Annotated in this window: 94 protein-coding genes, 8 tRNA genes and 1 other RNA gene (1 of these 103 running past the window's edge); 59 read left to right on the top strand and 44 right to left on the bottom strand. The window is 21.7% G+C overall.

Going from position 1 to position 115,343, the window contains the following annotated elements:
- Entirely contained in the window at positions 1–1,875 is a 1,875-nt protein-coding gene (gene mnmG, locus RJT25_RS00005) for a tRNA uridine-5-carboxymethylaminomethyl(34) synthesis enzyme MnmG (protein WP_343126548.1), read from the top strand.
- A 917-nt stretch (positions 1,876–2,792) separates the two neighbouring features.
- Here the strand turns inward: mnmG and gyrB are convergent.
- The 3 genes from gyrB to dnaA form a co-directional block, all read right to left on the bottom strand.
- Positions 2,793–5,201: a DNA topoisomerase (ATP-hydrolyzing) subunit B gene (gyrB, locus tag RJT25_RS00010; protein ID WP_343128839.1), complete on the bottom strand. Its 2,409-nt coding sequence runs from the start codon at positions 5,199–5,201 to the stop codon at positions 2,793–2,795.
- 65 nt (positions 5,202–5,266) lie between these two features.
- Positions 5,267–6,373 carry a DNA polymerase III subunit beta gene (dnaN, locus tag RJT25_RS00015; RefSeq protein WP_343126550.1) on the bottom strand — a complete coding sequence of 369 codons (1,107 nt, stop codon included), beginning with the start codon at positions 6,371–6,373 and terminating at the stop codon, positions 5,267–5,269.
- Positions 6,374–6,377: 4 nt separating this feature from the next.
- Complete coding sequence (gene dnaA, locus RJT25_RS00020) at positions 6,378–7,718, bottom strand: chromosomal replication initiator protein DnaA (protein ID WP_343126551.1); 1,341 nt, start codon at positions 7,716–7,718, stop codon at positions 6,378–6,380.
- 230 nt (positions 7,719–7,948) lie between these two features.
- Here dnaA and rpmH point away from each other — a divergent pair, with 230 nt between their 5' ends.
- The 4 genes from rpmH (at position 7,949) to mnmE (ending at position 11,575) form a co-directional block, all read left to right on the top strand.
- Positions 7,949–8,083, top strand: a complete 135-nt coding sequence (gene rpmH / locus RJT25_RS00025; protein ID WP_343126552.1) for a 50S ribosomal protein L34 — start codon at positions 7,949–7,951, stop codon at positions 8,081–8,083.
- A gap of 25 nt (positions 8,084–8,108) precedes the next feature.
- Positions 8,109–8,453 (top strand): ribonuclease P protein component, encoded by a 345-nt coding sequence (gene rnpA / locus RJT25_RS00030; protein WP_343126553.1) that lies wholly within the window; start codon positions 8,109–8,111, stop codon positions 8,451–8,453.
- Positions 8,454–8,520: 67 nt separating this feature from the next.
- Complete coding sequence (gene yidC, locus RJT25_RS00035) at positions 8,521–10,125, top strand: membrane protein insertase YidC (protein WP_343126554.1); 1,605 nt, start codon at positions 8,521–8,523, stop codon at positions 10,123–10,125.
- 82 nt (positions 10,126–10,207) lie between these two features.
- The gene (mnmE, locus tag RJT25_RS00040; protein WP_343126555.1) at positions 10,208–11,575 is read left to right on the top strand and encodes a tRNA uridine-5-carboxymethylaminomethyl(34) synthesis GTPase MnmE; all 1,368 of its coding nucleotides are present in this window, start codon (positions 10,208–10,210) and stop codon (positions 11,573–11,575) included.
- Between the two features lie 51 nt (positions 11,576–11,626).
- Here the strand turns inward: mnmE and RJT25_RS00045 are convergent.
- Positions 11,627–11,699: transfer RNA gene (locus RJT25_RS00045), tRNA-Phe, on the bottom strand.
- 295 nt (positions 11,700–11,994) lie between these two features.
- Between RJT25_RS00045 and RJT25_RS00050 the strand changes: the two genes are divergently transcribed.
- Together RJT25_RS00050 and groL are read left to right on the top strand one after the other, a co-directional pair.
- Positions 11,995–12,285 (top strand): co-chaperone GroES, encoded by a 291-nt coding sequence (locus RJT25_RS00050; protein WP_343126556.1) that lies wholly within the window; start codon positions 11,995–11,997, stop codon positions 12,283–12,285.
- A gap of 78 nt (positions 12,286–12,363) precedes the next feature.
- On the top strand, positions 12,364–14,019 hold the full coding sequence (gene groL, locus RJT25_RS00055) for a chaperonin GroEL (RefSeq protein WP_343126557.1): 1,656 nt from the start codon (positions 12,364–12,366) through the stop codon (positions 14,017–14,019).
- 275 nt (positions 14,020–14,294) lie between these two features.
- Here groL and dnaC read toward each other — a convergent pair whose 3' ends face one another.
- Together dnaC and rsmD are read right to left on the bottom strand one after the other, a co-directional pair.
- Positions 14,295–15,026 (bottom strand): DNA replication protein DnaC, encoded by a 732-nt coding sequence (gene dnaC / locus RJT25_RS00060; RefSeq protein ID WP_343126558.1) that lies wholly within the window; start codon positions 15,024–15,026, stop codon positions 14,295–14,297.
- Positions 15,027–15,227: 201 nt separating this feature from the next.
- Entirely contained in the window at positions 15,228–15,815 is a 588-nt protein-coding gene (gene rsmD / locus RJT25_RS00065; RefSeq protein WP_343126559.1) for a 16S rRNA (guanine(966)-N(2))-methyltransferase RsmD, read from the bottom strand.
- A gap of 159 nt (positions 15,816–15,974) precedes the next feature.
- On the opposite strand from rsmD, the gene ftsY reads away from it, so the two are divergent.
- The 3 genes from ftsY to metE all read left to right on the top strand — a co-directional run bounded on the left by ftsY (position 15,975) and on the right by metE (position 20,456).
- The gene (gene ftsY, locus RJT25_RS00070) at positions 15,975–16,904 is read left to right on the top strand and encodes a signal recognition particle-docking protein FtsY (protein ID WP_343126560.1); all 930 of its coding nucleotides are present in this window, start codon (positions 15,975–15,977) and stop codon (positions 16,902–16,904) included.
- 239 nt (positions 16,905–17,143) lie between these two features.
- Positions 17,144–18,010, top strand: a complete 867-nt coding sequence (gene rpoH, locus RJT25_RS00075) for an RNA polymerase sigma factor RpoH (protein WP_343126561.1) — start codon at positions 17,144–17,146, stop codon at positions 18,008–18,010.
- 169 nt (positions 18,011–18,179) lie between these two features.
- Positions 18,180–20,456, top strand: a complete 2,277-nt coding sequence (gene metE, locus RJT25_RS00080) for a 5-methyltetrahydropteroyltriglutamate--homocysteine S-methyltransferase (protein WP_343126562.1) — start codon at positions 18,180–18,182, stop codon at positions 20,454–20,456.
- 240 nt (positions 20,457–20,696) lie between these two features.
- On the opposite strand, the gene rpoC is transcribed toward metE, so the two are convergent.
- The 12 genes from rpoC to RJT25_RS00140 form a co-directional block, all read right to left on the bottom strand.
- Complete coding sequence (rpoC, locus tag RJT25_RS00085) at positions 20,697–24,950, bottom strand: DNA-directed RNA polymerase subunit beta' (protein WP_343126563.1); 4,254 nt, start codon at positions 24,948–24,950, stop codon at positions 20,697–20,699.
- 82 nt (positions 24,951–25,032) lie between these two features.
- Positions 25,033–29,064 carry a DNA-directed RNA polymerase subunit beta gene (gene rpoB / locus RJT25_RS00090; RefSeq protein ID WP_343126564.1) on the bottom strand — a complete coding sequence of 1,344 codons (4,032 nt, stop codon included), beginning with the start codon at positions 29,062–29,064 and terminating at the stop codon, positions 25,033–25,035.
- 202 nt (positions 29,065–29,266) lie between these two features.
- A complete protein-coding gene (gene rplL, locus RJT25_RS00095; RefSeq protein ID WP_343126565.1) occupies positions 29,267–29,635 on the bottom strand; it encodes a 50S ribosomal protein L7/L12 in 369 nt (122 codons plus the stop codon).
- Positions 29,636–29,679: 44 nt separating this feature from the next.
- Positions 29,680–30,168 carry a 50S ribosomal protein L10 gene (gene rplJ, locus RJT25_RS00100; protein ID WP_343126566.1) on the bottom strand — a complete coding sequence of 163 codons (489 nt, stop codon included), beginning with the start codon at positions 30,166–30,168 and terminating at the stop codon, positions 29,680–29,682.
- Between the two features lie 167 nt (positions 30,169–30,335).
- On the bottom strand, positions 30,336–31,025 hold the full coding sequence (gene rplA / locus RJT25_RS00105) for a 50S ribosomal protein L1 (protein WP_343126567.1): 690 nt from the start codon (positions 31,023–31,025) through the stop codon (positions 30,336–30,338).
- A 5-nt stretch (positions 31,026–31,030) separates the two neighbouring features.
- The gene (rplK, locus tag RJT25_RS00110; protein ID WP_343126568.1) at positions 31,031–31,462 is read right to left on the bottom strand and encodes a 50S ribosomal protein L11; all 432 of its coding nucleotides are present in this window, start codon (positions 31,460–31,462) and stop codon (positions 31,031–31,033) included.
- Positions 31,463–31,490: 28 nt separating this feature from the next.
- Positions 31,491–32,033 carry a transcription termination/antitermination protein NusG gene (nusG, locus tag RJT25_RS00115; protein ID WP_343126569.1) on the bottom strand — a complete coding sequence of 181 codons (543 nt, stop codon included), beginning with the start codon at positions 32,031–32,033 and terminating at the stop codon, positions 31,491–31,493.
- Positions 32,034–32,038: 5 nt separating this feature from the next.
- Positions 32,039–32,425 (bottom strand): preprotein translocase subunit SecE, encoded by a 387-nt coding sequence (gene secE, locus RJT25_RS00120; protein WP_343126570.1) that lies wholly within the window; start codon positions 32,423–32,425, stop codon positions 32,039–32,041.
- A gap of 265 nt (positions 32,426–32,690) precedes the next feature.
- Positions 32,691–32,764: transfer RNA gene (locus RJT25_RS00125), tRNA-Thr, on the bottom strand.
- Positions 32,765–32,788: 24 nt separating this feature from the next.
- A tRNA-Gly gene (locus RJT25_RS00130) sits at positions 32,789–32,860 on the bottom strand.
- 19 nt (positions 32,861–32,879) lie between these two features.
- A tRNA-Tyr gene (locus RJT25_RS00135) sits at positions 32,880–32,961 on the bottom strand.
- Positions 32,962–32,972: 11 nt separating this feature from the next.
- Positions 32,973–33,045: transfer RNA gene (locus tag RJT25_RS00140), tRNA-Thr, on the bottom strand.
- 304 nt (positions 33,046–33,349) lie between these two features.
- On the opposite strand from RJT25_RS00140, the gene RJT25_RS00145 reads away from it, so the two are divergent.
- The 3 genes from RJT25_RS00145 to argH all read left to right on the top strand — a co-directional run bounded on the left by RJT25_RS00145 (position 33,350) and on the right by argH (position 37,070).
- Positions 33,350–34,240 carry a methylenetetrahydrofolate reductase gene (locus tag RJT25_RS00145; RefSeq protein ID WP_343126571.1) on the top strand — a complete coding sequence of 297 codons (891 nt, stop codon included), beginning with the start codon at positions 33,350–33,352 and terminating at the stop codon, positions 34,238–34,240.
- Between the two features lie 196 nt (positions 34,241–34,436).
- Positions 34,437–35,654 (top strand): argininosuccinate synthase, encoded by a 1,218-nt coding sequence (locus RJT25_RS00150; protein ID WP_343126572.1) that lies wholly within the window; start codon positions 34,437–34,439, stop codon positions 35,652–35,654.
- 39 nt (positions 35,655–35,693) lie between these two features.
- On the top strand, positions 35,694–37,070 hold the full coding sequence (argH, locus tag RJT25_RS00155) for an argininosuccinate lyase (RefSeq protein WP_343126573.1): 1,377 nt from the start codon (positions 35,694–35,696) through the stop codon (positions 37,068–37,070).
- Positions 37,071–37,483: 413 nt separating this feature from the next.
- On the opposite strand, the gene rpoD is transcribed toward argH, so the two are convergent.
- From rpoD to rpsU, 3 genes are all read right to left on the bottom strand, one after another.
- Positions 37,484–39,340, bottom strand: coding sequence for an RNA polymerase sigma factor RpoD (gene rpoD, locus RJT25_RS00160; protein ID WP_428994266.1), 1,857 nt, complete (start codon positions 39,338–39,340; stop codon positions 37,484–37,486).
- Positions 39,341–39,463: 123 nt separating this feature from the next.
- The gene (dnaG, locus tag RJT25_RS00165) at positions 39,464–41,230 is read right to left on the bottom strand and encodes a DNA primase (protein ID WP_343128840.1); all 1,767 of its coding nucleotides are present in this window, start codon (positions 41,228–41,230) and stop codon (positions 39,464–39,466) included.
- 70 nt (positions 41,231–41,300) lie between these two features.
- Positions 41,301–41,516 carry a 30S ribosomal protein S21 gene (gene rpsU, locus RJT25_RS00170; RefSeq protein ID WP_343126575.1) on the bottom strand — a complete coding sequence of 72 codons (216 nt, stop codon included), beginning with the start codon at positions 41,514–41,516 and terminating at the stop codon, positions 41,301–41,303.
- Positions 41,517–41,644: 128 nt separating this feature from the next.
- On the opposite strand from rpsU, the gene tsaD reads away from it, so the two are divergent.
- Together tsaD and RJT25_RS00180 are read left to right on the top strand one after the other, a co-directional pair.
- The gene (gene tsaD, locus RJT25_RS00175) at positions 41,645–42,667 is read left to right on the top strand and encodes a tRNA (adenosine(37)-N6)-threonylcarbamoyltransferase complex transferase subunit TsaD (protein WP_343126576.1); all 1,023 of its coding nucleotides are present in this window, start codon (positions 41,645–41,647) and stop codon (positions 42,665–42,667) included.
- Between the two features lie 121 nt (positions 42,668–42,788).
- Positions 42,789–44,018: a CCA-adding protein gene (locus tag RJT25_RS00180; protein ID WP_343126577.1), complete on the top strand. Its 1,230-nt coding sequence runs from the start codon at positions 42,789–42,791 to the stop codon at positions 44,016–44,018.
- 35 nt (positions 44,019–44,053) lie between these two features.
- Here the strand turns inward: RJT25_RS00180 and RJT25_RS00185 are convergent, their stop codons facing one another.
- Positions 44,054–44,551, bottom strand: coding sequence for a hypothetical protein (locus RJT25_RS00185; protein ID WP_343126578.1), 498 nt, complete (start codon positions 44,549–44,551; stop codon positions 44,054–44,056).
- Between the two features lie 136 nt (positions 44,552–44,687).
- Between RJT25_RS00185 and ligA the strand changes: the two genes are divergently transcribed.
- Positions 44,688–46,709, top strand: a complete 2,022-nt coding sequence (ligA, locus tag RJT25_RS00190) for an NAD-dependent DNA ligase LigA (RefSeq protein ID WP_343126579.1) — start codon at positions 44,688–44,690, stop codon at positions 46,707–46,709.
- A 2-nt stretch (positions 46,710–46,711) separates the two neighbouring features.
- Here ligA and RJT25_RS00195 read toward each other — a convergent pair.
- Positions 46,712–46,784 (bottom strand) — tRNA-Lys (locus RJT25_RS00195).
- A 10-nt stretch (positions 46,785–46,794) separates the two neighbouring features.
- Positions 46,795–46,867: transfer RNA gene (locus RJT25_RS00200), tRNA-Val, on the bottom strand.
- Between the two features lie 116 nt (positions 46,868–46,983).
- Here RJT25_RS00200 and gltX point away from each other — a divergent pair.
- Positions 46,984–48,411, top strand: a complete 1,428-nt coding sequence (gene gltX, locus RJT25_RS00205; protein WP_343126580.1) for a glutamate--tRNA ligase — start codon at positions 46,984–46,986, stop codon at positions 48,409–48,411.
- Positions 48,412–48,661: 250 nt separating this feature from the next.
- On the opposite strand, the gene RJT25_RS00210 is transcribed toward gltX, so the two are convergent.
- The gene (locus RJT25_RS00210) at positions 48,662–48,970 is read right to left on the bottom strand and encodes a flagellar hook-basal body complex protein FliE (RefSeq protein ID WP_343126581.1); all 309 of its coding nucleotides are present in this window, start codon (positions 48,968–48,970) and stop codon (positions 48,662–48,664) included.
- Between the two features lie 188 nt (positions 48,971–49,158).
- Here RJT25_RS00210 and fliF point away from each other — a divergent pair, with 188 nt between their 5' ends.
- The 10 genes from fliF (at position 49,159) to RJT25_RS00260 (ending at position 58,163) form a co-directional block, all read left to right on the top strand.
- Positions 49,159–50,829 carry a flagellar basal-body MS-ring/collar protein FliF gene (fliF, locus tag RJT25_RS00215; RefSeq protein WP_343126582.1) on the top strand — a complete coding sequence of 557 codons (1,671 nt, stop codon included), beginning with the start codon at positions 49,159–49,161 and terminating at the stop codon, positions 50,827–50,829.
- A gap of 6 nt (positions 50,830–50,835) precedes the next feature.
- Complete coding sequence (locus RJT25_RS00220) at positions 50,836–51,426, top strand: hypothetical protein (RefSeq protein WP_343126583.1); 591 nt, start codon at positions 50,836–50,838, stop codon at positions 51,424–51,426.
- 591 nt (positions 51,427–52,017) lie between these two features.
- Positions 52,018–52,485: a FliH/SctL family protein gene (locus RJT25_RS00225; RefSeq protein WP_343126584.1), complete on the top strand. Its 468-nt coding sequence runs from the start codon at positions 52,018–52,020 to the stop codon at positions 52,483–52,485.
- Positions 52,397–53,875, top strand: a complete 1,479-nt coding sequence (locus tag RJT25_RS00230) for a FliI/YscN family ATPase (protein WP_428994268.1) — start codon at positions 52,397–52,399, stop codon at positions 53,873–53,875. Before RJT25_RS00225 ends, RJT25_RS00230 begins: the two co-directional genes overlap by 89 nt.
- Entirely contained in the window at positions 53,872–54,315 is a 444-nt protein-coding gene (locus tag RJT25_RS00235) for a hypothetical protein (RefSeq protein ID WP_343126586.1), read from the top strand. Before RJT25_RS00230 ends, RJT25_RS00235 begins: the two co-directional genes overlap by 4 nt.
- Positions 54,316–54,437: 122 nt before the next feature.
- Positions 54,438–55,847 carry a FliM/FliN family flagellar motor switch protein gene (locus RJT25_RS00240; protein ID WP_343126587.1) on the top strand — a complete coding sequence of 470 codons (1,410 nt, stop codon included), beginning with the start codon at positions 54,438–54,440 and terminating at the stop codon, positions 55,845–55,847.
- 159 nt (positions 55,848–56,006) lie between these two features.
- Positions 56,007–56,216 (top strand): flagellar biosynthetic protein FliO, encoded by a 210-nt coding sequence (locus RJT25_RS00245; protein ID WP_343126588.1) that lies wholly within the window; start codon positions 56,007–56,009, stop codon positions 56,214–56,216.
- Between the two features lie 64 nt (positions 56,217–56,280).
- Positions 56,281–57,018 carry a flagellar type III secretion system pore protein FliP gene (gene fliP, locus RJT25_RS00250; RefSeq protein WP_343126589.1) on the top strand — a complete coding sequence of 246 codons (738 nt, stop codon included), beginning with the start codon at positions 56,281–56,283 and terminating at the stop codon, positions 57,016–57,018.
- A gap of 81 nt (positions 57,019–57,099) precedes the next feature.
- Complete coding sequence (locus RJT25_RS00255; protein WP_343126590.1) at positions 57,100–57,369, top strand: flagellar biosynthetic protein FliQ; 270 nt, start codon at positions 57,100–57,102, stop codon at positions 57,367–57,369.
- Positions 57,369–58,163: a flagellar biosynthetic protein FliR gene (locus RJT25_RS00260; protein WP_343126591.1), complete on the top strand. Its 795-nt coding sequence runs from the start codon at positions 57,369–57,371 to the stop codon at positions 58,161–58,163. The genes RJT25_RS00255 and RJT25_RS00260 overlap by 1 nt, the downstream gene beginning before the upstream one ends.
- A 65-nt stretch (positions 58,164–58,228) precedes the next feature.
- Here RJT25_RS00260 and rpmG read toward each other — a convergent pair whose 3' ends face one another.
- From rpmG to ppa, 3 genes are read right to left on the bottom strand one after another with little or no spacing between them, the layout of a single operon-like run.
- On the bottom strand, positions 58,229–58,396 hold the full coding sequence (gene rpmG, locus RJT25_RS00265; RefSeq protein ID WP_343126592.1) for a 50S ribosomal protein L33: 168 nt from the start codon (positions 58,394–58,396) through the stop codon (positions 58,229–58,231).
- A 17-nt stretch (positions 58,397–58,413) separates the two neighbouring features.
- Positions 58,414–58,638 carry a 50S ribosomal protein L28 gene (gene rpmB / locus RJT25_RS00270; protein ID WP_343126593.1) on the bottom strand — a complete coding sequence of 75 codons (225 nt, stop codon included), beginning with the start codon at positions 58,636–58,638 and terminating at the stop codon, positions 58,414–58,416.
- A gap of 12 nt (positions 58,639–58,650) precedes the next feature.
- The gene (ppa, locus tag RJT25_RS00275) at positions 58,651–59,196 is read right to left on the bottom strand and encodes an inorganic diphosphatase (RefSeq protein WP_343126594.1); all 546 of its coding nucleotides are present in this window, start codon (positions 59,194–59,196) and stop codon (positions 58,651–58,653) included.
- A 159-nt stretch (positions 59,197–59,355) separates the two neighbouring features.
- Between ppa and RJT25_RS00280 the strand changes: the two genes are divergently transcribed.
- On the top strand, positions 59,356–60,702 hold the full coding sequence (locus RJT25_RS00280; protein ID WP_343126595.1) for a metallopeptidase TldD-related protein: 1,347 nt from the start codon (positions 59,356–59,358) through the stop codon (positions 60,700–60,702).
- 35 nt (positions 60,703–60,737) lie between these two features.
- Here RJT25_RS00280 and rnpB read toward each other — a convergent pair.
- Positions 60,738–61,142, bottom strand: an RNA gene (rnpB, locus tag RJT25_RS00285) — RNase P RNA component class A.
- Positions 61,131–61,979: a 16S rRNA (cytidine(1402)-2'-O)-methyltransferase gene (gene rsmI / locus RJT25_RS00290; RefSeq protein WP_343126712.1), complete on the bottom strand. Its 849-nt coding sequence runs from the start codon at positions 61,977–61,979 to the stop codon at positions 61,131–61,133. Before rsmI ends, rnpB begins: the two co-directional genes overlap by 12 nt.
- A 207-nt stretch (positions 61,980–62,186) precedes the next feature.
- Between rsmI and RJT25_RS00295 the strand changes: the two genes are divergently transcribed.
- From RJT25_RS00295 to dapE, 4 genes are all read left to right on the top strand, one after another.
- A complete protein-coding gene (locus RJT25_RS00295; protein WP_343126596.1) occupies positions 62,187–63,404 on the top strand; it encodes a beta-ketoacyl synthase N-terminal-like domain-containing protein in 1,218 nt (405 codons plus the stop codon).
- Positions 63,405–63,483: 79 nt separating this feature from the next.
- Positions 63,484–64,440, top strand: coding sequence for a transaldolase (gene tal / locus RJT25_RS00300; RefSeq protein ID WP_343126597.1), 957 nt, complete (start codon positions 63,484–63,486; stop codon positions 64,438–64,440).
- 82 nt (positions 64,441–64,522) lie between these two features.
- On the top strand, positions 64,523–66,517 hold the full coding sequence (tkt, locus tag RJT25_RS00305) for a transketolase (protein ID WP_343126598.1): 1,995 nt from the start codon (positions 64,523–64,525) through the stop codon (positions 66,515–66,517).
- 63 nt (positions 66,518–66,580) lie between these two features.
- A complete protein-coding gene (gene dapE / locus RJT25_RS00310; RefSeq protein ID WP_343126599.1) occupies positions 66,581–67,708 on the top strand; it encodes a succinyl-diaminopimelate desuccinylase in 1,128 nt (375 codons plus the stop codon).
- A 237-nt stretch (positions 67,709–67,945) separates the two neighbouring features.
- Here the strand turns inward: dapE and dapA are convergent, their stop codons facing one another.
- Both dapA and aroC read right to left on the bottom strand, forming a co-directional pair.
- On the bottom strand, positions 67,946–68,815 hold the full coding sequence (dapA, locus tag RJT25_RS00315; protein ID WP_343126600.1) for a 4-hydroxy-tetrahydrodipicolinate synthase: 870 nt from the start codon (positions 68,813–68,815) through the stop codon (positions 67,946–67,948).
- 65 nt (positions 68,816–68,880) lie between these two features.
- The gene (gene aroC / locus RJT25_RS00320) at positions 68,881–69,954 is read right to left on the bottom strand and encodes a chorismate synthase (protein ID WP_343126601.1); all 1,074 of its coding nucleotides are present in this window, start codon (positions 69,952–69,954) and stop codon (positions 68,881–68,883) included.
- Between the two features lie 304 nt (positions 69,955–70,258).
- Here aroC and smrB point away from each other — a divergent pair, with 304 nt between their 5' ends.
- The 11 genes from smrB to metG all read left to right on the top strand — a co-directional run bounded on the left by smrB (position 70,259) and on the right by metG (position 81,372).
- Positions 70,259–70,795, top strand: coding sequence for an endonuclease SmrB (gene smrB / locus RJT25_RS00325; RefSeq protein WP_343126602.1), 537 nt, complete (start codon positions 70,259–70,261; stop codon positions 70,793–70,795).
- Between the two features lie 214 nt (positions 70,796–71,009).
- The gene (hisG, locus tag RJT25_RS00330) at positions 71,010–71,912 is read left to right on the top strand and encodes an ATP phosphoribosyltransferase (protein WP_343126603.1); all 903 of its coding nucleotides are present in this window, start codon (positions 71,010–71,012) and stop codon (positions 71,910–71,912) included.
- Positions 71,913–71,919: 7 nt separating this feature from the next.
- Positions 71,920–73,218 (top strand): histidinol dehydrogenase, encoded by a 1,299-nt coding sequence (gene hisD / locus RJT25_RS00335; RefSeq protein ID WP_343128841.1) that lies wholly within the window; start codon positions 71,920–71,922, stop codon positions 73,216–73,218.
- Positions 73,219–73,232: 14 nt separating this feature from the next.
- A complete protein-coding gene (gene hisC / locus RJT25_RS00340) occupies positions 73,233–74,294 on the top strand; it encodes a histidinol-phosphate transaminase (RefSeq protein ID WP_343126605.1) in 1,062 nt (353 codons plus the stop codon).
- A gap of 1 nt (position 74,295) precedes the next feature.
- The gene (gene hisB / locus RJT25_RS00345) at positions 74,296–75,363 is read left to right on the top strand and encodes a bifunctional histidinol-phosphatase/imidazoleglycerol-phosphate dehydratase HisB (protein WP_343126606.1); all 1,068 of its coding nucleotides are present in this window, start codon (positions 74,296–74,298) and stop codon (positions 75,361–75,363) included.
- Complete coding sequence (hisH, locus tag RJT25_RS00350) at positions 75,363–75,956, top strand: imidazole glycerol phosphate synthase subunit HisH (protein ID WP_343126607.1); 594 nt, start codon at positions 75,363–75,365, stop codon at positions 75,954–75,956. Before hisB ends, hisH begins: the two co-directional genes overlap by 1 nt.
- Positions 75,957–75,959: 3 nt before the next feature.
- Positions 75,960–76,697 carry a 1-(5-phosphoribosyl)-5-[(5-phosphoribosylamino)methylideneamino]imidazole-4-carboxamide isomerase gene (gene hisA / locus RJT25_RS00355; protein ID WP_343126608.1) on the top strand — a complete coding sequence of 246 codons (738 nt, stop codon included), beginning with the start codon at positions 75,960–75,962 and terminating at the stop codon, positions 76,695–76,697.
- Complete coding sequence (gene hisF / locus RJT25_RS00360; RefSeq protein ID WP_343126609.1) at positions 76,679–77,452, top strand: imidazole glycerol phosphate synthase subunit HisF; 774 nt, start codon at positions 76,679–76,681, stop codon at positions 77,450–77,452. Before hisA ends, hisF begins: the two co-directional genes overlap by 19 nt.
- On the top strand, positions 77,449–78,066 hold the full coding sequence (gene hisIE, locus RJT25_RS00365; protein WP_343126610.1) for a bifunctional phosphoribosyl-AMP cyclohydrolase/phosphoribosyl-ATP diphosphatase HisIE: 618 nt from the start codon (positions 77,449–77,451) through the stop codon (positions 78,064–78,066). Before hisF ends, hisIE begins: the two co-directional genes overlap by 4 nt.
- Positions 78,067–78,161: 95 nt before the next feature.
- Entirely contained in the window at positions 78,162–79,577 is a 1,416-nt protein-coding gene (gene gnd / locus RJT25_RS00370) for a decarboxylating NADP(+)-dependent phosphogluconate dehydrogenase (RefSeq protein WP_343126611.1), read from the top strand.
- A 142-nt stretch (positions 79,578–79,719) separates the two neighbouring features.
- On the top strand, positions 79,720–81,372 hold the full coding sequence (metG, locus tag RJT25_RS00375; protein ID WP_343126612.1) for a methionine--tRNA ligase: 1,653 nt from the start codon (positions 79,720–79,722) through the stop codon (positions 81,370–81,372).
- Here the strand turns inward: metG and tilS are convergent.
- Positions 81,359–82,729, bottom strand: coding sequence for a tRNA lysidine(34) synthetase TilS (gene tilS, locus RJT25_RS00380; RefSeq protein ID WP_343128842.1), 1,371 nt, complete (start codon positions 82,727–82,729; stop codon positions 81,359–81,361). The two genes, metG and tilS, sit on opposite strands and share 14 nt — an antisense overlap.
- Before the next feature lie 61 nt (positions 82,730–82,790).
- Positions 82,791–82,865: transfer RNA gene (locus RJT25_RS00385), tRNA-Ser, on the bottom strand.
- Between the two features lie 337 nt (positions 82,866–83,202).
- Between RJT25_RS00385 and nth the strand changes: the two genes are divergently transcribed.
- Together nth and tyrS are read left to right on the top strand one after the other, a co-directional pair.
- Entirely contained in the window at positions 83,203–83,835 is a 633-nt protein-coding gene (nth, locus tag RJT25_RS00390) for an endonuclease III (protein WP_343126614.1), read from the top strand.
- Between the two features lie 199 nt (positions 83,836–84,034).
- On the top strand, positions 84,035–85,318 hold the full coding sequence (gene tyrS, locus RJT25_RS00395; RefSeq protein ID WP_343126615.1) for a tyrosine--tRNA ligase: 1,284 nt from the start codon (positions 84,035–84,037) through the stop codon (positions 85,316–85,318).
- A gap of 17 nt (positions 85,319–85,335) precedes the next feature.
- On the opposite strand, the gene RJT25_RS00400 is transcribed toward tyrS, so the two are convergent.
- Positions 85,336–85,686 carry an iron-sulfur cluster assembly accessory protein gene (locus tag RJT25_RS00400; protein WP_343126616.1) on the bottom strand — a complete coding sequence of 117 codons (351 nt, stop codon included), beginning with the start codon at positions 85,684–85,686 and terminating at the stop codon, positions 85,336–85,338.
- Between the two features lie 160 nt (positions 85,687–85,846).
- On the opposite strand from RJT25_RS00400, the gene ydiK reads away from it, so the two are divergent.
- From ydiK to RJT25_RS00445, 9 genes are all read left to right on the top strand, one after another.
- Entirely contained in the window at positions 85,847–86,956 is a 1,110-nt protein-coding gene (gene ydiK / locus RJT25_RS00405; protein ID WP_343126617.1) for an AI-2E family transporter YdiK, read from the top strand.
- Positions 86,957–87,186: 230 nt separating this feature from the next.
- Complete coding sequence (locus RJT25_RS00410) at positions 87,187–88,233, top strand: 3-deoxy-7-phosphoheptulonate synthase (RefSeq protein ID WP_343126618.1); 1,047 nt, start codon at positions 87,187–87,189, stop codon at positions 88,231–88,233.
- A 127-nt stretch (positions 88,234–88,360) separates the two neighbouring features.
- Positions 88,361–90,280: a threonine--tRNA ligase gene (thrS, locus tag RJT25_RS00415; RefSeq protein ID WP_343126619.1), complete on the top strand. Its 1,920-nt coding sequence runs from the start codon at positions 88,361–88,363 to the stop codon at positions 90,278–90,280.
- A 16-nt stretch (positions 90,281–90,296) separates the two neighbouring features.
- Positions 90,297–90,839 (top strand): translation initiation factor IF-3, encoded by a 543-nt coding sequence (gene infC / locus RJT25_RS00420; RefSeq protein ID WP_343126713.1) that lies wholly within the window; start codon positions 90,297–90,299, stop codon positions 90,837–90,839.
- Between the two features lie 67 nt (positions 90,840–90,906).
- The gene (gene rpmI / locus RJT25_RS00425; protein WP_343126620.1) at positions 90,907–91,104 is read left to right on the top strand and encodes a 50S ribosomal protein L35; all 198 of its coding nucleotides are present in this window, start codon (positions 90,907–90,909) and stop codon (positions 91,102–91,104) included.
- Between the two features lie 42 nt (positions 91,105–91,146).
- Positions 91,147–91,509 carry a 50S ribosomal protein L20 gene (gene rplT, locus RJT25_RS00430; protein ID WP_343126621.1) on the top strand — a complete coding sequence of 121 codons (363 nt, stop codon included), beginning with the start codon at positions 91,147–91,149 and terminating at the stop codon, positions 91,507–91,509.
- 112 nt (positions 91,510–91,621) lie between these two features.
- Complete coding sequence (pheS, locus tag RJT25_RS00435; RefSeq protein ID WP_343126622.1) at positions 91,622–92,632, top strand: phenylalanine--tRNA ligase subunit alpha; 1,011 nt, start codon at positions 91,622–91,624, stop codon at positions 92,630–92,632.
- Between the two features lie 11 nt (positions 92,633–92,643).
- Positions 92,644–95,049: a phenylalanine--tRNA ligase subunit beta gene (pheT, locus tag RJT25_RS00440; protein ID WP_343126623.1), complete on the top strand. Its 2,406-nt coding sequence runs from the start codon at positions 92,644–92,646 to the stop codon at positions 95,047–95,049.
- A 4-nt stretch (positions 95,050–95,053) separates the two neighbouring features.
- A complete protein-coding gene (locus RJT25_RS00445) occupies positions 95,054–95,368 on the top strand; it encodes an integration host factor subunit alpha (protein WP_343126624.1) in 315 nt (104 codons plus the stop codon).
- Positions 95,369–95,777: 409 nt separating this feature from the next.
- On the opposite strand, the gene glyS is transcribed toward RJT25_RS00445, so the two are convergent.
- Positions 95,778–97,865: a glycine--tRNA ligase subunit beta gene (glyS, locus tag RJT25_RS00450; RefSeq protein WP_343126625.1), complete on the bottom strand. Its 2,088-nt coding sequence runs from the start codon at positions 97,863–97,865 to the stop codon at positions 95,778–95,780.
- 29 nt (positions 97,866–97,894) lie between these two features.
- Positions 97,895–98,773, bottom strand: coding sequence for a glycine--tRNA ligase subunit alpha (locus RJT25_RS00455; RefSeq protein ID WP_343126626.1), 879 nt, complete (start codon positions 98,771–98,773; stop codon positions 97,895–97,897).
- 195 nt (positions 98,774–98,968) lie between these two features.
- Here RJT25_RS00455 and nfo point away from each other — a divergent pair, with 195 nt between their 5' ends.
- Both nfo and rplY read left to right on the top strand, forming a co-directional pair.
- Positions 98,969–99,808 (top strand): deoxyribonuclease IV, encoded by an 840-nt coding sequence (nfo, locus tag RJT25_RS00460; RefSeq protein ID WP_343126627.1) that lies wholly within the window; start codon positions 98,969–98,971, stop codon positions 99,806–99,808.
- A 101-nt stretch (positions 99,809–99,909) separates the two neighbouring features.
- Positions 99,910–100,224, top strand: coding sequence for a 50S ribosomal protein L25 (gene rplY, locus RJT25_RS00465; protein WP_343126628.1), 315 nt, complete (start codon positions 99,910–99,912; stop codon positions 100,222–100,224).
- A gap of 142 nt (positions 100,225–100,366) precedes the next feature.
- On the opposite strand, the gene RJT25_RS00470 is transcribed toward rplY, so the two are convergent.
- Positions 100,367–101,137: a DedA family protein gene (locus RJT25_RS00470; RefSeq protein ID WP_343126629.1), complete on the bottom strand. Its 771-nt coding sequence runs from the start codon at positions 101,135–101,137 to the stop codon at positions 100,367–100,369.
- A gap of 167 nt (positions 101,138–101,304) precedes the next feature.
- On the opposite strand from RJT25_RS00470, the gene rsmA reads away from it, so the two are divergent.
- Entirely contained in the window at positions 101,305–102,117 is an 813-nt protein-coding gene (rsmA, locus tag RJT25_RS00475) for a 16S rRNA (adenine(1518)-N(6)/adenine(1519)-N(6))-dimethyltransferase RsmA (protein WP_343126630.1), read from the top strand.
- Positions 102,118–102,240: 123 nt separating this feature from the next.
- On the opposite strand, the gene carB is transcribed toward rsmA, so the two are convergent.
- The 4 genes from carB to ileS all read right to left on the bottom strand — a co-directional run bounded on the left by carB (position 102,241) and on the right by ileS (position 110,971).
- Positions 102,241–105,489, bottom strand: a complete 3,249-nt coding sequence (gene carB, locus RJT25_RS00480) for a carbamoyl-phosphate synthase large subunit (RefSeq protein ID WP_343128843.1) — start codon at positions 105,487–105,489, stop codon at positions 102,241–102,243.
- Positions 105,468–106,637: a glutamine-hydrolyzing carbamoyl-phosphate synthase small subunit gene (gene carA / locus RJT25_RS00485; RefSeq protein WP_343126632.1), complete on the bottom strand. Its 1,170-nt coding sequence runs from the start codon at positions 106,635–106,637 to the stop codon at positions 105,468–105,470. Before carA ends, carB begins: the two co-directional genes overlap by 22 nt.
- 57 nt (positions 106,638–106,694) lie before the next feature.
- Complete coding sequence (gene dapB, locus RJT25_RS00490; protein ID WP_343126633.1) at positions 106,695–107,492, bottom strand: 4-hydroxy-tetrahydrodipicolinate reductase; 798 nt, start codon at positions 107,490–107,492, stop codon at positions 106,695–106,697.
- Between the two features lie 641 nt (positions 107,493–108,133).
- Positions 108,134–110,971, bottom strand: a complete 2,838-nt coding sequence (ileS, locus tag RJT25_RS00495) for an isoleucine--tRNA ligase (RefSeq protein ID WP_343128844.1) — start codon at positions 110,969–110,971, stop codon at positions 108,134–108,136.
- Between the two features lie 238 nt (positions 110,972–111,209).
- Between ileS and rpsT the strand changes: the two genes are divergently transcribed.
- The gene (rpsT, locus tag RJT25_RS00500; RefSeq protein WP_343126635.1) at positions 111,210–111,479 is read left to right on the top strand and encodes a 30S ribosomal protein S20; all 270 of its coding nucleotides are present in this window, start codon (positions 111,210–111,212) and stop codon (positions 111,477–111,479) included.
- Between the two features lie 92 nt (positions 111,480–111,571).
- Here the strand turns inward: rpsT and dnaJ are convergent, their stop codons facing one another.
- On the bottom strand, positions 111,572–112,708 hold the full coding sequence (gene dnaJ, locus RJT25_RS00505; protein ID WP_343126636.1) for a molecular chaperone DnaJ: 1,137 nt from the start codon (positions 112,706–112,708) through the stop codon (positions 111,572–111,574).
- A gap of 128 nt (positions 112,709–112,836) precedes the next feature.
- Complete coding sequence (gene dnaK / locus RJT25_RS00510; RefSeq protein ID WP_343128845.1) at positions 112,837–114,744, bottom strand: molecular chaperone DnaK; 1,908 nt, start codon at positions 114,742–114,744, stop codon at positions 112,837–112,839.
- A 303-nt stretch (positions 114,745–115,047) separates the two neighbouring features.
- Between dnaK and ndhC the strand changes: the two genes are divergently transcribed.
- A protein-coding gene (gene ndhC / locus RJT25_RS00515; protein ID WP_343126638.1) for an NADH-quinone oxidoreductase subunit A crosses the window boundary here: on the top strand, positions 115,048–115,343 show its 5' portion. The gene runs 46 nt beyond the window's last position; the window shows 296 of its 342 coding nt (coding positions 1–296); the start codon lies at positions 115,048–115,050; the stop codon falls past the right edge of the window.

Here is a 115,343-nt window from a genome sequence, read left to right on the forward strand (position 1 = left end):
ATGTTAGAAAAAAAATATGATGTCATCGTAATTGGAGGAGGTCATGCTGGAATTGAAGCGTCTTCGGCAGCTGCTAGAATGAATTGTCGTACTTTATTGCTTACTCAAAATAAAAAAACTATTGGTACTCTTTCTTGTAATCCTTCTGTTGGAGGGATTGGAAAAGGACAATTGGTTAAAGAAATTGATGCATTAGGTGGTTTAATGGCAATTGCAACAGATTTTTCAGGAATACAATTTAAAATTTTAAATGTAAGAAAGGGTCCAGCTGTAAGATCTACACGTGCGCAGGTAGATAGAACATTATATGCTCAAAAAATTCAAAATCTTTTAAAATCACAAAAAAATTTGACTATTATCGAAGATGAAGTTCAAAAATTAATTATAAAAAATAATAAAATTATTGGAGTATTAACATTAAATTTAATAACTTATTATAGTGTTTCTGTAGTTTTAACTGCTGGTACATTTTTAGGGGGAAAAATTTATTTTGGTTCGACTGTTTTGGAAGGAGGACGTTTTAAAGATAAATCTTCTAAAGCTTTGTCTCAAAATTTATGTAATTTACCTTTTCGTATTCGTAGATTAAAAACAGGTACTCCCCCTCGAATAGATAAGAATAGTATTAATTTTTTTTCTTTAGAAAAACAATTTAGTGATAATCCTATACCAGTTTTTTCTTTTTTAGGAAAAATTTCTCAACATCCTGCTCAAGTACCATGTTATATTACTTATACTACAGAAAAAACTCATAATTTAATTTTTAAAAATTTAAAAAAAAGTCCTTTATATTCTGGAATTATAAAAAGTTTAGGACCTAGATATTGTCCTTCTATTGAAGATAAGATTGTTCGTTTTCCTGATAAAATTCGACATCAAATTTTTTTAGAACCTGAGGGTTTAAATAGTCAAATTTTTTATCCTAATGGTATTTCAACTTGTTTACCATTAAATATACAAAAATTATTAATTAATTCTATTCCAGGGTTAGAAAAGGCATTAATTGTGCAACCTGGATATGCTGTTGAATATGATTATTTTGATTCAAGAGATTTAAATTTAACTTTAGAATCAAAATTTATTTCAGGATTTTTTTTAGCTGGACAAATAAATGGTACTACCGGTTATGAAGAAGCAGCAGCTCAAGGAATTTTAGCTGGTTTAAATGCTGCTTTATATTTTAAAAATAAAGATTTATGGTTTCCTTTAAGAAGTCAGGGATATTTAGGTGTTTTGATAGATGATTTATGTAATAAAGGGACTTTTGAACCTTATCGTATGTTTACTTCTCGAGCTGAATATCGTTTATCTTTACGTGAGAGTAATGCGGATTTAAGATTGACTGAAATTGGTTATAAATTTGGTTTAATAAATGAAAAAAGATGGAAGAGATTATTACAAAAAAAATTTCATATTAAAAAAGAAATAATGTATTTAAAAAAAAAAATTATTTCATGTAATTCTTCTCGCGCTAAAATTTTGAATTTTTTTTTACCAAAAAAATTAACTAGTAATTTTTCTGCTTTTAAATTATTAAAACGTCCAGAAATTTTTTATTCAATGTTAATTGATCATAAATATTTTTTAAATAATCTTAGTGCTCAGGATTTTGAAGCTATTTTAGAATTAGAAACACAAATAAAATATTCTGGATATATTCGACGTCAAATTTCTGAAATTAAAAAATTTTTTTTTTATGAAAAAACTTTCTTACCAAGAAATTTAGATTATACAAAAATTTACGGATTATCTAATGAAGTATCTTCTAAATTAAATTATTATAAACCTTTTTCTTTAGGTCAAGCTTCTCGTATTTCTGGAATTACACCAGCAGCAATTTCTATATTATTAATTTTTTTAAAAAAAAAATTTTAAATATTTTTTAAAATATTTCTTTTTTAAAAAATATTTTATGATATAATTTATAAAATTTTTTATGATCCAGATTTTTTATGATCCAGATTTTTTATGATCCAGATTTTTTATGATCCAGATTTTTTATGATCCAGATTTTTTATGATCCAGATTTTTTATGATCCAGATTTTTTATGATCCAGATTTTTTATGATCCAGATTTTTTATGATCCAGATTTTTTATGATCCAGATTTTTTATGATCCAGATTTTTTATGATCCAGATTTTTTATGATCCAGATTTTTTATGATCCAGATTTTTTATGATCCAGATTTTTTATGATCCAGATTTTTTATGATCCAGATTTTTTATGATCCAGATTTTTTATGATCCAGATTTTTTATGATCCAGATTTTTTATGATCCAGATTTTTTATGATCCAGATTTTTTATGATCCAGATTTTTTATGATCCAGATTTTTTATGATCCAGATTTTTTATGATCCAGATTTTTTATGATCCAGATTTTTTATGATCCAGATTTTTTATGATCCAGATTTTTTATGATCCAGATTTTTTATGATCCAGATTTTTTATGATCCAGATTTTTTATGATCCAGATTTTTTATGATCCAGATTTTTTATGATCCAGATTTTTTATGATCCAGATTTTTTATGATCCAGATTTTTTATGATCCAGATTTTTTATGATCCAGATTTTTTATGATCCAGATTTTTTATGATCCAGATTTTTTATGATCCAGATTTTTTATGATCCAGATTTTTTATGATCCAGATTTTTTATGATCCAGATTTTTTATGATCCAGATTTTTTATGATCCAGATTTTTTATGATCCAGATTTTTTATGATCCAGATTTTTTATGATCCAGATTTTTTATGATCCAGATTTTTTATTTGTGTAAATTATTATAAAAATTTAAATATCTATATTATCCGCATATAATGCATTTTTTTCTATAAAAATTTTTCTTGGTTCTACTAAATCACCCATTAATGTACGAAATAATCTATTTGCTGAATTTTTATCTTTTATAGTTACTTGTAACATTTTTCGAGTTTTTGGATTCATAGTAGTTTCCCATAATTGATTAGGATTCATTTCTCCTAAACCTTTATATCTCTGAATATTAATATATTTTTTAGTTTCTCGAATTAATTTTTTTAATAAATTTTCAAAATTTTTAATTAAAAATTTTTTGTTTTTAAATTCAAGAAAAATTTTTTTTTTTTTAAAAAAATAAATTTTTTTCGAAAATTTTAGAATTTTTTTAAAGATTTCGGAAACAAAAAAATTTTGTGTTAGATTATAATTATAAATATTTTTATATTTAGTTAATTGTATTTTAAAAATAATTTTTTCTTTTTTTTTTTTTAATATATATATATATTTTTCGTAATTATTTTTAATATTATGATTTAAATATTTAATTAGTTTTTTAATCCAATTTTTTATATTTAGTAAATTATTTAAAGATTTTAAAGGTGGAATATATAGCATAGATTTTAAAATATTTATAGGAATTATATTTGTAAATTTTATAAATAATTTTTCTAATTTTTGATATTTTTTTATAAGGTTTACAAAAGATTCTTGAAGATATTTTTTCTTAGAAATTTTATTATATACAAAATTTGTATTTTTAAATATATAATTTAATTGATATTTATATAATGATTTTTCATCATTAATATATTTTTCTATTTTTCCTAATTTTATACGATATAATGGTGGTTGTGCGATATAGACGTGTCCTTGCTCAATAATTTCAGGCATTTTTCGAAAAAAAAATGTTAATAATAAAGTACGAATATGTGAACCATCTACGTCAGCATCTGTCATAATAATAATATTATTATATCGTAATTTTTTTGGATTATATTCTTCTTTACCAAAACCACATCCTAACGCTGTAATTAAAGTTAATAATTCTTGAGATGTTAAAATTTTATCAAAGGTAGCTTTTTCAATATTTAAAATTTTTCCTTTTAATGGTAAAATTGCTTGATTTTTTCGATTTCGTCCTTGTTTTGCCGAACCTCCTGCAGAGTCTCCTTCTACGAGATATAATTCTGAATGTAAAGGATCTCTTTCTTGGCAATCTGCTAATTTTCCTGGTAAATTAGTTATATCTAAAATATTTTTTTTTCGAGTTATTTCTCTTGCTTTTTTAGCTGCTTCTCGACAACGCGCTGCTTCTATAATTTTTTGTGTAATATTTTTGGTATCCTGTGGATTTTCTAATAAATATTCCATTAAATTTTCATTAAGTAAGGTTTCTACTACAGATTTTACTTCTGAAGAAATTAATTTTTCTTTAGTTTGAGAAGAAAATTTTGGATTAAATAATTTTATAGAAATTATAGCAGTTAATCCTTCGCGTGTATCATCTCCAATAATATTAGTTTTATTTTTTTTATTTAATCCTTCTTTTTCTATATATGTATTAAATGTGCGAGTTAGAGATGCTCTAAATCCAGATAAATGACTTCCTCCATCTTTTTGGGGAATATTATTAGTAAAGCAATGTATAGATTCTCGTATATCATTGTTCCATTGCATAGCTATATTTACTATAATATTTAATTTTTTACTTTTAAATTTAAATATTTGATTATGTATCGGAGTTTTTTTTTGATTTAAGAATTTTATAAAAGATTTAATACCTCCTTTATTTTTATATTTTATTATTTTTTTATTTTTTAAATTTTCTAATGTAATAAAAATACGAGAATTTAAAAAAGATAATTCTTGTAATCTTTTATGTAAAATATCTTGATTAAAATCAATATTTTTAGTAAATATCATTTTACTAGGCCAAAATTTTATTTTTGTACCATTTAATGAACTTTTTCCAATTTTTTTTAAAGGTTTATGTGGTGTACCGTTATAATATTTTTGATAATAAATTTTTTTGTTTCTATAAATATATAATTCTAATTTTTCAGAAAGAGCATTTACTACTGAGATTCCTACTCCATGTAATCCTCCTGAAATTTTATATGAATCTTCATCGAATTTTCCTCCTGCATGTAAAATTGTCATAATAACTTCTGCTGCAGAAACGCCTACTTCAGGATGTATATCAGTTGGGATACCTCTTCCATCATCTTGTATTGAAATTGAATGATCTAAATGCATAATAATTTTGATAGATTTACAAAATCCCGCTAATGCTTCATCAATAGAATTATCTACAACTTCAAATACCATATGATGTAAGCCTGTACCATCTTCTGTATCTCCAATATACATTCCAGGTCTTTTTTTTACAGCATCTAGACCTTTTAAAATTTTTATATTAGATGAATTATATTGATTTGGCATATTTTTTCCTTTTTAAAAAAAATTTTTTAAAAAAATGTTTAATTTATAATAATATTTTTTTTTTTTTATAAATGTAAAGGCATAATAATAAAACAAATTTTAGGTTTTTCTTTTGATTGTATTTGAATACTAGTAATAGGTTTTTTAAATAAAAAATCAATTTCTTGAGTTTGTATAATATTTAATGTATCTAATAAATAGAAGACATTTAATGAAAATTCAATATTTTCAGATATTTTTTTTATTTTTAGAATTTCTTTTGATTTTTCATCATTTTGATTGTTTGTTCTAATAATTAATTTTTTTTTAAAAAATTGTAATGTAACTCCTTTAAAAATTGTATTGCATAAAACAGAGGCTCGTAATAAAGCTTCTTTTAATGGTTGAGAAAGAATTGAAATTCTTAGGATAGGTGGTAATAATAAAATTTCTTTATAATTTGGAAAATCACCTTCTAGTAATTTTGTAGTTAATTTAAGATTTTCTATATAAAAGATAATATCATGATGACTAATAATTAATTTAATTTGATTTTTAGTATTTTCTAACAAATGTATTAATTCTATAATACATTTTTTATGTAATATAATAGAAAAATTAGGTATTTTTTTTTTAAAAATAATTTTATAAATTGCCATTCTATGTCCATCAGTAGCGACACTATAGAGAATATTATTTTTAACTTCAATTAACATTCCATTTAAATAATTTCGTACATCTTGATTAGCAATGGCAATTTGTGTCATAGAAATAATGTTTTTAAATTTTTTTTGGGATAAAGAAAATATAATATTTTTTTGTGTATGATTAAATTTAGGAAAATTTTCAGACGGTAATGTTATCATATGAAAATGAGAATTAAAAATTTTAATTTGAAAAATATTATTATTTATTGAAAAATTTAATTGTGTTTTTGGAGGAATATTACGACAAATATTCAATAATTTTTTTCCTGAAATAGTAATTTTTCCAGTTTCTTGAATATTAAATTTTTCTTTTTTTATAAAAATACATAGTTCTAAATCTAAATTAGAGCAAGTTAAAGTCATTCCTTTTTCAGAAATTTCTAATAGTACATTTTCTAAAATAGGAAAAATAGGATTTTTTGTTAAAATATTACTTATTTTTTTAAAAGAATTTAAAAATATTTCTTTTTGTATAGTAAATTGCATAAGATTATAAAGATAGTTTATATAGTAAATTTTTGAAATTTATTAAAATTTCAGGATTATTTTTTTTTAATTTTTTTATTTTTCGACATGCATGTAAAATTGTTGTATGATCTCGTCCTCCAAAAAAAATTCCAATTTCTGGTAAACTATATTGTGTTAATTTTTTAGTTAAAGAGATAGCAATTTGTCGCGGATGTGAAATTGATTTTGATCTTTTTTTTGATAATAAATCTTTTATAGTAATGTTATAATGTTCTGATACTTTTTTTAAAATTTTTTTTACTGTTATTTTTTTTTTTTGAGATTGAATTTGGTCTTTTAAGGCAAATTGAGCTAATTCAATAGTAATTTCTTTTTGAGTAAATTGAGCATGCATTTTAATTTTATTTAGAGCACCTTCTAATTCTCTGATATTAAAATATAAATTTTTAGCTATGAATTTTGCTACTTTATATGGTAAAAAAATTTTTTTTAAATTAGATTTTTGTATTAAAATTTTAATTCTTGTTTTTAATTCGGGCGGGTGAATAGCAACAGTAATACCCCATCCAAAACGAGATTTTAAACGTTCTGCAATACCTGGTAGTTTTTGTGGGTAGCAATCAGAGGTTAAAATAATTTTATGATTTCCTTCAAAAAGTGTATTAAAAGTGTGAAATAATTCTTCTTGTGAACGTTTTTTTTTAGAAAAAAATTGAATATCATCAATTAAAAGCGTGTTTACAGAACGATAATATTTTTTAAATTCTTCAATAGAATTATTTTTTAATGATTTTACCATATTTTGTACAAATTTTTCTGAATGTATATAAATTACTTTATTAGAAAATTTTTTAGATAAAATACAATTTCCAATAGCATGTAACAAATGTGTTTTTCCTAATCCTGTATTTCCATAAATGAATAATGGATTATATGTTGTTGTATTTAGATTGTTAGCTATTTGTAACGATGAATATTTTGCTAATTGATTAGATTTTCCTTCAATAAAATTGTTAAAATTATATTTTTTATTAATTGTAATTTGAGAATAATTTTTTTTTTTTTTAAATTTTTGATTATTTATTTCTTCTTTTTTCTTAAGATTTTTTGTATTAGATTCTTTAGGGAGTATTTGTAATACAATACAAGGAGGTTTTATTCTATAAAATTTATGTAATAATTGGTTAAAATTTTTAATGTATTTATTTTTGATCCAATTAAGAATAAATTCATTTGGAGTATAAAGATGTAAAATATTATTATGAATTTTAGCTTTTAATGGTCGTATCCAAATAGTAAATTCTGTAGGTGTTAATTTTTTTTTTAGATGTGATAAACATTTTTTCCAAATTGAAAGAGACATAAATTTTCCTAAAATTAGAAAAAAATATATTATTTTTGTATTATATTTTTTTATGATAAATTAATGTTACTTTTTAATTTTTTTTTAAATATTTATTTTGATTTTAATATTATTTGTAAATTAAAATAATTAATTATAAAATATTTAAAAAATTTATATTTTTTTTAAAAAAAATATTTTTATATTTATAATATAAAAATTTTATAATATGTTTTTAAGGAATTTTAAAAATGAAACGTACTTTTCAACCTTCTTGCATTAAACGAAAACGTTCTCATGGTTTTCGTGTTCGTATGTCTACGAAAAATGGGAGATGTATTATTGCGCGTCGACGTTTTAAATTACGTCGTATTTTAAGTGCATAATTTTAACATAGAAATAATTAAAAATATGAAAAATTTTTCATTTCACAAAAATTTACATTTAAAAAAAACAAAAGATTTTAATTATGTATATCAAAATCATCAAAAAAAGATTACTTCTGAATTGATAGTATTAGGTCGATTGAATTGTTTTAATTATCCTCGATTAGGAATTTCTATTTCTAAAAAAAAAATAAAATATTCATGGAATAGAAATCGAATTAAAAGAGTTATTAAAGAATGTTTTAGATTATTACAATTTTATTTAATTTCTATGGATTTTATAGTTATTGTCAGAAAAAATATTAGTTTTTTAAATAATTATGCACTTGCAAATATTATTAAGAAATTGTGGTTTTATAAATCTTTTTAGAATTTTAATATTTTATGAAGAAATTTTTAATATATTTTAAATTTTTTAAGTTATGAGAAAATTAATTATGGATTTTCAACGTTATTTTTTTATTTTTATAATATTAATTTTATCTTTTTTTTTATTTAGAGCATGGAATTTAGAAAATAATATTTCTAATAATGTTGATATAAATTTAAAAAATAGAAAAAACATAAATTTAAATTTTATTCAAGATTTTAAAAGAAAATATATAAATGTTCGTACAGATGTTCTTTCTCTTAATTTAAATTTATTAGGTGGAGATGTTGAAGAAGCAGATTTATTATTATATAAAAAAAATTTAAAAGAAAAAAAATCTTTTACTTTATTAAAAAATAAAAAAAATTTTTTATATAAAATTGTTAGTGGAATTTCTGGTAAAGAGGGAATAGATTTTTTAGATTTTCAAAAACGTCCATTATATTTAGTAAATTTTGGATTGTATCGTTTTAAAAAAAATGAAAAAATTTTAAAAGTTCCTTTATTTTGGAAATCTTCTACAGGTATTTTATATATAAAAACATTTATTTTTAAAAAAGGTCATTATGATTTTGATATTGAATATTCAATTTATAATCCTTTAAATCAAAAATTAAACATAATTTTATTTTCAGAAATACATCAAATGAATTTTTTTTCTAAATATTTAAAAAATACTTGGAGAAATTTTTTAAAATTAAAAACTTATTATGGTGCTGCTTATTCTTGTGATCAAAAAAATTATATAAAATATAGTTTTGATTCAATTAAGAAAAATAAAAATTTTTCTTTAAGTACTAAACATGGTTGGATTTCTATGTTACAACAATATTTTTCAGTAGCTATTATTCCTAGAAATAATATTACTCATTATATTTATTCTTATTTTTTAAAAAATAATATTTCTGTTATTGGGATTTCTTCAGAAAATAAAATTATTTCCCCTCATTCTATGAAAAAGTTTATTTTTACATATTGGGTAGGTCCATCTATTTATAAATATTTAAATAAAATAGTACCTTATTTAACATATTTAATTGATTATGGGTGGTTTTGGTTATTATCGCAAGTATTTTTACAAATATTATTATTTTTTTATAGTTTTTTGCATAGTTGGGGATTATCAATTATTTTCATTACTGTTTGTGTTCGGAGTATTATGTTTCCTTTAATGAAATTACAATATAGATCTATGAATAAAATTAAAAAAATACAACCGGAAATTTCTAAAATTCAAAAAAAATTTTTTGGTAACACGATATTAATAAATCAAAAAATATTAGCATTATATCAAAAAGAAAATATTAATCCTTTAAATAGTTTTTTACCTATGTTAATTCAAATGCCAATTTTTTTAGCATTATATCATATGTTAATGGAAGCAGTAGAATTAAGACATTCTTCTTTTTTATTTTGGATTAAAGATTTATCTAATCAAGATGAATATTATATTTTGCCTTTTTTAATGGGTTTAAGTATGTTTTTTATGAATTTAAATACTTCTAAAAATGATTCAAATTTAATATCTTCAAAAATGATATATTTTATTCCTATAATGTTTACAATATTTTTTTCATGTTTTCCATCAGGTTTAGTTTTATATTATCTAATTAGTAATTTAGTAACTATTTTACAACAAAAAATTATATTTTTTAAATATTTTAAAAATTAAAATGTATTTTTAAAGATTATTTTTAAATAATATTTTTAAAATAGAAATTTAATAGTTTTTTATAATTATAATTGAGTTAAAGATGAAAAGAAAAAAAACTATTGTAGCAATTGCAACTGCAGTGGGAAAATCAGGTATTGGGATCGTTCGTGTTTCAGGAACTCAAGTGTTATTAGTAGTTAAAAAAATTTTGAAAGTTCCTTTAAAAGAACGTTATGCGCATTATTTACCTTTTTTAGATTTTAAAAATAATATTATTGATCAAGGTATTGTATTATTATTTTTAGCTCCTAATTCTTTTACAGGTGAAGATATTTTAGAATTTCATGGGCATGGTAATTTAATTGTTTTAAATCTTTTAATTAAAAATATTTTATTAATACCTCATATTAGATTAGCTAAACCTGGAGAATTTTCTAAAAGAGCTTTTTTAAATAAAAAAATTGATTTGATACAAGCCGAATCTATATGTGATGTAATTAATGCAGATTCAGAAGCTGAAATTCATGCTTCTTTACAATCTTTAAATGGTTATTTTTCAAAATGTCTTCATAAAATTATTAAAAAATTAAATAAATTATCTGTAAATTTAGAAATTTCTGTAAATTTTCCTGAAGAAATTGCAGAAAAAAAATTTTTTTTTAAAAAAATTGAGAATCAATTAATCAAAATTATTTGTTTATTTCATAAAATTCACACTACAGCTTCACAAGGATGTTTAATACATGAAGGAATTAAAGTTATTTTAACAGGTCCACCAAATGTAGGTAAATCTAGTTTATTTAATCGATTGTTGCAGAGAAAAGTATCAATAGTGACTAAAATTTCAGGTACTACTCGTGATATTTTAAGAGAAAAAATTTGTTTAAATACTTTGAATATTGAACTTTTAGATACTGCGGGAATACATGACAATCCTGAAAAAATTGAAAAAATTGGGATTAAATTTGCATTAAAAGAAATAGAATTATGTCATTATATTTTTTTAGTTTTAGATAGTCAAAATAATGAAAATTTTAATTTACGATATATTTTAAAAGGAATTCAACGTTTAAAATCTTTTCAGAAATTAATAATTATTTTTAATAAAATTGATTTATTATCTGATAAAATTTCATTAAAAAATTATCCAACTGGATATACATATTTTTTTATTTCTGTTAAAAAAAATTTCGGAATTTCTAAAATTTTTAATTATTTAGAAAATATTTCTAATACTCGAGATGAAATGAAAAGTATTTTTTTATCTAGACAAAGACATATAAAATTATTAAAAAATGCATTATTTTTTTTAGAAAAAGGAAAAAAAGATTGGTTAAATTTTTTTTCTATTGAATGTTTATTAGATAATATTCGATTAGCTAAAAATTCTATTTTTCAAATTACTGGTAAATTTTCACATGAAGAATTATTAAAAAAAATTTTTTCAAAATTTTGTATAGGTAAATAAAATATTCTTTAAAATTTTTAAAATTTTTTTAAAAAAATTTTAAAATAAAAATGCCCGGAGGCGGAATTGAACCACCGACACGGGGATTTTCAGTCCCCTGCTCTACCAACTGAGCTATCCGGGCATAAATATTATTATGTCTTAGAAAATAATTTTTGTCAAGTTTTATGGTTTTTTACAATTTTTCTTATAAAAAATATAATAAAATTAATTTTTTAATATTTTAAAAAATTTGAAAGAAAATATTTTATATTTTTATAATAAAATAAAAAATTTAATATGTTTAAAAAAAGAATATTTTATCTCTTGAAATTTTTAATAAATAATTATATATTTATAATAATTTATTAATTTTAATTTTTTTTTTAAATTTAATAAGTATTTATTGTTATTTTTAATATTATAAAGGTATTTAAAATATGAAAATTCGTCCATTACATGATCGTGTTATTGTAAAACGTAATGAAGTAGAATTGAAATCTGCGGGAGGAATTGTATTAACAGGTTCGGCTGCAGAGAAATCTACACGAGGAATAGTTTTATCAGTAGGAAAAGGACGTATGTTAGATAATGGAATAATTAAAAAAATGGATGTAAAAGTAGGTGATACAGTTATTTTTAATGAAGGTTATGGTGCTAAAGTAGAAAAAATTGATCATGAAGAAGTTTTAATTTTAAATGAAAATGATATATTAGCGATTATAGATTAATTTTTTTAATATTAATATTTTTTTTAATATTAAAAATTTTTATTTAATTTTAAAAAAATATAAAAGGAAAAATTTTATATGGCTGCAAAAGATGTTAAATTTGGTAATGAAGCTAGAATTAAAATGCTGCAAGGTGTTAATGTTTTAGCAGATGCTGTAAAGGTAACATTAGGTCCTAAAGGAAGAAATGTTGTTTTAGATAAATCTTTTGGACCACCTAGTATTACTAAAGATGGTGTTTCTGTAGCTCGTGAAATTGAATTAGAAGACAAATTTGAGAATATGGGCGCGCAAATGGTTAAAGAAGTAGCTTCTAAAGCAAATGATGCTGCTGGAGATGGTACTACAACTGCAACTTTGTTAGCTCAATCTATTGTAAATGAAGGTTTAAAAGCTGTTGCGGCTGGTATGAATCCTATGGATTTAAAAAGAGGTATTGACAAAGCCGTTATTAGTGCAGTGGAAGAATTAAAAGAATTATCTGTACCATGTGCTGATTCAAAAGCAATTACACAAGTTGGTACTATTTCCGCTAATGCAGATAAAAAAGTTGGTGTTTTAATAGCAGAAGCTATGGAAAAAGTAGGTAATGATGGCGTGATTACTGTTGAAGAAGGGACTGGATTACAAAATGAATTAGAAGTAGTAAAAGGTATGCAATTTGATCGAGGATATTTGTCTCCATACTTTATTAATAAGCCTGAAACCGGACTAATTGAATTAGAAAATCCATATATTCTAATGGCTGATAAAAAAATTTCTAATATTCGTGAATTATTACCTTTATTAGAAGCTGTAGCAAAATCTGGAAAACCTTTAGTAATTATTTCAGAAGATTTAGAAGGAGAAGCATTAGCAACTTTAGTTGTTAATTCTATGCGTGGTATTGTTAAAGTTTCTGCTGTGAAAGCTCCTGGTTTTGGAGATCGCCGTAAAGAAATGTTACAAGATATTGCTATTTTAACAGGTGGTGTAGTCATATCTGAAGAGTTAGCGATGGATTTAGAAAAATCTTCTTTAGAAGATTTGGGGCAAGCAAAACGTATCGTTATTTGTAAAGAAACTACCACTATTATTGATGGATCTGGTAATAAAAAATTTATTAAAAATCGGATTTCTCAGATTAGACAGCAAATTCAAGAAGCTTCTTCTGATTATGATAAAGAAAAATTAAATGAACGTTTAGCAAAATTATCAGGTGGAGTTGCTGTTTTAAAAGTAGGTGCTGCAACAGAAGTAGAAATGAAGGAAAAAAAAGCTAGAGTAGAAGATGCATTACATGCTACTCGTGCTGCAGTAGAAGAAGGTGTTGTTCCTGGTGGAGGTGTAGCTTTAGTACGTGTTGCAGAAAAAATTTCTCGTTTAAATGGTGAAAATGAAGATCAAAATGTAGGAATACGCGTTGCTTTACGTGCAATGGAAGCTCCATTACGTCAAATTGTAGCTAATTCCGGTGAAGAACCTTCTGTTGTTACAAATAATGTAAAAGATGGTCATGGAAATTATGGTTATAATGCGGCAACAGATGAATATGGTGATATGATTTCTTTTGGAATTTTAGATCCTACTAAAGTTACTCGTTCTGCTTTACAATATGCGGCTTCTGTAGCAGGATTAATGATTACAACTGAATGTATGGTTACAGATTTAGCTAAAGATGATAAATCTTCTTCTTCAGATTTAAACACTCCTCCTGGTGGTGGTATGGGTGGTAGTATGGGTGGAATGATGTAATTTTTTTTATTTTTTTTTAAATTTTTTTTTATTTATTTTTTTTAAAATTTTACCTTGTTTTCAAGTTTTTTGAGAACAAGGGACTTAAAATTTTTTTATAATTTTAAATTTTTTGATTATAATTTTAGAAAAATATTTTTTTAAATATAGTTGATTTTAAAGAAAAATATTTATTTATAAAATTTATAAATTTTATTTCTATATAAAAAAATATAAAATTAAAAATTTATTTATCAGAAAAGATTTTCAGAAAAAATTTTATAATAAAAAAATTTTTAATATTCATTACCAGTAATATATTTTCTGTAACTATCCCATTCAAAAGTTAACCACAAACTATTTCCTAATCTCATACGATCAATTACTCGTTCACCTAAAAGATTTTTCATACCGATTAAATCTAAATTAGATAACATTCCAGTTGATCGTTTTGAAGATGATCTACGATCTACAATTTGATTAATTATAATTTTTTCATATCTAGATTCTGTTTGGATACCAATTTCATCAATCATTAATAAATCTACTGTACTAAGATTATTTAATAAATTTTCTTCCGTCATAATACTAGCCCCATTAAAGGTGCTTTTCATATTTGACATTAGATCTGCTACTGTAACAATTAATACACTTTTACCATGTAAAATTAGGTAATTTCCTATCGCTGAAGCTAAATGATTTTTTCCTGTTCCAGGTCGGCCTGAAAAAATAAAACTAGAAATATTATTATTAAAGTTTTTTGCATATTTTTGAGCGGCATGTAATACTTTTTGATGTCCAGTATGATGTATTTTGTAATTATCAAAAGAACAATTTAAATATAATTCTTTTATTCCTGATCTTCCAAAAATTTGTTGAATTTTCATGGCTTTATTTTTTTGTATAATATTTTTAGAAGATAAAATTCCTTGTTTTTGATTCCATAATAATAATTCCTTGTCTGTATAAAATTTTGGTTTAATATTTTTAGGCATGATTTTTTTTAATTTTTTTAAAAATTTTTTCATATTAGTACTATCTTGTTTTTTTAGATATTTATAAATATATTTTTTTTAAAAAAAAATAAAAGATGAAAAATATTATATTTTATTTTTAAAATTTTTTAATTAATTTGTTGTTTTTAAATAAATTTTATTCAAAAAATTTTATTTTTTTTAAAAAAATAATTTAAAAATAGAATTTTAAGAATTAGATATTTTTTAAAAATTTTATTTTTTTTTAGTATAAGATACTTGATATAAAGAATATGAGATACGACGAGTATAATGATATTTAATACATATCCAATTTTTAGGTATAATTAAGGTAGTAAAATTTTTACTTTTTTCAATATAAATTAAGGAATTTTTTTTTATCCAATCATTTTGATTAATTAAAAAAATAGTAATTTGTAATATATGGCGTTTTTTAAAAGGAGGATCCAAAAATATTATATCATAAGGGTGTCCTTTTTTTTTTAACCAAGTAAGAGTATTTGTACAATGTAAATGAATATTTTTAATTTTAAACTTAGAAATAGTTTTTTGAATAATTTTAAATAATTTTTTATTTTTTTCAAGTGCTGTAATAAATAAAGAATTTCTTGATGCGCTTTCAATACTTAAATTTCCGCTGCCTGAGAAACAATCTAAACAAATAGAATTTTTAATAAATTTTTGTAACCAATTAAATAAAGTTTCTTTCGTACGACTATTAGTGGGTTGTATTTTGATATGTTTTACTGAATTTAAATATCTTCCTCGAAATTTTCCTCCAATAATTTTAATATTTTTTTTATGTTGTTTTTTTTTTTTCATAATTTTAGAATATTTTTAAGTTTTTATGATAATCTTTTTATACCATAAATAAAGTAAAAGTCCAATTAAGAGTTTTTATATTTTTAATTGTATTCTAGAATATGTTAAAAAATTTAATATATAAAAATATTTACAAATTTAGATAATATTAAGGATATTATGTTTAATTTAAAGAAAGAAAATAAGAGATTTTTTTTTTCTTTTACAAATTTTTTTAAAAAAACTAAAAATTTATTTTTTAAAAAAATTCAAAATATATTTTTTAAAAAAAAAATAGATGATGAAGTTTTCTTAAATATAAAAGAAATTTTATTGTTAGCTGATGTAGGGATTTCTACGACAAATAATATTTTAAAAAAATTTAAAAAAAAAATTCAAGATAAAAATATTGTAAGTACTAAAGAAGCTTATTTAATTTTTAAACAACAATTATGTAACATTTTATTACAAGTAAAAGATTCAGTTCAGTATCATGCGTTTGATATTCGAGTTATTTTATGTGTAGGGGTAAATGGAGTAGGAAAAACTAGTACACTCGTAAAATTAGCTTATTTTTATCAAAAAAAAAAAAAAAGGGTTTTATTAGTAGCAGGAGATACCTTTAGGGCAGCAGCAATAGATCAATTAAAAGAATGGGGGAAATTATATAAAATTCCGGTATTTTATAAAAGTTTAGGTATTGATCCTTCTTCAGTTATTTTTGATTCTTTAAGATATGCTTTAATAAAAAAATTTGATATGATTTTAATTGATACAGCAGGACGATTACATAATAAATTACATTTGATGCAAGAATTACAAAAAATGGATCGCGTAATTAAAAAATATAATGCTATAGTTTTTCAGGAAACTATTTTAATTTTAGATGCATGTATTGGTCAAAATTCTATTCAACAAACTCGTTTTTTTAATCAAATTATACCTTTATCTAGTATTATTATTACTAAATTAGATGGAACTGCTAAAGGGGGTATTTTATTAGCTATAGTAAATGAATTTTATTTACCAATTAAGTACATTTGTATTGGTGAAAGTATTGAAGATTTAGTACGTTTTAATGTACATAAATTTATTGAATCTTTATTTTAAATTTACAAATTTTTATTAAAAACGAATTTGATAAATTAAATAATGCTTTTGAAAATATTTTGACAGTTAAAACTTTCAATGATATTGTTTTATTATTTATAAAATTTTTAATATTAAAGATTATATATTTAAATTATACTAATATATTATATATAAAAATTTTATAATATTTTTTAATTTATGTAAAAAAATTTGTTATAAATAATTTTTTTATAATACATAGAGGTTGAATTTTGTGCATGACTAATAAAAGTAATGTAATGAGTTTTTTAAATGTAGGTAGTTTAGAAGCTTATATTAGAATGGCTAATTCATTCCCCATGTTAACAGTAAAACAAGAAAAAGTAATTTCTAAACGTCTTTTTTTTCATGGAAATTTAGAAGATGCAAAAACTTTAATTATTTCTCATTTAAGATTTGTTATTTATATTTCTAGAAGTTATTCAGGGTATGGATTATCTCAAGCTGATTTAATTCAAGAAGGTAATCTTGGATTAATGAAAGCAATAAAACGATTTAATCCTGAAATAGAGGTTCGTTTAATATCTTTTGCTGTACATTGGATTAAATCTGAAATTCATAAATATGTTTTAAGGAATTGGAGAATTGTTAAAATTGCTACTACTAAAGCGCAACGTAAATTGTTTTTCAATTTAAGAAAAACAAAAAAACGTTTAGGTTGGTTTAATGAAATGGAAATTACCGTTGTGGCTCAAGAATTAGGAGTAACGCGTCAAGATGTTAAAGAAATGGAATCTCGTATGTCTGCGCAAGATATTACTTTTAATTATTTTTCAAAAAATTCTACTTCTGAAAATAATTTTGAAGATCTTTTTTCTTCAGTATATTTAGAAGATCATACTTCAAATTTTGCAAATACTGTTGAGTTAGATAATTGGGAATCTCATACAAATACTAAATTAAATAATGCATTATTAATTTTAGATGAAAGAAGCCAACAGATTATTAAAAGACGTTGGTTAGATTCTAGTCAAGAAAAAATTACATTACGAACTATTGCTAAAGACTATGGAATTTCAGCTGAAAGAGTTCGACAATTAGAAAAGAATGCTATGAAAAAATTAAAAATAGCTATTCAAATCTAGTTATAATTTTATAATAAATTTAATTTCAAAATTTTTATAAAAAAACTTAAAAATTTTATTACGTTTTAAGATTTTGATAATAATTTATATTATTAAGCGTTAAAATAGAAATATTTATATAGTTTAAAATTTTTTAAATTATTATTTTTTTACATAGGACATAATCTCAATGTTGATAAAAAATCATATCTTAGGATTTCCGAGAATTGGTTTAAAAAGGGAATTAAAAATTGCTCAAGAAAAATATTGGTCAGGGAAAATTTCTTTAGAGGAATTATTAATTGTTGGAAAAAAAATTCGAAAAAAAAATTGGAAAAAACAAAAAGAATTAGGATTAGATTTTTTAACAGTAGGTGATTTTGCATGGTATGATCATGTATTAACTACTAGTGTAATGGTAGGAAATATTCCTGAAAGACATAAATCTGAAAATCAAAAAAATATCTTAGATATCTTATTTAATATTGCTCGTGGAAAATCTTCTTCTGATTGTAAAACTGTGCATGCTTCAGAAATGACTAAATGGTTTAATACTAATTATCATTATATTGTACCTGAATTTTCTAAAAATCAAAATTTTTCTTTTTTTTATAAACAACTTTTAAAAGATATTGAAGAAGCTAGTGTATTAAATCATCCGATAAAAGTAGTTTTATTAAGTCCAGTTACATACTTATGGTTAGGAAAAATTAAAGGAAAAAATTTTAATAAATTAGATTTATTGCCAAAATTATTAAATGTATATAAGAAAATTTTAAAAAAAATTTATAAAAAAAATGTTGAATGGGTACAAATCGACGAACCTATTTTAACATTAGATTTAGACGATTCTTGGAAAAATGCAATTAAAAATACATATACAAATTTTCAAAATTTTTCTAAAATTTTATTAACAACATATTTTGGTAGTATTAATCATAATTTAGAATTGGTGTCTACTTTAAAAATTGATGGGTTACATCTTGATTGTGTATCAGAAAAATATAATTTACAAGAAATACATAAATATATTCAAAAAGATTGGATTTTATCTTTAGGAATTATTAATGGTAAAAATATTTGGCGTGCGAATTTGATATTTTGGTATAATTATTTAAAAAAATATTTAAGATTATATTTAAATGTTTGGATAAGTACGTCTTGTTCTTTGTTGCATGTTCCGATGGACTTATCATTAGAAAAAAATTTTAAAAAAGAAATAAAAGAATGGTTTTCTTTTGGTTTTCAAAAATGTTTTGAATTAGTTATGTTAACTAATGTATTAAATAAAAAAATTTTATCGATTGATTGTTTAAAAAAATGGGTATTACCTTTACAAAATCGTGAAAATTCTTCTATAGTACATAATTCGCATGTAAAATTGCGTATACAAAAATTACAAAAAATTTCTTCGAACAGATTAAGTCCATATAAAATTCGCTTTAATATACAAAAAAAAATATTGAATTTACCTGATTTACCATTGACGACAATAGGGTCTTTTCCTCAAACTTCTGAAATTCGAAAATTACGTTTTAATTTAAGAAAAAAAAAAATAACTCAAATTGATTATGATCGTGAAATTAAAAAATATATAAAATATGCAATTTTACAGCAAGAAAAATTAGGTTTAGACGTTCTTGTACATGGTGAACCAGAAAGAAATGATATGGTAGAATATTTTAGTGAATATTTAGAGGGTTTTGTTTTTACTAATTATGGTTGGGTACAAAGTTATGGATCTCGTTGTGTAAAACCTCCTATTATTATTGGTGATATTAGTCGTATTACTCCAATGACAGTATATTGGTCAAAATATGCTCAATCTTTAACTAAAAAATTTGTAAAAGGTATGTTAACAGGTCCGATAACAATTTTATGTTGGTCTTTTCCTCGTGAAGATTTATCGCATGAAATAATTTCTAAACAAATTGCATGTGCGTTAATGGATGAAGTAAAAGAATTAGAAAATGAAGGTATTAATATTATTCAAATTGATGAGCCTGCTTTACGTGAGGGATTACCTTTAAGAATTTGTGATCACAAAGAATATTTGTCTTGGGCTACAGAAGCATTTCGTTTATGTTCTTTAAATATTAAAGATAGCACACAAATTCATACACATATGTGTTATTGTGAATTTAAAGATATTATGCCGGCAATTGTTAAATTAGATGTAGATGTAATTACTATTGAAACTTCTCGTTCCGATATGGATTTATTAGAATTTTTTAAAAAATTTAAATATCCTAATTCTATTGGTCCTGGTGTATATGATATTCATTCTCCGAATATTCCTACTCAAAAATGGATAATTAAGTTATTAAAAACTGCATTAAAACATATTCCATATCAAAGATTATGGGTAAATCCTGATTGCGGTTTAAAAACTAGAACTTGGGATGAATCTATATTGTCTTTAAAAAATATGGTTCAAGCTGTAAAAAAAATACGTAAAAAATTATAAATATTTTTTTTAGAATTTTTTATTATTATAACATTTACATATAAGTAATGATGAGGCAAAATTCGCCTCATCTATTTTGAAAATAAAAATATAAAGATAATATTTTTAAAAATAAATTTATAAAAAAATATTGTATTTTTTTTAAATACTATTTTATTTTTTGTTAAAAAAATAAATGTTTATATTAGAAAAAAATTTTTTATTAAAAATTCTATTAATTATTTTTATAATATTATAGATTTATTTTATATTTTCGGTTGAATTTAATAATTCTGAAAGACTTGCTGATGCTTTTTCTGCATTAATAGAAGATGAAGATTGAGAGTTCATTATAGAAAAATTAATATTTTTTTGTATTTTTTTTTCTTTTTTTGTTTTTTGAGATATTCGATTTTTATGATAAGAATATCCTGTTCCAGCTGGAATTAATCGTCCAACAATTACATTTTCTTTTAAACCTCTTAATTTATCTTTTTTTCCCGCTACTGAAGCTTCAGTTAATACTCGAGTTGTTTCTTGAAAAGAAGCCGCAGAGATAAATGATTCAGTAGCTAAAGAAGCTTTTGTAATACCTAATAAATCTCTTGAAAAAGTAGATAAAATTTTTTTTTTTTGTTTTAAAATATTGTTTATAATAGTAATTTTAGAATATTCTAATTGTTCTCCAGGTAAAAATTCAGAATTTCCAGATTGAGTAATTGTAGCTTTTCTTAACATTTGACGAACAATAACTTCAATATGTTTATCATTAATTTTAACACCTTGTAATCGATATACTTCTTGTACTTCATGTACAATATATTTTGTAACAGCTTGAACACCTCTTAATCTTAAGATATCATGTGGAGATTCCGGTCCATCTGAAATAATATCTCCTTTTTCTACTCTTTCACCTTCGAAAACATTTAATTGTCTCCATTTAGGAATCATAACTTCGAAGGTATCTTGAATATTAGAAGGAGTTAAAATTAATCTTCTTTTTCCTTTAGTTTCTTTTCCAAATGAAACTATTCCGCTAATTTCAGCTAAAATAGCAGCTTCCTTAGGGCGTCTTGCTTCAAATAAATCAGCAACACGAGGTAATCCACCTGTAATATCTTTTGTTCCACTAGATTCTTGGGGTACTCGCGCTAAAGTATCTCCAGAAGTAATTTTCATACCATTTTCTAATTGTACAATAGTTTTACCTGGTAAAAAATATTGGGCGGGCATGTCAGTACCAGGAATTAAGATATTTTTCCCATATTTATTTAAAATTTTTAAAGATGGTCTTAAATCTTTTCCTGTAATTGTTCTTTCAGAAGTATCTAAAATAATTATAGATGAGAGACCAGTTAATTCATCAGCTTGTCTTGTAATACTTTGTCCTTCTATCATATCTACGAATTGAATATATCCATTAACTTCTGTAATTACTGGAATAGTATGAGGATCCCATTGAGCTATAATTTCTCCAGATTTAGCTTTTTTACCATGTCCTTTTGTTAATATAGATCCGTAAGGTAATTTATAATTTTCTTTAGTTTTACCGAATTTGTCAATCATTTTTAATTCTACATTACGAGAAGTAATAACTAATTTACCTTCAGAATTAATAACAGATTTAGAATTATTTAGGTTGATAATTCCATCATAACGAATTTGAATACTTGATTCTGAAGCGGCTCTGGAAGCTGCGCCTCCAATATGAAAAGTCCGCATAGTTAATTGAGTTCCTGGTTCTCCAATGGATTGAGCGGCTATAACACCTATTGCTTCTCCTTTTTGTACTAATTCTCCCCTTGCTAAATCTCTTCCGTAACAAGTAGCACAGACTCCGAAAGTTGTTTTACAATTTACGACTGATCTGACTTGAATAGAATCAATAGAATATTTAGTAAGTAACGTACACCATTTTTCATTTAATAAAGTATTTTTAGGAACTATAATATTTTTAGTATTAGGTTGCATAATGTCTTCAATAGTGACACGTCCTAATACACGATCTTGCAGAGCTTCTTTAATGTCTCCTCCTTCAATTAAAGAAGTTAATGTAATTCCTTTTTTTGTATTACAGTTGTCTTCTGTAACTACAAGATCTTGTGCTACATCAACTAAACGTCTTGTTAGATAACCTGAATTTGAAGTTTTTAAAGCAGTATCAGCTAATCCTTTTCGTGCTCCATGTGTAGAAATAAAATATTGTAAGACGTTTAATCCTTCTTTAAAATTTGCAATGATCGGAGTTTCAATGATAGATCCATCAGGTTTTGCCATTAAACCTCGCATTCCAGCTAATTGTCTAATTTGCGCTGCTGAACCTCTAGCTCCTGAATCCGCCATAATAAAAATATTGTTAAAAGAAGGTTGAATTTTAAGTTTTCCTTCTTTGTCTTTTATATATTCTGTTGAAATATTTTTCATCATAGCTGAAGCAATTTTTTCATTAGCAGTTGTCCAAATATCTATAATTTTATTATATTTTTCTCCTGCAGTGACTAAACCAGATTGAAATTGTTTTTGAATTTCAGAAACTTCTTGTTTTGCTTCTGTAATAATTTGAGATTTTTTTTTAGGAACTTTCATATCATTGATGCCTACTGAAGTTCCTGATTTTGCAGCGTATGAAAATCCTGTATACATAATTTGATCTGCAAATGTAACAGTAGGTTTAATGCCTAAAATTCGATAACAAGAATTTATTAATTGAGAAATATCATTTTTTCCTAAAGTTTTATTAATCATATGAAATGGTAAACCATGTGGTACAATATTCCATAAAATAGCTCGTCCAATGGTAGTTTTAATAATTTTTTTATCTTTAATTTTTAGTTTATTATTTTTTTTTTTATATTCTATAATACGTATTTTAACATATGCGTGTAAAGACACTAATCCTAAATGATATAATTTTTCTGCTTCATATGAGCCAGATAAGATCATATTTTCTCCTTTTGCATATAATTTACCACGCGTCATATAATAAATACCTAAAACTACATCTTGTGATGGTACAATAATAGGTTCTCCATTTGCAGGAGATAAAATATTATTTGTAGACATCATTAAGGAGCGAGCTTCATTTTGCGCTTCTTTAGTTAATGGAATATGAACTGCCATTTGATCACCATCAAAATCTGCATTATAAGCGGCGCAAACTAAAGGATGTAATTGTATAGCTTTTCCTTCAATTAAAATAGGTTCAAATGCTTGTATTCCTAATCGATGTAAAGTAGGAGCTCTATTTAATAAAATTGGATGTTCATGTATTACTTCATCTAAGATATCCCAAACAATAGGTTCTTCATATTCTACCATTTTTTTAGCTGCTTTTATTGTAGTAGCTAAATTTCGATGTTCTAATTTTCCATAAATGAATGGTTTAAATAATTCTAATGCCATTTTTTTTGGAAGACCACATTGATGTAAACGTAAATATGGACCTACGGTAATTACAGATCTTCCAGAATAGTCTACTCTTTTTCCTAATAAATTTTGACGAAATCGTCCTTGCTTACCTTTTATCATATCTGCTAAAGATTTTAATGGACGTTTATTGGATCCTGTAATAGATTTTCCTCGTCGACCATTATCTAATAAAGCATCAATAGCTTCTTGTAACATACGTTTTTCGTTTCGTACAATAATGTCAGGTGCAGATAATTCTAATAGACGTTTTAGACGATTATTACGATTAATAACACGACGATATAAATCATTTAGATCTGAAGTAGCAAATCTTCCACCATCTAAAGGTACTAAGGGTCTTAAATCTGGCGGTAAAACTGGTAATACCGTTAAAATCATCCATTCAGGTTTATTTTTAGAGATAATAAGAGATTCTAGAAGTTTGATACGTTTTGTAATTTTTTTTTTTTTTGTTTCTGATTGAATTTTTTTGATATCTTCTTTTAATGATAAACAAATATTTTTTAGGTCGAGATTACGTAATAATATTTGAATTGCTTCGGCGCCCATTTTAGCTTCAAATTCATCCGTAAATTCCTCTAAAGCTTCTAAATATTGTTCTTCAGATAAGATTTGGCATTTTTCTAAATTTGTGAGTCCAGGATCAATAACAACATACGCTTCAAAATATAAGACTCTTTCTATACTTCTTAAAGGCATATCTAATAATAATCCAATACGTGATGGTAAAGATTTTAGAAACCAAATGTGCGCTATTGGAGATGCAAGTTCTATATGTCCCATACGATCACGTCGTACTTTACTATGAGTAACTTCAACTCCACACTTTTCACAAACAACACCACGATGTTTTAAACGTTTATATTTACCACATAAACATTCAAAATCTTTTATAGGTCCAAAAATTCTAGAACAAAATAATCCATCTCTTTCTGGTTTAAAAGTTCTATAATTTATTGTTTCTGGTTTTTTAATTTCTCCGAATGACCATGATCTAATAATATCCGGAGAAGCCAGAGAAATTCTGATAGAATCAAATTCTTCTATTTTATTAGGAATTTTAAAAAATTTTAATAAGTCTTTCACGGATCAGGTCTCGTTAGTATAAGAAAGGGTATACGAGAAGTATAAGGGAATTTTCTAGTAATTTTATTTTAAATATAATTATTTAATCATTTTCTAGTTCTATATTAATACCTAAAGAACGTATTTCTTTTAATAATACATTAAATGATTCTGGCATTCCTGGTTCCATTTTTTGTTTACCACTTACAATATTTTTATACATTTTAGTGCGTCCATTTACATCATCTGATTTTACAGTTAACATTTCTTGTAAAGTATGTGAAGCTCCATAAGCTTCCAATGCCCAGACTTCCATTTCTCCAAAACGTTGACCACCGAATTGAGCTTTTCCTCCTAATGGTTGTTGTGTAATAAGACTATATGATCCGGTAGATCTTGCATGCATTTTATCATCGACTAAATGGTTTAATTTTAACATGTACATATATCCTACAGTGACATCTTGCTCGAATTTTTCTCCGGTTCTGCCATCAAATAAAGTGATTTGCCCTGAACTAGGTAAATTACCTAATTTTAATAAATTTTTAATTTCTTGTTCTTGCGCTCCATCAAAAACTGGAGTTGCTATTGGCATTCCATTTTGTAAATTTTTTGCTAATGTGAAAATTTCTTCAGGAGAAAAATTTTTTAAATTAACTTTTTGAAATGTATTGTTACCTAAATCATATGCTTTTTGTATAAATTTTTGAATTTTTTTTAGATCTTTTTTGGTTTTTAACATATTATGAATAACATCACCTATTCCTTTGGAGGCTAATCCTAAATGAGTTTCTAATATTTGCCCGATATTCATTCTGGATGGCACTCCTAATGGATTTAAGACAATGTCTACTGGATTACCATGAATATCATATGGCATATCTTCGACTGGATTAATTTTTGAAATTACGCCTTTATTACCATGACGTCCAGCCATTTTATCTCCTGGTTGAACTTGTCGTTTAGTAGCTAAATATACTTTTACAATTTTTAAAATTCCAGGAGATAATTCATCACCTTCTGTAATTTTTTTATTTCTAATATATAATTTTTTTTTAAATTTTTTTTTTAAATTTTTGTATTGTTTTTCAAATTGTAAAAGAATTTTTTGCATTTCTGGATTTTTTTTAAATTTTATTTTAAAATATTTTTCTATGGAGTCTGTAGATTTAATTAAATGATATAATTTTTTATGAAGAAAAATTTTTTGAATGCGTTTAATAATATTTTTTTCAAAAATTTTAAGTTCAATAATAAGTTTTTCTTTAATTTTTTTTAATTGCATAGTTTCAATTTCTAAAGTTCGTTTGTCTTTTTTGACTCCTTCTCGTGTAAAAATTTGTACGTCAATAATAGTTCCTAAAGAACCATTCGGAACTCTTAATGAAGAATCTCTTACATCGGAGGCTTTTTCTCCAAAAATTGCTCGTAATAATTTTTCTTCTGGTGTTAATTGAGTTTCTCCTTTCGGAGTCACTTTTCCGACTAGTATATCTCCACTTTTAACTTCTGCGCCAATATATACAATACCTGAATCGTCTAGTTTAGATAAAGAAGATTCATTAATATTAGGAATATCAGCTGTAATTTCTTCAGCACCTAATTTAGTATCTCTAGCAATACATGACAATTCTTGAATGTGTATAGTAGTAAATTTTTCTTGTTGAATAACTTTTTCTGAAATTAAAATAGAATCTTCAAAATTATATCCATTCCAGGGCATAAAAGCGACTCTCATGTTTTGTCCTAATGCTAATTCACCTAAATCTGTTGCTGGACCATCTGCCAATATATTTCCTTTAGAAATTTTTTCATTTAAAAATACACATGGAATTTGATTAATACAAGTGTTTTGATTAGATCTTAAATATTTGTTTAAATAATAAATATCTATTCCAAAATTTTCATTAGTAATTTTTTTTTCAGAAATTTTTACAACAATTTTTGAAGCATCAGAATATTGTATTGTACCGCTTCTTTTAGCAATAATTGTAACTCCGGAATCGATTGCTACTATTCTCTCCATTCCAGTGCCTACTAACGGTTTTTCTGCTCTTAATGTAGGTACTGCTTGTCTTTGCATATTTGCACCCATAAGAGCTCGATTTGCATCATCATGTTCTAAGAATGGAATTAAAGAGGCACCGACAGAAACAATTTGTTGTGTTGAAATATCAATGTAATTTACTTTTTTTTTAGGAAATAATCCAGATTCTCCGTTATAACGGCAAATAATATTATTTTTTTTTAATTCATTATCTTTGTTAATTTCGGTATTAGCTTGAGCAATGATGTAATTATTTTCTTCTATTGCTGAAAGATAATGTATATTTTTAGTAACTTTTCCTTTTATTATTTGTTGGTATGGTGTTTCTAAAAAACCATATTGATTAGTTTGAGCGTATATTGCTAAAGAATTTATTAATCCAATATTTGGTCCTTCTGGAGTTTCTATAGGGCATACTCTTCCATAGTGTGTAGGATGAACATCTCGTACTTCAAATCCAGCTCTTTCACGTGTTAATCCTCCTACTCCTAATGCAGAAATTCTTCTTTTATGTGTAATTTCTGATAATGGATTATTTTGATCCATAAATTGGGATAGTTGACTAGAACTAAAAAATTCTTTAATAGCTGCTGAAATTGGTTTAGCATTAATCATATCTTGAGGCATTATAGTATCTAGATCAGCAATAGATAATTTTTCTTTTACAGCCCTTTCAACGCGAATTAAACCTATTCGAAATTGATTTTCTGTCATTTCTCCTACAGAACGAATTCTACGATTACCTAAATGATCAATATCATCAATTTCTCCTTTCCCATTACGAATAGAAATTAATTTCTTAATGACTTTAATAATGTCAGAAGTACTTAAAAGACTAGATCCTTTTAATTCTTTTCTTTTTAAGGATCGATTTAATTTCATTCTTCCGACGGGTGATAAATCATATTTTTCAACAGAAAAAAATAAATTTTCAAATAAGTTTTCTGTAGATTCTTTTGTAGGTGGTTCTCCGGGTCTCATCATACGATAAATTTCTGTTAGTGCTGTTAAGCGATCAGATGTAGAATCTATTTTTAATGTTTCGGAAATATATGATCCATGATCTAAATCATTTGTAAAGAGTACATCTATTTTTTTAAATCCAGAATTTTTTAATAAAGAAATAATTTCTAAAGATAATTGTGTGTTAGCAGTAGCTAAAATTTTTCCAGATTTTTTGTCAAAATAATTTTTAATTAGAGTTTTTTGTAATAAATATTCAATAGGCACTTTAATGTATTTTACATTATCTTTTTCAAGATTTTGAATATGTCGTGTAGTAACACGTTTTCCTTTTTCTATATAAATTTTTTTATTATATATAATGTCAAATGAAGTTGTTTCTCCTCTTAATCTTTTAGGAATTAATATCATTTTAAAATGTTTTTTTTGTATATAAAAAGTATCTTTTTTAAAAAAAATTTTTAAAATATTTTCTGTATTTAGATTTAAAGCACGTAGTAGAATGGTAATGGGTAATTTTCTTCTACGATCGATTCTAACGTATAGAATATCTTTTGGATCAAATTCAAAATCTAGCCAGGATCCTCTATATGGTATAATTCTTGCATTGAACAATACTTTTCCTGAGGAATGCGTTTTTCCTTTGTCACTATCGAAAAATACTCCTGGGCTACGATGTAATTGTGATACTACTACTCTTTCAGTTCCGTTAATTACAAAAGTTCCTGTATTAGTAATTAATGGAATATCTCCCATATAGACTTTTTGTTCTTTTATATGTTTAATAGTTTTTTCAGTTGTATCTTTTTCATAAATAATTAATTGTAATTTTACACGTAAAGGTGCAGAGTAAGTTAATCCGCGAATTCGACATTCTTGAACATTAAAAATATTTTTTCCTAATTTGTAAGAAATATATTTTAATTTTGCAAGAAAATTATAACTATAAATTGGAAAAATTGAATGAAAAGCAGATTCTAAACCAGATTTTTCTGGAGGATTTTTTTTTAGGAATTTACGATAAGAATCTAATTGAATAAACAATAAATAAGGTATATCAATTTTTTTTTTTTGTTTTCCGAAATTTTTACGAATTCGTTTTTTTTCAGTATTCGAGTAAACCATTATTTTCCTTATTTTTTTAGAAAAGATAAATGATATATTTAGATTTTTTAAAAATATAAAAAATATTTTTTTTATAGTTTTACATATTAAAAATTTAATAAAATATAAATTTTTAAAGTGAAAATATAGCTGGTGATTTTTATGTCACCAGCGACATAAGTTATATAATTATAGTATTTGAAATTTTAATAATATTTTATATTTATATAATATCTACTTGCGCTCCAGCATCTATTAATATTTTTTTTAAATTTTCTGATTCTTCTTTATTAATTTTTTCTTTAACGAGTACAGGTGCTGATTCTACTAAATCTTTAGATTCTTTTAAACCTAAACCAGTAGTTGCTCTAATTGCTTTAATTACAGAAACTTTATTTGGACCTATAGCATTTAATTTTACATTAAATTCTGTTTTTTCTTCTTTAACAATATTTTTGGAAGATTCAGAATTTTTAATAGGCAAAGAAGCAGAAACATTAAATTTTTTTTCTATTTTAGAAATTAAAGACATTATTTCTTTAATTGACATTTTTGAGATAGCAGTAATAATTTCTTTAGTAGTTAATGACATAATCATAGTTCCTAATGTCGGATTCAATATTTATAAATATTTTTTTATTTTTTTTGAGTTATGTTAAATAATATTCGTAATAATTTTCTAATGCTAATTTCTTGGAATAGAAATAATAATTGTTGAAGGGCTTCAGAATATGTAGGTATTAATGAAAGTTTTTTAATTTCTGAATTTGATAAAATTTTTCCTTCAAAAATTGCAGTTTTAATTTTAAAATTTTTATTTTTTTTTGCATAATTTAAAAAAATTCTACTTGCGCTACCTGGGTGTTTCATAGAAAATGCTAATAAAGTTGTTCCTTTTAATATTTTATTAAGTATTGAAAAAGGAGTAGATATGAGTGATTTTTTTAATAAAGTATTTTTTACAACAGAAATTATTACATTTTTTAATCTATTTTTTTGACGTAAATAATTAATTTCATTAACTGTAATTTTTGAAATATCTGCAATAATTAAAGAAAAAGCTTTTTTTGCTAGGGTATGATATGTTTTAATAATTTTTTTTTTTTGTATTATTGTTAACGCCATTTTTTTTTCTCTATAATTTAAATTTTATAAATTTTTATAAAATTTTTTTATATAATTTTTGAATATTAATTAATATATTATTTTAAGGTATGATAAAATTTTTTAAAAAAAATAAAATTTAAAATTTTAAATATTTCTATATAATTTCATATATAATAAGATATTTATTAAAGAGATATATGATTAACTATGATACTAGGACTCATCGTAGTAGATAAAGATATTTTTTTAAAATAGAATCCTTTTAATTGAGGTGGTTTAGAATTTTTAATATGTTGTAATAAAAATAATAAATTTTCATATAATTGGGTGGTAGAAAAATTAATTTTTCCAAATGTGCTATGAATAATTCCATATTTATCATTACGACATTTTATTTTACCTTTTCGAAGTTCTTGAATAGTATTTTTTAAATTGTCAGTAATTGTTCCATCTTTTTTATTAGGCATAAATCCTTTAGGTCCTAATATTAATCCTAAATTTTTTATAAATTGCATAGCGTCTGGAGTAGCTAAAACATAATCAATTTTTTTTTTTTTTTTTTTAATAATATCTAATATAGATTCCATACCAGAAAAATCAGCTCCTATTTTCAAGGCTTTTTTTTGATTTTCAGGAGAAGTAAAGACTGCAATAGTAATTTTTTTTCCTGTACCATGGGGTAGAATTACTGTATTTCGTATATTTTGTTCTGATTTTTTAGAATTTATAGATAATTGACAAGCAAGATCTACACTTTCTGTAAATTTTGTTGGTACAAATTTTTTTAAAATTTTTATTCCATCTTTTATTTTGTAAATTTTTTTTTTTATAAAAATTTTTATATTTTTTTTATTTCTTTTGGAAATTTTTTTCATAATTTTTATTCCTGAATAACTTTGATTCCCATTGATTTAGCAGTACCTTCAATAGAATTAGCAATTTTTTCTAAATTTGAGCCTGTCATATCAGTAATTTTTTGTTGCGCTATTTCATATATATTTTTTTTAGTAATAGTAGCTACAGTAATTTTTTTTGGTTTTTGAGATCCTTTTTTTATGTTTGCTATTTTTTTTAATAAAACAGAAGCAGGAGGTGTTTTAATTATAAAAGAAAAAGATTTATCAGAATATACAGTTATAATTACTGGAGTAGGAATTCCTTTTTCTATCTTAGAAGTTTTTAAATTAAATTGTTTACAAAATTCCATGATATTAATTCCTTTTTGCCCTAAGGCTGGACCGACTGGAGGGCTAGGATTAGCCATACCTGATAATATTTGTAATTTAATATAAGTATTTATTTTTTTAAGCATATATATTCTCTTTGATATAAAATTATTGTTAATTTTTTGTAACTTGATTAAAATCTAATTCTACGGGGGTAGATCTGCCAAAAATAGATATGGAAACTTTGAGTCTATTTTTTTCATAATCAATATTTTCTACAATACCATTAAAATCTGAAAAAGGTCCTTCTTTTACTCGTATAGTTTCTCCTGGTTCAAAAATAATTTTGGGTCTAGGTTTATTATGAATTTTTTTTAATTTTTGTAAAATTTTATCAATTTCTTTCTTATTAATTGGGGTAGGTTTATCAGGAGAGCTACCGACAAAACCTGTAACTTTAGGTAATTTTCGAATGACATGCCAATTTACATTATTCATAATCATATATACTAAAATATATCCTGGAAAAAATTTATATTCACTTTTTTTTCGTTGACCTTTAATAATTTCGATTACTTCTTCAGAAGGTACTAAAATTTTTCCAAATTCTTTATTTAAATTATTTAAAGTAATATATTCACGAATAGATTCTGCTACAGTATTTTCAAATCCAGAAAATGCTTGTATAGCATACCATTGTTTTTTTAAATTATACATATTTGTTATAGTTGTGTTGGAATAAAAAAAGAGATAATACGTATACATAAGTTATCCAATATCCATAATATTATAGATATTAGTAATATGATTAAAAGAATTATAAAAGTAGTTTTTAATGTATTTATTTTTTTTGGCCATGTAATATGATGTGTTTCAGTATGAATTTCGTAAATTAATAAAATAATTTTTTTAAAAAATTTGGTAGAAAAAAAAATTTTTATTATTATGATATTAGTGATTACAATATATAAAATTTTTAATATTTTTTTAAAATGATATTTTAGAAAAAAAATTTCTAAAATTAGAATACTTTTTAAAAAAATCATTAATATCCATTTTATTTTTTCTAAATTTTTAACATAAAATTTATGTATATTTTTAAAATTCATAGTATAAACCTATTTTAAGCTGTTTTAATACATTTTTTTTGAAAAAAATTTATATTGTAAGATTTTTAAAATTTTAATAATTTTTAAAATATATTTTTATAATAATAAAAAAAATATTATAAATATTTTAAATATTTTTTTTTAAAAAAATAAAAAATGTTATAAGAATTTAAAAATATTAAATTTTTTTCATGTTAGAATTTATTTATTGAAAAATAATAGAAAATTTTGAGAAGTTTTTTATATTTTATTTTAATATTTTTGATGCTGATACCCAGATTTGAACTGGGGATCTCATTCTTACCAAGAATGTGCTCTACCTAACTAAGCTATATCAGCTTTTTTTAAAAAAATATTTTTTTGAGCGGATAGTGGGAATTGAACCCACATAATCAGCTTGGAAGGCTGAAATAATAACCTTTATATGATATCCGCATTTTTTAAAATTTTTTTATGGTGGGAGAAGGATTCGAACCTTCGAAGTCAATGACGTCAGATTTACAGTCTGCTCCCTTTAACCACTCAGGAATCCCACCTTAGACATTTTTGCCGGTTACCGGAATTGAACTGGTGACCTACTGATTACAAGTCAGTTGCTCTACCTGCTGAGCTAAACCGGCTAATTAAATTTTTTATTATTATTTTTTTTAAAAAAAATAAATTTTAAAAAATATTAATATTTTTAATTATTAAATTTTTTATAAAAAATGTCAACTATTTTTTTATTTTTTATAAAAAAAGGTAAAAATATTTTTTATAAAAAAAATATTTTTTTCAAGAATTTAAGATTTGATTTTAAAAAAATATTATTATATTATAATAAATAATTTATTGAAATATTTAATAATTTTAATTTTTTAAAAAAAATATTAAATCAAAAAATAAAATATGATTTTAAAGGTTTTTTTGGAGAGTATATATATAATGTTAAAAACTTTTAATTTTTTTTCTATACCATTAATTCCAAAAAATATGTTAAATAAAAAAATTAATTTTTCGTTTGAATTTTTTCCTCCCAAAGATATTTTTGGAAAAAAAAAATTATTAAAAATAATTAAAGAATTAGAAAAAATTAAACCTATTTTTTTTTCTATTACACATAGTGTAAAATCTTTAAGTTATTTCAATACTGATCAAATTATTTTTTTTTTGTTAAATAATACTAAAATTCCGATTATTCCTCATCTTACTTATATAAATTTTAAGAAAGCTGAAATTCAAAATATTGCAAAAAAATATTTAAAATATGGAATTAAAAGTGTTTTAGCTTTGCGCGGGGATTTACAAGAAAATCAAAAAAATTCTAATGTTTATTCAATAGATTTAATTAAAATTTTAAAAGAAATTGGGGATTTTAAGATTTTTGTAGCAGCTTATCCTGAAATACATCCGGAATCTTCTAATATGTTAGAAGATTTAGAAAATTTAAAAAAAAAAAAAAATATGGGGGCAAATACTGCCATTACTCAATTTTTTTTTAGTATAGAAAAATTTTTATTTTTTAAAAAACAATGTTTATTACATAATGTTAGTTTAAAAATTATTCCGGGTATTTTACCTATATTGTCTTTTCAACAATTATTACGTTTTAAAAATTTAACAAACGTTTTTATTCCTCCAAATATTTTTAAAGGTTTTTTAAAATATCAAGATAATTCTAAGAAATTTAAAGAATATAGTATAAATTTTACAGTGAATTTGATTTTAAAATTATTTCTACATGGCGTCACAGATTTTCATATTTATACTTTAAATCGTATAGATTTCTTTAAAAAAATTTTTTTATATTTACAAAAAATATTTTTAAAAATATAAATTTTAATTTAGAAATAACTTTTTAATTCTAAAATTTAAATCTGTAAAATATATTTTAAAAATTAATTTAGACTAAGATACTTTTTTAAATAATTTGATAACAGAATTTTAATTATTAAAAAATTATATTAAGAATAAAAATAATATATAATTTTTTAGGTTTTTTAAATTAAATAAATTTTGGAAATATTAGAAAATGAAAAATTTATATAAAAAAAATACAATCGTATTAGCGTATTCTGGTGGGTTAGATACTTCAGCTATTATTCCTTGGATTAAAGATACATATAAATATAATGTTGTAGCATTTGTAGCTAATATAGGGCAATCGAAAAAAGATTTAATGAATATAAAAAAAAAAGCAATTGATTCTGGAGCTGATAATTGTTACGTTGAAGATTTACGTGCTGTTTTTGTGGAATCTTTTATTTTTCCAATGTTAAAAAGTGGCGCTTTATATGAAAATAAATATTTATTAGGAACTGCAATTTCACGTCCTTTAATAGCTCAAGCTCAAATTAATTGTGCAAAAAAAATTAAAGCGATTGGAGTATGTCATGGAGCAACAGGAAAAGGGAATGATCAAGTACGTTTTGAATTATCGTATGTTTCTTTGGCTCCTCAATTAAAAATATTAGCACCTTGGAGAGAATGGAAATTTTGTTCTCGGGAAGATTTATTAGAATATTTAAGAGAGAAAAATATTTTAACTAATGTAAGTTTACAAAAAATTTATAGTAAAGATGAAAATATTTTTCATATTTCTACGGAAGGGGGAATTTTAGAAGATTCTTGGAATGCTCCAGATGAAAATTGTTGGTCTTGGACTACTTCTTTACAAAAAGCACCTAATAATTCTGAAAAAATACATTTAAAAATTTTAAAAGGAAATATAGTTGAAATTAATCATGTAAAGGTAACTCTATATCAATCTTTAAAAATTTTAAATAAAATTGGTTGTAAACATGCTATTGGACGTATTGATATTATAGAAAATCGTGTTATCGGTTTAAAATCTAGAGGTTGTTATGAGACTCCAGGGGGGACTATTATTTTTACAGCTTTAAGGGCATTAGAGGAATTGACTTTAGATCGTGAAAGTTATTGTTGGAAAAATCAAATCTCTCATAAAATGTCAGAAGTGATTTATGAAGGAAAATGGTTTACTCCATTAAGAATTTCTTTACAAAAATCTTCAGAAGTTTTTTCAAATTTAATTAGTGGGAAAGTTTTAATTGAATTATACAAAGGTTCTGTTTTAGTTTTAAAAAAATATTCTTTAAATTCTTTATATTCAGAAGAATATTCTACATTTGGAAAAGATACTGTTTATACTCAAAAAAATGCTCATGGTTTTATTCAATTGTTTTCATTACCTTCTAAAATCCGCGCATTAAAAAAAAATATTATATAAAAAAATATTTTTATTAATTATATTATAGGATAAGATATTATGAATTTATGGGGTGGAAGATTTCAAGAAAAATCGCATAAAAAATTTAAAGATTTTAATAATTCTTTAAAAATAGATTTTCGTTTATTTAAAGAAGATATTTTGGCATCTATTGCATGGTCTCAGATTTTAAGTGATGCTTCGATTTTAACAACTAAAGAACAAAAAATAATAGAAAACGGTTTAAAAAATATTTTAAAAAATTCTTTTACAAAAGAGAAAATTTTAAATTCTAATTCAGAAGATATACATAGTTGGGTTGAAAAAGAATTAATTAAGAAAATTGGGGTATTAGGAAAAAAATTACATACTGGGCGCAGTAGAAATGATCAAATTTCGACAGATTTAAAATTATGGTGTAAATCTAAAATTTTACAATTACTTTGTCAAATTAAAAAATTACAATCGCATTTAATAAAAATAGCAACTAAATATCAAAATACAGTTTTTCCGGGATATACTCATTTACAGAGAGCGCAACCTATTACGTTTTCTTTTTGGTGTTTAGCATACTTTGAGATGTTGGAACGAGATAAAAAAAGATTAAATAATGCATTGGAAAATTTGGATTTATCTCCTTTAGGTTCGGGAGCTCTAGCTGGGACTTCATGGGAAATTGATCGTAAAAAATTAGCAAAATTAATGAATTTTCGTACATGCACAAATAATGCGTTAGATAGTGTTTCCGATCGTGATTATATTTTAGAATTATTATCTGTTGCTTCCATTAGTATGATGCATTTGTCAAGATTTGCAGAAGATTTAATTTTTTATAATTCAAATGAAGCAAATTTTATTGAATTTTTTGATAATATTACTTCTGGTTCGTCTTTACTACCACAAAAAAAAAATCCAGATATTTTAGAATTAATTCGAGGTCGTTGTAGTACAGTATATGGTGGTTTATTTTCGACATTAACTTTATTAAAAGGTTTACCTTTATCATATAATAAAGATTTTCAAGAAGAAAAAAGGAATTTATTTTTAAGTATTGATATTTGGAAGAGTTGTTTAGAAATTTCTATTTTAGTTTTAAAAAATTTTAAAATAAATTTTGAAAATTGCACAAAAGCAGCTCAAAAAGGATATAGTAATTCTACAGAATTAGTAGATTATTTAGTGAACAAAAAAGTTCCTTTTCGAGAAGCGCATTATTTAGTTGGGCGTATTGTTTTAAAAGCTATCAAAAAGAAGAAATTTATTGAGCAATTTACATTAAAAGAATTACAAAAATATCATTCCTGTATTTCTCAAGATGTTTTTGAATTTTTAACATTAGAAGCTAGTTTACAGAAAAAAAATTCTTTTGGAGGAGTTTCCCCTAGTCGTGTTCAAGAAGCTTTAAACAATGCAAAAATTATTTTATCAAATAAATAATGTTTTTAAATTTCCTTATAAGATTTTATATAATAATTTTTTAAGATTAATAAAAAAATTTTCTTATTAAAAATTTTATAATATGTATTTAAAGATATTTATTTATATAAATTTTTTATTAAGAATTATAGAAATTAAAAATTATATATTTGAAAATTTTTGCATATGTTTTTAGGAATTTTAAAAATAATTTAAAAAATATTTTAATTTAGAATATCTATAAGGAAGTAGATATTTTTATTGTATTTTACATTTTTTATGTATATTATGAAATTTTTATATATTATATTTTTTAATATTTTTAAAAATTAGGTAATAAATTATTGTTTAATAAATTTTAGAAAATTTTTATAATATATAATATTTTTTTAATGAATTTAAAATATGTAAAAATAAATTTTATATTTAGTATTTTAAGAGTCATCTAAAAAACTTTTTAAAATCTCAGATCGGCTAGGATGACGTAACTTTCGTAAAGCTTTAGCTTCAATTTGTCTAATACGTTCTCGAGTAACATCAAATTGTTTTCCGACTTCTTCTAAAGTATGATCTGTATTCATATCGATTCCAAATCTCATACGAAGAACTTTAGCTTCTCGAGCGGTAAGACCAGATAATACATTATGAGTAATATTTTTTAAACTTTCTGAAGTAGCTGATTCTAATGGTAATTCTAAATTTGTATCTTCAATAAAATCACCTAAATGAGAATCATCGTCGTCTCCTATTGGAGTTTCCATTGAAATAGGTTCTTTAGCAATTTTTAAAACTTTTCGAATTTTATCTTCTGGTATAGACATTTTTTCAGATAATTCTTCTGGTGTAGGTTCTCTTCCAATTTCTTGTAACATTTGTCGAGATATACGATTAAGTTTATTAATAGTTTCGATCATATGTACAGGTATTCGAATAGTTCTTGCTTGATCTGCAATAGATCTAGTAATTGCTTGACGGATCCACCATGTGGCATATGTAGAAAATTTATATCCTCTTCGATACTCAAATTTGTCTACAGCTTTCATTAAGCCAATATTTCCTTCTTGTATTAAATCTAAAAATTGTAATCCTCTATTGGTATATTTTTTTGCAATAGAAATAACTAATCTTAAATTTGCTTCTACCATTTCTTTTTTAGCGCATTTAGTTTTTGCTTCTCCTATAGAAATTTGTTTATAAATATTTTTAATTTGTTGAATAGTTAATCCTGTTTTTTTTTCTATTAAATTTAGTTGATGAATATTTTTAAGAATATTTTTTTTATGTTGTATAATTTTTTTTGACCATTTTGTTTTAAAATTTTTAATTTTATTTAACCAGAATTTTTGTATATTTTGATTTTTAAATAATGTTAAAAATTTTTTTTTAGGCATTTTACATGTTTCAACGCAAATTTTCATTAAAAAATTTTCTTGTAAACGAATTTTTTTGATTAGGATTTGCATGTGATTTACTAAAAGATTAAATTGTTTTGGTACTAGACGAAATTGTTTAAATATTTTTGATAATTTTAAAATAGCATTAATAGAATCTTGATGATGTCTTTTTTTTTTTTGTATAATATTATAAGTTAGAAAATACTGTTTACGTAATTTTTTAAATTTTTTTTTTGCTAAAATTGGATCAATATGATTTTCAGTATCTTCAGGTATCATATTGTTATTTAAAGAATGAATTTTATTATTATTTTTATTATTTAATTTATTAATTTTTTTTTTGTCAATTAATGTAGGTATAATAATTTTAATTTTTGGTGTTAATGTAAGGTCAATAAATCCTGTAATGATTTCTGAAAGTTTCAGAAATCCTTTTTCTACTTTTTTGTATTGTTCTAATAAATATAAAATAGTTTTAGGGTATTCTGCAATAGAAGATTGGACTTGATGAATACCTTCCTCAATTCTTTTAGCTAAATTTATTTCACCTTCACGTGTTAATAAATCTACAGTTCCCATTTCTCTCATATACATACGAACTGGATCTGTTGTTCTACCTAATTCAGTTTCTACTTGAGATAAAACTCTTTCTGTCGTTTCTGCTACATCTTCTTCGACATTAGTAGGTGGCTCATTTAGTATTAAATTTTCTATATCACGAGCTTCTGCAACAATCTGTATTCCTAAATCATTAATTATTTGAATAATATCTTTAATTTGTTCTGGATCAATTATATTATTTGGAAGATAATCATTTATTTCAGAATATGTTAAATATCCTTGCTCTTTTCCGTGTAAAACAAGTAATTTTAACTGTGATTGTGGGTTTTGTTCCATAATACGATATCCATTCTGATTAATTAATACATTAAAAAAATTAAATAATATTAATATAATTTGTATAAAATATTATTACTTTAATAAAAATTTTTTTATAAAAATTTTTTAAATATATTTTTTTTAAAAAAATTTTTTTGTATTTTTTTTAGATAAAATTTTATTTAAGTGAAATATTTTATATTTTTCAGACATATTTAATCCTGTATTTTTTTCTTTTGTAATAAGTAAATTATATTGATATTCAGATTCTTGAATATATAAATTATTTAATAAATCTAAAAATGTTTGTGTAATTTTTTTAGTCGAAATCATATTATTCCAATTTAATAATTTTTTAAATATTTTTTCATATTGAGTATGTCTAAAATGTTCTAATAATTGTCCAGTATTAATATAAGAAGAATTTGATAAATATTTTACAATTTTAACAAAAGTTGATATTCCTTGAATATGAAATTTTTTAATTTTTTTAAAATTTTTAATTTTTTTTACCAATATAGGGTTTTGTAAAATTAAACTAATTAATAATCTCATTGTAGTGATTTTAATTGGTGTATTTGTTTTTTTAGTATTTTTTTTTTTTTGGAGATAAATAATATTTTGTAATTCTGTATGTTCTAATAAACCTATTTTATAACCTAATATTTTTCTTAAATAAATTTGTATCATTTTTCCGGGAATTTTTTTAATTAATGGAATAACTAATTTACTTAATTTAATTTTAGAATCAATAGAATTTAGTTTTAATTTATTAGTAAAAAAATTAAAAAAAAAAGTATAAAAACTTTGTGCATTTTTTATTCGTTTTTTGAATTTTTTTTCACCTTCTTTAAAAATGATACTATGTGGATCTTCGAATTTAGGTAAAATAATAAATTTAATTGTTCTGGAATCATATAAATAAGGTAAAATTAAAAGTAGAGATTTCCAATGTGCTTCTTGACCAATTTTATCTCCATCATAACAAAAAATTAAATTAGAACTAATTTTAAAAAGAATATTAACTTGATATTTACTTAATGTAGTACCCATGATTCCTACAACATATGGAATATTATGTTGTATTAAAGATAATACATCTAAATATCCTTCGACAATTAATAATTTTGGTGGATGTGGAATTTTCTGGTAAAGCTCATATAATCCATAAATATTTTTTTTTTTAGAAAATATTAAAGATTCTGGAGAATTAATATATTTTGCTGTATTATTAATATTTAACGTTCTTCCTCCAAAACCATTTATTTTACCATATTGATTTCGAATAGGAAAAATTATACGATGATAAAAACGATCATATAATTCTTTGTAAGAATTAATTGATACTAGTCCGGTTTCTAAACAATTTTTTTTTTTAATATTTTTTTTTGTTAAATATTTTATAATTTGATTTTTTTGAATAGATGCATATCCAATAGAATATTTTTTTATAGTATTATTATTAATTCCTCTTTTTTTTAAATATTGTAATGCGTAATTAAATGGGATTTGAAATAAATTTTTTTGATAAATTTTACATATTTTTTTTAAAATTTTATGTAAAAAATTAATTTTTAGATATTTTTTTGTTTCTTTTGAATTTAAATTTTTATAAGGAATTTTTAAACTATGTAATGAAGACAGAAAATTAATACTTTCTAAAAAATTATATCCTTCATATGTCATTAAAAAATCAATTGCATTACCGTGTATATTACAACCAAAACAATAAAAAAATTGTTTTGATTTATTAATAACAAAAGAAGGGGTTTTTTCTTGATGAAAAGGGCATAATGCATGATAATTATTACCCATTTTTTTTAAAATAATATAATTTCCAATTAACTCTACAAGATTAGTTCGTTCTAATAGTTCTTGAATAAAAATTTTAGGTATTTTTTCAGTCATTTTAGTAATTTTAAAAAAATTTAATTAATATTAAATGTGAAAAATGAAATATTTTAAATTTTTATTGAATTTAATATAAACGTATTCGTTTAGCAGCTTCACGGGTTAATTTTTTAGTTAAACGTTTGATAGCGGAAGCTTTAGCGCGTTTTCTTTTAGTTGTAGGTTTTTCATAAAATTCTCTTCTTCGAATTTCTGCTAATATTCCTGCTTTTTCACAAGATCTTTTAAATCTCCGTAAAGCAACATCAAATGGTTCATTATCTCGAATTTTAATAATAGGCATTTTTTTCTCATATTTAGTTAAATAGTTTTATATTTAAAAAAAAAAATAAAATTTTTATAAAGTATTTTTAAAATATTTTATAAAATTATTATATAATATCTTTTTAGCATAATCTTTAGGAAAAAACAATGAGAGTTTTAGGAATTGAAACATCTTGTGATGATACTTCAGTTGCAATATATGATGATAAGTTAGGAATAATTTTTGATAAAACTTTAAATCAAGATCTTATTCATTCTAAATATGGTGGGGTTGTTCCCGAGTTAGCTGCGAGAGCTCATATTAATCAATTAACATTTTTAATAAAAAAAAGTATTTCTAAAATACAATTTTTTAACAAAAAAAAGAAATTTAAAAAAAAAAATATTGATGCAATTTCTTATACTGCTGGTCCGGGATTAATAGGTTCTTTATTAGTTGGTGCTACTATGGGGTGTACTTTATCTTGTGTTTGGGGTATTCCTTGTATACCAATTAATCATTTAGAAGGACATATTTTTTCTGTTATGTTAAATAAAATTCATCCCTCTTTTCCTTTTATTGTTTTATTAGTTTCTGGAGGAAATACACAATTAATACGTGTTAATGGAATAGGAGAATATTTAATTTTAGGAAAAACTATAGATGTAGCAGTAGGAAATGTTTTTGATAAGATAGCTAATAAATTAGATTTAAAATATCCTGGAGGGGAAAAATTATCTAAATTAGCTAGTTTTGGTCAAAATAATCAATATTATTTTCCTCGCCCTATGATTACTCCAATGAATTTAAATTTTAGTTTTTCTGGATTAAGAACCTATACTGAAAGAATTATTAAAAATAGTTCAAAAACTTTTCAAAATCAAGCAAATATTGCGAAAGCTTTTGAAGATGCAGTAGTAGATACATTAGTATTGAAATGTAGTTATGCAATTAAAAAAACTAATATTAAAACATTAATTGTTTGTGGAGGTGTAAGTTCTAATGTGTTATTAAGAAAAAAATTAAAAATTTTATTAAAAAATTTAAATGGTCATTTTTTTTTTTCTAAAAAAAAATTTTGTACAGATAATGCAGCAATGATAGCATATACAGGATTTTTAAAATTTCAAAAATATAAATATTCTGTTGCTTCTTCTATTTTAGTAAATTCTAAATGGAATATAGTTTAAAAGATATTTTTAAAAAAATGTATATAAAATTTTCAATTTTTTATTTTTTTTAAATATTTAAAATATTTTTTTAAAAAAATCAAAAAATTTTAAAAAATATTTTAATATATCAGGTATGTATATGCAAGTATATTTAGTAGGTGGCGCGATACGAGATCTTTTATTAGGAATAGAAATACAAGATCGTGATTGGGTAGTTGTAGGTAGTACACCAGATGAAATGATAAAAAAAAAATTTTTAAAAGTTGGTCGAGATTTTCCAGTATTTCTTCATCCAATTACTCATGAAGAGTATGCATTAGCACGAACTGAAAGAAAAATTGGAGTAGGATATAATGGTTTTAAAGTAAATTTTTCTTCAAAAGTTACTTTAGAAGAAGATTTAATGCGTAGGGATCTAACTATTAATGCTATTGCTCAAGATAATATGGGAAATTTTATTGATCCTTTTTTAGGGCAATTAGATGTTAAAAGAAGAGTATTACGACATGTTTCTTCTGCATTTTCAGAAGATCCATTACGAGTATTTCGTGTTGCTCGTTTTGCTGCTAATTTATTTCATTTAGGATTTTATATAGCGAAAGATACTTTAGTATTAATGAAATCAATTTGTATTAAAAAAGAAATTATGACGTTATTACCGGATAGAATTTGGAAAGAAATAATTAAGGGTTTAAAAACTAGTAATCCTCATATTTTTTTTATGATTCTAAATCAGTGCCATGCTTTAAAATATGTATGCCCAGAATTTTTTTATCTTTTTCAAAATTTTCGTTATTCTTTATATAAAAAAGTAAATTTTTCTTTTAGAAAGTTAGTTTTTACAGAATTAATATATATTTCATTACAAACTAAAAATGCAGAAATTCGTTTTTTATATTTATGTCAATTTTTTTCTAAACGTCATAGTTTAGGTTGTTCTTCAGTTATTTTAAGATTTTTTGATAAAAAATCTTCTCAAATAGTTTATTCATTATGTAAAAGATTAAAAGTATCTACAGAAATTTTAAAAATGTCTGTATTAATGTGTGGTTTTTATCATTTTTTACAAAACATTTATGCTCAAACTGCAGAGAAAATTGTAAAATTTTTTAATATTTTAGATGTTTGGAGAAGACCTAAAAGATTAAAAAAATTAATTTATTTGAAAATTTATGAAAATTCATTTTTTTTTTTAAAAAAATACCCATTATCTTTAGGTAAATTTTTAAAGAAAATGTTTCAGATTATTAATAAAATTACAGTACAATCTCATTCTTTACATCGAAATTTTAAGGGTGTACAAATCCGTAAAGAATTAAATCGTTTAAGGGTAAAAATTTTAAAAAAATGGTTAATATCAAATATATAATTTGATACTATTTCTTTTAATAAATAAAAGTTTTATTAAATTTCTAATTGAAAAATTTTTGTATGTCCAGATTTAATAATCTTTAAAGGTGCAATTAATAAGGAATGTTCTGATGTATATATTTCGAAATATATAAATAATAAAATAGGATATATTTGACATATTTTTTTGGTTTTTAAGATCATAAAAATTTCTCTTGTATACAATTTTTCTTTAAAATAAAAAAAATTATAATAATTTGGATATAAAAATAATAATTTTTGTAAATTAAATTTCATACTAATTTTAAAAATATTATTTGAATAAAAAAATATTTTTTTTTTCATGGAAAAATTTTTATAAACTTTTCCGGAATAAGGTGCTGTAATAATTTTTTTGAAAGGTTTAATAATAATTTTATAATAATATTTTTTTTTTTTATAGTTTTTTTTAGAAATTATATTTAATATTTTACCAGTAATAGGAGCGTAAATATATTCATTTTTTTTTTTTATATTTATTTTTTTTTGTATTAAATTATGATAAAAATTCATGTTTTAGCCTTTTTTTTTAAAAAAAAATTTATTTTTGAATATAAAATTAATCAAAAAATTTTTTATTTTTTAATAAATAATAATATTTTTGTAAAAAATTTTGTTTATTTTTTCTAAAGTTTTTAGTAGGTATATTATGAAATTATTTCTTAAGAAATTTTTAAAAATTAAATTAAAAATTCAATATTATGATTATTTATATTATACATTAAATTCTTCTATTATTTCTGATTATCAATATGATAAATTATGCTTTTCTTTAAAATCATTTAAAAAAAAATATAAAATTAAAAAAAGTTATTTAGAGTATAAAAATTCTTTAATAAAAAAAAATTTTTCTTATTTTCCAGAAATAACTCATAAAACACCTATGTTGTCTTTATTTAGTGGATCTCAAATAGAAGATTTCGAACAATATGAAAAAAAAATTAAAAAATTTTTAAACTCTTCTCAAAATTTGGAATATTTTTGTGATTTAAAATTTGATGGTTTAGCAATTAGTTTAGTATATGAAAAAGGAATTTTGTTATATGCAGTAACGCGTGGTGATGGTCTTGTGGGGGAAAATGTTACTGTAAATGTAATGACTATTTCTACTATTCCTATAGTTTTATTAAATAAAAATGTTCCAAAATTTTTAGAAGTGCGTGGAGAAGTTTATATGAAAAAAAAAGATTTTTTACTATTAAATAAACAAAATTATTTAAAAGATAAAAAAAATTTTTCAAATCCACGTAATATTGCTGCCGGTTCTTTACGACATCGTGATCCTGAAATAACTCGTCAAAGAAATTTACAATTTGTAGCATATAGTTGTAATTTTTTTGAATCTATTTTAAATTTAGAAAATCATGATAAAAATATGTTTTTGTTAAAAAAATGGGGTTTTCCAATTTGTAAATATTTTACGATTTGTAATACTATTAAAGAAGTATATAAATTTTATGAAAAAATTAATAATAATAGGGCGAAATTAAATTATGAAATTGATGGTATAGTTATTAAAATTAATTCTAAAGCATTACAAAAAAAAATTGGTTTTGTAAATAAAGCTCCTAAGTGGGCTTTTGCATTAAAATTTTTTTCTTATAGTGTTATAACAAAAGTCATAGGAATTAAATTTTCGATTGGTAGGACTGGTATTTTAACGCCAGTAGCATTTGTAAAACCTATAATTATTTCTGGAGTATTAATACGTAAAGTTAGTTTATATAATAAAAAAAAAATAGAACAATTAAATTTATGTCTTGGAGATTATGTTAAAATTTATCGTGCTGGAGATGTAATTCCAAAAATTGAAAAAGTTTTATTAGAAAAAAGATTAATAACAGTACAAAAAATTATTTTTCCGAATTTTTGTCCTGTATGTAAAACTAAATTGATTTTTATAAAAAAAGATTCTTTAATATATTGTCCAGCTAGTTTTTTTTGTTCAGCTCAGAATGAAAAAAGATTATTACATTTTTCTTCAAAACAAGGAGTTTATATACCAGGTTTAGGTATAACTTTAATAAAAAAATTATTTTTAAAAGGAATTTTAAAAAATCCTGTAGATTTTTTTAAATTAAATAAAAAATCTTTTTTAAATATTTCTAGAATAGGATCAATATTAACAAAAAAAATTTTAAATTCTATTCAAAAATCAAAGAAAGTTACATTAAATAAATTTATTTATTCTTTAGGAATTTTTTTAGTTGGAAAAGTTGTTTCTCAAAATTTATCTGATTTTTTCGGATCTTTAAATAATTTTTTAAAAGCAAAATATAAAAATTTACGTCAAGTTGAAGGAGTAGGAAAAAATATAGCAAATTCTATTTTATTATTTTTAAAATTAAAAGAAAATCAAAAAATTATTTTAGATTTACAAAATATTTTATTTATTTCTTCTTTTTTTGCTAATTCTTTTTATGTGAAAAAATTTTCAATGATGTGGATATATGATAAAAATTTTGTATTATCTGGAAAATTTTTAATTTTTTCAAAAAAAAAAATTTTTAAAATAATTAAAAATAATGGAGGTAACATTAAATATGATATTTCAAAAAAAATAAATTTTTTAATTATTGGGGAAAAATATGGAAATAAATTTAAAAAAGCAAAATTATTAAAAATTAAAATATTATCTGAAAAACAATTTATTCAAAAAATTAAAAAATAATATGGGTCGTGCAGGATTTGAACCTGCGACCAATTGATTAAAAGTCAACTGCTCTACCGACTGAGCTAACGACCCAAAAAATTTTTAGGTAATGACGGATTCGAACCGCCGACCTTCTCCGTGTAAAGGAGATGCTCTACCAGTTGAGCTAATCACCCAATATTTCTTTATTGTAAATTAGTTATTTTGTTAGTCAATCTTTTTTTTGTTTTTTTATAAAAAAAATAAAAAATTTTTTAAACAATTTTTTTTAAATAGATTTTTAGAGTGTTTTATGAAAATAAAAACTAGATTTTCGCCTAGTCCTACTGGTTTTTTACATTTAGGGGGATTACGTACAGCATTATTTTCGTGGTTATTTGCGCGTAAAAATAATGGTTCATTTATTTTACGAATTGAAGATACAGATAAAAAAAGATTTAATGAAAATTCCTCTAATGATATTATGGAAAGTTTATCTTGGTTGGGTTTATTTTGGGATGAAGGGCCTATTTATCAAAGTAGTCGTTTAAAAATTTATCAAAAAGCGATTTTAAAATTGTTAAATTTAAAAAGAGCTTACAAATGTTATTGTTCATATGAAAGATTAGAATTATTAAGAAGTAATTTATTATTAAAAGGTGAAAAACCTCGTTATGATGGAAAATGTCGGTTTAAAGAAAACCAAAAAAAAAATAATAATAAATCTTTTGTTATACGTTTTAAAAACCCAAAAAAAGGATCTGTAAAATTTTTGGATCAAATTCTAGGAGAAATTATTGTTCAAAATTCTGAATTAGATGATGTAATTATACAACGTTCAGATGGTATGCCCACATATAACTTTTGTGTTGTAGTAGATGATATTGATATGAAAATTACACATGTAATACGTGGAAATGATCATTTAAATAATACGCCTAGACAAATTAATTTATTTAATGCTCTAGATGGAAAAGTTCCTAAATTTGCTCATTTATCTATGGTTTTAGATTTTGAAGGAAAGAAAATTTCTAAAAGATATTCTCAATCTAGTATTTTAAAATATCGTATGTCTGGATATTTACCGGAAACAATTTTAAATTATTTATTTTCTTTAGGAACCTTAAAGAATAAAAAAGAAATTTATTCTTTAAAAGAAATGAAATCATGTTTTTCTTTTAAAAAAATTAATAAATCCCCTAATATCGTTAATAAGAAAAAAATTTTATGGTTTAATCATTATTATTTAAAGACTTTAAATAATGAAAAAATTTTTATATATTTTCAAAAATATTTATTGTTAAATAAAATTAAACTTGTGAAATCTTTTCCTACAAAAGAGTTGATTTTTAATTTTATTAAAAGACATGTGACTTTAGAAGATTTTTTAAAATCTTATACATATTTTTATCAAGATGTTAAATTTTCTTCTTTAAAAAATTTACATATAGGTTTTAAAATTAAAGATATATTAATTTTAATATATTTTAAAAAAAAAATTTTAAATCTTAAAAAATGGTCTCTGGATAATTTGTCAGAAGTTTTTCAAAATATATTATGTAAATTTAATTTAAAATTTTCAGAATTAGCACCATTAATACGGCTGAGTGTTACAGGTTGTTTATGTACTCCTAGTCTTAAATTGATTATATTTTATTTAGGGAAGAAATGTATTTTAATACGTTTAAAATCTGCAATACAATATTTTAAAAAGAATATTTTGAACAATAAATATATTTAGAAAAAAAATATTTATTTAAGGTTTTTTTATAAAAAAATATAAAAAATAAAATTTTTTAATTATTTTTATTTTTTTTTAGAATTTAATTGGAAATAATTTTAGAAGAAGTATAATATTAAAATAAATTTTAAGTTTTTTTAAAATATTAGTATATAAAAATTATAAAAATTGATATTTTCAAAATATTTTTTAAAAAAATGATTTTGCTGGTAAATCCAGCAAAATTTTAATTTTTTTAAATAAAATTTATTTATAATGGTAGGTTCATTAATTCTTGATAAGAACTTATAATTTTATTTCGTAATTGAACTAATATTTTAATCCATAAACCTTTTTGATTCAGTTCAAAAAATTGTCCTTGATTTTCTATTTCATAATTTTTTATGTTTTTTTTTTGAAAATTATTTATTATATTATCTTTTTTAAAAGAATTTTTTTTTATATTTTGTTCTAAATAATTTTGAAAAGGTTTATTAGGATAAAAATTTGAAATTTTATTATTTTTTTTTTGAATTATGTTTTTAAAGTATATAGGAAGTTCTTTAGAAATTTTTTTCATATTTAAGGGTCTCAAAGGGAATACATGAATATAAAAAACTAGATTTTATAATTTTATATATTTTAAAATATTCATATTATATTTTCAAATAAAAATTTTATTTATTTTTAGAATATATATAATTTTTCATAATAATTTTTTTATAGAATATGAAATTTTTTATCATAGTAATAATATAGGATATTCTGATGAATTTTAAAAATTTATTATTTAAAGATGTTAAAAAAAAATATAATTATTTAATGAATTATTTTTTTAAAAATTATCAAGTTTTTTTTATTTTTTTTTCTGGTATATGTGCAATAATATTTTCTATTATTTTTTGGATTCGTTCAGAAAATTATAAAATTTTATATGATTCCATTTCTAGAATTGAAGGAAGTGAAATTATAAAAAAATTAACAAGAATGAAAATTCCATATAAATTAGATGAAAAAACTGGATCTATTTTAGTGCCAGAAAAAAAAATACAAGAAATAAAGTTTAAGTTAGCATATAAAAAAAATTTTTTTAAAAAAAATAATGGTTTTGAGATTTTAGATAAAGAAAAATTTGGAATTAGTGCGTTTAATGAAAAAATTAATTATAATCGTAGTTTAGAAGGTGAATTAGCGAGAACTTTACAAATATTATATCCAATTAAAAATGTTCGTATTCATTTATCTATTCCTCAGGAATCTAGTTTCTTACATACTAATCATAATAATATTTCGGCTTCTATTTTATTATTTTTAGATTCTAAAATAAAATTAGATTTTTTACAAATAGAATCTTTAGTTCATTTTGTAGCTTTTAGTGTTCCTAACCTTACTTGTGATAAAATTGTTATTATGGATCAGTTTGGAAATATGTTAAATACTATTGTACCTAATTTAAAAGATAATTATTTTTTTCATTTTTTAGAATTATATAATCAGCAATTAGAAAAAAAAATTAAAACTAGTATTACACAATTATTAACCCCAATTTTAGGTATTAAAAATTTTATTGTTCAAGTAACTGTTCAACAATTAGAAAATTTGTCTTTTAATCAACAAAAAAAAGATAGAGTTTTGTATACAAAAGATAATAATAGTTTATTAAAATTAGTTCCTGAATATTTTAATGAGTTAGGAATTTCTTCTAATTCTGATTTTTTTTCTTCTAAAATGAAAAAAAAAATTTTTTTTAAAAAAAAAGAAAAATTACCTATTGAACAAAAAAAAAAAAAAATTAAAAAATCTGTAAATACTATTGTAAAAAATAAAAAAAAAAATACTAAATTAAATAAAAGAAAAGATTATAAATATCATATTTTAAAATCTAAAAATATTTTTTTTAATGGTAAAAAAAGTATTTCTATCGTAATAATTTTAAATTATTATAAAAATTTAAAAGGAGAATTAGTTTCTTTTACCTCTACTGAATTGAATAATTTTAAATTTTTAATTAAATCGAGTTTACCGTTTCTTTCAAATTATCAAAATACTATTCGGGTTTTTAATCAATTATTTATTATTAGTCAGAAAAATATTTCGAAAAATATTTTTTTTAGAATATGGAATATTTTTTTTATAAAGAAAAATTTTTTATATTATTTTTTATTTTTTTTATTTTTTTTAATTTTTTGTATAAAATATAAAATTAATAAAATTTTTCAATATATTTTTAAAAAATATTGTCTAATTAAAATTTTTAATATTAATAAAAAACCTTTTTTAATTTCACAAAAAGATTTTCAGAAAAATTCTTTACAAAAGTTAAATAATAATAAAAATTCTAATTTTATCATTTCGAATATTCGAAAAAAAATATTAAATATGAGCGCAAAAACAATTGCGAAAATAATTCGTATTTGGTTTAAAAAAATGGAAAATTAAAATTGTATGGAAAAAATAAAAATTATTCAAAAAATTGCAATTTTTTTATTATCTTTAAATAAAAGAAAAATTATAGAAGTATTAAAATTTCTTGATAAAAAAGAAATTATAATTTTTAGTGAGGAAATGTTTAAAATTGATAAAAAATTATTAAAAAATAGTAACAACATTTTAAAAGAATTTTTAGAAGTTTATAAATTTTATTTTTCACATAAATTTCAAAATTTTGATCAAGTGATGTTATTATTAAAAAATTCTATTGTAAAAAATAAAGATCAAAATGTTATAAAAAAACCTCAAATTAAATATAAATTTTTAAATAAAATCTTATTTTTAAATACATTAAAAAGTTTTGACATTTTTAATTTTTTAAAAAATGAATCAAGTATGATTATTAGTATTTTTTTAATTTATTTAAAAAAAAAAAAGTCTTTAAAAATATTTTTTTTATTTAAAAAAAAAAAACGTTTAAAAATTTTTAAAAATATTAAAAATTTTACTGGTATTAAAAAATTTGGATTTTTTATTTTAAATCGAATTTTAAAAGATAAATTTAAAAAATTTAATTTTATTATTAAAAAAAAAAAGAGTATTTAATATGTGTTAAATTATTTAAAATTTTTTAAAAAATAAAAAAAATAATATATAAAAAATAAATAATTTTTTATATAAAAATAATTTTTTATATAAATTTTAATTTTTATAAATTTTTTAAAATATATAATTTTTAAGAATATTACTTAGAGGAAAAAATATGTTAGATATAAAAAAAAAAAATGGAAAAAATGGCATCCACCAGTTTTAACAAAAAAAAAAAATATTAAAAAAAAAATACAAAATAAAAAATTTTTATTTTCTAAAAATTTAAATATTCAAAATAATAAAAAGATAAAAAAATGTTTATTTAATATTCATAAAAAAGATTGTAAAATAAATTTATCATTAAAATCTTTAAAATTAAATCAAAAATTATGTAAGGAAGGTTATCAAATAGGATATAAAGAAGGGCATCAAGCAGGATATAAAGAAGGGCATCAAGCAGGATATAAAGAAGGGCATCAAGCAGGATATAAAGAAGGGCATCAAGCAGGATATAAAGAAGGGCATCAAGCAGGATATAAAGAAGGATATACAGAAGGATATAATGTTTCTGATTTCGTTCAAAAATTTCAAATTACAAAAAAAAATTTGCGAGATTTTGAAAAAAAATATATTTCTTTTATTTTAAAAGAAAAAATTCATAAAATTAATCTTTTATTAACAGAATTTAAAAAATCAATTATTATGTTAAATGATGATGTTTCATTAAAATTGTTTGAAATATCAATTAAAATTTCTGAATTTATAGTTTCTGATGTTTTATTAGTCGATAAATTTTTAGTATTACGAAAAATTTCTATGATATTAAAAAAAGTTAAAAATTCTATGGAAAATTTAATAATTAAAGTACATTCAAAAAATGAATTTTTAGTTAAAAAAAAATTTTCTGCTTTTTTTCAAAGTTATGATTGGAAAATTTTAATTGATAATACATTAGATCAATATAGTTGTTATGTAATTATTGATAATATGGAAATTGATGGAACAATATCTGCAATTTGGAATTCTGTATATGAACTATCAGGAATCACTAAGGATAAAAAAGATGATAATTAATCAAAATCCTTGGTATCAAAAATTAAATAATTTTGAAAATAAAATAGAATTTTTATCTGATTTGATATTTTTTGGTAGATTAATAAGTGTGAATGATTTAGTATTAGAAGTAGTTGGTTTACAACAAGAAATTGGATCTTTATGTTATATAGAATGTTTTAGGAAGAAAAAAAAAATTTTAGTAACGTGTGAAATTATTGGTTTTAGAGAAAAAAAGACTTTTTTAATTTCTTTTGATTATACTTATAATTTCTTTCCTGGAGCTCGTGTTTTTATTAAAAGTCAAAAAAAAAATTTTTTAGAAAATTCTCAGATTTTTCCTTTTGGTAGAGGATTGTTAGGCAGAATTTTAGATAGTACAGGTTTTCCTTTAGATCAATTAGGGACATTTAAAGGGGAAATATTTTATAAATCTTTTTATCATAAAAATATTAATCCATTAAAAAGAACTCCCATTACTAAAATTTTTGATACAGGTATACAAGCAATTAATAGTTTATTAACTATTGGTCAAGGTCAAAGAATAGGAATTTTTGCGCGTCCAGGAGTAGGAAAAAGTTTATTATTAGGTATGATTACACGTTATTCTGCTGTAGAGATTATTATTGTTGCTTTAGTTGGAGAAAGAAATCGAGAAGTATTAGATTTTGTTCATAATATTTTAAATAAAGAAAGTTTAAAGAAATCTATTATTATTGTATCTACCGCTGATTCACCTCCAATATTACGAATTAAAGCTGTCTCTTATGCTACTTCTTTAGCTGAATTTTTTCGTTCTTTAAATAAAAATGTTTTATTAATTTGTGACTCTCTAACACGTTATGCTATTGCATATCGTGAAATTTCTTTATCATTAGGCGCTTTCCCTATTTCTAGAGGATATCCAGTTTCTATTTTTTCAAATATACCTTCTTTGATTGAAAGGACTGGAAATTCTATGAATAAAAATGGTACTATTACTTCTTTTTATACTATTTTAACGGAGGGGGATGAAGATAATGATCCGATTTTAGATATTTCAAAATCTATTTTAGATGGTCATATTATGTTATCTAACATATTATCTAATGCTGGTCATTATCCAGCGATTGACATTGAATTATCTATTAGTCGGTTAATGTCTTCGATTGTATCTTCTTCACATTTAAAAAATGCAATTTTTTTAAAGAAATTAATTTCATGTTATAATACACATAAAGATTTAATTACGTTGGGTGCTTATGTACCAGGAAAAAATTTTTTATTAGATCAATCTGTACAAATGTGGCCATTAATAGAAAAATTTTTAAAACAAGATTTTTTATTTAGTGTTTCATATGATACTTCTTTATTACATTTAGAAAATTTATTAAAAAATTTATATGTGAAAAAAGAGAAAATTAATATATGAAAGTAACAAGAAATTTATTCGTTAGTTTACGAAAAAAAATATATTTTGAATTACAAGAAAAATTTTTTATATTAAAAAAATCTTTAGAAGTAGAAAAAAAAAATTCTATATATTTAATAACAATAAAAAAATACTTGGTAGAATATACTAAAATTTTTTCAAAAAATCTCTTTAAAGGTATCTTAATTTTTCAATTAAAATTTTTTGAAAAATTTAGAAATTTATTAAAAAAATCTATTTTTTTACAAAAAAAAATTTTAAAAGATTTAATTGAAAAAAATTCTTTTTTTTTAAATGAAATTCAAAACCTGTTTCTTATTTTTAAAAAATGGGAAAAATTAGAAAAACATTATTTACAAATACAAATAAAAAAAAAAAAATTAAAGATTAATCGTCAAGAAGAATTTTTATCTCAAAATTTTTATATATTATTACATTAATAATTTTTTTATTTTTTTTATAGGATATAAATGATATTTTTGTATATAGACATATTAAAAAAATTTATTATTAAATTTTAAAAGAATATATTTTTTTTAAAAAAAAATTATAAGGAAATCTTTTGTATATAAAAAAATTAAAATTTATGAAATTTTATTGGTTAAATAATCAAAAAAATTTAAAATATTCTTTTAAAAAAAAAGAAGAAATAAAAATTAAAATTTTTAAAAATTTTTCAATTATAAAAAAAAAAATAGATTTATATTTTTTTGAAAAAAATTTTTTTTTAGAAGAAAAAATTTTTAAAATATGTTCTCAATTAGAAAAAATTTTTAAAAAAGAATTTGATTTAACTTGTAAAGTGAATTATAAAATTCAAAATTATTTTCAAAATTCTACTATGAAAATATCTCATGATTTGTGTTTTTTAGAAAAATTATATTTTTTAAAAGATTTTAATAGTATTTTAGGATTATTAATATCTCAAAATATGATTAATTTTTTTTTAAATATATTTTTAAATCAAAAAAAAAATAATATTTTAATAAAATTTAAAAATAAATATTCGAAAATTGAATTAACAATTTTTAAAATTTTAACTAAATTTCTTTATAAAATTTTTTATAAAAATTTTCTTTTAATATTTCAGGAAATACGATTTTATGATATTTCTAATTTATTTATGAAAAAAAAAAATATTAAAGAAAATGAAAATTTTAATTTAATTATTAAATTTTATATTACATCTCAATATGGTTCGGGTATTTTTTTTAACATATATTCAACTAATATTATAAAAAATTTTTTATTTAAAAAAAAGAAAAAAATTTTATTTCAAAAAAAAAAAATATATTTTGCAACATTATATAGTTCTATGTTAATGTTGCAAAAAATTCCATTTATACTTAGGGTTTTTTCTCAAAATTATTTTATTTTTTTATCTGAATTTTTAAAATGGAAATGTAATTATATTTTTTTTATAAAAGAAATAAAAATTGTAACAGCATATATTGAAAGATTTTCAATTTTTTTAGCTAAATATGGGCTTTATAATAAAGAGTATTCACTTCAAATTTTAAAAATTTTAAAAATTCAAAAAAAAAATTTATTTTTTCAGGAGTCCGATATGAATATAGATGAACAAAATAATAAAAAAATATTAGAAAAATCTTTGAAAAATTTTACATTAGAAAAAAATAATTCTAATTTTCAAGATTCTATTTTAAAAAATCAAAAAAAAGATTCATCTTATAAAATTTCGAAAGAAAAAACTATTCTTTCAAAAAATTTTAAAAATTTAAAAATTATTTCTCATTTACCAATGAATATTACAGTAGAATTAGGTTATAAAAAAATTACTATTAAAAAATTATTAACGTTAACAAATGGATCTATAATTTCATTAAAAAAAAAAGAAGGAGATGCTTTAAATATTTTTGCAAATGGATATTTAATAGCTCAAGGAGAATTAGTAATGGTAAAAAAAAAATATGGAATACGAATTATTTCGATGATTTCTGATCCTATCTAATATAAAATTTTGATATTTAATTAGGTATCTTTAAAAATGTATAATTTTAGAAAAAATTTTTTATTTATTTTTTTAAACAAATGTTTTTATTTTTTTTATAATAATGAATCTTTAAAGTATATAAATTTTTCTGTAATATTGTTTTTATGTTTTATTTTTTTGTTTTTTTTTTATATTAAAAAAACAGGTTTAGTAAATACTACTAAAACTTCTAATTCTATTACTTTATTAGAGCAATTTTATTTAACTGCTCATCAAAAAATTATTATTATAAAGATTAGGAAGGTAAATTTAGTTTTAGGAGTTACAGAAAAAAATATCAATTTTTTATATATATTACCATCTTCAATAAAAAAAAATTATAATTAAGGAATATTTTTATAATTGATATTATTTTAACATACTTTTTTATAGTAGTTTTAGGTAAATATTTATGAATTTTTTTTTAAAGTACATTTTATATTTTTTTATAAGTTTTTTTCCAAGAATTCTATATGCTAAAAATTTTTTTTCTTTAGTAGATACAGCAAAATATTCGCAAAATTTTTGGAATGTTTCTTTACAAACTTTTTTAATTTTTTTTTTATTAAGTTTTATACCAGCTATTATTTTATTAATGACGAGTTTTACAAGAATTATTATAGTTTTTGGATTATTACGAAATGCTTTAGGGACTCCATATTCTCCACCGAATCAAATTTTAATTACTTTATCTTTATTTTTAACTTTTTTTATTATGTCTCCAGTATTTACTAAAATTTATTCTCAAGCTTATGTACCATATTTTCAAGAAAAATTAGATTTTAAAAATTCCATGCATAATGCTATTAAACCATTACATCAATTTATGCGTCATCAAACTCGTAAAACTGATCTTTTATTATTTTTTGAATTAGCAAAAATTAAGTATCCTAAAAAAGAAAATAATATTCCTTTAAGAATTTTATTACCTGCATATATAATTAGTGAATTAAAAACTGCATTTCAAATTGGGTTTTCAATTTTTTTACCTTTTTTAGTAATTGATTTAGTGGTAGCTAGTATATTAATGGCTTTAGGTATGATGATGGTGTCTCCTTCTACAATTTCATTACCATTAAAATTAATTTTGTTTGTATTAAGTGATGGTTGGAATTTATTAATTACTGCATTATCAAAAAGTTTTTTTTAAGTATAAAAAATTTTAGACAAAAAAGATTTTTAGAATGTTAATTTAATTTATAAAAATTAATTTTAAAAAATAGGAAATATAATGTATCAATTACAAATTTTAAATTTAGTACAAAATTCTATGAAAATAGCAATAATTTTATCTTCTCCTATTTTATTGTCTCTTTTATTAATAGGATTATTAATTAATATTGTGCAAGTATCTACTCAAATTAATGAGCAAACTTTATCTTTTATTCCGAAAATTTTAGTTATTTTTTTTTCTGGATTTTTTTTTGGATCTTGGATGTTAAAATATATTTTAGATTATATTGTTTATATTTTTCATAATATTCCTGTTATGATCCAGTAATGAATGAATCTAAAATTTTGACAATATTACAGATGTTTATGAATCAAAAAATTTTTTTAATTATGACTAGATTAATATTTATTTTCTTTTATATGCCAATGTTTGATACTCAGTATATTAGTAAAAAAATAAAAATTTTATTAATATATTGTATAAGTTATTTAATTAGTTTTTCAATTATTTTTAATGAAAATCAATATTTAATTCAAGATATTTTTTGTTTATTTTTATATCAAATTTTTCTTGGAATATGTATAGGATTAATTATTAAATATCTTTTTTCTTCTTTTTTTTTAACAAGTGAAATATTGAGTTCTTTATTAGGATTATCTTTTTTTTCATTTTTTGATAATAGTATAAAATCTCATTCTTTAATTTTGTTACGTTTTTTAAATATTTTTATCATTTTGACATTTCTTTCAATAGATGGTCATTTATTACTTTTAAAAATATTTTGCAAAAGTTTTGATTTTTTTCCTTTAATGTATTATAAAATTAATTTTTATTATCTTTTCTCTTTAATTAAATTCTCTTCTGTAATATTTTATAATGGTGTTTTAATAAGTTTATATATAATGTTTATAATTTTAATGGTACATATTATTTTGTTGTTATTATCACGTATGGTCCCAAATTTTTCTTTTTTTTCTTTATCTGTGTCTATTTTTTTTTTATTAGGTATGTTTTTATTAAGATTATTTATGCCAATTATAAGAATGTATTTAATTTTTTTATTTAGAAAAAATATTACTTATTTATTATTTTTTTTAAAAAATATAAATAATAAAATTTAAAAAAAAATTTTGGGGATCTTTTTAAAGATCTCCAATTTTCTAATTTTTTATTTTAATATTAAAAATTATTTTATTTTTTTTTCAATATATAAAACATGTTTTTTAATAATTGGATCATATTTTTTAAGTTTTAATTTTTCTGGTTTGTTTCTTTTATTTTTTGTTGTGGTATAAAAATGACCACTTTTTTTACTAGAAATCATTTTAATTTTTTCACGTTTACTTTTAGCCATATTATATTCCAATATTTTTAATTTTTAATATATTTTTTTAATATTTTAGAAATTCCATATTTATTAATTAATCTTAAAGCTTTTGTAGAAATTTTTAATGTAATAAATTTTTTTTTTTGTGGATCCCAAAAACGATGTTTATGTAAATTTAAAAAAAATTTTCTTTTTGTAGCATTCATAGCATGTGATCTTTTATTACCATTTAAGGGTAATTTTTTAGTTATTTGACATATTTTAGTCATATATATTTCTCTTTAAATTTTTTTATTTTTTTTTTGATATCTGGTATGTGCTGAAATAATAATTGAGTGTGCTTTTTGGAGATTTTCTAATTTTATTTTTTTAGTCCATTTATTTTTTTCTAAATTTTTATAAGTAGTAAAAAAATGTATAATTTTTTTTTTGAAAAATTCTGAAAGATGCGAGATATCTTGTATATTTTGATATTCTTTTGTTAAAGAGGAATGAGGTACTGCGATAATTTTTTCATCTTTTCCTTTTTCATCTTCCATATTTAATACCCCTATTGGGCGACACCTAATTATGACATTTGAATTTAAAGGATAAGTAGTAATAATCAAAATATCTAATGTATCATTATCTAAAGATAAAGTTTGATTAATATACCCATAATTACAGGGATAGAATATAGAAGTAGGAATAAATCTATCTACCATTAATAAATCATATTTTTGATTTTTTTCATATTTTATAGGAGTAGATTGTGCTGAAATTTCTATAATTGCATATAAATCATTAGGAAAATTTTTTCCTATTGGAATTTTAGTATAATTAGACATTTTTTAGATTCTCTTTGTTAAAAAAATTTATAAAAAAACTTTAGTTATTTTTAAAAAGTTTTTTAATTGATATATATAATTGCTTAAATTATAATAATATAAATTTTTATTTATAGTTTTTTATAATATTTAAAATATTTTTTTTGAATAGGATTGAAAATGTTAGATTTTAATATCACAAATAATGAAAAAAAAATATTAATTCAATATTTAAAGTTTTCTTTAGAATATTTAAAGAAAAAAAAAATGATTGGTTTAGTTCAAATTGAAAAAAATAATAATTTTAATTTAATAATACGAAATAAAATTTTAGAAAATATAGAATATTCTTCTAATATTTCTATTTATATTACAGCATATTATAAACATCGTCAATTTAGTCTTATTTTAAGTCATGTAACAAAAAAAAATATTCAATGCGCTATAGATCGAATTTTTTTTATTATTCAAAATATGCAGAAAGATTTAGATTTAGGTTTACCTAAACTTAAAAATTTATATAATCAAGATTTTAAATTAAATTTATTTTTTCCCTGGTCTTTTAATATATCTAAAATTAAAGATTTGGTATTATGTGTTGAAGATGCTGCTTTAAATTTTAGTAAAAAAATTATTAATTCAGAAGGTACAATTTTTAATAGTTTAATTAAAATAAAATTTTTAGGAAATAGTTTAAATTGGTTTAATTCTCAAATTTCTACAGAAAATTATTTGTGTAGTAACATTATAGCTGCTGATAAAAATAGTATGGAAACGAGTTCGGAATATTTTTTAGGGCGGGATATTAAAGATTTAAAAGATCCTTCAGTAATTGGTATAAAAAGTGCTAAAAAAAGTATTTCAAAGTTAGGATCTCGAAATATTCAAACTCAAATTTCTTCTATAATTTTTTCTTCTGAAGTATCATCTAATTTATTTTTTTATCTTTTTAAAGCGTTAAATGGATATTCTGTATATAAAAAAACTACATTTTTGTTATATTTATTAAATACTAGAATTTTTCCTAAATGGTTAGATATTTATGAAAATCCATTTTATGATAAAGGATTATCTTCTAAATTATTTGATGGAGAAGGTGTTAAAACAATATGTAGAAAAATTGTAAAAAATGGAAAAATTAAAACATGGTTATTAGATACTTATTCGGGAAAAAAAATTTTTCAAGAAACTACAGGGCATTGTAGCGGAATACATAATTGGTTTATTAATAGTCAAATTCCTAGATTATCTTTGAAGAAGTTATTAAAAAATATGAATAAAGGTATTTTAGTAACAGAATTAATGGGTGAAGGCGTAAATTTAATGACTGGTGATTATTCAAAAGGTGCTTCTGGATTTTGGGTAGAAAATGGGGAAATAAAATATCCTATTAATAAATTTACTATTTCAGGTAATTTATTAAAATTATGGAAAAATATTATAAATTTAGGAAATGATGCTAGAAAATATCAAAAAATTTCTTGTGCTTCAATTTTTTTATCTGAAATTCAAATTTCTGGAGTTTAATTTATTAGAAAATTTTTTATTTATATTATATTAGAAAATGAAGTTGACCGATAAGCCGGGTTCTGTTTTAAACAGTCATTTATCTAGATTAATAATTACTTATTAATTCAAGCGACTTACCCGGGATTTTAATACGGGTTATATTATTAATCCCTGTTTAGTCTTGCACCAGGTGGAGTTTACCGCGCCAAAATTGTTACCAATTTTGCGGTGCGCTCTTACCGCACCTTTTCATCCTTACCATTTATTTTTTTTAAAATAATATTTTTAAAAATTAAGTAATATATATTAAAAAAAATGTTTAGGCGGTTTTTTTTCTGTAGCACTAGTCGTAAAATTTCTTTCCCCAGGTGTTACCTGGCACCTTTACCCTATGGAGCCCGGACTTTCCTCTATTTATTACCAAAATGTAATAAAATAGCGACTGTTTAGTCAACTTCATTTAAAAATTTTTCTTGAATCATTTTATTGTACAGAAAATTTTTTTTTATTCCATATATTTTTTGCATAATTTTTATTGAATTAGAAAAAGAAATTTCAGAAGATAATATTTGAAAAATTTTTTTCATATTTTGTGTAATTTTTTTTTTTTGATAGATTTTTGAACCTTCTAAAATAATTACTATTTCACCTTTCCTTAAATTAACATTTTTTTTAAAAAATAAAAAAATTTCTTGCATTGTACCTGTAATAATTTGTTCCCATATTTTGGTTAATTCTCTTGCTATGGTAATTTTTCTTGTAGGTTCAATTTCTTGAGAAAGGATTTTTAGTGTTTGAATTAATCTTTTAGGAGATTCGTAAAATATAATAGTTCTTTTTTCTTTTTTAATTTTTTTAATTTTTTTTTTTTTAAAATTTTTGTTAGAAGATAAAAAACCTTCATAACAAAATGAACTAGTTTTTATTCCTGATGCACATAAAGCTGCAATTGCTGCGCAAGGACCTGGAATAGGTACTACTCTAATATTTTTTTTATGAGATTTTTTTACTAATAAAAAACCTGGATCATTAATTAAAGGTGTTCCAGCTTTTGAAACTAAAGCTATATTATATCCTTTTTTCAATTTTTTAATATATTTTATGGTATTTTTTTTTTCATTAATCTTATTTAACGAATATATTTTATTTATTATAGAAAAATTTTTTAAAAGTATTTTCGTATGATGTATATTTTCTGTAATAATAAAATCTACAGATTTTAAAATATTGACCGAACGATATGATAAATCTTGTAGATTACCTATAGGGGTAGATACAATATATAATAATCCAATATTATTTTTTTTTTATACATAATTTTTATCCTATAAATTTTTTAATAAGAATAACATATTTTACAAAATATTAATAATAAATTTATTTTAGAACTTTAAGTATATATATTTTGTATGGTAATATATAAAAAATTTAAAAAATTTTTAAAATTAAATTTTTTTTATAAAGAATTTTTTTATAAACAATGTGATTGATAGGATTATAATGTGCAAAGAGTCGTAATTACTGGAATGGGTATTATTTCTAGCATTGGAAATACTTTTTCTGAAGTGTTAAATGCTTTAAAATATGGAAAATCAGGAATTGTTTTTTCTGAAAATATGAAAAAAAAAGGTTTAAAAAGTAATATTTGGGGTCCCGTATATCTAAATAAAAAATTTTATATTTCTAGAAAAATAAAAAGATTTATGAATGAAGCTTCGAAATATGTATATTATGCGATGAAAGAAGCGATTTTAGATAGTGGTTTATCTTCTAAATTATATTCAAAAAATTTTAGAGTAGGTTTAATTTTGGGCTCTGGTTGTGGAGCATTAAATTCATATTTTGATTTTTTTAAAATTTTACAGTTACAAAAAAAATCTTGTTTTTTAAGTCCTTATTTTACATTAAAATGCATGCCTTCTTCTATATCTGCTTTATTAGGATCTATTTTTAAAATTTATGGTATAAATTATACTATAAATTCTGCTTGTTCAAGTTCAGCTAATTGTATTATTCATGGTGTAGAATTGATTAAATTTGGAAAACAAGATATTGTTTTTGCGGGTGGTGGAGAAGAAATTAATTGGATTCTTGCAAAGCAATTTGATGCTATGGGAATTTTATCTAAAAAATTTAATCATATTCCTAAAAGAGCATCTCGTGCATATGATAAATTGAGAGATGGATTTGTTATTTCTGGAGGTAGTGGAATAGTTATTTTAGAATCTTTAAAACATGCTTTAAATCGAAATGCAAAAATTTATGGAGAAATTATTCGTTATAATACATCTTGCGATGGTTTCCATATGACAACTCCTTCAGAATCTGGTGTAGTTCGTTGTATGACGCATGCTTTAAAAAATTTAAATATTCCGATTGATTATTTAAATACTCATGGTACTTCTACAAAAATAGGAGATATAGTTGAATTGAAGGCAATTCAGAAAAGTTTTAAAAATCTTTCTCTTCCATTTTTATCTTCAACTAAATCTATTACAGGGCATTCTTTAGGTGTTTCAGGGGTACATGAAGTTATTTATATTTTGTTAATGTTAAAATATAATTTTATTCCAGAAAGTATTAATATTTATAAATTAGATTCTTCAGCAAAAAATATGAATATTGTACGTAAATGTTTTAAAAAAAAAATTAATGTAGTAATGTCAAATAATTTTGGTTTTGGGGGGAGTAATACTACTATTATTATTCAAAAATATTAAGAATTTTTTAAATCTTAAGTTTAATTAGTATATAAATAATAAAAAAAAATTATTTTTTTAAAAAAATATGGAATTCATTATGAATCAATTAGAATCTTTAAAAAAACATAGTATAATTGTAGTTGATAGCGGAGATATCGAACAAATATCAAAATTTTCTCCTTCTGATGCAACAACTAATCCTTCTTTGATTTTACATAGTATTTTATCTAAAAAATATGAGTTTATTTTTGAAAATTCTTTGAAATATGCTCGATTAAAAGGAGGTACGCATAAAAAAAAAATTATGAATGCTGGAGATAGAATAGCTGTTATGTTTGGAAAAGAAATTTTAAAATATATTCCTGGTTATATTTCAACAGAAATTAATTCAAAATTTTCTTTTAATATTGAAGAGTGTGTTCAAAAAGCAGAAAAATTAATTAATATGTATGGCGAAATGGGTGTTAAGAAATCTCGTATTTTAATTAAACTAGCGGCAACTTGGGAAGGCGTGCAAGCTGCAAAAATATTAAAGAAAAAAGCAATATTGTGTAATTTAACTTTAGTTTTTTCTTTTGCGCAAGCTCAAATATGCGCTGAATCTGGAGTATTTTTAATTTCTCCTTTTGTAGGTCGAATTTCTGATTGGTATATGAAAAATTTTGATTCTAAAAATATTTCTAAAGAAGAAGACAAAGGAGTATTAGCGTTAAAAAAAATTTTTTATTATTATAAAAAATATAATTATAAAACTATTATTATGGGTGCGAGTTTTAGAAATATACAACAAATCTTTTCTATTGCTGGTTGTGATAAAATTACTATTTCACCAATTTTATTAAACATTTTAAAAAATACAGTCGGTGACGTTCCTTTACGTTTAAATAAATTCGATATTGAAAAAAATTTTAAAATTCCAAAATTTTTAAAAGAAGATGAATTTCGATGGTTACATAATCAAGATATGATGGCTGTTGAGAAATTATCGGAAGGAATTAGGCAATTTAATAAAGATCAAAATTCTTTAGATAAATTAATTTCTCAAAATTTATAAATTTTTTAACAATTTTTTTAGTATATTTTTAAACAATTATATTAATATTTTGAAAATTTCTATATTTTTTAGAGAGGAATATATGGGTTTAAAAAATAAATTATCAAATGTATTAAGAATTTTAAGTATTGATGCAATTGAAGAATCACAATCAGGACATCCGGGTGCTTCTATGGGTATGGCAGATATAGCAGAAGTATTATGGAGAAATTTTTATAAACATAATCCTACAAATCCAAATTGGTGGAATCGGGATCGTTTTGTATTATCTAATGGTCATGCTTCTGCTTTATTATATAGTTTATTACATTTAACTGGATATAAATTAAATATTCAAGATTTAAAAAATTTTCGTAAATATTTATCTAAAACTCCAGGGCATCCCGAAGTATATCGTACTCCTGGAATAGAAATATCAACAGGGCCTTTGGGTCAAGGTTTAGCTTCAGGGATTGGTATGGCTATTTCTGAAAGTATTTTAGCTTCTATTTTTAATCGTTCTAATTATTCTATTATCGATCATTATACATGGATTTTTGTTGGTGATGGTTGTTTAATGGAAGGAATATCACATGAAGCTTGTTCTTTAGCGGGAACTTTAGGATTAGGTAAATTAATTGTTTTTTATGATAAAAATGATATTTCAATTGATGGAAATGTTTCGGAATGGTTTTCAGACGATACTAGAAAAAGATTTGAAGCATATAATTGGCAAGTTTTAGAAGTAAATGGTCATAATAAAAAAGAGATTTTTGAAGCAATTAAATTATCTAAAAAAAATTTAATTCAGCCATCTTTAATTATGTGCTCGACTGTTATTGGATACGGTTCTCCAAATAAAGAAGGAAAATCTATTGTTCATGGATCTCCTTTAGGTGCTCAAGAAGTTGAATTGACTAGATCAAAATTAAATTGGACTGATGATCCGTTTAAAATTTCTTCTAAAATTTATCAAGAATGGGATTTTAAACATCAAGGTAAACTTTTAGAAAATAAATGGAAAGATTTATTTTCGCAATATAAAAAAAAATATCCTGAATTGTCAGAAGAATATATACGTCGAATGTCACGTCGTTTACCTGAATCTTTTGAACTTTCTATAAAAAATTTTTTAGTCACAGTACAGAATTTACCAGAAAATATTTCTACTAGACAGTCTTCACAAAAAACTTTAGAAATTTTTGGAGCGATTTTACCTGAATTATTAGGAGGTTCTGCAGATTTAGCACCTAGTAATTTAACATTATGGTTAGGATCTAAATCTATTTTTAAAAATAAATCAGGAAATTATATTCATTATGGTGTACGTGAATTTGGTATGACATCTATTGCCAATGGAATTTTTCATCATGGTGGTTTCATTCCTTATACAGCAACTTTTTTAGTGTTTTCTGATTACGCGCGAAACGCAATTCGTATGGCTGCTTTAATGCATACTCATCAGATTTTTGTATATACACATGATTCAATTGGTTTAGGTGAAGATGGCCCTACTCATCAACCAATTGAACATATTTCTAGTTTACGATATATTCCTAATTTAAGTGTTTGGCGTCCTTGTGATACTGTAGAAACTGTTTCTGCTTGGTATTACGCGGTAAAAAGAAAGAACGGTCCTACAGCTTTAATATTATCAAGACAAAATTTACTTCAATTTTCACGTGATATTTCGCAAACTAATAATATTATGCGTGGAGCATATATATTACGTGAATATGGTCAAAAAATAGATTTAATTATTATTGCAACGGGATCAGAAGTAGAGTTAGCAGTTACTGTATCAAAAATTTTATTTAAAAAATCATATGGAGTTCGAGTAATTTCAATGGTTTCTACAGATGTTTTTGATTCTCAAAATAGTTCATACAAGAATTTTATTTTACCAAAAAATATTATTAAACGTGTTTCTATTGAAGCAGGTTCTAGTGAATATTGGTATAAATATACTGGATTAGATGGTTTACAGATTGGTTTAAATAATTTCGGAGAATCAGCATCTGGCTCAAAATTATTTGAAGTATTTGGTTTTACTGTAAAAAAAATATTAAAACGTCTTAAAAAATTTTTAAAAGATTAAGAGTAATTGAATTTTTATATATAAATTTTTTTTTTAATTATAAAAAGGTATTAGGAATTTTAGATGTGTAATGATGTAGTTAGTATTACAAAAAAATTAGTTAGTATTCCTTCGGTTACTCCAAAAGATTTGGGTTGTCAAGATTTTTTAATTCAAAGATTATCTTCATGTGGTTTTAAGATAGAAATTTTAAATTTTAACAATACTAAAAATTTTTTAGCTTCTAAAGGGGAAGGACGTTCTTTATTATTTTTAGGTCATACAGATGTTGTTGATCCTGGATGTTTAGAAGAATGGGAAACAAATCCTTTTTCTCCTAAAATTAGAAATAATTATTTATATGGACGTGGAACTTCTGATATGAAAGGGGCAATTGCTGCAATGTTAGGCGCTACTGAAGGATTTATTTTAAAGAATCCTAAACACGTTGGTCGTTTATTGTGGTTAATTACATCTGATGAAGAAGGAGAAGGAACTGATGGTATTCGAAAAGTATCGAATATTTTAAAAGAGCGTAATGAAAAAGTTGATTTTTGTTTAGTAGGTGAACCTACAAGTGAAAAAAAATTAGGAGATTGTATAAAAAATGGGCGAAGAGGATCATTAAATGCTGAATTAAAAATTTATGGAACTCAAGGTCATATTGCTTATCCCTTTTTAGCTGATAATCCAATTCATAAATCTTTAAAATTTTTAAAAGAATTATCAAGATATGTATGGGATTTAGGTAATAATTTTTTTTTACCTACTCAAATACAAATTTATAAAGTGTTTACACAGAATCCGTGTAGAAATATGATCCCTAAAATATTAGAAGTAGAATTTAATTTTCGTTTTTCTCCATTAAGAACTATCAAAGAATTAAAAAATATTGTATATTTTTTATTAAAAAAAAATAATTTAAAATATTCTATTCATTGGCAATTATATGCGGATTCATTTTTTTCACGTTCTATACAATTAAAAACATTATTATCACAATGTATTAATCAAATAACAAATTTTCGACCTGTAATAAAAACTTCAGGAGGAACTTCAGATGGAAGATTTTTAATTGATATTTCTGATGAAATTATAGAATTCGGTTTAAAAAATAATACTATTCATAAGGTTAATGAATGTGTGAATATTTTAGATTTAAAGAATTTAGAAAAAATTTATACTTCTTTATTAGAAAAAATTTTTTTATAAATTTTTTATATAAAAATTTATTATTTTCTAACATATTTTAAGATTTATTATGCAATGATTATTCAATTTATCTTTATCATTGCATAAAAATTTATGCATTAAAAATATATATAAAATATTAGATTTAATTAAAATAATAATTATTATATTTTTTATAAAAAATATAAATATTGATAGTTATTAGAGTTTTTTAAGAAGAATTTTTTATTATATTTTTTGAATATAAAATTTTTATATTTAAATTGTTTTTAAAATTGATATTAATTTTAATTTATTTTTTTTTGTTAATTTCGTTAATGGTAATCTTAAGGTATTATTGGAAATTAATTTTAAATATTTCGCTGCCCATTTAATAGGGATAGGATTAGTTTCTGAAAATAATATTTTATGTAATTTTTTTAATTTTTTATTTTTTTTATAAGCTTTTTTAAAATTTCCTTTTAAAGCTAATTGATATATTTTAGACATTTTTTTTGCTGCAATATTAGCTGTAACAGAAATTACTCCATGCCCTCCTAATTTAACAAAATCTAATGCAGTTAAATCGTCTCCACTTATTAACATAAAATTTTTTTTAACTTTTGATAAAATTTTTTGTACACGGGTTAAATCTCCAGTAGCATCTTTAAGACCAATAATATTTTGAAATTTTGATAAACGAATAATAGTTTTAGGTAATAAATCACAACCTGTTCGTATTGGTACATTATATAATATTTGTGGAAGATTTGTATTTTCTGTGATAGCTTTAAAATGTTGATATAGTCCTTCTTGTGTAGGTCGATTATAATAAGGTGTGACACTTAAACATGCAATAATACCTGAATTTTCAAATTTTTTAGTTAAATTAATACTTTCTAGTGTAGAATTAGATCCTGTACCTGCAATAATTGGAATTCTTTGATTAGCTATTTCTACAGTATATTTAATAATTTTTATATGTTCATTTGTATTTAAGGTAGCTGATTCTCCAGTTGTACCAACAGATACAATTGCAGTAGTATTATTTGAAATATGATATTCTATTAAATTTTTTAAACTTTTTTTACAGATATTACCTTTTAAATCCATAGGAGTGATTAACGCTACAATACTACCTTTTAACATTTTTATATTTCCTAATCTATATAATATTTTAAGAATTAATGTTTATTTTTTAGTTTAAAAAATTTTTATTTTTGTATCAAAGAATTACATTGCCCTCTATACCGTAAGATATGATCCATTAAAACAATAGCAATCATAGCTTCTGTAATAGGTACCGCTCTTATACCTACGCAAGGATCATGCCTTCCTTTAGTGATAATTGTTGTGGTTTTTCCAGTTTTAGTAATAGTACGACCTGGAATTTGAATGCTAGATGTAGGTTTTAATGCGGTAGTAACAACAATTGAATTTCCATTACTAATTCCACCTAAAATTCCTCCAGAATGATTACTAGAAAAACCATTTGGATAAATTTCATCTCTATGTTCGCTTCCTTTTTGTGTTGTTACAGCGATTCCATCTCCTATTTCAACTGATTTTGTAGCATTTATACTCATAATTGCATGAGCAATATCAGCATCTAATCGATCAAATATTGGTTCTCCTAATCCAATAGGAACATTTTCTGCAATTATAGTTATTTTGGCTCCAATAGAATCTCCATTTTTTTTTAAGTTATTTAAAAATTTACAAATTTTTGAAATTTTTGTATCATCGCCACAAAAAAAAGGATTTTTTTGTACATTATTCCATGATATTAAAGGACATACAATTGGACCTATTTGAGAAATATAACCACGAATTAAAATTCCATAATTAAGAAATAAATATTTTTTCGCAATAGATCCTGCTGCAACTCTAATAGCCGTTTCTCGAGCTGAAGAGCGTCCACCTCCTCTATAATCTCGAATCCCATATTTTTTTTGATATGTAAAATCAGCATGATTTGGTCTAAATTTATTTTTTATTTCTGAATAATCTTGTGAGCGAACATCAGTATTATGGATTATTATTCCAATACTAGTACCAGTTGTTATTCCTTTAAAAATTCCAGATAAAATTTTTACTTGATCATTTTCTCGTCTTTTTGTAGTATATTTAGAAAATCCAGGTTTTCGACGATTTAAATCTATTTGTAAATCTTTTTCAGATAAAGGGAAACCAGGTGGTACTCCATCTATAATACCGCTTAATGCCATACCATGTGATTCCCCACAAGTTGTGACACAAAAGATTTTTCCAATAGTATTTCCTGACATAAAATTTTCCTAATATTTTATTAATGATTTTTTTATGAAATTTATATTTTATATTATTTAAAGATTTTTATAAAATTTATAATATTAAAATTATTATATTTAATAGATATGATAACATAAAATATTTCATTTTAATAAATGAAATTTTTTGTCTTATTTAAAATATTTTTTATATGTAATTAGAAAAAAATTTTATATAATAAAATTTAATAAAATTTATATATTATAAATTTTATGGGTTTTTTAATAAAAAGATGTTATATTTTATAATTTTTACGAATAGTATTTTTTGGATAATTTATGTATGAAGAAAAAAATTTGTGATATTTCGTCAGATCATGATGTTTTTTCGTATCATGTACAAGATGTTAAAAAAATAGTTCAAGATACTATTTTTCATATAAAGTTAAATCATAAAAAAAAAAAATTTTATGATAAAAAATTTTTTTTTGAACAGGAATTGCATAGTCATTATTTTCAGGATTTTGTTTCTGAAAATTTATATTTTTTACATCAAGATCCAATTTGTTATGTACGAAATTCGAAAAATTTAGTTGATGTTAAAAAATTTAAAAAAGGAAAATATATTCCTGAAGTAGTTTTAGATTTACATGGTGTAAATTTGTATCAAGCAAAAAAAGCATTAGGAATGTTAATTGCTATTTGTTTAAAAAAAAATTTTTTTTGTGCTAATGTAATTCATGGATATGGAAAAAATATTTTAAAAAAAAATATTCCAATTTGGTTAATTCAAAATCCGAATATTTTAGCTTTTCATAGAGCCCCTAAAATTTTCGGATTTGATGCTGCAATTTTAATTTTTATTAAAAAAAATAGTTAATTTATTATATAAATTTTTAAAATTTTTAATTTTATATTTTTAATATCTTTAAGTAATTTACAAATATGATTTTATATTTTATATTTAAAAAAAAATATTTTTTTTAAAATTATATAATAAAATTTTTTTATCATAAAATTTTTAATAAGATATTAAATTTTTTAAAAATTTTATATAAAATTTTTTAAAATTATATAAATTAAAGGAATTTTTTATGTCTCTTAAATCGCGTTTGAGATTAGCAATTCAAAAATCTGGTCGTTTAAGTTGCGATTCAAAGAATTTATTAATGCGTTGTGGGATTAAAATTAATTTTCAGAAATCTAGTTTAATTGCATGTGCAGAAAATATTCCTATTGATGTTTTGTTAGTACGTGATGATGATATTCCTGGATTAATTATGGATGGAGTAGTAGAATTAGGAATTGTAGGTGCAAATGTTTTAGAAGAAAAAAGATTAAGTAGGTTTTTTCAAGGTAATTCGATTAAATATGATAAATTACAAAATTTAGATTTTGGGATTTGCCGTTTATCTTTAGCAGTTCCAATTGAAATGAAATATAAAAATATTTTTAGTGTAAAAGATTTAAAAATAGCTACTTCTTATCCTAATTTATTAAAAAAATATTTAGATAAAAATTTAGTATCTTTTAATTCTTTTGTATTAAATGGATCAGTGGAAGTAGCTTTAAACGCTGGTTTATCGGATGCAATTTGTGATTTAGTATCTACTGGAGCTACATTAGAAGCTAATGGTTTAAAAGAAGTTGAAAGAATTTATCATTCAAATGCTTTGTTAATATCGCAGAATAATTTTAAAATTTCTTTTCAAAAGAAATATATTATTCAAAAATTATTGACTCGTATTCGAGGTGTTATTAAGGCTAGAGAGTCTAAATATATTATGTTACATGTACCTCAATCTAAATTAAATTCTGTAATTACATTATTAAATGGTGCAGAACAACCTACTATATTAAAATTAACGGGTCATACTAATAAAGTTGCTTTACATATGGTAAGTAGTGAAAATGTTTTTTGGGAAACAATGGAAAAATTAAAAAGATTAGGAGCAAGTTCTATTTTGGTTTTACCAATTGAAAAAATGATGGAATAATTAAATTATGAATAATCTTTTAAATAAAATAATTGTTTGGAAATTTTTTTCTAAAAATGAAAAAAAAAAAATTTTGTTAAGACCTTTTTTTAAAAAAAAAAATGATATAAAAAAAAAGGTTAAAGAAATTTTAATGAATATTAGAAATAATGGTGATATAGAATTACATAAATATGTAAAAAAATTTGATAATATTATTTTAAAAAATTTTTATATATCAGAAAAAGATATTAAGGAGAGTGTAAATAGTGTTTCAAAAAATTTTCAAGATTCTGTTAAAATTGCTAAAAAAAATATTGAAATTTTTCATATGTCTCAAAAAATTAATAATATCGATATAGTAACTTTTCCCGGTATTCGTTGTCAAAGAATTGCAAGACCAATTTCTTCTGTAGGTTTATATGTTCCTGGTAATCCTTTTCCATTAGTTTCTACTTTATTAATGTTAATTGTTCCTGCACTGTTAGCGGGTTGTGTAGATATTACAATTTGCACTCCTCCTCCAGTCAGTGTGGAAATTTTATATATAGCTAAATTATGTAAAATTAAAAAAATTTTACAAATTGGAGGAGCGCAAGCTATTGCTGCTATGGCATTTGGAACAGAAAGTATTCAAAAAGTAGACAAAATTTTTGGACCTGGAAATATTTATGTAACGGAAGCAAAATTACAAGTAAGTCAAGATATTTTTGGCGTTTCTATTGATATGTTAGCGGGTCCTTCAGAAATATTAATTATAGCAGATCAAGATGCAAATATATCTTTTATAGTTTCAGATTTATTAGCGCAAGCTGAACATGATAAAAATTCTCAATTTTTTTTATTAACATTTGACCTTAAAGTAGCCGAAAGAGTTTCATTAGAAATTTTTAAACAAATGAATATTTTAAAAAAGAAAAATAATATTTTAAAAGTATTAACAAATAGTAGAATTATTTTAACGGAACATTTATATGAATGTTTTCAAATTTCAAATCAATATGCTCCTGAACATTTAATATTACATATTAAAAATCCTAGAAAATGGATACCATATATTCAAAATGCAGGATCTGTTTTTTTAGGAAAATGGACGCCTGAAGCTTCTGGAGATTACATAACGGGTGCTAATCATGTTTTACCAACATATGGACACGCAAAAACTCGTTCTTCTTTAGGAGTATTAGATTTTCAAAAATTTATTACTATTCAAGAAATGACAAAAAAATCTTTATTACAGTTATCTTCTAATATTATTACTCTTGCTCAAATTGAAGGAATGGATGCGCACGCGCAATCTATAAAAATTCGAACAGAAATTTTATAAAAGATTAAAAATATATGAAAACTATTGTTCCAAAACATATAAAAAATTTTTTACCTTACCTTTCTTCTAGAAAGATAGGTTTGTCTGGAAAAATTTTTTTAAATGCAAATGAGTCTCCATATTATAAAATTTTTACGCAAACATATCATACTTTAAATCGATATCCTGAATTTCAAGATTCTAAATTATTACAAAAATATTCAAAATATTCTCGAGTTTCTGAAGAACAAATTTTAATTACTCGAGGGTCTGATGAGGCTATTGATTTGTTAATTCGTACTTTTTGTAATTCTAGAAAAGATTTAGTGATGTATTTTCCACCTACATATGATATGTATAAAATTTGTGCTCAGATTTTAAATGTAAAAACTATTCGTATTCCGAGTATAAAAAATTTTCAATTAAATTTGACAGAAATTTTTAAAAATTTACAATCAGTAAAATTAATATATATTTGTAATCCAAATAATCCTACTGGCACTTTAATTAATTCTTTAGATTTAATATATATTTTAAAGAATATTTCTATTTTTTGTTTGGTAGTAATTGATGAAGCATATATTGAATTTTCTATTGAAAATAGTAGTGTAAAATTGTTATCTAAATATTCTAATTTAGTAATTTTACGAACATTGTCAAAAGCATTTGGTTTGGCGGGTATACGTTGTGGTTTTATATTGTCTAGTGTAAATGTTATTAAATTTTTAAAAAAAGTTTTAGCTCCATATCCAATTCCAAGTCCTGTATCTTCTATTGCAAAAATTGCATTAAAAAAAGAAAATTATAAAAAAATTCAAAAAAATATTTTAAAAATATTAAAAAATCGTGATTTTTTAGTTTCTAAAATTTTAAAATTATCTTTTATACAAAAAATTTATCATAGTCAGACAAATTTTGTCTTAATTAAATTTACGGAGTCTCAAAAAGTTTTTAAATATTTATTAGAAAATGGTATTGTAGTACGTGATCAATCTCATAAAAATTTTTTAAATAATTGTTTGCGTATATCTATAGGTACTTTTGAGGAATGTTCAGAATTGATAACTATTTTATATAAGATGCTAAAAATGGAATGATATGATTAAAAAAATTTTATTTATTGATCGTGATGGAACTTTAATTCATGAACCTCGTATTTCAAAACAAGTAGATTGTTTAAGTAAATTATTTTTTGAGCCTTTTGTAATAGTTTCTTTAGCGAAATTAATTAAATATGGTTATGAATTAGTATTAATTACAAATCAAGATGGATTAGGTAGTCGAATTTTTTCTATTAAAAATTTTAGTTTAGTTCAGAATTTTATGTTACGTATTTTAAATTCTCAGGGTGTTTTTTTTAGAAGTATTTTAATTTGTCCTCATTTTTTAGAAGATAATTGTTTATGTCGAAAACCAAAAACTGGTTTAGTGCAATATTGGTTAAAAAAAAAAAATATAGATAGAAATATGAGTTATGTTATAGGAGATAGGAAAACAGATTTACAATTAGCTACTAATATGAGTATAAAAGGTATTTTGTATCATAGAAAAAAATTTTCTTGGATAAAGATTGTACAACATTTAACTACTGTAGATCGTTTTGCATGTATTACACGTATAACTAAAGAAACTCAAATTTTTATAAAAATTTTTTTAGATAGAACAGTAAAAAGTTATACGCATACAGGTATTTTTTTTTTTGATCATTTATTAGAACAAATTAGAGTTCATAGTGGTATTTCGTGGTCTATAAAAGTTTTTGGGGATTTAGAAATTGATAATCATCATACAGTAGAAGATATAGGTATTGCTTTAGGGGAGGCATTTAAAAAATCATTAAATTTAAAAGTAGGTATTTCTAGATATGGTTTTGTATTACCAATGGATGATAGTTTAGCGTCTTGTTATTTAGATATTTCAGGTAGGTCTTATTTTTCTTTTTATGCAAAATTTAAAAATATTTTTATAGGTGATTTTAGTACTGATATGATTGAACATTTTTTTTATTCTTTTAGTATATCTATGGGTATTACTTTACATTTACATGCATTTGGTTTAAATGATCATCATTGTTCTGAAAGTTTATTTAAAGTTTTTGGAAAAACATTACAGCAAGCTATAAAAATTAATGGAACAGAGATACCCACTACAAAAGGTATTTTATAATGAATAATATTATTATTATAGATACAGGTTGTGCAAATTTTTTTTCTTTAAAAAAATCTATTCAAAGTTTAAAATATTCTGTAAAAATTAGCTCTAATATTTCAGAAATATTATCTGCAAAAAAAATTTTTTTACCTGGAGTTGGTGCTATTAATACGGCAATAAAATATTTAAATAAAAGAAATTTAATTCCTATAATTAAAAATATTACAGTACCTATTTTAGGTATTTGTTTAGGTATGCAATTATTTTTTGGTGATAGTCAAGAAAATGGATTTTATTCAGCATTAAATATTATTCCTGAGTCTATTGTTAAAATTAAAAATAAAAAATTTTCTTTACCGCATATGGGATGGAATAAAATTTTTTTTGAAAAAAAAAATATATTATTTAAGAATATTAACACTGAAACTAGATTTTATTTTTTACATAGTTATTGTGCATTATTAAATAAATATACTATTGCTGTAACTAAATACGGTCATTTTTTTAGTGCTGCAGTACAAAAAGAAAACTTTTTTGGAGTACAATTTCATCCTGAAAAATCTGGAAAAGATGGTCAGAAATTAATAAAAAATTTTTTGGAGTTATAAAGAATGATTATTCCAGCATTAGATATTATGAATAATAAAATAGTCAGATTATATCAAGGAAATTTTTCAAAAGTTACAATTTTTCCACAAAATATATTAGATAAAATTTTTAAATATATAAAAATGGGCGCTAAATATATACATATCATTGATTTGAATGGGTGTCAAAATCCTTTAAAAAATCAAAAATATTTTATTAAAAAATTGATACCATATAAAAATTTTTTTATTCAAATAGGTGGTGGGATACGAAATTTTTTAGAAATATCGCAATTATTAGATTTAGGTGTTAAACGAGTAATTTTAGGAACTAGTGTTATTGAAGACCCTAATTTTTTAAAAAAAATATTAAAAAAGTATGGAGGTAAAAAAATTATTTTAGCGCTTGATGTATGTATTAATTCTAAAAATATTTCTCAAGTGGTTATAAATGGGTGGAAGAAAATTACTTATCAAAGTATTGAAGATATTTTAAATTTTTATAAAGATAATAATTTAAAATACGTATTATGTACTGATATTACTAGAGATGGAACTTTACAGGGTCCTAATTTACAATTGTATACAAATTTAGTTCAAAATTTTCCTCAAATATATTTTCAAGCTTCTGGTGGAATTGGAAATTTATCGGATATACGTAAAATCAAAAAAACTGGTGTTAAAGATCTTATTATAGGTCGCGCTTTATTAGAGAAAAAATTTACTTTTTTAGAGGCAAAAAAATGTTGGCTAAACGGATAATTCCATGTTTAGATGTAAAAAATAATCAAGTTGTAAAAGGAATACAATTTAAAAATCATATGATTATAGGAGATATTTTATCTTTAGCAAAATATTATTCTTGTGTTGGTGCTGATGAATTAGTTTTTTATGATATTACAGCTTCTATAACAAATACTATAGTTTCAAAATCTTGGATTACTAAAATTGCAAAAGTAATTGATATTCCTTTTTGTGTTGCAGGTGGTATTAATAGTATACAAGATGCTGAATTAGTTTTATTTTCCGGTGCTGATAAGTTATCAATTAATACTCCTGCTTTAAATAATCCTAATTTAATCTCTCAGTTATCTAATAGATTTGGCTCTCAATGTATCGTAGTAGGTGTAGATTCTTGGTATGATCAATTGACTAAAGAATATTTTGTATTTAAATATACAGGAAATTTTGAGAATAGAAAAAAAACTTTATGGAAAACGATTGATTGGGTAAAATATGTACAAAAATTAGGTGCTGGAGAAATTGTTTTAAATTCTATGAATTGTGATGGTTTAAAAAAGGGTTTTGATCTTAAACAATTAAAGAAAATACGTAAGATTTGTAAAGTTCCTTTGATTGCATCAGGAGGAGCTGGTTCAGTACAAGATTTTTTAGATGTATTTAATAAAACAAAGGTTGATGGAGCATTAGCTGCTTCTATTTTACATAAAAAAATAGTTTCAATAAATTCTATAAAAAAATTTTTAAAATTAAAAGGAGTTGAAGTGCGTATATGAAAATTTGTAAAAATCTAAATTTTTTAAATTGGAAAAAAATGAAAGGGCTGATTCCAGTTATTATACAACATTATGTGTCTGGTATTGTTTTAATGCATGGATATATGACAGTAGAAGCCTTTAATCAAACAAAACAAACAAAAATTTTAACATTATTTTCACGTAGTAAAAAACGTTTATGGGTAAAAGGAGAAGTTTCTAAAAATTTTTTAAAAGTAAAAAAAATTACAACTGATTGTGATTATGATGTAATTTTAACTTTTGTAAAACCAAGTGGTAATACTTGTCATTTAAATCGTTTTAGTTGTTTTTTAAATAATGAATTTATTTATTCACATTTATATTCTTTAGAAAAAATTATAAAATCACGTCAAAAAAAAGATATTTTAAATTCTTATGTAAAAAAAATGTATGATTCTGGTTTATCTCGTATTGCGCAAAAAGTTGGAGAAGAAGCAATAGAAACTGTTATAGCAGTTTTTGGTCATAATACTAATGATTTTATTAATGAGGTATCTGATTTACTTTTTCATGTATTAATTTTATTACATTCAAAAAATTTAGAATTATGTATTATTATAAAAAATTTAAAAACACGTGTCTATTCATCCTGAATATAATATATTAAATAAAATTTAATATTATTTTTTATTTAATATAAAAAGAGTTTTTATTATTTTAAATATTATTAAAAATTAGGATAAAAATTATGTCATTAAATAATATAGGAATTTTAGGTATGGGTGTTATGGGTTCTAATTTAGCTTATAATCTAGCTAATAATGGAGAACGCGTATCTATTTATACTCGTTCAATAGAGAAATTAAAAAATATTGTTAAAAATGATAAAAGTCATTTAATTGTATCTTTTACTTCTTTGGAGGATTTTATTTTTTCTTTAAAAAAACCACGTCATATTTTATTAATGTTACCTTCTGGTATTACTATTGATTTTTTGATTAAAGATTTGTTAAAATTTTTAACTATAGGGGATGTTATAATTGATGGAGGTAATTCTTTTTTTAAAGATACACAAATAAGAAGTCAAAAATTACTTAAAAAAGGAATTTTTTTTATAGGTGTAGGTATTTCAGGTGGAGAAGAGGGGGCTTTAAACGGTCCAGCGATGATGATAGGGGGAGATAAAAAAGTTTGTTATTTATTAGAACCTTTGTTTCAAAAAATTTCGGCTAAATATAATAAAGAACCTTGCGCAGAATATTTAGGTACAGATGGTGCGGGACATTATGTGAAAATGGTACATAATGGTATTGAATATAGTGATATGCAGTTAATTTCTGAAGTATATTTTTTATTAAAAAAATTTTTAAAATTAGATAATAAAAAAATTTCTAATTTATTTTCTGAATGGAATCAAGGGGAATTAAAGAGTTATTTAATAGATATTACTTCAAAAATTTTATTAAAAAAAAATAAAAAAGGTAAATATATTTTAGATTTGATTGAAGATTGCGCTTTTAATAAAGGTACTGGTCTTTGGGCTTCACAAAATGCATTAGAATTACATGCTCCATTATCTTTAATTACAGAATCTGTATTTTTTCGTTATTTGTCTACTTTAAAATCTCAAAGAATGTTAGCTTCTACATTATTAACTGGACCTATAAATAATTTTATTTTTAAAAAAGAAAATTTTTTACAATTTATTGAGCATATTCGAAAAGCATTATATTTAGGTAAGATTTTATCTTATGCGCAAGGTTTTTCTCAATTAAAATTTGCATCTAAAAAATATCAATGGGATTTTCAATATGTTAAAATTGCGAAAATTTTTCGTGCTGGATGTATTATACAAGCAGATTTATTAAATAAAATTGTAAAAGCATATACTGAAAATAATAAAATTATTAATTTATTATTAACTTCTGAATTTCAAGAAATAGTTAATGAATATCAAAAATCTTTAAGATATATTGTAGTTACAGGTTTAAAATATGGAATTCCTATGCCAGTTTTTTCAGCTGCTCTGTCATATTACGATTCTTATCGTTCTGAGAAATTACCGGCTAATTTAATACAAGCACAAAGAGATTATTTTGGAGCTCATACTTATTCTCGAATTGATAAAGAGGGTATATTTCATACTAATTGGGTAAAAAAGTAATTATATTTTTTATAGTAAAGTATATGATTTTAAAAATTTAATAATATTTAATAAAAAATTCTGCAAGTTTTTTAAACTTTTTAAATCTTGCAGAAAAATTATTTTTTTAATATAAAAATTTTTTTATATATCATTTTTTATTTTGGAATTTAAAATGCATAATCAAATAGATAAATATTTAATAACTTGTGCTTTTCCTTATTCAAACGGGTCTATTCATTTAGGGCATTTGTTAGAACAGATACAAGCAGATATTTTAGTTCGTTATTTACGTATGAAATCACATATTGTATTTTTTATTTGTTCTGATGATACTCATGGAACTGCAGTTATGTTGAAATCTCAAAAATTAAAGATTTCTTCAAAATTCTTAATTGAAAAAACTTTAAAAAAACATAAAAAAATTTTTAAAAAATTTTCAATTTTTCATGATAATTATTCATCTACAAATTCTAAATTTAATAAAAAATTTTGTGAAAAAATTTATAAACAATTAAAGAAAAAAAAATTATTATTTAAGAAAAAAATTTTCCAATGGTATGATATTGAATTAAAAATTTTTTTATCAGATCGCTTTGTGAAAGGAACGTGCCCTCGGTGTCAAAGTTTTGATCAATTTGGAGATCATTGTGAAAAATGTGGAGCTTTTTATTATTCGGGAGATCTGTTAAATGTTCGTTCTGTTTTATCTAATACTATTCCTATTTTAAAATCTTCTACACATATTTTTTTTAATATAAAATATTTTAAAAATTTTTTAAAAAAATGGATTAAAAAAAAAGTTTTCCAAAATTCTGTTTTAAATAAAACGAAAGAATGGTTATTTTCTGGGTTAAAAGCATGGAATATTTCAAGAGATTTTCCTTATTTTGGTTTTTTAATACCTGGTTTTTCAAAAAAATATTTTTATGTATGGTTTGATGCTATTATTGGTTATTTAAGTAATTTTGAGGAATTATGTTTTAAAAATTCTGAAATTATTTTTTCAGAATTTTGGAATTTACATTCTAAAATTATATTATATCAATTTATTGGAAAAGATATTATTAATTTTCATACTTTATTTTGGCCTTCTATTTTAGAAGCAATTTCATATCGAAAACCTACTAAAATTTTTGCGCATGGTCATATTACTTTTCAAGGTCGAAAATTATCTAAATCTCGAGGTATAGTTTTAACTGCAAAGAAATGGTTAAAATTTTTTGATTCTGATTCATTAAGATATTATTATGCTACTAAAATTAATAATAGTATTGAAGATATAGAAATTAATTTAGAAAATTTTATATATAAAATAAATTCTGATCTTGTTAATAGAATTGTAAATTTAGCAGCTCGCAATGCTAGTTTTCTAAAAAAAAATTTTTTAAATATTTTATCAAAAAAATTTATTAAATTAGATATATATTTAATATTTATAAATTCTATTCCAATTATACAGAATTTTTATTTTAAACAAAAATTTTGTTTAGTAACACAGAAAATTATGGAGTTAGCAGATTTAGCAAATCAATATATTTCTAATGAAAAACCTTGGAAATTATCTAATTCTAAAAAAGATTTAAAAAAAATGCATTTAATAGTTTCAATGGGAATTAATTTATTTCGCATTTTAATTACTTTTTTAAAACCAATTACTCCAGTTTTAGCTAAAAATGCAGAAAAATTTTTAAAAATTAAATTAACTTTTCAAAATTGTAAAGTTCCTTTATTAAATCATAAAATTAAAAATTTTTTTAATTTGCATAATCGTCTTGATTTAAAAATTTTAAATTCTTTTTTTAAAAATATTTGATATGTTGAATTTGATAAATTTTTTTATGATTTTTTAAAGATTTTTTTTTTTTAATTAAAGAATACCATGAATAATAAATATGATGATATTTTTTTTTAGAAAAATTTTGACAATAAAAAAAACCTACTCCACAAATTAATTTTTTATTATAAAATATTAATGGAATTTTATGTCTCATTTCTAAAGGAATATTATAATCTTGCCAAATATCTTTAATATTTTTTTTTTTAGAATTTCCTAAAATATAAAAATCATTTTCTATAGTAAATTTTATATTTATAAGTGTATTTTTAAATGGGCATTTAGAAAATTTATATTTTTTAATTTTAGAAATTTTTAAATACCCTAAATTTTTTGGTAATTTTAAATTTTTTCTTTTAATTTTCCAAAATAAAATTATATTTTTGATATTTGGAATATAACATGTAAAAATTAAAAAATTTTTTTTATTATAAATTAAAAATTTTTTAAAAATAATTTTTTTTTGAATAAAATTTGAATTTTTTAAAAATTTTTTTTGAATATTTTCAATTAAGTGTTGTGGGGGAGATTTTTTAATTTTTTGATGAAGCCAAATTTTTAATAAAGAATTTTGAAAATTTTTTGATAATTTTGAAAATTTTTTAATTGATAAATATTGATTTTGAATTAAATATTTTTTTAGTTTTTTTTTTAAAATTTTATAAAAAATTTTTTGTTCAATACTTAAAATATGAATACTAGTAGTACAATTTTGTAGAAAATATTTCCATTTTTTTTGAAAAATAGGCAAAATTTTATGTCTAATAAAATTTCTTTCGTATTTTAAATCTGTATTTGTTTTATCTTCTATCCATAATAATTTATTTTTATATGCAATTTTAAAAATTTTTTTTTTAGAAAATGTTAAAAAAGGTCTCATTAAGTATGTATGAAAAAATTTTGTTAAAAATTTAATACCTGATAACCCTAAGATACCGCTTTTTCTTTTTAATGCTAAAAAAAAAGTTTCACATTGATCATTAAGATGATGAGCAGTTAATAAAATTTCTTTTTGTTTAAGTAATGTTTTGAAAATTTCATATCTAGAAATACGAGCACTTGCTTCTAATCCATATTTTTGAGTATTTTTTAAAAAAATGGATACTAAAATAAATGGAATTTTTTTTTTAATACAAAATTTTTTACAATAATTTTGTTGAATTTTAGAAGTTTCTGATAAATTATGATTAATATAAACTGCTCTGATTTTAATATTTTTATATTTTTTTTGATATAAAAAAAATTCATTTAATAAAACAGTTGAATCTATTCCTCCGCTAAAAGCTATTAAAAATTTTTTAAATTGAGGATATTTTTGAAATATTTTTTTAATCAAATTAGAAAAGCTCTTTTTTAAAAAAAATAATTTATAAAAAATTATAAATTTTATAATTATATACGTTTGATTGGATTTGAACCAATAACCTCTATTATGTCATAATAGTGCTCTAACCAAATTGAGCTACAAACGTAATTTTTAAATTTATAAAATATAATATATTTTTTTTAAAAAAAATACAATATTTTTTAATAAATTTTTATAAAAATTTTCTTTAAAATCCTATTAATACTATTTTATAAATAATATTGAATTTATAAGAAAAATTATATATTATTATAAAATTGATTAAAGTATTTTTTAAAAGTATAAATTTTATATTAAAAAAGATTTTTTTTAAGAATTTAAAATATTTTTTAAAATAATTAAGTTATTTTATAAAATATAAATTAAATTTTTTATATTTTTTTTAAAAAAATTTAAAAAATTTTAAAATTATATTCACTAGATATATACACAATAATTCAGATATGAATAAAAAAAAAAGATTATCTATTTTATCTGCTTTAGAAAAACAGTGTTATTCTCCTCAATCAGAATTAAAATATTCTACTAATTTTCAATTATTAATTTCTGTAATTTTATCAGCTAGAACTACGGATAAAAATGTAAATCGCGTTACAAAAAAATTATTTAAAATTGCACCTTCTCCATTAGAATTATGTTTATTAGGAGAAAAAAAAATTATAGAAATTATTCATTCTTTGGGTTTATATAAAAAAAAATCTCAATATTTATATCAAGTTTCTAGAATTATTTTATATAAATATTTTAATAATTTTCCTAATACTTTATTTAAATTATTAAAATTGCCAGGAGTAGGACGTAAAACGGCGAATATTATATTAAATAAAATTTTTGAAAAAAATACAATTGCAGTTGATGTTCATGTGTTTAGGATATGTAATAGGACCAATTTTGTTTCAGGGAAAACATATAAAGATGTAGAATTAAAATTAAAACGTATCGTACCTTGGAGATTTCAATCTCGTTTTCATGATTGGTTAGTTTTACATGGTCGTTATGTATGTAAATCTAGATTTCCGAAATGTAAAATTTGTATTTTAAAAAAATTTTGCGAATATTCAAAAAAAATATTATAAATTTTATATTTTTAAAATTAAAATTTTAATTATTTAATAAAATAGAAAAATTATTTAAAATTTTTTTTTAAGAAAAATAAAATAAATATTTTTTGAAATAATATTTAAAATTTTTTTGAAATTTTAGAAATTTTTATTTCTTTAGAAATATTGTTTTTAATTTATTATACAAAAATTATTTTATAGGATTAAAAATCATATGTTACATAATTATGACTGTATAAATTTTTTAAAGAAAAAAGGGTTGATTTTTCAGCTTTCAAATGAAAATAGTCTAAAAAATTATATGTTTCAAAAAAAAATTTTTTTATATTGTGGATTTGATCCAACTGCAGAAAGTTTGCATATAGGGCATTTATTACCTATTATTTGTTTAAAAATTTTTCAGAAATATGGACATACTCCTTATATAGTATTAGGAGGAGGTACTTGTATTATTGGAGATCCTAGTTTTCAAAAAGGTTTACGTCAAAAAATATCTTTAAATATTATTAAAATGAATCAAAAAAGCATTAAAAAACAATTATCTTTTTTTTTACCTAAAAAAAATATTTTTAATAGTGTAAAATTTTTAAATAATTTTGATTGGTTTAAAAATATGACTTTTTTTTCTTTTTTAGAAAATTTTGGAAAATATTTTTCGGTAAATTCTATGATTAATAGAGATTGTGTTAAAAAGAGATTAAATAATCATAATTTAGGTTTATCGTTTGCAGAATTTTCTTATACTTTATTACAAGCCTATGATTTTTATTATTTATACAAAAATTATGGAATTATTTTGCAAATAGGAGGATCAGATCAATGGGGAAATATGATTTCTGGTATTCATTTAATAAATAAAATTTTCAAAAAACAAGTTTTTAGTTTAACTGTGCCATTATTTACTAAAAAAAATGGAGAAAAATTTGGAAAATCAGAAACAGGAACTATTTGGTTAGATTCTCAAAAAACCAGTCCTTATTCTTTTTATCAATATTGGAGAAATATTCCAGATGAAATGGTAGATAAAGCTTTACAATTATTTGTAATATTTGGTATCACTACAAAATTTTTTATTTCAAAAGCAGATATAGATTCAAAAAATATTATTGAAAAAAAAATATTATTGGCTGAAACTATGACTTTATTTGTACATGGAGATTATTGTTTAATAGCAGTTCAAAGAATTATATGTTGTTTATTTAATTCTAACAGTTTATTGAGTTTAACTGAAAAAGATTTTTTACAATTATTACAAGATGGTATTCCGTCTTATACTTGTGTAAAGTTTTGTTCATTACCTGAATTATTAGTTAAAATTGAGTTAGCCCCATCCAGATATCAAGCAAGAGTTATGATTCTTTCGGGGGCTATACAAATTAATCGAAAAATTGAAAAAAATATAAATTTTTTTTTTTCTAAGCAAGATATTTTTTTTAAAAAATATACTTTAATATGTAGAGGTAAAAAAAATTATATTTTAATACATTGGATAATATGATTTTTATTTAATATATTTTAAATTTGAAAACTTTCTCCACAACCACATAAATTTTTTGTTTTTGAATTTTTAAAAATAAATATGGAATTAAGTCCTTTTTTTAAATAATCAATTGTTATATTTTGAATATATAAGATCCATTTTTTAGGAATATAAAATTTAATTTTTTTTTTAAAAATTTTAATATCTTTTTTAAAAATTTGAGTAATTAAACTTAGATGATATTTAAATCCTGCACATCCTGTTTTTTTAATTGTTATTTGTATTCCTTTAGCGGTATTATTTTTTTCTAATAAATATAAAAGCTGTTTTGTTGCGCTTTTTGTAAGATATATATTATATTTATTTTTTAAAGTATTAATTTTCATAATAGAATCCTAATATTAGAGAGTAAGAAAATTTTATTTTATTTATAAATTTTTATAAATTTTATTTTAAAAAATATTTTTATATTATTTATATAAAAATATTTTTTATATTTTTAAAAAAATTTTAAATCTTATTTTATCATTGAGGTATCATTTTTATATGTATAATTTTAAAGATAAGATGGATTTACCTAAAACTACATTTTTATTAATGTTTATTTTTTCAATGATAGTTATTAGTTTTTATATTTTAAAGCCCTTTATTATTGGATTTTTGTGGTCTGGAATGATTGTTATTGCGACTTGGTCTATATTTTTAAAAATTCAGTTTTTTTTTAAGGGAAATAAAAGTGTATCTGCTTTTTTTATGACTTTTTTTTTATTAATATTTTTTATTTGTCCTATTTTTTATTTGATAAATTCTTGTATAGAAAATTGTTTACCAATATTAAAATGGTTTAGTGCAAAACATTTTCAATTACCAAATTTATATATTTTAAATAATATCCCATATATTGGGCAAAAATTATATATTAATTATCAAAAAATTTTAAATACTGGCGGAAGATCTATTTTACATTATATTCGTCCTTATTTTGGCAGTACTACAGAATTTTTTATTACAAAATTAAATTATTTTACGAATTTTTTTTTACATTTATTTTTAATGTTAATTTTTAGTTTTTTTTTATATTTACATGGTGAAAAAGTTTCCAATATGTTACGTCATTTTGCATTTAGATTAGGTTCTACTTCAGGTGATGCGGTAGTGTTATTAGCAGGACGAGCTATTCGATCAGTAGCTTTAGGAGTAGTTATTACTTCATTAGTTCAAGGAGTTTTAAGTATTATAGGTTTGTCGATTTCTGGAATTCCTTTTTCTTCTGTTTTACTTGTTCCGATAATTTTATTTAGTTTATTACAAATAGGCCCTTTACCTATTTTGTTACCTTCTGTTATTTGGTTATATTGGATGAATTATCCGATTAAAGGTACGATTTTATTGATTTGGAGTTTAATAATCTGTATATTAGACAATGTATTACGTACTTTTTTAATTCGTTTAGGAGTTGATTTTCCTGTATTATTATTATTAGCTGGAATAATTGGGGGTGTTGTGTCTTTCGGATTAATAGGTTTATTTATTGGTCCAGTTGTTTTAGTTATTTCTTATCGTTTAATAGTAATATGGATGAATGAATCTCCTATTTCAAGAAATAAATATAAAAGTATTACGAAAAATATTATAAAAAAATATCATGAATATTAGTTAATTGATATGTTAATAATTTTTTATTTTTTATAAAAAAAAATTAATATATGATATAAAGTACATAAAATTTTTTAATATACTTTTATATAAATATATTTTTTTTTTATAAAATATAGAATTTTTAGAAAAATATGTTTTGTATTTTGTTTTTTATATAAAAAATTCTTTATATAAAATAACAAAATTTTTACAAAAAAATTTTTATATATTAAAAAATAGAGAAAATTATGAAAAATATTGATAATTTAAATATTTTTAAAATGGAACCTTTAATTACGCGTAAAAAATTACTCAAGAAATATCCAGTTACAAAATTTGTAAGAAATTTAATTATACAAACGCGTAGAAATATTAAAAATATTTTATTAGGAAAAGATAAGAGATTATTAGTAATTATTGGTCCATGTTCTTTACATAATGTAGAATCATCTATTGAATATGCAAAGAAATTATATGAATTGCGTAAAAAATTTTCTTCTCGATTAGAGATCGTAATGCGGACATATTTCGAAAAACCAAGAACTGTAATAGGTTGGAAAGGTTTAATTACAGATCCATATTTAGATGGGAGTTTAAAAATTAATGATGGTTTAGAAATTTCTAGAAATTTATTATTAAAAATTAATATGTTAGGGATGCCTGCAGCAACAGAATTTTTAGATATGGTAATTAGTCATTTTTTAACAGATTTAATAAGTTGGGGAGCTATTGGAGCTCGTACTACTGAAAGTCAAATACATCGCGAAATGGCTTCTTCTTTATTATGTCCTATTGGATTTAAAAATGGAACAGATGGAAATATTAATATTGCAATTGATGCAATTCGTGCCTCAAAAAGAATGCATTTATTTCTTAATTCTGATGAAAATGGGATAATGAATATTAATTATACTTTAGGTAATACTATATCGCATATTATTATGCGGGGAGGAAAAATACCAAATTATTATTCTGTAAATTTAAAAGATGCTGTACAACAATTAAATAGTTTTAAATTACCTCCATATTTAATGGTAGATTTTAGTCATTCTAATTCATTAAAAAATTATAAACGTCAATTAGATGTAGCTGAATCGATAATGAAACAAATAACCGATGGTGCAAATTATATTTCTGGAGTCATGATAGAAAGTTTTTTAAAAGAAGGTTCTCAAAATATTTCTGATACAAAAAATTTAAAATATGGAATTTCTATTACAGATGCATGTTTAGGTTGGCAAGATAGTGAGTACCTTTTAAGTAATTTATTTCGAGCTTTAAAAATTCGTTTTTAATTTTTTTTTAAAAAAATAAAAATTTTATAAAAAAATAAATTTAATAGATACTTAGTTTTTATTTTTTTATTTTAAAGTTTACAATATTAAAAATATGATAATTTATTATCATAATTTAGGATTTAATATGCCCATTATTACTTTTTCTACGGGAATTAAAAAAAAATATTATAAGAGTGTTTTTTTAAAAAAAATTGTAAAAGATATTTCTAAAAAAACACATATAAAGTATATTGCTGGATATGTGAATGATATTTTAGTAAATTTAGATTTTTTAATTACGAAAGACGTAAATGTAATTTTAATTTCTGAAAATGATAAAATTTTTTTAAAAAAAATTCGTATTTCGTGTATGCAATTATTAAATTATGCTGTTACAGAACTTTGGCCGCAGATAAAAAAAACGAATGGAGTACTAACAGAAGATGGATTTTATTGTGATTTTGATAGTTCAGAGTTTTTTTTGAAAAAAGAAGATTTATTATTGATTACTAAAAAAATGATATTTCTTTTATCACAAAAATATAATATTTTTTTTAAAAAAGTTTCAAAAAAAAAATTTTTAAAAAAATTAGATGAAAGACAAGAAATGTATCAAAGTATTTTAATTAAAGAAAATATTTCGCTTTCTGACAAAATTTTTGTATATTTTCATCAGAATTATTCTGAAGAATGTCATGAATTACAAGTATCTAATATATATTTTTGTAAAAATTTTTTTTTAAAAGATATTTCTGGAGCATATTGGAAAAATGATAGTAAAAATAAAATGTTGCAACGGATTCATGTAGTAGTCTGGTCTTCATCAAATATGTTGTTGAAATATAAACAAAAATTATTAAAATTAGAAAAACGAGATCATAGGAAATTATCTAAAAGATTAGATTTGTATCATATTCAAAAAGATTCTCCAGGTATGGTATTTTGGCATCCTAATGGTTATATACTTTTTAGACAATTAGAAAATTTTATTCGTGTTCAATTATTAAAATTTTCTTATCAAGAAGTTAAAAGTCCATTTATTTTAAATAAAACATTATGGGAAAAAAGCGGTCATTTAGAAAATTTTAAAAAATCAATATTTATAACTCAATCAGAACATCAAATCTATTGTATTAAACCTATGAATTGTCCTGGTCATGTTGAAATTTTTAAAAAAAAAATAAGGACATATAAAGATTTACCATTACGAATGTCTGAATTTGGTAGTTGCCATCGTAAAGAACCTTCTGGGGCATTACATGGTTTAATGCGTGTTCGTAATTTTACTCAAGATGATGCTCATATATTTTGTAGACGTACTCAAATTAAAAAAGAATTAAATAATTGCATTGATTTGATTTTAAATACATATAAAATTTTTGGGTTTAAAAAAATTTCTATAAAATTTTCTACAAGACCTAAAAAAAGTATTGGAAATACTATTCTTTGGAATCAAGCAGAAAATGATCTTAAATGTGTTTTAATGGAAAAAAAAATTTTTTTTGAAATACAAAAAGGTGAAGGGGCTTTTTATGGGCCAAAAATTGAAATATCTTTAGAAGATAGTTTACAGAGAATTTGGCAATGCGGCACAATACAATTGGATTTTAATTTGTCTAAACGATTAAATGCTTTTTATATTAATAAAAATAATGTACGTATAGCGCCTATTATTATACATCGAGCTATTTTGGGATCTATGGAGCGTTTTATTGGAATTTTAATTGAAGAATATCAGGGAAAGTTTCCTTTATGGTTATCTCCGATTCAGCTTGTTGTTTTAATTATTTCGACAAAACATAAAGAATATGCAAAAAAATTTTGTAAAAAGTGTACTTTTTATGGGATACGGTATATTTTTGATACTAGTAAAATAAATTTAAATTTAAAAATAAAAAAATATGTAATGCAATATATTCCTTATATTGTTATTTTTGGGGATAAAGAGATTTTAAATAATTTAATTACTATTCGAAAACGTGAAAGTAGTGTGTTATATACAAAAAAAATTAAAGTATTTTTAAAAGAATTGTCAGAAAAAATTATTACTTATGATAGATCTTAATAAAGGAGTATAGCGTATTAAATTCGGAAAAAAAACTCAAGTAATTCGTTCTCATCGTATTAATGAAGAAATTTTTGCTTCAAAAGTACGTTTGACAAATTTGGAAGGTGCGCAAATTGGAATTTTTTCTTTAAAAGCAGCTTTAATTCAAGCTCATAATTTTGGTGTAGATTTAGTAGAAATAAGTCCTAATGCTAATCCTCCAGTTTGTCGGTTAATGGATTACGGAAAATTTTTATATGAAAAAAATAAAGCAGCCAAAAAACAAAAAAAACGACAAAAAATTATTTTACTTAAGGAAGTCAAATTTCGTCCTAGTACACAAGAAAGTGATTATCAAGTAAAATTACGAAATTTAATTCGTTTTTTAGAAGAAGGTCATAAAGTCAAAATTACATTAAGATTTAGAGGTCGTGAAATGGCACATCAAAATCTTGGTATAAATCTTTTAAAACGAGTTGAAAAAGATTTAAAAATTTTATCTATTATTGAATATTTTCCTACTAAAATTGAAGGTCGTCAAATGATTATGTTAGTAGCTCCTAAAAAAAAATATTAAATTAATATTATTTGTTATATAAAAAATTATTTTATATTTAAAAAAAAATTAATACGGAAGATATTATATGCCTAAGATTAAAACTGTACGTAGTATTTTTAAGAGATTTAAGAAAATTTCTTTAGGACGTTTAAAACGTAAACAAGCAAATTTAAGGCATATTTTAACTAAAAAAACAACTCAGAGAAAACGTCATTTAAGACGAAAAATTTTAGTAAAGATTGTAGATCAGAAAAGAATTTTATTATGTTTACCATATGTATAGAATTTTTTTATTAATTTTTTTATTTTTAAAAAGGAGTTTTAAATGGCTCGTGTTAAACGAGGAGTAACAGCGCATGCTAGACATAAAAAAATTTTAAAACAAGCAAAAGGATATTATGGAGCTCGATCTCGAGTATATAGAGTCGCAAAACAATCTGTAATTAAAGCCGGTCAATATGCTTATAGGGATAGACGGCAAAAAAAAAGAGAATTTAGAAAATTATGGATCATTCGTATTAATGCTGCTGTAAATTTTTATAATTTATCTTATAGTCAATTTATGTATGGTTTAAAAAAAATATATGTTTTAGTCAATAGAAAAATTTTGTCAGATTTAGCTATTTTTCATAAAAATGATTTTTTGTTATTAGTTAAAAAAGTACAGGTTTTTTTAAATCATTCTTAAAATTTTTTAAAAATAAAAAAAATTAATATTTAAATAATATTTTTTAAAAAAAATATTAAAAAATTTCATATAAATTATTTTCTATTAAAGATTGAAGGTAAGGAAAATTAATATGAAGTCTCTAAAAGAACTGAGTATAGTTTTTAAGAATATTTTTAAAGAATTTAAACAAGAATTACATAATATTCATAATTTACAGAAAGTAGATTATTGTAAGTCTAAATATTTAGGGAAAAAAAGTGTTTTGATTCAGTATTTTAAAAAGATAAAAAAATTTTCTGTTGAAATTAAAAAAAAATATAGTTTTATATTAAATAATTTTAAGCAAAAAATTTTAGAAAATATTTTAATAAAAAAAAAAGATATTAAAAGAAAAATTTTAGAAAATAAAAAAAATATAATACAATACGATGTTTCTTTACCGGGACGTCGTATAGAAACTGGTAGTTTACATCCTGTAACTATTATTATTCAAAAAATTTTAAGTTTTTTTTTAAAAATGGGTTTTATAAGTTTAGAAGGCCCAGAAATTGAAGATGAATATCATAATTTCGATGCTTTAAATATTCCTCAGAATCATCCTTCTAAAAATTTTAGTGATACATTTTGGTTCGATTCAAATCGTTTATTACGCACTCAGACTTCTAGTATGCAAATTCGAGCTTTAGAAAAATATGAAGTGCCTTTTCGAATTGTTATTCCAGGAAAAGTATATCGTTATGATTTAGATTCTACGCATACCCCTATGTTTCATCAAATAGAGGGATTGATAATTGAACCTTTAATTTCATTTACAAATTTAAAATGGTTTTTAAATTTATTTTTACAAGATATTTTTTCTACTGATATTAAAACTCGATTTCGTAATTCTTATTTTCCTTTTACAATGCCTTCATTAGAAATGGATATTCAAAATTCTGAAGGTAGTTGGTTAGAAATTTTAGGTGGAGGTATAGTACATCCAAATGTTTTAAAAAAATTTAATATAAATTCAGAAAAATATTCTGCATGTGCTTTTGGTATTGGAGTGGAAAGAATCGCGATGTTAAAATATAATATTTCAGATATTAGATATTTTTTTGAAAATAATATTAATTTTTTAAAACAATTTAAAAAAGAGTGAGAGATGTATATATGAAATTTAGAGAAGAATGGTTATATTCTTGGATTCCTTCTTTAAAGAATTCTAATAATTTAGAAGAAAAATTAAATAATGTAGGAATAGAAGTATCTTACATATGTAAAAATCGAAAATCTATTTTTGTTTCTAATGTTATTATAGGTACAGTTTATAAAATTTTTAAACATCCTAAGAATTTAAATTATTGTATTTATTTAATAGATTTTGGAAAAATTTTTTTTAAAAAAATTCTTGTTAGTTTTGTTAATTGTTGTCAAATTGGGAATACAGTAATAGTTGCTCTTGCAGGTATTTCAATATATAAAAAAAAAAAAGTTCAGACTTTAAATATATTTGGAGTAGTATCGGAAGGTTTTTTTTGTAGTTTTTATATATTAAATCTTGGATTTCGTAGTCATGATATCGTTATTTTATCAAAAAAAAATTTAAAAGGATTAGAATTTTTTAAATATTTTAAAAAAAATTCTCGAATAATAAAATTTGATTGTCCGACAAATCGAATAGATTTGAAATCTATTTTTGGTATTTCTCGAGAAATTTCTATAATATATAAAGTTCCTTTACCAAAAATTTTTACAAGAAAATTTAATACAGAAGTTAAACCATATTGCAAAGTTCAAAAAAATTTTTTTTCATTTAATAGTAATTACACATATCGAGAAATTCATAATCTTTCAAATAAAAATATTGTATTACCGTTAATAATTCAAGAAAGATTACGAGCATGTAATATATCTTTTCATAATACTTTAGAAAATCTTTTATATTATATTTTTTTGGAAACTGGACATTGGTTTCACATTTTTGATATAGATTTATTAGAAGATTTTCAGATACAAGTTCGTTTGAGTCGAATAGGAGAATATTTTACAAATATTTATAAAAAAAAAATATTTTTAGACAAAAATTCTTTAATTATTTCTAATAAAAATTTAATTTTGTCTACGTTTGACATGTCTCAAACTTTTGGTGCATTTGTTACTAAAAATACTAAAAATTTATTTATTGGTACAATAGATTTTGTTCAAGAATATAATTTTATGAAAAAAAAAGAAATTTTTTTTTTAAAAGATTTTTCACAATACTTAAGATATAATATTTTTTCTAAAAATTGTTTTAAAATCTTAGATTATTATACTTCTTTAATTTTAAAATTTTGCGGGGGTACTGTAACGCCTATTATTACGCAAAATTTAAATTTTTATTCTAAGACAGAAAAAAAAATTTTAGTACGTCAAAAAAAAGTAAATCAAGTTATAGGTTATTCATTTTCAAAAAAAAAAATAATTGATATTTTAAAAAATAATTTTTTTAAATATATTAATATAAATAATATTTTATATTTTTATCCTCCTTATTGGCGTATAGATATTTTTTTAGAAGAAGATGTAATAGGTGAGATTGTTAATAGATTTGGTTGTCAAAATTTACCTATTTTATCTTTTTCAAATTCAATTAATTTTAAAAATATTATTTTAAAAAATTCTGTTTCTTTATTACGAATTAAAAATTTTTTAGTAAATCATGGATATTTTGAAGTTATTACATATAGTTTTATAAATCCAAAATTTCAAAAAATTTTTTTTCCAAAAAAAAAATTTTTAATTATTAAAAATTCTATTTCTTTTGATATGTCTGTAATGCGTATGTCAATTTGGGTAGGATTATTAAATTGTATTTCGTATCATCAAAAAAGACAACATGAATCAATACGAATTTTTGAAACTGGTTTATGTTTTTTTTCTGATAGAACATCAGATTTACATATTAGACAAGAGAAATATCTTGCATGTGCTATAAGTGGAAATTTTTCTATTAATTCTTGGAATTTAAAAAATAGAAAATTTGATTTTTATGATATGAAAGGTATTATTGAATCTATTTTAGATTTATGTGGAAAATTAGAAAATGTAAATATTTCTTTAGAAAATTTTCCTGGTTTAGAACGGCATCAAAGTGCTGGAATTTATCTTTCTGGGCAGTTAATTGGAAAGATTGGAGTTTTAGATTCTTCTTTTTATGAAATTTTTTCTTTAACTCATAGTGTAATTTTATGTGAAATTTTATGGGAAAAAATTTCTTTAAAAAATTCTTTTATAATAAATACTGTTTCTATGTTACCTACAATTACTAAAGACATTTCTATTATTGTTTTAGAAAATATTATTAGCATTCAGATCGTGAAAGTTTGTAAAAAAATTTTAAATAAAGATAATGTGAAGATTTTTATATATGATGTATATTATGGTAAAGGGATTCCAATAGGATATAAAAGTTTATCCTTACGTTTTATTTTTCAAAGTTTTAATATAATGTTAACTGATATAGAAATATTAAAAAAAATTCAAAATTGTATTAATGTATTAAAAATTAAGTTTCAGGCAATTTTAAGAGATTAAATTTATGGTATTAACTAAAGCTGAAATTTCTGATTTTTTATTTGAAAAATTAGATATTAATAAACAAGATATAAAAGAATTAATAGAGATTTTTTTTGAAGAAGTACGTAAATCTTTAGAAAAAGGTGAAGAGGTAAAGTTATCTGGTTTTGGAAATTTTTGTTTACGAGATAAAAAAGAACGTCCAGGAAGAAATCCCAAAACAGGAGAAAATGTTTTTATTTCTGCGCGTCGAGTTGTGATTTTTAAAGCAGGTCAAAAATTACGTAATAGAGTAGAAAATTTTATATTATTAACCAAAAAAAAAAATAAAAAATAATAACTTTTTTTGAAAAAATATTTATAATAAAAAATTTTATTTTTTTAAAATATATAATAGATAAAAATTATTTATATTTTATAGATTTTTTTTATTTAATATTTTTTAAAAGTTTAGAAATTTTTTAAATATTATATTTTTAAAGAAGTCAGAAATTTTTTGTAAAATAGAGAATTTTATTATAAAAATAATTTTAATTTTTTAGAAATGTTAAAGATTTTTAAGGTTTTTTTGTATAAAAAAATTTTTATATGTAAAAAAAAATATTTTTAAAAAATAAAATTTTTTTTGTAATTTTTTTATTGATAAAACATACTCTTAAGTACTAATAATTTTTGTACTTAAGAGAAAAAAAATTTTTAGTAATTGATAAAATTTTTTTATAATATTTTTATATTTTATAGCGGATTTATTTTTTTTTTTTAATTTTTAAATAAGAAAAATCAGATATATAAAAAAATATTTTTTTAATTTTATAAAGAAGTAATAAACGATTGAATTTAACATTTTTTTGTGGATGATTAATTAATTTTGTTTTAAAAAATTTTTCTAGTAATATACATAATTTTTCTAAATTTTTTAAAAAATTTAAATAATACATTTTTTTTTTATAATTTTTATTATCTTTTTTTATTAAATAAATTTTTTTAAATATTTTTTTTTCTAAATTTTTTAAATGATTTTTATCAATCTTTTTATTTTTAAATTTAAAATTTGTTTTTTTTAAAATATTATTAATACGTTTATATGTAAGTAAAATTTTTAAATAATTTTTTTGTTTTTGGAAGAAATGTAAATTTAAAATTCTTAAGTATATATTTACAAAATTAGTTAATTTTAATGATAATACTGATTTGATTATATCTTTAGGATATTTTTTAGTATAAAATTGTATAAATCTTTTATTCAAAAAAAATAAAATTTTTGATTTTAAAAAATTTAAATTTTTTTTAATATTATAAGATTTTAAAGATTTTTGTATTAATTTTGAAATATTTATTTGTATATTATTTTCAATAATAATTCTAATAATTCCTATAGCAGCACGTTTACTTGCATATGGATCATAATTTTTTTGTGGTTCTTCATGAATACTAAATAAACCTGTAATAGAGTCTAATTTATCCGCAATAGAGATAATTTGAGCGATAGAATTTTTAGGAAGAGGTCCTGTAGAATATTTAGGGTAATAGTGTTCTTGAATAGCATTAGATATTTCAAGATCTTCTTTGAAAAATTTTGAATATTGATACCCAATTATTCCTTGTAGTTTTGGATATTCTGCAACCATTAATGTTGTTAAATCACATTTAGAAAGAGATATAGCACGTATTATTTTTTTTTTATTATTTTTTTTTGTTTTTTTATTAATATATAAACTAATTTTTTGCATTCTGATAATTTTTTTAAATAAAGTACCTAATTTATTATGAAAATTAATTTTTTTAAGTAAATTAATGCGTTTTTCTAAAGAAATTAAGACGTCTTTTTTTAGAAAAAAAAGTACATCATCAAATCTAGAACATAAAACTTTTTCATTACCTAAAATGACATTATTTGAATTTTTTATATCTATATTATTAATAAATAAAAAATTATTTGAAAGTATTTTAGTATTTTTTTGATAAGTAGGTAAATATTTTTGCTGTTCTTCCATTACATGAATTAAAATTAATTTAGGAATTTTTAGAAATTTTTCAGGAAATTTTCCAGAAAAAATTTTAGGCCATTCTACTAAAGATGTTATTTCATTTATTAAAGATTTTTTAATTTTAATTGAGCATCCTAATTTTTTTTTAAAAGTGTTAATTTGTTTTAAAATTTCTTGTTTTCTTTTTTTATAATTTATAATAACTTTTTTTTGAAAATATAATTCTTCTGTATATTCATTAGCTTTTTTTAAGGAAAAATAAGAAGGCGATAAAATAAAATGTCCTGTGGATAGTCGATTAGATATTAATCCGAATAATTTTACTGGAATAATATTTTTATTTAATAAAATTAAAATATTTCTTACTGGTCTGATAAATTTTGTTTGTGATTGATTCCAATACATTGAATTTTTACATGGAATTTTTAATATAATTTTTGGTATAATTTTTTTAAGTATATCTTGTAATGATGATGGTTTTTTTTTTATATGAAAGGTTAAATATTCTTTTTTATTAATTATACTTTTTTGAATTTTATTGATAGGTATTTGAAATTTTTTTATCCATTTTTTAAAATTTTTTGTTTTTGTACCATTTTTATCGTATGCTTTTTCAATAGATGGTCCTTTAATTCGTATTTTTTTAGATAAATTGTCATTTTTTAAATTTTTAATTTTTAAAGATAATCTTCGTAGTGTAGAAAAATTTTTTATAGAATCCCATGTGATATTATAAATTTTTAATGTAATTATAAAAATTTTTAAAAAATTTTTAGATAATTCATGAAGTTGTAATGCCGGTAAATCTTCTATGATTAATTCTATTAAGAATATATTTTTATTCATTTTTTAGCCTTAAAAAATTATATTAAAGTTTAAAAAAAATTTTTTAAATAGTTTAAAGAAATAGATTTAATTTGTGTTCGTATTTGTGATACATAATTAGTCCGTTCTATTACTGAAAGAATTTTTTTACATTCTAATAGATTAAAATAATGGATTGCATTTAATACATGTTCATAAGCAGGAACAATCAATTTTTTTTTGTTTTCATTTAAATTTTTAGAGATTTCCATATGAAGTGAATATAATTTATATAATTTTTTTTTATTAGATTCTTCAAAGTTGTATAATGAATGTTGAGTTTCAGATAAATTAAATAAATTTCCATATGTAATTTTTTTATTTTTATAAATATCCCAAATTATTTCAAAAATATTAGTACAATTTTGAATGTGTAATGCTAGTCGTTCTAAACCATATGTAATTTCTACTGAAATTGGATTGCAGTTTAAACTACCCATTTGTTGAAAATAAGTAAACTGAGTAATTTCCATTCCATTAATCCAGATTTCCCATCCTAGTCCGCAAGCTCCTAAAGTTGTATTTTCCCAATTATCTTCAATAAAACGAATATCATTATTTTTTAGATCAATATTTAAAATTTTTAAAGATTTTAAAAATATTTGTTGTATATTATCAGGAGCTGGTTTTAAAAGTACTTGAAATTGATAATAATGTTGTAAACGATTAGGATTTTTAGTATATCTACCGTCAGATGGTCGCCGTGTTGGTTGCACATAAGCAAGTTTTATTAAATTCTTATTTAATACATTAAAAAAAGTTTTAGGATGAAAGGTACCTGCGCCTACATTTAAATCTAAAGGTTGTAAAATAATGCAACCTTGTGAATTCCAAAATTTTTGAAGTTTTTGAATGATTTTTGAAAATGTTAAGATTTTTGAAGAATTCATATTTATAATTTCCAAATTTTTATAATTAATTTATAATGAGTGCATTTCATATCATATTATATTGTTTAAAATAAAAAATTTTTATTTATTTTTTTATACTATACAAAATAATTTATTTTATAAAAAAATTTTATTTTTTAAGTTAGAAGTAATATTTTAGTATACAATAGTTTATTTTTTTAAGGATAATTAAGAGTGACAAAATATATTGGAGCTCATGTAAGTTCTGCGGGAGGAGTTGAGAATTCAGTATTACGTGCGCATGAAATAGGAGCGACAACGTTTGCATTATTTCTTCAAAATCAGAGACGTTGGGAGTCACCTCCATTAACTAAAATTTCGAAAATTTTATTTAAAAAAAATTGTCAAAAATATGGATATGTTTCAAAATATATTTTACCTCATAGTAGTTATTTAATAAATTTAGGACATCCAAATAATTTTTTAAGAAAAAAATCTCAATTTTTTTTTATAAAAGAAATTTATAGATGTCAAGAATTAGGTTTATCAATGTTAAATTTTCATCCAGGAAGTTTTTTAAGAAAAATTTCTGAAAAAAAATGTTTAAAAAATATTATTGAATCAATAAATATAGTTTTAAATATAACAAAAGATATTACAATTGTTATAGAAAATACAGCAGGTCAAGGGAGTAATGTAGGGTATTGTTTTGAGCATTTAGCTTATATAATACGATATGTAGAAGATCATACAAGAATTGGAGTTTGTTTAGATAGTTGTCATTTATATGCTTCTGGATATGATTTACATGATTTTACAGGAATTTTAAATACATTTAAAAAATTTGAAGAAATTGTGAGTTTTAAATATTTAAAAGGTTTGCATTTAAATGATTCTCTTTATCCTTTAAGAAGTCGTATAGACCGTCATGAAAACTTAGGGAAAGGTTATATTAAAAGTTTTTTTTTTAAATGGATTATGAAAACAAAGAAATTTCAGAATATACCTATTATTTTAGAAACAAAAAATAAAAATTTATGGTCTTCAGAAATTAAATGGTTAAAAAGTTTGTGAAGATTTTTTTTAAAAATAATACAAATTTTTTATTATTTAAAATTTTTTAAATTTTTATTTAAATTAAAATTTTATAATATTAATTAAAATTGAGAGAGTTTATGATTATATTTGAAGCAACCCAAAGGACAAAAATAGGTACACAATATAGTCGTTTTATTAGACGGAAAGAAAATAAAATTCCAGCTATTATTTATGGTTTTAAAAAGTATAAACCTACTTTATTAATATTTTTAAAGCATAATAATTTTTTAAATTATCAAATAACGAAAGAGTTTGGTATTAAACCATTATGCATTATATTAAAAAAAAAAAAATATTTAGTAAAAATTCAAGAAATTCAAAGACATGCATTTAAATTGAAAATTTTACATATAGATTTTTTATATATTTCAGGAGATTTTAAGAATTTTTAATTTTTTTATAAAAAATAAATTGTATTTTTTAAAAAAATATTATCGGCACGTATAATTATTATTAAAATTTTTTAAATATAAATAAAAGTTATTTGTATAAAAAATTTTTTTTCGTGCCGATTTAAAACTGACAAAAAAATTTTTATAGAATTTTTTTAAAAATTTTATATAAAACAAAAGTTTGTGGTTGTAAGATTAAAAATATAATTTCAAAAAAAATTATTGAAGTAAATATTATAATTAATATTTTTCCAATTTTCAGAGTAATGTTATATTTATAAATTTTAAAATTTTTTTTTTTAGTTAATAAAAAAATCCATTTATATAGTATCCAGAGAAAAGTGAATATATTAAGAAAAAATAAAATAATAAAAAAAATATAAATTTTAGGATTTTGTATAGAATTAATAGAATTTACTGTTAAATAAGTAAAAATTCCGGGAAAGAAATATATAATAGGCCAAAATATACATGAAAAAAAATTTAAAATTAAAAATTTAGAAAATGAAAATTTTAAGATACCAGATGTAATAGGAATTAAAGGACGAATAGGTCCAATAAATTTTCCAATTATAATAGTTAATATATTATATTTATTTAAATATTTTGTAATTTTTTTTATAAAATTTTTATATTTTTGAAAAAAAAATGTTTTTTTAATTTTTTTTCTTCCTATTCGTCCTAAAAAATAAGAAAAAAAATCTCCTAAATAACATCCTAAAAAACTTAATAACCATGTATAATAAAAATTTAATTTTCCATTACCAATTAAAGTTCCAATTCCACCCATTAAAATTAATCCAGGTAAAAATAATCCAATAAATGCTATTGATTCTAAAAAAGAAATAATAAAAACAAAAAAATATAAATGATGTGTTATTAAAGTCATACTATTAATGAGATAATATTTCATAGCGTCTCTTAATTTTTAAAATGTTTATTATAAAATTGATATAAAATTTTAAAATTTTTAAAATATAAAAAACATTTTTAAATTTTATAATTTTAATATGAATTTATTTAAAAAAATTTTTTTATTTATATTTTCAAATATTTATTAATTTAAGATTATTTCTATATATGAATATAAATTTATTTAAAAAATATCCTCCAATTAAAAAATTAGGTCAAAATTTTTTACAAAATTCAGAAATAATAAAAAAAATTGTTCAAAACATTAATCCTCAAAGTACTGAATATATGTTAGAAATAGGATCAGGATATGGAGCTTTAACAATTCCAATAAGTCGAATAGTAAAAGAATTAATTGTTTTAGAAATTGATGAAAATTTAATATTATTTTTATCTAAAAAAGTTTGTCCGGAAATGTTACGTATTTTTTTAGTAGATGCATTAGAATTTGATTATAAAAATTTTTTTTTACAAAGAAATACATTATTATTTCGTATTTTTGGAAATTTACCTTATAATATTTCTACAATTTTTTTATTAAAAACTATATTTTTTCAAATTCATATTTATGATATGAATTTAATGTTTCAAAAAGAAGTAGCTGAACGTATAATGGCTTCTCCTAATACTAAAAAATATGGCCGTTTAAGTGTTATAATTCAAAATTTTTATAAAATTACTATGATTTTATCTATTTCTAAAGAAAATTTTTTTCCTAAACCTAAAATATCTTCAACATTTTTAAAATTTGTTCCTATTTTAAATAAAAATAAATCTTTAAAATATATTTTTTTGTTAGAATATATTACTAAAATAGCATTTTCTAATCGTCGAAAAATTTTAAAAAATAGTTTAGGTAAACTTTTTAGTGAAAAAAAGATGATTTCTTTAGGAATTAATCCTAAATATAGAGCTGAAAATTTATCTGTAAAACAATATGAAAAATTAGTTAATAGTATTATTTTAGAAAATTTATTATAATTTTTTTAAAAAAATATATAAAAAATAAATGCAAGCATATCTGGCTTGCATTTTAAAAATTTTTATTTTTTTATTTTAATAGATAAGATTTTTAAAATATTATATTTTTTTATGTATATATTTTTATTGTATTAAATTTTTTTGAGAATTTTGTATTTTTTGAATTGAATTAATTTCAGTAATATTATGAATTTTTAATATTTTAGAAGTAGCCCAAACACCTTTTATTGTTGTATCATAATGTATTTGATTTTTAAAAATATATTCAAAGATTTTTTGTGTTTCATGATTTTTTTGATATTCAGAATTAATATAAATTACATATGAGTATTTATTTTTTTCTAGAATTTTCTGTATTTTAAATTTTTTTTGATAAATGTAATGAATAGAATTTAAATTAGTTTTTAATTTTTTTAAAAATTGATAAATTTGAATATTAGTGAAATGGATACTAAATCCTGATTTAAGTAATTTTTGGAGTATAGGTAAAATATTTTTTTTTTTTTTAATAGGTATAGAACATAAAATATTTCCTTTTTTAGGTATTTTTTTGGTAATACTGAGTACAGCTTTATAAAAAGCATTTTTAAAATTTTTTCCAATTCCCATTACTTCGCCTGTAGATCTCATTTCTGGACTTAAAACAGGATTAGAATTTTTAAATTTATTAAATGGTAAAACTACTTCTTTTACAAAAAAATATTTTAAAAATTTTTCAGAAAAATAATATTTTTTTTTTAAAGTAATACCAATAATAACGTTCGTAGATATTTTTGCTAATTCTGTTCCAGTAGCTTTAGATAAAAATGGAATAGTACGTGAGGCTCTTGGATTTACTTCTAAAACATATATTTTATTATTTTTAATAGCAAATTGTGCATTCATTAATCCTTTAATTGAAAGAGATAAAGCTAATTTAGTAACTTGTTCTTTTATTTTTTTTTTAATATTTTTTGTAATAGTATATGTAGGGAAAATACATGCAGAATCTCCTGAATGAATTCCAGCAGGTTCAATATGTTCTAATATTCCACCTATAAATACATTTTTTTGATCACAAATTATATCTACATCTATTTCGATTGCGTTTTTTAAATATTGATCTAATAAAATTTCTTGTATTTGATGATTTAAATTTAAAAGTTGAAAATATTTTTTTAATTCGTTAGAATTTTTAATAATTTTCATATCGCGCCCTCCTAATACATATGAAGGTCGGACAATAATTGGATATCCTAAAATTTCTGCTTTTTCTATAGCGTCTGGTAAATTTTTTGCTATATTATTTTTTGGTTGTATTAATCCTAATTTTTTAATAATTTTTTGAAATTTATATCTATTTTCAGCTTTATCAATATTTTTAAATGTTGTTCCTAAAATATTAATATTAAATTTTTGAAAATCTTTAGATAACTTTAAAGGTGTTTGACCTCCATATTGAATAATAATTCCTAAAGGTTTTTCAATATTAATAATAGAAAAAATGTGTTCAAAAGTAATAGGTTCAAAATATAGACGGTGAGACATATTATAATCTGTAGATACTGTTTCAGGATTACAGTTTATCATAATTGTTTCATATTTTTTTTTCATTAAAGCTTGAGATGCATGTACACAACAATAATCAAATTCTATTCCTTGTCCGATTCTATTTGGTCCTCCTCCTAAAATAACAATTTTGTTTTTATTTTTTGTAGGTATAGATTCACATTCATCTTCCCAAGTAGAATAAAAATATGCTGTTTCAGTAGAAAATTCTGCAGCACAAGTATCAATACGTTTATATACTGGAAAAATTTTAAATTTTAATCGTAAATTACGAATTTTTTCTTCCGTAGTATTTAATAATTGTGAAATTCGTAAATCTGAAAATCCTTTTTTTTTTAAAAATTTTAAAAATTTTGAATCAATTTTTTTGTAGTCTAAAGTTTTTAAATTTTCTTCAATATGAATTAATTCTTGAATATAATATAAAAACCATGGATCTATATTTGTTAAATTTTGAATTTTTTTTAAAGTCCATCCTTTTCGAAAAGATTCTCCTATATACCAAAGACGTTCCGGGCCTGCTGATTTTAATTCATATATTAATTTTTTTTTATTTTGAATAATTTTATTAGATAATGGAATTCTAGAAGTAATATCAAAACCACTCGAACCTATTTCTAAGCTTTGTATGGCTTTATGTAAAGACTCTTGAAATGTTCGTCCAATAGCCATTACTTCACCAACTGATTGCATTTGCGTAGTTAAACGATCTTTACAATTTGGAAATTTTTCAAAATTAAAACGAGGCATTTTAATTACAATATAATCTAGAGAAGGTTCAAATGCAGCAGGGGTATGAATTCCAGTAATATCATTATGTAATTCATCTAAAGTATATCCAATAGCTAGTTTAGTAGCAATTCTTGCAATAGGGAAACCTGTAGCTTTAGAAGCTAAAGCTGAAGATCTAGATACGCGGGGATTCATTTCAACAATGATCATTTTTCCTGTTTTAGGGTTTATAGCAAATTGTACGTTTGCTCCTCCATTATTAACTCCAATTTCTTTTAAAATTTTTTTTGCTGCATTTCTCATTTTTTGAAATTCTATATCACTTAAAGTTTGAGAAGGAGCAATTGTAATTGAATCTCCAGTATGAATTCCCATAGGATCAATATTTTCAATAGAGCATACAATAATACAATTTTCTTTATGATCACGAACAATTTCCATTTCATATTCTTTCCATCCAAGTAATGATTCATCAATTAATAATTCATTTGTTGGAGATTGTTTTAATCCTGATTCACAAATTTTTTTAAATTCTTTTAAAGAATATGCTATACCTCCTCCGCTTCCTCCCATAGTAAAAGAAGGTCGAATAATACATGGAAAACCTATTTTTTTAGAGATTTTTAATGCTTGTTGAAAAGTATTTGCAATACCGCATTTTGCAGTATTTAATCTAATTTTTTTCATAGATTTTTCAAATAAATGTCTATTTTCAGCTTTTTTTATAGCTTTAATTGTAATACCAATTATTTCTACATTATATTTTTTTAAAATTTTTTTTTTATAAAGTTTTAAAGTGCAATTTAAAGCTGTTTGTCCCCCCATTGTAGGTAATAAAGCTTGTGGTTTTTCTTTTTTAATAATTTTTTCAATTATGGAAGTGTTAAGAGGTTCAATATATGTCCGATGAGCCATCTGAGGATCGGTCATAATTGTAGCTGGATTAGAATTAATTAAAATTATTTTAAATCCTTCTTCTTTAAGTACTTGACAAGCTTGTACTCCTGAATAATCAAATTCACAAGCTTGTCCAATAATAATAGGTCCAGCTCCTAAAATTAAAATAGTTTTTAAATCTTTTCTTTTTGGCATGTTGATTCCTTTTTTAACATATTTTTGATAAAATTTTCAAATAATATTTTTATATCATGAGGTCCAGGTGAAGATTCTGGATGTCCTTGAAACCCAAAAGAAGGAGAATTTTTTAAAGAAATTCCTTGAATAGTTTGATCAAATAAAGAAACATGTGTAATTTTAATGTTTGAGTTTAAAGAATTTGGATCAATAGTATAATTGTGATTTTGAGTTGTAATAAAAATACGATTATTTATTAAATTTTTGACTGGATGATTGGACCCATGATGTCCAAATTTCATTTTAATAATTTTTGCATGAGCAGCTAATGCTAAAATTTGATGACCTAAACAAATTCCAAAAATAGGAATTTTATATAATAATAATTTTTTAATTTGTTTAATGGATTCTAGACAGGTTCTAGGATCACCTGGTCCATTGGATAAAAGTATACCTGAGGGGTTTAATAATAAAATTTCTTTTATTTTTGTATTAGCAGGAACTACAGTAATAGAGCATTTTTTTTTAAATAAAATTTCTAGAATATTTTTTTTGATTCCGAAATCATATACTATTACATGTAAGAGTTTTTTTTTTTTGAAATTTATATTGTTAATATTTTTTTTTTTAGTATTAGTAGAAAGGGGATGTGGATACCAAATATATTTTTTTTTTGTAGTTTTTTTGAGTGTAATATTTAATTTAGGTAATTTAGAATATTTTAAAATTTTTTTTAAGATTTTTTGTGTAGATATATTAATGTTAGTAGTAATACATCCATATTGTGTACCTGAAATTCTAAGAATTTTAGTTAATTTTCTAGTATCAATATCCGTAATAGAAATTATATTATTTTCTTGCAGATATTGTACTAAATTTTTTTGACTAGTATAATGACTATCTATACTTGATAAGTTTTTTGTAATAATTCCTTTTGCATGAATTTTTTTAGATTCAGATGAATTAGAATTAATTCCTATATTTCCTATGTGAGGATAAGTAAATACTATGAATTGATTGCTATATGAGGGATCAGTTAAAATTTCTTGATAACCTGTCATAGCTGTATTAAATACTATTTCACCTAAAAATGTTCCTTGAATTCCAGTATTTTTTCCATAAAATATAGTTCCGTTTTGTAGTATTAAGATTGCGGTGGTCTGCAAAATTCTTCTCCTCAAATTTTTTAATGTTTAATGATGAGTTAATTTATATCTGAGGTTTTATATTAGAACATCTCTCATAGTAAAAAAACCATTTTTTTTATTTTTTAACCAATACGCAGATTTTAAAGCCCCTTGTGAAAAAATATCACGTGTAACAGCTTTGTGGGTAATCTTCAATATCTCTTGAGAATTTTCAAATATTACAGTATGTTTTCCTATAATGTTTCCAAGTCGTAAACTTGAACAAATAATTTTTTTTTTATTTTTTTTTTTATTTAAATAGAAATATTCAGAAATATTTTTATTTTGAAATTTCCACTTCATAGTATTTGTAATAATAGATTTTAAATATAATGCAGTTCCAGAAGGTTGATCTTTTTTATTTTTATGATGGGATTCTAGAATTGCAATATCACTATTTTCTCCTATTACATTAGAAATTTTTTCTAGTAAAATACACATTAAATTAATTCCACAGCTAAAATTTGGTGAATATAGAATAGATATTTTTTTAGAAGATTCTTTGATATATTTCATTTGTAAATTAGTAAATCCGGTAGTTCCAATTACAATATTTTTTTTTTTTTTTATACAAAATTCTAGGTTTTGTAAAGAAGATTTCGGGTTACTAAAATCTATTAAGACATCAAAATCTACTGTTTTTTTTTGATTAAGTTGATTTAAATTTAAAAATGGAAAGTTAAAATTTTTATGATTTTTAAATTTTTTTGATATTTTATTTTTAATTAAAGCATACGTACAAGTTATTTTTGGAAAATTTTTTAATTCTTTAATTAATGATTGCCCCATTTTCCCGTATGCACCAGAAATTATAATTTTTGTATTTTTTTCCATTATTGATCCTATATTTTATTAGATAAAAAATTTTTTTAAAAAAAATATCATAATATATTATGATATTTTTTAATATTGTGAAAGTGAAAAATTTTTTTTTAAAAAAATAATATTTAAATATTTTTTAAAGATATTTAATATAATTAAAAGATTTTATATCCTAATAATGTAAAAATTGTAGAATATTTTTTAAAAAATATAAAAAATCTAAATTTTAAAATTTTTTTTAAATAAAAAATATCATTTATAATAAAATTTTTAATTTTACAGATATAAAGATAATTTAAAAAAAATATATAACATATAATATTAATTTTTATAAAATAAATTTTGATATAAATATATTCATATATTAAAAATTCTTTATATTTTGAAAGTTTAATTATATATATAGAATATATTTTTTATTTTTTAAAATATTTTTTATATAAAAAATTTGAAAATTTAAAAAATATTAAAAATATAAAAATTTTTTATATTTTTTTTAAAGAGCAAATTTTTATAAAAAATTTTAAAATTATAAAAAGTAAATAATATTAAAAAATAATATTTTTTTTATTTTATTTAATTTTTTTATAGAATGTAATATTAAAATTTTATTGAAGAGTATAAAATTATAATATTTTATATTAGATGAATTTTTAAAAAAATTTTCTTTTTTCACCTATTCCATAAACGTTTGTAAAACATCTAGCGCAAATATTAGTATTTTTAAAATTTTTTTTAAAATTTTCTACATATTGCCAACATCTTATACATTTTTTACCAATAGATTTTTTAATTAAAATTTTGCAATTTTTAATATATTTATTTTTTTTTAAGTTAATGGGCGCTATAATATAATTTTTAAGTTGAATTTGTGATACAGAAAAAAATATAGGTAATTCATTACTATTAATAATTCGTAATAATTTTGAAATTTTAGAGGTGATATAAAAAATTATTTTTACTTCTGAATTACTAGAAATTTTTTTTTTTTCTCTCTTTTTTTCGATATTTTTATGAACTTCTCTACGTAATAAAAATATAGTCTTCCAAAAATTAGAATTAAATATATTTTTTTGAATTGTTATATTAGGTAATTCATACCATTTTTCAAAAAAAATATATTTTTTATTTTTTTCGGGAACATAATTCCAAATTTCATCAGCAGTGAAAGATAGAATTGGTGAAATCCATCGTATTAAATACTCTAAAATGTGATACAACGCAGTTTGTATACTTCGGCGTTCTAAACTATTTTTTTGAAACATGTACAATCTATCTTTTGTAATTTCAAAATATTTCGAACTTAATTGTATTGAGCAAAAATTTAAAATTTTTTTTATAACTATTTGAAAATTATAATGAGAATAATTTTTTATAATATTTTTTTGAAATTTTTTTGTAAGATTTAATATCCATTGATCAATTTTTAACATTTTTAAGAATGTAATTGAATTTTTACTAGGAGTAAAATCATGTAAATTTGATAAAATAAAACGAATGGTATTTCGAATACGCCGATAATATTCTGAAGTTTGTTGCATAACATATTCTGAAATAGACATTTCATTAGAATAATTTGTGTATGCAACCCATAATCTTAAAATATCAGCTCCCCATTTTTTTATAATTTCTTGAGGAGAAACAATATTACCTAATGATTTAGACATTTTTTGTTTTTTTTGGTCAACAACAAATCCATGTGTAATAATGTTATAATATGGAATTTGAGATTTAGTATATGTTGAAATAATTAAAGAAGACATAAACCATCCTCGATGTTGATCTGAACCTTCTAAACATAAATCTGAAATATAATTTTTTTTTTTTTTAATATTATATTTATAAATTTTTAATTGATGATTTGATCCGGATTCAAACCAAACATCGATAATATCATTAACTTTTTGATATTCTGAAGAATTTTTTTTTAAAAGTTTTTTAGGTTTTAAATTCCACCATATTTGACTACCTTTTTTTTTAACTATTTTAGAAAAATTTTTTAAAATTGAAACAGTATTGGGATGTAAAGTAAAATTTTTTTTATGAATAAATAAAGGAAGAGGTATACCCCATATTCTTTGGCGAGAAATGCACCAATCAGGTCGATTTTTTATCATTAATTTCATTTTTTTTTTCCCCCATTGAGGAACCCAATTAATTAAATTAATGTTTTTAAGTATTTTTTTTTTTAATGGATTTTGATGAATTTTTATAAACCATTGAGGGGTTGCTCGAAAAATAATAGGAGTTTTATGTCTCCAACAATGAGGGTATTGATGTAAAATTTCTTTAACGAATAAAAATTGATTTTTATTTTTTAGTATTTTTATAATAATTTTAGAACTTTTAAAAATATGAATTTTATTTAAATAAGAATTTTGAGGATTTTTATAGATTCCATAAGAATTAATCATATGAATTGGATTAATTTTATATTTTTTACAAATTATAAAATCTTCTAATCCATGATCAGGTGACATTTGAACTATACCAGTACCTAAAGTATTAGTAATATGTTCAGAAAATATAATTGGAATTTTTTTTTTTGTGATAGGATGACATACATATAAATTTTTAAATTTTTTTCCAGGTACATTATCAACAATTTTATATTGATTAGTATTTATTTCTTTAAGAAAATTATGTATTAAATTTTTAGCACAAATAAAAAATGATTTTTTAATAATAAATATTGTATATTGAATGTTAGGATTTATTGCAATAGCTTGACAAGTAGGAATGGTCCAAATTGTAGTAGTATATATAATAAAAGAAAATTTTTGTAAAGTATTTTTATTTTGAGTTTTTTTAGTAATTTTTTGAAGAAATTTTTGAGATTGAAAAATTTTCAAAGTAAAAAAAATTGTTTGACATTTTTTCGATAAATATTCTATTTCAGCTTCAGCTAATGAAGATTGACAATCCATACACCAATAAATAGGTTTAAAATCTCTATATAAATTTTTTTTTTGAATAATTTTTGATAAAGTTAAAATAGTATTTGCTTCATTTTCATAATTCATAGTTAAATTAGAATTATTCCAATCAGCTAAAATACCTAATCTTTTAAAATCTTTTTTTTGTTTTTTAATTTGTTGAAGAACATATTGACGACAAATTTTATGAATTTTTGGAATATTTAAAATTTTTTCTTTAAATTTTATTTTTTTTTCAATTTTGTGTTCAATTGGTAATCCGTGACAATCCCAACAAGGAATAAAAGGAGCATAAAAATTGGATAATCTTTTTGATTTTAAAATTATATCTTTTAAAATTTTATTAACAGCATGTCCTAAATGAATATTACCATTAGCATATGGGGGACCATCATGCAAGAAAAAAGATTTTTTATAATTTTTTTGGTTGTTTAGATATGTATAAATTTTTTCATTTTTCCATTTTTTTAAAATATCGATTTCTTTAGAAATCAAATTAGCTTTCATAGAAAATTTTGTTTTTGGTAAATTAATGTTATTATTATTAAAATGCATAATTTTCTCATTTTCATAATTTTTTTAGAAAAAATATATTATATTTTTTAATAAAAAATTATATTTTAATTTATAATATATTTTTTTATAAAAAATTTTTATTAATAGTAAAATTTTAAAAAAATATAAATTTTATATTTATATTTTTATCATAACATGCTTATATAAATATTTTTTTATAAAATATTTCATTTTTTATTTAAAAAATATTTATTAAATTATTAAAGAGAATATACAATTGGCAAATATTAAATCGGCAAAAAAAAGAATTCTTATTTCAGAAAAAAAAAGAAAAATTAACGTGAGTATGCGCTCAAAAGTTAAAACTTTTATAAAAAAGGTATTAATTTCGATTAAAAATAATCGTATGCAAGAAGCACAAAAAAATTTTAAAATTTTACAACCTATTTTGGATCGAAGTGTTTCTAAAGGAGTTATTCATAAAAATAAATCTTCTCGTTATAAATCCAATTTAATATCAAAAATTAAAAAAATAAAAAATATTTAAATATATTTTTTTTAAAAGAGCGAGGGAATTTTAGTATTGTGGCTATGAAATTAATTATTCATAGTTTACAATACTTTCTCTCGCATAATAAATTATTTTGTTAAATTATCAAAAAATCTTTTTACACTATTAAAAAATCTTTTCGATTTAGGGCTATTACTTTTTCCTTTTAGTTCTCCGAAACTTTTTCCTAATTTATATAATAATTTTTTTTGAGATAAATTTAAATTTACAGGAGTTTCTACAATAATTTTACAAAATAAATCACCTAAAATACCATTTCTAACGGAACGAATACCTTTACCACGAATTCTAAATAATTTACCAGATTGAGTTTCATGAGGAATTTTGAAATTTATACGTCCTTCTAAGGTAGGAATTTCTATTTCTCCACCTAAAGAAGCCATAACAAAATTAATAGGTACTTCACAATGTAAATTATTATCTTCTCTTTCAAAAATAGGATGTTTTTTTACATGTACTTGTATATATAAATCTCCGGAACGCGCACCATTTAATCCTGCTTCTCCTTCATTATTTAATCTAATTCTATCGTTAGTATCAATACCAGCAGGTATTTTAACGGAAATTTTTTTTGATTTTTTAGTTCTTCCTTGTCCGTTACAAGTAGAACATGGATTTTGAATAATTTTTCCTTTTCCTTCACAAGAAGGGCAACTTTGTTGTACACTAAAAAATCCTTTACGAATATGTATTTGTCCATTTCCGTGACAATTAGAACAAATGATGGGTTTAGTTCCATTAGAAGCTCCTGTACCGTAACAAGAATTACATTTTGTTAAGGTAGGAATATATATCTCTTTGTAAATACCTTTTACGGCTTCTTCTAATGTTAGATCTAAATTATATTGTAAATCAGATCCTTTGGTTTTTTTTTGTGTTTTTGTACTCCCAAATATATCTCCAAATACATCTCCAAAAATATCACTAAAATCAGATGTAGATGTTCGAAAACTATTTGTAAAATTATTATTTGAAGAATTTTGTTCAAAAGCAGAATGACCATATTGGTCATATAGTTTTCTTTTTTTAGAATCACTTAAGATTTCATATGCTTCTTTAATTTCTTTAAATTTTTTTTCTGCTTGCTTATTACCTTGGTTTTTATCGGGATGGTATTTCATAGCAAGTTTTTTATAAGCTCTTTTAATATTTAAAGTATTTGCCGTATTAGATATATTCAATGTTTGATAGTAATCTTTTTTCATATAATTTTCTTCTGTCTAATAATTTAAATACTTAACGGGTGTGAAATTAGAGTATTATTACACCCGTTAGGACATCTTAAAAATAATAAAATTTATAATTTTTTTTATATATTAAAAACATTATAGAATTATTTTTTTGGTTTTTCTTTAATTTCTTCAAATTCAGCATCAGTTACTGTTTCATTATTTTTTTTTGTAGGTTTTTTTTCTGAAGAATTTTGAGTTGTTTGTTCTAAATTATTAAATTTAGAATTTAATTGTAATATTATTTTAATATTTTTTTCTATTTCTTCTTTATTTTCTTTTTGTAAAGTCTCATCTAAAATTTTTAATGCGTTTTCAATTTCAGTTTTGTCTTGATCTGATAATAAATTTTTATATTTTTCTAATTGAGTTTTGGTACTATGAGAAATTTGATCTCCTTGATTTCTAATTTTGATTAATTCTTCAAATTGTAAGTCTTTTTCAGAATTTTCTTGCGCTTCTGTAATCATTTTTTTAATTTCATCTTCGTTTAAACCTGAAGATGCTTTAATTGTAATTTTTTGTTCTTTATTTGTAGCTTTATCTTTAGCTGAGACATGTAAAATTCCATCTGCATCTATATCAAAAGTCACTTCTATTTGTGGTATTCCTCGTGGTGCCGCTTGAATACCATCTAAATTAAATTGTCCTAAAGATTTATTATCTGAAGATCTTTTACGTTCTCCTTGTAACACATGAATAGTAACCGCAGATTGATTATCTTCAGCTGTAGAGAAAATTTGACTATGTTTAGTTGGAATTGTAGTATTTTTTCCAATTAAAGTTGTCATAACTCCTCCCATTGTCTCTATTCCTAATGATAATGGTGTTACATCTAATAATAAAACATCTTTAACATCTCCAGATAATACACCTCCTTGTACTGCTGCTCCTACTGCCACTGCTTCATCAGGATTTACATCTTTACGTGGATCTTTTCCAAAAAATTCTGCAACTTTTTTTTGGACTAAAGGCATACGAGTTTGACCACCAACTAAAATAATATCTTGAATATCAGAAATCTTTAATTTAGCATCTTTTAATGCTTTTTTTAAAGGTTTCATAGATCTAATTACTAGATCTTCTACTAAAGATTCTAACTTAGATCTTGTAACTTTAATATTTAAATGTTTCGGACCTTGAGAATTTGCTGTAATATAAGGTAAATTTACATCAGTTTGTTGAGCAGAAGAAAGTTCAATTTTAGCTTTTTCTGAAGCTTCTTTTAATCTTTGCATTGCTAAAGAATCATTTCTTAAATCAATACCTTGTTCTTTTTGGAATTCTTCAACTAAAAAATTAATTAATCGATTATCGAAATCTTCACCACCTAAATGTGTATCTCCATTAGTTGCTAAAACTTCAAATGTTTTTTCTTTATCTACATCATCAATTTCAATAATTGAAATATCAAAAGTTCCACCACCTAAATCATAGACAGCAATTATACGATTTCCTTTACCTTTATCTAATCCATATGCTAATGCAGCAGCTGTAGGTTCATTAATAATTCTTTTTACTGTTAATCCTGCTATTCTTCCGGCATCTTTTGTAGCTTGACGTTGTGCATCATTAAAATATGCTGGAACGGTTATAACTGCTTCTGATACTTTTTCTCCTAAATAATCTTCTGCAGTTTTTTTCATTTTTTTTAAAACTTCAGCAGAAATTTGTGGTGGAGCTATATTTTCATTATTAACTTTTATCCATGCATCTCCATTTTCTGATTGTGAAATTTCATAAGGCATTATTTTTATATCTCTTTGTACTTCTTCATCTTGAAATTTTCTACCAATTAATCTTTTAATAGCAAATAGAGTATTTTTGGGATTTGTTATAGCTTGTCTTTTAGCGGGTTGACCTACTAAAATTTCATTTTCACGAGTATAAGCAATTACTGAAGGAGTAGTTCTTTCTCCTTCTGAATTTTCTAATACGCGTGCTGAATTACCATCCATAATAGCAATACAAGAATTTGTAGTTCCTAGATCTATTCCAATAATTTTACTCATGATATGTTATCCTAATAATAAATCAGATTAATATATAAACATTATATGTTTATTAACTTTTAAAATTTTTATTTTTTAAAAGGAATACTATTTTAATGGGGTCATTTTATGTAGCATCAAGGGTAAAATAAAAATATAATTTTTTTAAAAAAAATGTTATAAAGTTTAAATATTTTTTTAATATTTTTAGAAATATTTTAGTTTTTTTGTAATATATTAAATATAATATAATTTTAAAATAAATATTTTAATAGATATTTAAAATTATAAAATGAATAAAATTTTATTAGAATAGGTTTCTTTATGGAAAATTATAATTTTTTATATTTTGTATTATTTAGTATTAGTTTAGGTATTTTAATTTTGTTATTAAGTTTTTTTTTAGGCGTAAAATCTATTTCTAGATATAAGAATTTTCCTTTTGAATCTGGTATGCCATCTTTGTATACTGCTAGATTTCAAATTTCTATTGAATTTTATATAATAGCAATTTTATTTGTGATTTTTGATACAGATATTTTATATTTATATACGTGGGCTATTAGTATTAAAGAATGTGGTTGGATAGGATTTTTAGAGGCAAGTTTTTTTATTATATT

It is taken from the genome of Buchnera aphidicola (Nippolachnus piri) (genome assembly GCF_039383305.1).
Classification (GTDB): domain Bacteria; phylum Pseudomonadota; class Gammaproteobacteria; order Enterobacterales; family Enterobacteriaceae; genus Buchnera_F; species Buchnera_F aphidicola_AZ.

What these genes read in the sequence shown, in the direction of transcription:
- mnmG (WP_343126548.1), top strand. Translation starts at nt 1, where the DNA reads ATGTTAGAAAAAAAATATGATGTCATCGTAATTGGAGGAGGTCATGCT.
- gyrB (WP_343128839.1), bottom strand. Translation starts at nt 5,201, where the DNA reads ATGCCAAATCAATATAATTCATCTAATATAAAAATTTTAAAAGGTCTA.
- dnaN (WP_343126550.1), bottom strand. Translation starts at nt 6,373, where the DNA reads ATGCAATTTACTATACAAAAAGAAATATTTTTAAATTCTTTTAAAAAA.
- dnaA (WP_343126551.1), bottom strand. Translation starts at nt 7,718, where the DNA reads ATGTCTCTTTCAATTTGGAAAAAATGTTTATCACATCTAAAAAAAAAA.
- rpmH (WP_343126552.1), top strand. Translation starts at nt 7,949, where the DNA reads ATGAAACGTACTTTTCAACCTTCTTGCATTAAACGAAAACGTTCTCAT.
- rnpA (WP_343126553.1), top strand. Translation starts at nt 8,109, where the DNA reads ATGAAAAATTTTTCATTTCACAAAAATTTACATTTAAAAAAAACAAAA.
- yidC (WP_343126554.1), top strand. Translation starts at nt 8,521, where the DNA reads ATGGATTTTCAACGTTATTTTTTTATTTTTATAATATTAATTTTATCT.
- mnmE (WP_343126555.1), top strand. Translation starts at nt 10,208, where the DNA reads ATGAAAAGAAAAAAAACTATTGTAGCAATTGCAACTGCAGTGGGAAAA.
- RJT25_RS00050 (WP_343126556.1), top strand. Translation starts at nt 11,995, where the DNA reads ATGAAAATTCGTCCATTACATGATCGTGTTATTGTAAAACGTAATGAA.
- groL (WP_343126557.1), top strand. Translation starts at nt 12,364, where the DNA reads ATGGCTGCAAAAGATGTTAAATTTGGTAATGAAGCTAGAATTAAAATG.
- dnaC (WP_343126558.1), bottom strand. Translation starts at nt 15,026, where the DNA reads ATGAAAAAATTTTTAAAAAAATTAAAAAAAATCATGCCTAAAAATATT.
- rsmD (WP_343126559.1), bottom strand. Translation starts at nt 15,815, where the DNA reads ATGAAAAAAAAAAAACAACATAAAAAAAATATTAAAATTATTGGAGGA.
- ftsY (WP_343126560.1), top strand. Translation starts at nt 15,975, where the DNA reads ATGTTTAATTTAAAGAAAGAAAATAAGAGATTTTTTTTTTCTTTTACA.
- rpoH (WP_343126561.1), top strand. Translation starts at nt 17,144, where the DNA reads ATGACTAATAAAAGTAATGTAATGAGTTTTTTAAATGTAGGTAGTTTA.
- metE (WP_343126562.1), top strand. Translation starts at nt 18,180, where the DNA reads ATGTTGATAAAAAATCATATCTTAGGATTTCCGAGAATTGGTTTAAAA.
- rpoB (WP_343126564.1), bottom strand. Translation starts at nt 29,064, where the DNA reads ATGGTTTACTCGAATACTGAAAAAAAACGAATTCGTAAAAATTTCGGA.
- rplL (WP_343126565.1), bottom strand. Translation starts at nt 29,635, where the DNA reads ATGTCATTAACTACTAAAGAAATTATTACTGCTATCTCAAAAATGTCA.
- rplJ (WP_343126566.1), bottom strand. Translation starts at nt 30,168, where the DNA reads ATGGCGTTAACAATAATACAAAAAAAAAAAATTATTAAAACATATCAT.
- rplA (WP_343126567.1), bottom strand. Translation starts at nt 31,025, where the DNA reads ATGAAAAAAATTTCCAAAAGAAATAAAAAAAATATAAAAATTTTTATA.
- rplK (WP_343126568.1), bottom strand. Translation starts at nt 31,462, where the DNA reads ATGCTTAAAAAAATAAATACTTATATTAAATTACAAATATTATCAGGT.
- nusG (WP_343126569.1), bottom strand. Translation starts at nt 32,033, where the DNA reads ATGTATAATTTAAAAAAACAATGGTATGCTATACAAGCATTTTCTGGA.
- secE (WP_343126570.1), bottom strand. Translation starts at nt 32,425, where the DNA reads ATGAATTTTAAAAATATACATAAATTTTATGTTAAAAATTTAGAAAAA.
- RJT25_RS00145 (WP_343126571.1), top strand. Translation starts at nt 33,350, where the DNA reads ATGTTAAAAACTTTTAATTTTTTTTCTATACCATTAATTCCAAAAAAT.
- RJT25_RS00150 (WP_343126572.1), top strand. Translation starts at nt 34,437, where the DNA reads ATGAAAAATTTATATAAAAAAAATACAATCGTATTAGCGTATTCTGGT.
- argH (WP_343126573.1), top strand. Translation starts at nt 35,694, where the DNA reads ATGAATTTATGGGGTGGAAGATTTCAAGAAAAATCGCATAAAAAATTT.
- rpoD (WP_428994266.1), bottom strand. Translation starts at nt 39,340, where the DNA reads ATGGAACAAAACCCACAATCACAGTTAAAATTACTTGTTTTACACGGA.
- dnaG (WP_343128840.1), bottom strand. Translation starts at nt 41,230, where the DNA reads ATGACTGAAAAAATACCTAAAATTTTTATTCAAGAACTATTAGAACGA.
- rpsU (WP_343126575.1), bottom strand. Translation starts at nt 41,516, where the DNA reads ATGCCTATTATTAAAATTCGAGATAATGAACCATTTGATGTTGCTTTA.
- tsaD (WP_343126576.1), top strand. Translation starts at nt 41,645, where the DNA reads ATGAGAGTTTTAGGAATTGAAACATCTTGTGATGATACTTCAGTTGCA.
- RJT25_RS00180 (WP_343126577.1), top strand. Translation starts at nt 42,789, where the DNA reads ATGCAAGTATATTTAGTAGGTGGCGCGATACGAGATCTTTTATTAGGA.
- RJT25_RS00185 (WP_343126578.1), bottom strand. Translation starts at nt 44,551, where the DNA reads ATGAATTTTTATCATAATTTAATACAAAAAAAAATAAATATAAAAAAA.
- ligA (WP_343126579.1), top strand. Translation starts at nt 44,688, where the DNA reads ATGAAATTATTTCTTAAGAAATTTTTAAAAATTAAATTAAAAATTCAA.
- gltX (WP_343126580.1), top strand. Translation starts at nt 46,984, where the DNA reads ATGAAAATAAAAACTAGATTTTCGCCTAGTCCTACTGGTTTTTTACAT.
- RJT25_RS00210 (WP_343126581.1), bottom strand. Translation starts at nt 48,970, where the DNA reads ATGAAAAAAATTTCTAAAGAACTTCCTATATACTTTAAAAACATAATT.
- fliF (WP_343126582.1), top strand. Translation starts at nt 49,159, where the DNA reads ATGAATTTTAAAAATTTATTATTTAAAGATGTTAAAAAAAAATATAAT.
- RJT25_RS00220 (WP_343126583.1), top strand. Translation starts at nt 50,836, where the DNA reads ATGGAAAAAATAAAAATTATTCAAAAAATTGCAATTTTTTTATTATCT.
- RJT25_RS00235 (WP_343126586.1), top strand. Translation starts at nt 53,872, where the DNA reads ATGAAAGTAACAAGAAATTTATTCGTTAGTTTACGAAAAAAAATATAT.
- fliP (WP_343126589.1), top strand. Translation starts at nt 56,281, where the DNA reads ATGAATTTTTTTTTAAAGTACATTTTATATTTTTTTATAAGTTTTTTT.
- RJT25_RS00255 (WP_343126590.1), top strand. Translation starts at nt 57,100, where the DNA reads ATGTATCAATTACAAATTTTAAATTTAGTACAAAATTCTATGAAAATA.
- RJT25_RS00260 (WP_343126591.1), top strand. Translation starts at nt 57,369, where the DNA reads ATGAATGAATCTAAAATTTTGACAATATTACAGATGTTTATGAATCAA.
- rpmG (WP_343126592.1), bottom strand. Translation starts at nt 58,396, where the DNA reads ATGGCTAAAAGTAAACGTGAAAAAATTAAAATGATTTCTAGTAAAAAA.
- rpmB (WP_343126593.1), bottom strand. Translation starts at nt 58,638, where the DNA reads ATGACTAAAATATGTCAAATAACTAAAAAATTACCCTTAAATGGTAAT.
- ppa (WP_343126594.1), bottom strand. Translation starts at nt 59,196, where the DNA reads ATGTCTAATTATACTAAAATTCCAATAGGAAAAAATTTTCCTAATGAT.
- RJT25_RS00280 (WP_343126595.1), top strand. Translation starts at nt 59,356, where the DNA reads ATGTTAGATTTTAATATCACAAATAATGAAAAAAAAATATTAATTCAA.
- tal (WP_343126597.1), top strand. Translation starts at nt 63,484, where the DNA reads ATGAATCAATTAGAATCTTTAAAAAAACATAGTATAATTGTAGTTGAT.
- tkt (WP_343126598.1), top strand. Translation starts at nt 64,523, where the DNA reads ATGGGTTTAAAAAATAAATTATCAAATGTATTAAGAATTTTAAGTATT.
- dapE (WP_343126599.1), top strand. Translation starts at nt 66,581, where the DNA reads ATGTGTAATGATGTAGTTAGTATTACAAAAAAATTAGTTAGTATTCCT.
- dapA (WP_343126600.1), bottom strand. Translation starts at nt 68,815, where the DNA reads ATGTTAAAAGGTAGTATTGTAGCGTTAATCACTCCTATGGATTTAAAA.
- aroC (WP_343126601.1), bottom strand. Translation starts at nt 69,954, where the DNA reads ATGTCAGGAAATACTATTGGAAAAATCTTTTGTGTCACAACTTGTGGG.
- smrB (WP_343126602.1), top strand. Translation starts at nt 70,259, where the DNA reads ATGAAGAAAAAAATTTGTGATATTTCGTCAGATCATGATGTTTTTTCG.
- hisG (WP_343126603.1), top strand. Translation starts at nt 71,010, where the DNA reads ATGTCTCTTAAATCGCGTTTGAGATTAGCAATTCAAAAATCTGGTCGT.
- hisD (WP_343128841.1), top strand. Translation starts at nt 71,920, where the DNA reads ATGAATAATCTTTTAAATAAAATAATTGTTTGGAAATTTTTTTCTAAA.
- hisC (WP_343126605.1), top strand. Translation starts at nt 73,233, where the DNA reads ATGAAAACTATTGTTCCAAAACATATAAAAAATTTTTTACCTTACCTT.
- hisB (WP_343126606.1), top strand. Translation starts at nt 74,296, where the DNA reads ATGATTAAAAAAATTTTATTTATTGATCGTGATGGAACTTTAATTCAT.
- hisH (WP_343126607.1), top strand. Translation starts at nt 75,363, where the DNA reads ATGAATAATATTATTATTATAGATACAGGTTGTGCAAATTTTTTTTCT.
- hisA (WP_343126608.1), top strand. Translation starts at nt 75,960, where the DNA reads ATGATTATTCCAGCATTAGATATTATGAATAATAAAATAGTCAGATTA.
- hisF (WP_343126609.1), top strand. Translation starts at nt 76,679, where the DNA reads ATGTTGGCTAAACGGATAATTCCATGTTTAGATGTAAAAAATAATCAA.
- hisIE (WP_343126610.1), top strand. Translation starts at nt 77,449, where the DNA reads ATGAAAATTTGTAAAAATCTAAATTTTTTAAATTGGAAAAAAATGAAA.
- gnd (WP_343126611.1), top strand. Translation starts at nt 78,162, where the DNA reads ATGTCATTAAATAATATAGGAATTTTAGGTATGGGTGTTATGGGTTCT.
- nth (WP_343126614.1), top strand. Translation starts at nt 83,203, where the DNA reads ATGAATAAAAAAAAAAGATTATCTATTTTATCTGCTTTAGAAAAACAG.
- tyrS (WP_343126615.1), top strand. Translation starts at nt 84,035, where the DNA reads ATGTTACATAATTATGACTGTATAAATTTTTTAAAGAAAAAAGGGTTG.
- RJT25_RS00400 (WP_343126616.1), bottom strand. Translation starts at nt 85,686, where the DNA reads ATGAAAATTAATACTTTAAAAAATAAATATAATATATATCTTACAAAA.
- ydiK (WP_343126617.1), top strand. Translation starts at nt 85,847, where the DNA reads ATGTATAATTTTAAAGATAAGATGGATTTACCTAAAACTACATTTTTA.
- RJT25_RS00410 (WP_343126618.1), top strand. Translation starts at nt 87,187, where the DNA reads ATGAAAAATATTGATAATTTAAATATTTTTAAAATGGAACCTTTAATT.
- thrS (WP_343126619.1), top strand. Translation starts at nt 88,361, where the DNA reads ATGCCCATTATTACTTTTTCTACGGGAATTAAAAAAAAATATTATAAG.
- rpmI (WP_343126620.1), top strand. Translation starts at nt 90,907, where the DNA reads ATGCCTAAGATTAAAACTGTACGTAGTATTTTTAAGAGATTTAAGAAA.
- rplT (WP_343126621.1), top strand. Translation starts at nt 91,147, where the DNA reads ATGGCTCGTGTTAAACGAGGAGTAACAGCGCATGCTAGACATAAAAAA.
- pheS (WP_343126622.1), top strand. Translation starts at nt 91,622, where the DNA reads ATGAAGTCTCTAAAAGAACTGAGTATAGTTTTTAAGAATATTTTTAAA.
- pheT (WP_343126623.1), top strand. Translation starts at nt 92,644, where the DNA reads ATGAAATTTAGAGAAGAATGGTTATATTCTTGGATTCCTTCTTTAAAG.
- RJT25_RS00445 (WP_343126624.1), top strand. Translation starts at nt 95,054, where the DNA reads ATGGTATTAACTAAAGCTGAAATTTCTGATTTTTTATTTGAAAAATTA.
- glyS (WP_343126625.1), bottom strand. Translation starts at nt 97,865, where the DNA reads ATGAATAAAAATATATTCTTAATAGAATTAATCATAGAAGATTTACCG.
- RJT25_RS00455 (WP_343126626.1), bottom strand. Translation starts at nt 98,773, where the DNA reads ATGAATTCTTCAAAAATCTTAACATTTTCAAAAATCATTCAAAAACTT.
- rplY (WP_343126628.1), top strand. Translation starts at nt 99,910, where the DNA reads ATGATTATATTTGAAGCAACCCAAAGGACAAAAATAGGTACACAATAT.
- RJT25_RS00470 (WP_343126629.1), bottom strand. Translation starts at nt 101,137, where the DNA reads ATGAAATATTATCTCATTAATAGTATGACTTTAATAACACATCATTTA.
- rsmA (WP_343126630.1), top strand. Translation starts at nt 101,305, where the DNA reads ATGAATATAAATTTATTTAAAAAATATCCTCCAATTAAAAAATTAGGT.
- carB (WP_343128843.1), bottom strand. Translation starts at nt 105,489, where the DNA reads ATGCCAAAAAGAAAAGATTTAAAAACTATTTTAATTTTAGGAGCTGGA.
- dapB (WP_343126633.1), bottom strand. Translation starts at nt 107,492, where the DNA reads ATGGAAAAAAATACAAAAATTATAATTTCTGGTGCATACGGGAAAATG.
- ileS (WP_343128844.1), bottom strand. Translation starts at nt 110,971, where the DNA reads ATGCATTTTAATAATAATAACATTAATTTACCAAAAACAAAATTTTCT.
- dnaJ (WP_343126636.1), bottom strand. Translation starts at nt 112,708, where the DNA reads ATGAAAAAAGATTACTATCAAACATTGAATATATCTAATACGGCAAAT.
- dnaK (WP_343128845.1), bottom strand. Translation starts at nt 114,744, where the DNA reads ATGAGTAAAATTATTGGAATAGATCTAGGAACTACAAATTCTTGTATT.